Source organism: Cellulomonas sp. PhB143, from assembly GCF_003752595.1.
In the GTDB taxonomy this organism is placed as follows: domain Bacteria; phylum Actinomycetota; class Actinomycetes; order Actinomycetales; family Cellulomonadaceae; genus Paraoerskovia.
Genome location: NZ_RKIJ01000011.1, coordinates 340,580 through 430,012 on the forward strand (window position 1 = coordinate 340,580; position 89,433 = coordinate 430,012).

Consider the following 89,433-nt stretch of genomic DNA (forward strand, 5'->3'; position numbering starts at 1 on the left):
TCCAACCGCGAGGGACGCGTCGTCGACATGGACGGCGAGCAGGTCCCGGGCGTCTACGCCACCGGGTGGATCAAGCGCGGCCCGGTAGGGCTCATCGGGCACACCAAGTCCGACGCCTCCGAGACGGTCCGCCACCTCGTGGAGGACGTCACCGCCGCCGCCGACGAGGGCCGCACGGCCCCGCACGGCGAGCCGGACGCGATCCTCGGCTTCCTCGACGAGCGCGGGGTCGACCACGTCGAGTGGACGGGCTTCCAGGCGCTCGACGCCTTCGAGCGGGCGCTCGGCGAGCCGCACGGCCGCGAGCGCATCAAGGTCGTCCCGCGCGAGGAGATGATCGCGATCGCGAAGGGTCGCGCGGCCGAGGGCTGACCACGCGCGCGTCCAGCCACTCCCGGGTGCGCCGCCAGGACCGCGACGCGGGGTCGAGCTGGTCCAGGTGCTCCTCGCCGGGGACGACCTCCACGGTCACGTCGTCCCCCGCGGCGCGGGCGGCCTCGCCGTAGGCGGTGGTCAGCCCGGGCGGCACCGTGGTGTCGTCGGCGCCGGTGACGACGAGCGTCGGGACGCCGAGCGGCACGAGCCGGGCGGGGTCGGCCAGGTCGTAGCGGTCACCGACCGCGGCGGGAGTCCCGCCCATCAGGTCCTCGACGGCCCCGCCGCCCGCCCCCTGCTCCGCGGCCTCCGTCAGGTCGTCGACGCCCGCCTGGCTGACCACGAGGTCGGGGACGACGACGGGGGAGGCGCCGGGCGCGCCGTCGGGCAGGGAGCCGCGTGCCGCCAGCCACAGCGCCAGGGCGCCGCCGGCCGAGTGCCCGACGACGGCGACGGTCCCGCGCGCGACCCCCGCCTCGTCGAGGGCGCGGGGGAGGAGGTCCGTCGCCGCGGCGACGTCGTCGAACGTGGCGGGCCAGCCCCCCCTCGGACGCCGGGTCGCCCGCGCCGACGCCGCGGTAGTCGACGTTCCACACGGCGTAGCCGTCCCTGACGAGGTCGACGGCGAGCGAGCTCTCGAGCGACCGGTCGAACCCGGCACGCCAGTAGCCGCCGTGCACGAGCACGACGACGGGCCAGGGCCGGCCGGAGCCCGCGGCGCCGTCGGGCACCCAGAGGTCGGCGACCTGCTCCGGCGCGTCCCCGTACGCGAGGGTCGCCGCCGGGCCGCCGGCTCCTCCGGTGCCCGCCGCCCCGCCGCCACCGGGCGTCGTCGTCCCCGTGCAGGCCGTGCAGGCGCCGGCCACGACGACGGCGAGCGCGGCGAGCGTGGCCGGCGCGCCGACCGACGGGAAGATGCGCACCGGCCCAGCCTGGGCTCCCCGCGGGCGGCGGGCAAGCGCGGCGGCTTGGGGCCCGGCCGCGGGACCTGGCAGGCTGTGGGCCCATGGACCGGGTGGAGCGGTGGGAGGAGCGGACGCAGTGGCCGCTCGCGGCGGCGGCGGTGGTGTTCCTCGTCGCGTACGCGATCCCGATCGTGTGGCCGGACATCGGGTCGACGCTGCGGCTGGTCTGCGCGTTCCTCAACGGGGCGACGTGGATCGCCTTCGGGGTCGACTACGTCGTGCGGCTGGTGCTGAGCCGGCGGCGCTGGTGGTTCGTCCGGCACAACCTCCTGGACCTCGCGATCCTGGTCCTGCCGGTGCTGCGTCCCCTGCGGCTGCTGCGGCTGCTCGCGCTGCTGCGCATCCTCAACCGCACGACGGCGAGCAGCCTGCGCGGGCGTGTGGTGACCTATGCCGTCGGCGCGACGAGCCTCGTGATCCTCTGCGGCGGGCTCGCGATCACCGACGCGGAGCGCGGGGCGCCGGGTTCGACGATCTCCAGCTTCGGCGACGGGATCTGGTGGTCCGTCGTCACGATGACCACCGTCGGCTACGGGGACACGTACCCGGTGACGGTGACGGGCCGGTTCGTCGCGATCGCGCTGATGGCCACGGGCATCACGCTCGTCGGTATCGTCACGGCCACCCTCGCGTCGTGGCTGACCGAGCGCGTCTCGGAGCTCGGCGACGAGGACTCCGCGGCGACCCGCGCCGAGGTGCGCGAGCTGCGTGACGAGATCCGCCGGCTGCGCGACGACATCGCGCAGGACCGCCAGGGCGCGGCGCGCTCCGTCGAGCGGGCGATCGAGGAGGGCCCGACGGGCGCGCCGCCCCCGCCTACCGGTAGTTCGTGAACTGCACCGCGAAGTCGAGGTCGGCACCCTTGAGGAGGGCCTGCACCGCCTGGAGGTCGTCGCGGGACTTGCTCGTCGCGCGGACCTCCTCGCCCGTGATCTGCGTCTTGACGCCCTTGGGCCCCTCGTCCCGGATGAGCTTGGTGACCTTCTTGGCGTTGTCGCCCGCCAGGCCCTCCTTGAGGGACCCCGCGAGCTGATACTCCTTGCCGGAGACCTGGGGCTCGTTCTCCCCGGTGTCGAAGGCCTTGAGCGAGATGCCGCGCTTGACCAGCTTGGTCTGGAAGACGTCGAGGATCGCGAGGACCCGCTCGGAGGAGTTCGCCTTCATGAGGATGCTCTCGCCGCTCCAGGCGATGGACGCGCCGACGTTCTTGAAGTCGTAGCGCTGGGAGACCTCCTTCGCGGCCTGGTTCAGCGCGTTGTCGACCTCCTGGCGGTCGACCTTGCTCACGATGTCCATGGACGAGTCAGCCACGGGTGTCTCCTTCTGTCACGTCGTCGGGGCGGGCCCCTGGTTCGGCTCCCACGGTAGTGCGTGCGGCGGCGCGCGGGGCGGTCCGCGCGGCGAGGCGGGTGGTGCGCAGGGCCCGCAGCGCATCGGTCGTCAGGACCAGCAGCGCGAGCCAGACGAGGCTGAACCCGATCCACCGCGAGGTCGGCATCGGCTCGTGGAAGACCAGCAGCCCGACGAGGAACTGCAGGACCGGCGTGAGGTACTGCAGCATCCCGACGACGCTGAGCGGGATGCGGCGCGCGGCGGCGCCGAACAGCAGCAGGGGGACGCCGGTGACGACGCCGCAGGACATGAGGAGCAGCACGTGCGCCGTCCCCTGGGTCGTGAACGTCCCGGTGCCCTCGACCGCGAGCCACCCGAGGTAGGCGAGCGCGAGCGGGGCCAGGGCCAGGGTCTCGGTGGCCAGGCCGGGCAGCGCGCCGACGCTGCGCCCGACCCGGTTCTTGACGAGCCCGTACAGGCCGAACGTCACCGCCACCGAGACCGCGATCCAGGGGAACCCGCCCACGCCCGTGGTGATGACGACGACCGCGACCGCCCCGATGCCGAGCGCGACCCACTGCGCCCGGCGCAGGCGCTCGCGGAGCACGAGGACGCCGAGCAGGATCGTCACGAGCGGGTTCACGAAGTACCCGAGCGCGGCGTCAAGCACGTGGTCGTGCAGGACGCCGTAGACGTACACCGTCCAGTTCGTCGCGACGAGCACGCCGCCGAGCGCGAGCAGCGCGAACGTCCGGCGGTTGCGCAGCACGGGGACCATCGAGCGGGTCGAGCGCGTCGCGACGAGCAGCAGCGCGCAGAACACGAGGCTCCACACGACGCGGTGCGCGATGATCTCGAGGGCCCCCGCGGGCTCGAGCAGCGGGAAGAACAGCGGCATCCCGCCCCACAGGAGATAGGCGCCGGCGCCCAGGGGCACGCCCCAGCGGTCGGGGGGCGACGACGTCGGCCGGGCGTCCCGGACAGGGACGGTGGGGGAGGTGCTCACCGCCCCACGCTAGTCGTCGCGCAGCGGGGAGCCGAGCACGTCGAACCGGAGACCGCCGAAGGTGCCGGAGAGGAGCGGCCGCGCCGCGGCCACGGAGGCCTGCACCTCGGGCAGGTCGAGCGAGGCCCGGTGCGCTGCCGAGCTCGTCCAGAGCTCCATCACGACGACGGTGTCCGGGTCGCGGTCGTCGATGCCGACCTCGTAGAGCAGGCACCCCGCCTCGGCGAGCAGGTGGTTGCGTCGGGTGAGATGGGCGACGAGCTGGTCCCGCCGACCGGGCGCGGCCTCGAGGGTGCCCACGTTCGCGAAGGTCATGCCGTCACCGTACGGACGGCCACCGACACCCGTCGGCACGTCCTGGCGCCGGTACTGGGTGCCCGGGCGGATTTTCGCTCCGGGCGCGCCCGCATGTATTGTTGCCTGGCTCCCGCAGCACGGTCCCGTGCGGCGGGGTGCGACAAGTTCACACCGGCAGGTTGCCCGAGCGGCCAAAGGGAGCTGACTGTAAATCAGCCGTCATCGACTTCGTGGGTTCGAATCCCTCACCTGCCACCCCAGAAGACCCCGGACCCTCGGTCCGGGGTCTTCGTCGTTCGAGCCTGTCTCGATTCTGTAACGACGTGTTGATATGCGGTGGGAAGTGTTGTGTTCTGTTGAGTCGTCCGTCACAGTAGTGCCGATGTCGCAGGTGACGTCCACGGTCAAGGGAGACAGACAGATGAACACGAACATCCGCAAGCGCGCGGTGATGGGTGCTGCCACGTTCGCCACCCTCGCGGTGCTGCTCACGGGCTGCACCAACTCGGGGGACGACGCGGCGGGATCCGACGACACCGCGAGCTCGAGCTCCTCGGCGGACGAGGACAGCGAGCAGGTCGTCAAGGACGCCACCGAGGCCTCGGGAGACGGCTGCACGATCGACAAGTACGGCGTCGACAAGCTGGACCTCAAGGACGCGGTCGTCGGCTTCTCGCAGTCGGAGCCCGACGCGGCTGCCTTCCGTGCGGCGGAGACGAAGTCCATCCAGGACGAGGCCAAGAAGGTCGGCGTCAAGAAGCTGATCGTCACGAACGCGAACGCCGAGCTGCCCAAGCAGATCTCGGACATCCAGGACATGCTCACGCAGGGCGTGCAGGTCCTCATCGTCGCCCCGGTCAACTCGGACGGCCTCGACCCGGCCCTCAACGCGGCGCGCGACGCCGGCGTCCCGGTCCTGACGATCGACCGCAAGCTCACCAACGAGTCCTGCAAGGACTACGTCTCGTTCCTCGGCTCGGACTTCTACGAGCAGGGCAAGCGCGCCGCGGACGCGATGAACAAGGCCACCGACGGCAAGGCGAACGTCGCGATCCTCCTCGGCGCTTCGGGGAACAACGTGACCGACCAGCGCAACGCCGGGTTCGTCGACCAGGTCAAGGCCAAGTACCCCGACCTGAAGATCGTCGCCCAGCAGACCGCGAACTTCGCGCGTGACGAGGGCCAGTCGGTCACCGAGCAGCTCCTGCAGTCCAACCCGGACATCAACGCGATCTACGCCCACAACGACGAGATGGGCCTCGGCGCCGAGACCGCCATCCAGTCGGCCGGCCTCAAGCCGGGCGAGGACGTCAAGATCGTCTCCATCGACGGCACCAAGAACGCGGTCCAGGCCATCGCCGACGGCAAGTACAACGCCGTCATCGAGTCCAACCCGCGCTTCGGCCCGCTCGCCTTCGAGACGCTGGACAAGTTCTACGGCGGTGACGCGATCCCCGAGGACGTCATCATCGAGGACCGCGAGTACGACTCCAGCAACGCCGCCGACGGCGTCGCAGGCGCGTTCTGATCGGACCCGCACGAGGACGGTGCGCCGGGCAGGTCCCGGCGCACCGTCCTGCGGCTCCCGGAACATCGAGATGAGATCGAGGAGATCGTGACCTTGACAGCCACCGAGAAGGCCCTGCCGACGGACGGGGGAGGTGGCGCCGGCGAGGTCCTCTTCGACGCCACCGGCGTCCGGAAGTCCTTCGGGGGCGTGCACGCGCTGCGTGGCGCCCACATCACCGTCCGTTCGGGCGAGATCCACGCACTGATCGGCGAGAACGGCGCCGGGAAGTCCACGCTCATCAAGGTGCTGACCGGCGTGTACGAGCCGGACGCCGGCGAGCTGCGCTTCCTGGGCGAGGACGTGCAGTTCGCGTCACCCGCCGCGGCGCAGGACGCGGGCGTCGCCACCGTGTACCAGGAGGTCAACCTGGTCCCGGTGCTGAGCGTCGCGCGCAACATCTACCTGGGGCGAGAGCCCCGCACGCGCTGGGGCACGGTCGACATCAAGGCGATGCACCGCAAGGCGCGCGAGCTCGTCCGCCGGCTCGGCATCGACGTCGACGTCACCGGCGAGCTCGGCCGCCTCGGCCTGGGCGTGCAGCAGATGGTCGCCCTCGCCCGCGCGGTGAGCGTCGACGCCCGGGTCGTCATCATGGACGAGCCGACCTCGTCGCTCGAGCCCCGCGAGGTGGAGACCCTGTTCGGCGTCGCCCGGAACCTGCGGGACCAGGGCGTCGGGATCGTCTTCGTCTCCCACCGCCTCGACGAGCTCTTCGCCCTGTGCGACGCGCTGACGATCATGCGCGACGGCGAGGTCGTGCACACCGGGCGGATCGAGGACATCGACCGCTCGGGCCTGGTGTCGCTGATGCTGGGTCGCACGATCGACGACGTCGTCGGCAGCTCCACCGGGTTCACGCGCGAGAGCCACGTCGTCGAGGGCGAGCCGGTGCTCTCGGTGCGCGGGCTCGAGGCGCGCCACCGCGTGCACGACGTCGACCTCGACGTCCACCGCGGGGAGATCGTCGGGCTCGGCGGCCTCCTCGGCTCCGGCCGCTCGGAGACGGTCAAGGCGGTCTACGGCGCCCTGCAGACCGAGGGCGGGACGGTCTCCGTCGACGGCAAGCAGCTGCGGCGGGGCGACGTCCCGAGGTCGCTGCGGTCCGGGATCGCCCTCCTCTCGGAGGACCGCAAGGCCGAGGGCGTCGTCCCCGACCTCTCGGTGCGCGACAACATCGCGCTCGCCGTCCTGTCGCGGGTCTCGCGCTTCGGCGTCGTCTCCGACAAGAAGATGGACGACCTCGTCGACGTCTTCATGAAGCGGCTCAAGATCAAGGCGTCGAGCCCGCACCAGAAGGTGCGCGAGCTCTCGGGCGGCAACCAGCAGAAGGTCCTGCTCGCCCGCTGGTTGTGCACGGAGCCGACCGTCTTCCTGCTGGACGAGCCCACGCGCGGCATCGACGTCGGGGCCAAGCGCGAGGTGCAGGCGCTGATCGGCGAGCTCGCCGAGCGCGGCCTGGGTGTCGTGATGATCTCCAGCGAGGTCGAGGAGCTCATGGAGGGCACCGACCGGGTCGTCGTGCTGCACGACGGCGGCGTGAGCGAGGTGCTCTCGGGGCAGGACATCACGAACGCCAGGCTCCTCGCGGCGATGGCCGGCGACGAGTACACGGAGGAGGACGTCGTGGCCGTGCTCGGCCTGACCGACGAGGACACGACGCCCCAGGGCGCGACGGACGCGCCGCAGGGCGCTGCCGACATGCCGCAGGGCGCTACCGACATGCCGCAGGGCGCTACCGACGAGGAGGAACGGTGAGCAGCGCAACGGCCCCGCCCACGGCCCAGGCCGGGGGGACCGGGGGACAGCAGTCCGGCGTGCAGGAGCCGACGCCGGCGCGGCGGCGACGCGTGGACGGCGAGTGGGTGCGTCGCAACGGCGTCTACCTCGCGCTGCTCGTGCTCGTCGTGATCAACGTGATCATCACGCCGCACTTCGTCAGCGAGGGGTCGCTGCGCCTGCAGCTCGTGCAGGTGGCGCCCGTCGTCATCGTCGCGCTGGGCATGGCGATGGTGATCGGCACGGAGGGCATCGACCTGTCGGTCGGGGCGGTGATGGCGCTGTCCGCGGCGCTCATGCCGCTGTACCTCGGTTACGGCACCGTCGGGGCCATCGTCGTGGGTGTCGGCATCGGCGCCGTCACGGGTCTCGTCGCCGGCGTGCTGATCGCCAAGGTGGGCGTCCAGCCGATCGTGGCGACGCTCGGCATCATGATCGGCGGCCGCGGGCTGGCGATCGTGATCGGCGGGTCCATCAAGTCGATCGACGACCCGGGCCTCGTGGCGCTCGGCACCGGGTCGTTCCTCACGATCCCCTACACGGTGCTCGTCGCGCTGGCCGCGGTGCTCGTCGTCGGGTTCCTGGTGCGGCGCACCACCTACGGCCGCCAGGTGGTCGCGATCGGCGGCAACCGCCGGGCGAGCCTGCTCGCCGGCCTGCCGGTCTCGCGCGTGCTCATCACGGTCTACGTGGTCAGCGGCCTGCTCGCGGCGGTGGCAGGGGTCATCCTCGCCGCCCGGTCGCAGGCCTCGGACCCCACCAAGATCGGCCTGCTGATGGAGCTCAGCGCCATCACCGCCGTCGTCATCGGCGGGACGCCCCTCTCGGGCGGCAGCGTGCGCATCCTCGGCACGGTCGCCGGGGCTCTGGTGATGCAGCTCATCACCTCCACGCTGATCAGCCACAACATTCCCGACTCGATGGCGCAGATGATCCAGGCCGCGGTCGTCATCCTCGCCGTGTACGTCCAGATCGGCAGGAAGGGGGCGCGATCATGAGCGTCACGATGGAGACGAACCCCGGCATCGACCCGGAGGCCGACGGGCCGGTCACGGACGAGGTGAGGGGCGTGCGCCGCAAGGCGCGCGCCGCACGGTTCGCCCAGCAGCAGGGGGCGCTCGTCGTCCTGGTGCTCCTCGTGGTCGTGATGAGCTTCGCGTACCCGACGTTCGCCTCGGCGGCGTCCTTCAGCCAGATCGCGCTCCAGGCGTCGTTCCTGGCGATCGTGGCGCTGGGCATGACGCTCGTGATCTTCACGGGCGGGATCGACCTCTCGGTCGGCTCGGTGTTCGCGCTCGGCGGCGTCGTGGCCGCGTGGGCGTCGCAGTACGGGGTGGTCGCGGCGATCGTGCTGCCGCTGGTCGTCTGCGGGGCCATCGGGCTCGTGCAGGGGCTGATCATCGCCCGCGGCGGGCTGCCGCCGTTCATCGTCACGCTCGCGGGCCTGCTGTTCGCCCGCGGGCTCCTGCTGTTCGTCACGGACGAGGGCTCGGTCACGAACAAGGTGCCCACGGGCAGCGCGTTCCTGCGGCTCGCGCGCAGCGAGCTGTTCGGCGTGCGGTACACCGTCTGGCTCGTCGTGGTGCTCGTGCTCGTCGGGGTGCTCGTGCAGACCCGGACGACGTACGGCGCGACGCTGCTCGCGATCGGCAGCCAGGAGGAGGCGGCGGTCCTGATGGGCATGCCCGTCGACCGCGTCAAGGTCATGACGTACGTCGTCTCGGGCATGTGCGCAGGCCTCGCCGGCCTGCTCACCGCCTCCTACACGGCGTCGGGAGTGACGACCCTGGGGGTCGGCATGGAGCTCACGGCGATCTCCGCGGTGGTGCTCGGTGGCACGCTCCTGACGGGTGGCGCGGGCAGCGTCGTCGGCACCGTCGTCGGCGTGCTCCTGCTGCAGGTCATCGCCAACCTCATCAACCGGCTCGGCCTCACCGACTCCAACTGGCAGGCCGTGACGAGCGGCGCGGTGCTGCTCGTGGTGGCGACGTCCCAGCAGCTGCTGCGGCGTGCTCAACGCGTCTAGCCGAGCCCCGTACCCGCCGACAGGCGGTCGGACGACGGCGACCACGGCCCCGGCTGTGGTCGCCGTCACCGCCCGCCGGGGGTTCTCGGACCTCCGCAGCCGCAGGATCTCGCGGATTTCGTGCCACGCGCGAAGCCGTGTAGAGTTTCCTGCGCCGCCCCGATAGCTCAGTCGGCAGAGCGTCTCCATGGTAAGGAGAAGGTCAAGGGTTCGATTCCCTTTCGGGGCTCTGTGATGACGTGCGCGCGTACGGCTGCGATACTGGCCGTGCTCCGTTCGTCGTCCTATGCGGCGGGGTAGCTCAGCTGGTCAGAGCGCACGGCTCATAATCGTGAGGTCGCGGGTTCGAGCCCCGCCCCCGCTACCATTCCTGACCCATATCGTCCGGCGGCCGGCGCCGGACGGTTCGCACGTTCGTAGCGCCGTCCGGAAGGCGCGAGAGGTGGCACTACCGTGGCAAGCAAGAGCTCTGACGTTCGCCCCAAGATCACGCTCGCGTGCGTGGAGTGCAAGGAGCGCAACTACATCACCAAGAAGAACCGTCGGAACAACCCCGACCGCCTCGAGCTGGCGAAGTTCTGCCCGCGCTGCGGCAAGCACACCGCGCACCGCGAGACCCGCTGAGGCACGGTCCGTACCGATCGATGACGATCAACACCGACTACGCCGGTCGCGAGTATCCCGCGACGGCGCCGTACTCGGTCGGCCGTGAGGCGCTGCGCGAGCTCGCGGCGACGCTCGGCTCCCTGCACCCCGCGCACCACGACCTCGTGGCGGCGCGGGGTGCGGGCTATCCGGACCTGGTCGCGCCGCCCACCTACGCCGTCGTGCTCGCCCAGCGGGCCGAGGCCCAGCTGGTCCAGGACGAGGCGGCCGGTATCGACTTCTCCCGCGTCGTGCACGCCGAGGAGCGCTTCACCCACCACCGGCCGATCGTCGCGGGCGACGAGCTCGTGACCGTGCTGCACGTGGACTCGATCGTCGAGCGGCGCGGCCTGGCGATGGTGACGACGCGGTGCGAGATCTCCGCGGCCGACGGCGGAGAGCCGGTGGCCACCGTGGTCTCGACGCTCGCCGTCCGGGGGGAGGTCGCATGAGCCGTCCGCAGATCGAGTCCCTCGCCGTCGGCGACGAGGTCGGTGCGCGCACCGTGGAGGTCGACCGGGCCCGGCTGGTCCGGTACGCCGGCGCGTCGGGAGACCGCAACCCGATCCACTGGAACGAGCGCGTCGCGACCGAGGCGGGGCTCCCGGGCGTCATCGCGCACGGCATGTTCACGATGGGCGCCGCCGTCGCGCTCGTCGAGGACTGGGCGGACGACCCGGGGGCGGTGATCGACTATCAGACCCGGTTCTCGCGCCCCGTCCCGGTCCCGGACCCGGGCGCGGCCACGGTCGAGGTGCTCGGCACCGTCGGCGCGGTGGACCTCGCCTCGCGCACCGTCCGCATCGACCTGGCCGTGACGTACGACGGCGCGCGCGTGCTGATGAAGGCTCAGGCGGTCGTCCGGCTCTGACGCGCCGGCGGGCCCGTCGTCGTGCCGACGCTCAGCTCGACCGGCAGGCGGACCTCCTCGGGTGCCTCGCCCGCGAGCAGCCCGATGACCGCCTCGCCGAGCCGTTCGCCCTTCTCCGCGAGCGGCTGGCGCACGGTCGTCAGGACGGTCGGGGCGAGCCACGGCAGGTCGAGCCCGTCGAAGCCGGCGACGGAGACGTCGCCCGGCACGTCCAGCCCGAGCTCGTGCGCGGCGAGCACCGCGCCCCCGGCCAGGAGGTCGGAGTGGGCGACGATCGCCGTCGGGCGGTCCGGGGCGGAGAGCAAAGCGAGGGCCGCCGTCTTGCCGTGCTCGACGAGGGAGGCCTCGGTCTCCCAGGTGACGACCGGGTCCACGGCGTCGCGGACGCCGGCGAGGCGGTTCGCGGTGGGGGTCCTGTCCACCTGTGCGAGCCGCGCGGCGTCGACCGGGCCCTGCGCGCCCGAGCTGTCGAGCGGCAGCGAGATCTCGGCGACCCGCTCGTGCCCCAGGTCCACCAGGTGCTGGACGACCTGCGCGGTGCCGACGCGGTCGTCGAGCGTCACCGCGGGGGCGCCCGGCACGAGCCGGCCCTCGCCGATCACGACGGGCACGCCGCGGCGCTGGAACGCGTCGAGGGTCGGGTCCTGTCGGCCGACGCCCCACACGAGGACGCCGACGTCCATGGCGGCGGTCTCGATGAGCGGGTCGACGACCCGTGAGGCGGGATCGTGCCCCGGGATACCGGGGATGAGCAGGACGCCGAGGCCGTGCGCGCCGAGGGTGGAGACCAGGCCGTCGAGGACCTGTACCGCGACGGGGTCACGGAAGCTGCGCTTGAGCTGGTCGCCGATGACGACGCCGACGATCCCGGAGCGGCCGGAGCGCAGCTGGCGGCCCAGCGGGTTGGGACCGGTGTAGCCGAGCTCGTCGGCGGCGCGCAGGACGCGGTCCCTCGTCTCCGGCGAGATCGGTCCCGCGCCGGAGAAGGCGAGGGAGGCGGTCGAGACCGAGACGCCGGCGCGCTCGGCGACCCGGGCGAGCGTGGGACGTGCGGGGCCGGCCATCGATCTCCTTCGTTTCCGCTCGAGGCGTTCGGCCTCCGTCGCAGGCGCCGTCGGCCTGGTCCGTGGTGCGGCCGGTTGACGGCTGCGCCAGCCTACTAGCAGAATCTCCGCGTCGCCTCGAAACGATTCGAGGCGCCGGGACGGACTCGTCCCGACCCGCCGGACGACGCGCCCGCGGCGCGCTGAGGAGCCCCGATGAGCACTGCCCACGCTGCACGTGGAGCATCGACGTCGCGCCCGGAGCCGCGCCTGCGCAGCGCCACCTGGGCGGTGGTGGCGGTCTTCTTCCTCGCCGGTTTCGCGTTCGCGAGCTGGGCGTCGCGGCTGCCCGCCGTGCGCGACGTCCTCGGGCTCAGCGAGGCGCAGATGGGGCTCACGCTCCTCTTCGTCGCGATCGGCTCGATCATCGCCCTGCCCCTCTCCGGCCGGGTGGTCGACGCGATCGGCGCGTCCCGCGCCGTGCTGGGCTTCGCGGCCGTGAACACCACGGGCCTCGTCCTCGCGGTCCTGTGCGTCGACCTCGGGTCGGTGGGGCTGCTGCGGTGCGCGCTGCTGCTCACCGGGATCGGCACCGGGGTGTGGGACGCCGCGATGAACCTCGAGGGTGCCGCGGTCGAGCAGCGCCTCGGCCGCGCGATCATGCCCCAGTTCCACGCCGCCTTCTCGTTCGGCACCGTCACCGGCGCCGGCCTGGGCGCGCTCGCCGCCTGGGGGCACGTCGGCATCACCGTGCACCTGCTGGTCGCGGTGCTCGCAGGCCTCGTCGGCGTCGCGTTCGCCGTGCGCCGCTTCCTGCCGCCCGAGGAGGTGGCGCACCCCGCGCACCCGGGCGACCAGGCGGGTGCCGACCCGGCGACGGCCGCGGGCGTGTCTCCCGAGCGCGCCCCGGCCGCGGGTCGCGCCCCGAGCGCCTGGACAGAGCCCCGCACGCTCATGATCGGTCTGGTCGTCCTCGCGGCCGCGCTCACCGAAGGCGCCGCGAACGACTGGGTCGGTCTCGCCGTCGTCGACGGGTTCGACGCGGCGGACGCGCTCGGCGCGGTCGGCCTGGCCGTGTTCCTCAGCGCGATGACCGGCATGCGCCTGCTCGGGACGGGCCTGCTTGACCGGCACGGGCGTGTGCCGGTGCTGCGCCTCTCGGCGGGACTCGCGATCGTCGGCCTCGTCGTCTTCGCGCTGGTCCCGAGCCTGTGGGTGGCGCTGTGCGGCGTCGTCCTGTGGGGGATGGGTGCGGCGCTGGGCTTCCCGGTCGGGATGAGCGCCGCGTCGGACGACCCGCGCCGGGCCGCCGGCCGGGTGAGCGTAGTCGCGACCATCGGGTACTCCGCGTTCTTCGTGGGACCGCCGCTCATCGGCTTCCTCGCGGAGCAGGTGGGCTACCGCGAGGCGCTGCTGATCATCACGGTGCCTCTCGTGCTCGGGCTGTTCGCCATGGGGGCGGTGCGGCCGCTGCCCGACGCCGTGGGCACCGTGCGCGAAGGTTGACGCCCCCTCCGCCCCCTCCGCCGAGGCGTCGAACTCGGCCCCTGATTCTCCGAATCCGGGGGCCGAGCTCGACGTCTCGGCGGGCGGCGCGCGGCTCAGCTCCAGAAGCCGTCGTGCACCGCGGCGGCCTCCTCCTCGAGGAGGGGGCCGACGACGGTGACGTGGCGCTGGCCGCGGGCGAAGACCTCTCGGCACGGCAGGGCGAACGTCGGGTTCTCCGGGTTGTCGCCGGTCAGGCCGAGGAGGCGCTCCTCCGACAGCGCGTAGACGACCCGTCCGATCCCTGTCCAGTAGACCGCTCCGGCGCACATCGCGCACGGCTCGGCACTCGTGTAGAGGGTGGCCCGGGCCAGCTGGGCGGAGCTGAGGGTGCGAGCGGCCGCGGCGACCGCGGCAGTCTCGGCGTGCTGCGTCGGGTCGCCCGCCGGGGGGAGGGAGTTGTTCCCCCGTTCGGCGACGACGATGCCGTCGCCGTCCACGACGATCGCGCCGAACGGGTGCCGGCCCTCCGCCCGCGACGTCTCTGCGACCCGCATCGCCCGGCGCAGCAGGTCGAGCTCGTGGGCCGTCAGGTCGTCGGCCTCGCCGCTCCGCGGTCCGGGGATGCCCTGCGTCGCTCGATCCTCGCGGTTGAGAGCGAGGTTCAGGAGGACGGCGGCGATCGCGCCGAGGAAGATCCCGCTCTGCAGCACCAGCGCCACGGGGCCGTCGTACTGTGCGAAGAGCTCGGGCATCGCCATCGGCAGCACGCCGACGCTGACCGACACCGCGACCACGAGCGCGTTGTTCGTGCCCGTGTAGCGCACCCTCGCCAGCTCCTGGATGCCGGCCGCCGTCGTCATCCCGAACATCACGATCGCCCCGCCGCCGAGGACGGCCGGAGGCACGGCCGCGACGAGCGCACCGACCTTGGGGAAGAGCCCGAGGGCGATCATCACGCCGCCGCCCGCCGCGACGACGAACCGGGACCGGACCGCGGTCATCGCGATGAGTCCCGTGTTCTGGCTGAACGCGTTCAGCGGGAAGCCGTTGAGGAACCCGCCGACGAGGGTCGAGAGCCCGTCCGCCCGGAAGGCTGCCCCGAGGCGACGCGGGGTGATGGGGGAGCCCGTGATGGTGCCGATGGCGAGGACGTTCCCTGTGGTCTCCGCGAGGATCACCAGCATCGCCAGCGACATGACGAGCACCGAGGCCAGGTCCAGGTGCGGCGCGCCGAAGGCGAGCGGGCTCGCGACACCGAACCAGCCGGCGTCGGCGACGTGGGAGAAGTCCGTCGCGCCTGCGACGGCGGCGACGCCGGTGCCGACGACGAGGGCCACGAGGACCGCGAGGCTGCGCACCAGCCCGCGGCCGAAGGCGTGCAGGACGACGGTCACGACGACGGTGAGCAGGCCGAGGAGAAGGTTGCGCAGCGAGCCGAAGTCGTCGCTGCCCTGGCCGCCCCCGAGCCAGCCGGCGGCGGCAGGCATCAGCGAGATGCCGACCACCGTGATGAGGACGCCGATGACGACGGGCGGGAAGAACCGCACGAGCCGGCTCATGAAGGGCGCGACGGCGATCGTCACGGCCCCGGCGGCGATCACCGACCCGAAGACGGTGGTGAGCCCGTGCTCCTGCCCGATGAGCAGCATGGGCGAGAGCGCGATGAAGGATGCGCCCTGCACGAGGGGCAGCCGCGCGCCGAAGCGCCACAGGCCCAGGGTCTGGACGAGCGTCGCCGCCCCGCCCACGAGCAGGTTGGCGTTCAGCAGGAGCACCGTCTGTCCGGCAGACAGCCCGAGCGCCTGGGCGAGCACGAGCGGGACGGCGACGACACCGGCGTACATCACGAGCACGTGCTGCAGCCCGAGGGTCAGCGTCCTGCCGAGAGGCAGGCGCTCGTCGACCGGGTCACGCCCCGGCGGGCTGTCGGGTGTGCGCCGGACGTCGGGAGCGGAGACGGGCGGGATGCGGGTGGAAGTCATGATGAGTCCCGTGGTTCGAGGGCCGTGAGCCCGTGGCGGGCGTCGCGGTGCGGGCGACGTCCCCGGACGCTATGGCCGGAGCCTCCGATAGCCCTAAGCACCTCCCATCGTCATTTCCGATATGTTGCGCCCATGCGCATCACCCTCGAACGTCTCGAGTGCTTCGTCGCGGCCGCCCGGGCCGGATCGTTCTCCGCAGCGGCGCGCCACCTCGGCAAGAGCCAGTCCACCGTCTCGGCCGCGGTCGCCAACCTGGAGATCGACGTCGGTGTCGACCTCTTCGACCGCTCGACGCGGAGCCCGACGCTCACCGAGGCCGGGGTACGGCTGCTGGTCGAGGCGGAGGCGGTCGTCGAGCGTGGTGCGGGCTTCGAGCGGCACGCCGACGCGCTCGCACTGCGCGAGGCCACGTCGGTCACCGTCAGCGTGGACGTCCCGACGCGGATCCTCGCGCCGGTCTTCGTGGAGCTCGCGAAGGTGTTCCCGTACACGAACCTGACCATCCACGACCCCCACGAGACCTCGGCGGCGCACGCGGTGGCGTCGGGGGCTGCCGCCCTGGGTGTGGCGTTCGCGCAGCCCGACTACCCCGGTACCGTCGCGTTCCGTCAGCTCGGCAAGCTGATCCTCGTGCACGTCGTCCACCGCGACCACCCGCTGGCGGCCTCGCCGACGGTCGATTTCGCGGACCTGCGCACGCACCGGCGGCTGGTGGTCCGGGGTCAGGCGGAGGCACAGCCCACCACCGAGTACCTGCGCACGGCGCAGACCTGGCAGGTCGCCGGTCACGCCTCGCTCGTGCAGCTCGCCACGGCGGGTCTCGGCTGGGCGACCCTGCCCCGCCAGTACATCCTCGAGGAGCTCGCGCGGGGCGACCTCGTCGAGCTCGAGCTCGCGGCCTACCCGCACACCGACTGGCTCGTCGGCGTCGACCTGCTCGTGCCCCGCGACCGTGCTCCCTCCTTGCCCGAGGCATGGCTCCAACGGCGCCTGGCGCGCTTCCGCGTCTCTGAGCGTGACCGGTTGGGCAACCACACCGCGCCGCTGGACACGGGAAGGTCCCACGCGTGGACAGGGGCGCCGGGACGAGGGCACGCCGCGGTCCGTGGGCCGGCGGCCGACTAGCATGGACGGGTGACTTCTGCGCCCGAGACCTCTGCCGACCCGGTACGCACCTCCGCGAACCTCGCCGACCTCACGACGCTCCGCGTCGGCGGGCCGGCCGACAGGTACGTCGAGACGTCCACCGAGGCCGAGCTCGTCGAGACGGTCCGCGCCGCCGACGACGCCGGTGTGCCGCTCCTCGTGGTCGGCGGCGGGTCCAACCTCCTGGTCGCCGACGAGGGCTTCGGCGGCCTGGTGGTCCGGGACGTCCGCACGGGGATCAGTGTCGACGCGCAGGACTCGTGCGGCGGCGCCAGCCTCCACGCGCCGGCCGGCCAGGACTGGGACGCGCTCGTCGCGCAGTCGGTGCAGCAGGAGTGGGTCGGCGTCGAGGCGCTGTCCGGGATCCCGGGAACCCTCGGGGCCGCGCCCGTGCAGAACATCGGCGCCTACGGCCAGGAGGTCTCGGGCGTCGTCGCGTCGGTCCGGACGTGGGACAGGCACGAGCGCCGCGTGCGGACGCTCTCCGTGGGCGAGCTCGGCTTCGCGTACCGGTCGTCGGTCCTCAAGGAGAGCATGCGGCAGGTGGCCGACGGCGGGCCGTGGTTCCCGACGCCCCGCTACGTCGTCCTCGACGTGGCGCTGCAGATGCGCCTCGGCTCGCTCTCCGCCCCCGTGGCGTACCCCGAGCTCGCGCGCACGCTCGGCGTCCAGGTCGGAGAGCGGGCGCCCGGCCGGGACGTGCGCGCCGCCGTGCTCGAGCTGCGCGGACGCAAGGGCATGCTCCTCGACGCCGGTCCCGAGCCTGAGCACGACCGGTGGAGCGCCGGCTCGTTCTTCACGAACCCGGTGATCCGCGCCGAGGACGGCGACCTGCTGCCCGACGACGCCCCGCGCTATCCGGTGCGCTCCTCGCGCCCGGCATCGACGACGGGCCCGAGCCTGGGCGAGATCGACCCCTCGCTCGTCAAGACCTCGGCGGCGTGGCTCATCGAACACGCCGGGTTCTCCAAGGGGTGGGGCGTGCACGGGGAGAACAGCGTGGCGCGCCTGTCCTCGCGGCACACGCTGGCCGTGACGAACCGGGGCGGTGCGACCGCGCAGGACGTGCTCGCGCTCGCGCGCGCGGTGCGCGACGGCGTGCTCGACGCCTTCGGGGTCGCGCTCGAGCCCGAGCCGGTCCTGGTGGGCCTGACCCTCTAGCTCGCGCCGTCGGCGCTCAGTACACGAGGACGCTCGTACCCACCGGAGCGCCCCAGCGGTCCCAGACGTAGTCCATGGCGCCGTTCGAGACGCGCACGCACCCGTGCGAGGCCGGGTAGGGCGGGATCGATCCCGAGCCGTGCAGCGCGATGCCGCCGGTGAAGTACTTCGGGCGGTACATGGAGCCCAGCTCCAGGGTCGACTCGTGCATCGCGTCGATCTGGCGGTACACCGCGAACGTGCCCCGCGGCGTGCGCGCGCGGTAGGTGGCGCCCTGCGTCTCGAACGTCTCGCCCGAGCCGGAGGAGGCGTTGAGGATCCGGCGGACCGCTCCGTCGTCGACCAGGAGCACGAGCTGGCGGTCGAGGTCGATCTCGACGACGTGGCCCGACGAGCTGTGCGCCTTCGGCCGGACGCCGCGGTCGAGCGCCGCCTGGGTCGCGGGGCCCACGACGCCGTCGCGTGCGAGCCCCGCGGCCTTCTGGAACGCCCAGACCGCCTGCGTCGTGCCGTTGCCGAAGCTGCCGTCGACAGCGGTACCCCAGTAGCCCAGGTCGACGAGCCGCTGCTGGAGCGCCGTGACGTCCGCACCGGCGTCGCCGGCTCGTAGGACGCCGTCGTCGGGCTCCTCGGTCGGTTCCGCGGAGGGGCTCGCGGTGGCGCGCGGTGACGGCGCGGGCGACGGCTTCACGGACGGGGACGGTGCGGGCTCGTCGGTGGTTCTCGGGGTCGGCGTGGGTGCGGGCGTGGCTCTCGCGCTCGGCGTGGGTCTCGGGGTCGGCGTGGGCGTCGGCGGGGAGGTCGGCTCCGGAGACGGGGAGGCGGCCTCCGCGGTGGACGACGACGTCGCGGCCGTGGGCGACGGGGTCCCGGGATCCGGGGTGCCGGTGCCGGTCAGGCCGCACCCTGCGAGCAGCAGGGCTGCGACGAGCGCGGCCGAGGGCACGCCCAGCCGGGCGCGGTGCGCGCGGGCGTGGTGCTGCGAGTCGTCGCGGGGCACGGGAGCCTCCTCCGTCCGTCCGGGGCCACAGCGTAGGCCGGGACGCCCCCGGCCTCGCGCGGGCAGGCGTGTCGAGACCGAGCCGTGACCAGCCGTGACCAGCCGTGACCAGCCGTGACCAGCCGTGACCAGCCGTGACCAGAGCGACCGGCGACCGGGGAGCCGTTCCGTCGCGTCAGGCGGAGGGCTGTCCGCCCGGTGTCGCGTCGTCCCGCCCGGGAGCCGCGTCCCGCGCCCGGTCCGTCACCCGGCGACGGGCGAGTGCCCGGGCGCCGAGCACCGCGGCGACGACCAGGAGCGCCACCACGCCGAGCCCGACCAGGACGATCACGACCAGCGCGGCGAGCGCCGCCCCGGCGCTCACGGCGCGTCCTCCGACCCCGCGACCGCCTCCGCCTCGAGCGCCGCCAGCACGGCGCGCAGGATCTGCTCGTCCGGGGTGCCGGACTCCCGCGCGCCCGCGACGAACCGCTCCGCGGAGGTGCGCAGGCCCACGTCGGCCGCCACCGCGGACGGTGCCACGACGGTCCCCGCGCGGCTGCGGGTGACGACGGCGCCGCGGGACTCGAGCTCCCGGTAGGCACGGGCGACCGTCCCCGGCGCCACACCGAGCCGCCCGGCGAGCGAGCGGACGGTGGGCAGCCGGTCTCCCGGAGCGAGCGTCCCGGCCGCCACGTGCGCGAGGACCTGGTCGCGGACCTGCTCGTACGGCGAGCCGGTGCCGTCGGCGTCGATCGCGATCGGCAGCTCGGTCACGGGAACCTCCGGGGGACGGGCTCGGGGCGTCGGGCCGCGGCGGGGTCCGACGGTGCCGGCGTGGTCGCGGGTGCGGCGAGCCAGTCGTCCACCCGGTCGAGGAGCCGCCTGCGGGTGGGCTCCCCGGCTCGGCTCGCCCGGATCGACGCTCGCGCGAGGTCGGCGAGACCGTCGTCCGAGAAGCCGTGCACGTGGCGCGCCGTCTCGTACTGGGCGACGAGGCGAGAACCGAAGAGCAGGGGGTCGTCCGCGCCGAGCGCGACCGTCGCCCCGGCGGCGACGAGCTGAGGGAGCGGGACCCGCGCGGCGTCGTCGTACACCCCGAGCGAGACGTTCGACGCGGGGCACACCTCCAGGGCGACGCCGCGCCCGACGAGCTCGTCGAGGAGGTCGGGGTCCTCCGCGGAACGGACGCCGTGACCGAGCCGGTCGGGCGCGAGCGTGGTCAGGACCTGGCGCACGTGCACCGACCCGAGCAGCTCGCCCCCGTGGGGGACGGAGGCCAGGCCCGCGTCCCGGGCGATCGCGAAGGCGCGGGCGAACTCGGCCGTGTCCCCGCGGCGCTCGTCGTTGCTCAGCCCGAACCCCACCACCTCGCCCGGCCCGTCACCGGCGTACTGCGCCGCCAGGCGCGCGAGCACGCGGGCGTCCAGCGGGTGCCGCATCCGGGAGGCGGCCACCACGACAGCCACCTCCGTCCCGTGGGTCGCGCTGGCCTTGCGGGCGGCGTCGAGGACGATCTCCACGGCGGGCGTGATCCCCCCGACGAACGGGGCGTAGGAGGTGGGGTCGACCTGGATCTCCAGGCGGCCGGAGCCCTCGGCGGCATCGTCCGCCGCCGCCTCGTCGACGATCCGGCGCATGTCCGCCTCGGAGCGCACGCACGCCCGCGCCGCGTCGTACAGGCGCTGGAACCGGAACCATCCGCGCTCCGTCGGCGGGAGGCGCAGCGGGTCGCCGTCGAGGAGGGCGCCCGGCAGCCGGGTGCCGTACCGCGCCGCGAGCTCGCGCAGCGTGCCGGCGCGCATCGATCCCGTGAAGTGCAGGTGCAGGTGGGCCTTCGGGAGCGTGGTGAGGTCGCGCACCCGTGCATCCTTGCACCCCCGGTGGTCGCCGTCCCGGCACGCGCGCCCGTCGCCGGCGCGTGCCCACCGCCCGCGCCGAGGCGGTTCGACCCGGAGGCGTGCGTCGCGTACAGTTGTCCCTCGGTGGTTGACGTCCACCATGATCGAGCGCGCCCCGGCTGGGCGCGACGGGGCGCGGCAAGGACGTCGATCTCGAAGGGTAGTGGCGCAATTGGTAGCGCAGCGGTCTCCAAAACCGCAGGTTGCAGGTTCGAGTCCTGTCTACCCTGCTCGGCGCGAGCTCTCGTCCCACGGCATCCTCGTCGCGGTCCGGTGGCGAGCGTCATCCGGAGCGGCCGGTTCCGCGAGGCGCCGTCCGGTCCCGCACGACGACCTGTCCGCGTCACCGAGTGGGGATGAGCAGTGAGCGAATCGACGTCCGGCGCCATCGGCACCGGAGACGCCGGCGCAGGCGCGCCGCGCGGTCACGGTGACTCCCGTCCGGGATTCTTCGGGCGCATCGCCCTGTTCGTGCGCCAGGTGGTCGCCGAGCTCGGCAAGGTCGTCGCACCGACCCGGTCCGAGCTCGGGACGTACATCGCCGTGGTGCTGGTCTTCCTCGTGGTCATGATGGGCTTCATCACCGCCCTGGACTACGGCATCGGACGGCTCACGCTCCTCGTCTTCGGGGACTAGCGCCCCGTACCGGCGGTCGCGCCCCGGTCGTGCCGGCCCGCAGCACGCGGGCGGGTCGCTCACGTCTCAACAGCAGGTCAACGTCGAGAAAGCAGGTCGTTCGTGTCCCAGGATTCGCTGGACCAGTCGGAGAACCTCGAGCCCGGCGCCGAGGGCGCTCCGGCCGTGTCCGACGCGCCCGAGCAGGCCGGGGACGAACAGGTCTCCGACGAGCAGGCCGTCGAGGAGCCGCAGGCCGCGGCCGACCCCTCCGAGGAGGAGGTCGCCGCGGACGACGACGCCGCGCAGGAGCCGGCGCCCGTCGACCCGGCCGAGGAGTTCCGTCGCGAGCTGCGCATGCAGCCGGGCGACTGGTACGTCATCCACTCGTACGCGGGCTACGAGAACCGCGTGAAGGTCAACCTCGAGAACCGGACGCAGTCCCTCAACATGGAGGACTACATCTTCCAGGTCGAGGTGCCGATGGAAGAGGTCGCCGAGTACAAGAACGCGCAGAAGAAGATCGTCCGTCGCGTCCGCATCCCCGGCTACGTCCTGGTCCGCATGGACCTGACCGACGAGTCGTGGGGCGCCGTCCGGCACACGCCGGGCGTCACCGGTTTCGTGGGGCACACCCACCAGCCGGTCCCGCTGACGCTGGACGAGGTCTTCTCGATGCTCGCGCCGGTCTTCGAGGAGGCGCCCGTCGCCGGGCAGCCCGCCACGAAGGCCCGGGCGCCGATGGAGGTCGACTTCGAGGTCGGCGAGTCCGTCACCGTCACCGACGGCCCCTTCGAGACGCTGGACGCGACGATCTCCGAGATCAACGCCGACACCCAGAAGCTCAAGGTGCTCGTCTCCATCTTCGGCCGGGAGACCCCGGTCGAGCTGTCGTTCGACCAGGTCACCAAGATCTGAGCGGTTCGCCCCGCACCGACAGCGCTGCAACCGGGTCATCGCCCACGGCGTCGGCCCACCACTCAAGAGCAAGGAAACAGACATGCCCCCCAAGAAGAAGGTCTCCGGGCTGATCAAGCTCCAGATCAAGGCCGGCGCCGCGACGCCCGCCCCGCCGATCGGCCCCGCGCTGGGTCAGCACGGCGTGAACATCATGGAGTTCTGCAAGGCCTACAACGCCGCGACGGAGTCGCAGCGCGGCAACGTCGTGCCGGTCGAGATCACGGTGTACGAGGACCGCTCGTTCACGTTCATCACCAAGACGCCGCCGGCCGCCGAGCTGATCAAGCAGGCCGCCGGGGTCGACAAGGGCTCTGCGACGCCGCACACCGTCAAGGTCGCCAAGATCACGGGCGAGCAGGTCCGTGCCATCGCCACGACCAAGATGGAGGACCTCAACGCCAACGACGTCGAGGCCGCCGCGAAGATCATCGCCGGGACCGCGCGCTCGATGGGCATCACCGTCGAGGGCTGAGCCCCGCACCCGTAGGACCCGCCCGGCACCTGCCGGGCGGCCAGTGGCAGGGTCCGCGCGGACCCGACGACCACGACTGCTCACACGAAGGAGAAGCAGATGGCAACGCGCAGCAAGGCCTACCGGGCCGCCGCCGAGAAGATCGACACCGACCGCCTGTACGAGCCCCTCGAGGCCGTGCGCCTGGCGAAGGACATCGCCTCGACGAAGTACGACTCGACCGTCGAGGTGGCGTTCCGCCTCGGCGTCGACCCCCGCAAGGCGGACCAGATGGTCCGTGGCACCGTCAACCTGCCGAACGGCACGGGCAAGACCGCCCGCGTCATCGTCTTCGCCAACGGTGAGAAGGCCGAGCAGGCCCTCGCCGCCGGGGCCGACGAGGTCGGCGGCGACGACCTGATCGCCAAGGTCGCGGCCGGGTACACCGACTTCGACTCCGCGGTCGCCACGCCCGACCTCATGGGCAAGGTCGGCCGTCTCGGAAAGGTGCTCGGCCCCCGTGGGCTCATGCCGAACCCGAAGACCGGCACCGTGACCATGGACGTCACGAAGGCCGTCAACGACATCAAGGGCGGGAAGATCGAGTTCCGCGTCGACAAGCACGCCAACCTGCAGTTCATCATCGGCAAGGTCTCGTTCACCGAGAAGCAGCTGGTGGAGAACTACGGCGCCGCGATCGACGAGGTCCTGCGTCTGAAGCCGTCCTCGTCGAAGGGCCGCTACATCACGAAGGCGACGCTCGCGACGACGATGGGCCCGGGCATCCCGCTCGACCAGTCGAAGACCACCAAGCTGCTCGGCGAGGACTCCTGACCGGAGCTCCTCGGCCGTACGGCCGCAGCACGAGGCCCGTCACCCGTCAGGGTGGCGGGCCTCGCGCGTTCCCGGGGCGCGCGGGATGTATCAGGACGCCACCGGCCGGCTCCCTCCTGCTGAGCGACCGTGCGCGGGGCACGGCCGCCGACGCGCGGGGAGGGTGGTTCCGATGGTCAGACCTGGCCCGACGTCGGGGACGGCCCTACGATCGTCTGGTCCACCGATCCGGCCGTGCCGCCGCTCTCCGAGGGGGTCCGAGCCAGCCATGACCGAGCGTGCCGACGACCGGCCGAGCGCACCCCCCGCGGGCGAGTCGCTCGGCGACCGTGCCGCGCTCGCGCTGCTCGAGTACCGCGAGGGGCGCAGCCAGCGCCTGGCCGACCTCGTCCACGAGGCGACGCCGCTGCTGTGGCACACCGCGCGGTCGCAGGGTGTGCCGCGGGACCTGGCGGACGACGTCGTCCAGTCGACCTGGGCTGCGCTGGTGCGGCACGTGGACACGATCGACGAGCCCAAGGCCGTGCTGAGCTGGCTCCTCGTCACGACCCGGCGCGCGTCCTGGGACGTGGTCCGGCGCTACCGCGCGCAGACGCGCCTGACGACGGAGCTGCCCGACGACGCGACGGACACCAGCCGGGCGATCGTCTCGCCGCACCCCGGACCGGAGGAGCTGGCGCTGCGCACCGACCGCGACCGCGCGCTGTGGGCGGCCGTGGGCGAGCTCTCCGAGCGCTGCCGCATCCTGCTGAGGCTCGTCGCCCAGGCCGACCGGCCCGACTACCGCGCGATCTCCGAGGCAGTGGGGATGCCCGTCGGGAGCATCGGGGCGACGCGCGGCCGGTGCCTCGCGAAGCTGCGCACGGTCCTCGAGCGCGAGACCCCCGGGGAGGTGGGCTCATGACCCTCGACCACGATCCGCAGGAGCCGATGGACGACGTCGACGAGCAGCTGCTGGCCGACCTCGCGAGGCTCTACGCCGCCGTGGACCCGGTGCCCGAGGGGCTCGCGCTCCGGTCGCTGTTCACGGCGACCCTCGCCGGCCTCGAGTCCGAGGTGCTGGAGCTGGTCGACGCGCCGGCCGCGCTCGCGACCGTCCGCGGGGAGGCGCCCGTGGAAGCCCGGACGATCACCTTCACCTCCGAGTCGGCGACCATCATGATCACGCTCTCGCCCGACGACGGCGGGGTGCGCGTGGACGGGTGGGTCGCCCCCGCCGGCGAGCTCCAGGTGGAGCTGCGCTCGCCCGGCGAGGTCCGGCGCACCACGACGGACCACGACGGGCGGTTCGTCCTCACCCGGACGGGGCGCGGCCCGGCGAGCCTCGTCGTGCGGCGGCCGGACGGCACCGCCGTGAGCTCTCCCGTGATCGAGATCTGAGGACGACGATGACCGACGCGAACGACGGCCGCGGGCCCGGGCACCGGCACCGCCTCGGCGACACCCCGCAGAGCCTGCAGTGGCGCACCCGGGCCCTGGACCCCGTGCGGGCCGGTCGCGGACGGGACGAGGGCTCTCCGCACCCCACCTGGTACGTGGGCGACCGGCTGCTCGTCGCCGCCGAGCCGCCGGAGCGGGACGACGGACCGGACGAGCCGGACGAGCCCGGCGAGGCGCGCGGGTCCGGCGAGCGGCAGGGGTGGCCCGGCGCCCCCGACGGAGGCGAGGGGGGCGGGGGCTCGCCCCGCTGGCTGCGACGCCTGCGCCGTGCGGCGCGCGCGGCGGGCTACGTCGTGACGGTCGAGACGGAGAGCCACGAGGACCTCGCGCTGGTGCGGCGCGCCGTCGACGAGCTGGGCCTGCCGCCCGAGGTGGGCGCCGATCTCGCCCGGGTGTTCGGCACGGCGGTGACGCTCGGTCGCGCGGAGGGCACGGCGGGGCAGCTCCCGGACGGCTGGGAGGTCGTGCAGCGGCTGCGCGCGGCGCTCGGCCCGGACGACGACGCGCCGCGGGTCTCGCTGGACCACGTCATCGTCCCGTCCGGCGGGTCGATCGGCGGCCAGCCGGTCCAGCAGCCGAGCGCGTTCGCCGACTCCTCGCCCTTCGTGCACGCGAACCCGATGGTGCAGGGCATGCCGATGGTCCAGGGGATGCCCATGGTCCAGGGCATGCCGATGGTCCAGGGGATGCCCTACGGCGGGATCGGGGAGTACGCGGCGCAGGGTTCCGGCGGCAGGCAGCCCGTCGCGTGGGTCGGCCCGGCGCCGCACCGGGCGGTCGGGCCCGGGCCGGACGCCTTCACCGGCCCGGAGGGCGAGCGCCGGCCGCTCGTCGCGCTGATGGACACCGGCGTGGGCAAGCACCCGTGGTTCGCGCAGGAGCGCGGGTGCGGGACGGTCGTGCTGCGCGACCCGACGGTGCTCGGCGCCCCCGTCGGCCTGTGCCCGGTCCCCGAGTACGACTACCAGGACCCGGAGATCGGCGGCGTCTCCGTGGCGCCGCTGACCGGCCCGCTGGACCCCGTCGCCGGCCACGGCACGTTCATGGCCGGCCTGGTCCACCAGATCTGCCCCGACGCGGTCGTCCTCGCCCCGCGCGTCTACGGGGGCTCGGGCGTGGTCCCCGAGCGGGACCTGCTGCGCTCGCTGCGCAGGCTCCTGCTGTGGCACGTCCTCGGCCTCACGGGTGCCGCCGGCTACGCGCCGGTCGACGTGGCGGTCCTCTCGCTGGGCTACTACCACGAGCGGCCCGAGGACGCGGACCTCGACGGGCCGCTCGGCACGGTGCTCGCCGCGCTGCGGCGGTACGGCGTCCTGGTCGTCGTGTCCTCGGGCAACGACGGCCAGACGCGCGAGTCGTATCCGGCGGCCTTCGCGCCGCGGGTCGACCGCCGGTCCGTCCCGCCGAGGGCGCTCGACCCCGACGAGCTGCGCTGGGACCAGCCGCCGGTGCTGACGGTCGGGGCGCTGAACCCCGACGGCACCACGGCGCTGTTCTCGAACGACGGGCCCTGGGTGACCTGCACGCGCCCCGGCGCGTCGCTCGTCAGCACCGCCCCCGTCACCATGGACGGTGCGGTCGCCCCGTCGAGGAGCGTGCGCGAGCTCTGGTCCCACGGTCGGCGCGAGACCATCGACCCGGAGGGCTTCCAGGGCGGCTTCGCGATCTGGAGCGGGACGTCGTTCGCCGCGCCGGTCCTCGCGGGGGAGCTCGCCGCGCTCCTCGCGGGGCGAGGGGCTCCGCCGGCGTCGGCGGGCCTGGAGGGCACCGGGGCGCCGGGGCGCTGCGTGCGGCTCTGGTCCGCCGTCGAGCAGGCGACGGGCCTGCGGCCTTCGGGAGCGCCGCAGCGCCCGTGAGCGGTGCCCGCACCGCCGGGGCGGCGGGCCGCATCGAGACTACGGTGGGGACGTGGCGACCACCCTCGAGCGCGTCCGGACGCTGTACGAGCGCGCCCACGACGTCGACGCCGCGGGCCGGCCCGCGGCGGCCGCCCGCGCCTACCGAGCGGCCGGGGCTGCGCTCGACGACGTCGTCGCCTCCGCGGGGGCGACGGACGCGGCCGAGGCGCAGCGGCTGCGGGTACGCATCCTGCTGGGCGTCGCCTACGTCCGCTACGAGCTCGGTGGCGGTCTGGCCGGCGCGCTGGAGGTCCTCGACCAGGCGCGCGTCGCCGCACGCGACGACGCGCGGCTCCGCATGGCCACGCTCGCCCAGGAGGGGCTGCTGCGGCTCCGCGCCGGGGACGTCGGCGCCGCCATCGCCGCCTTCGACGAGGCGGTTCCCGACGCCGCGGAGGTCACCCGGGACGCCGCCGTCATCCTGCTCAACCGGGGCGTGCTGCGCATGGAGACCGGGGACCTCGCGCGCGCCGAGGCGGACCTGCGCGGCTGCGCCGACCGGGCCGAGCGGATCGACGAGCGGATCGTCCGGTCGAAGGCCCTGCACAACCTGGGGTTCCTCGAGTACCTGCGCGGGGAGCTGCCGTCCGCGCTCCGGTCGATGGACGAGGCCGCCCAGGTGGTCACCGAGCGGCCCGACGCCGTCGCGCAGCTCGACCGGGCCCGCGTGCTGTACGAGGCCGGGCTGCTCACCGAGGCGGTGGACCGGCTCGACGACGCGGCAGCGATCCTGCGCGCGAACGGCGCGAGCGTCGACCTCGCGCAGGCGCGGCTCGACGGCGCCCGGTGCGCGCTCGAGCTCGGCCGCCCCGACCGTGCCCTGGAGCTGGCGCACGCCGCCCGCGACGGGTTCCGGCGCCAGGGCAACGAGCCGTGGCAGCTGCGCGCCGAGCTGGTGGTGCACCAGTCGCGGTTCTCGGCGCTCGGGCTGACGGCGAGCGCGGCGCGGTACGCGACGGCCGGGCGGCACGCCGCGGGCCTGGCGCGGCGTGCCGGGGAGCACGGTGGCCTCGCGTCGTCGGTGGTGGCCCCGGCGCTGCTGCTCCAGGCAGAGTCGCTGGCACGGTCCGGGAACGCGCGCGAGGCCGCCGAGGTCCTCGGGCGGGCGGACGTGAGCGGGCGGGGCGTGCCGCTCTCGCTGCGCATCCAGCACGAGGCGGTGTGCGCTCTCGTGCACTTCGCCGCGGCGGACCGCCGCCGGGGGCTGGCCGCCGTCCGGCGCGGGCAGCGCATGCTCGCGACGCAGCGCGCCCGCCTCGGGACGACCGACTCGGTGACCGCGGCGGCCGTGCACGGCGTGCGGCTCGGCAACATCGACGTCGCGGCGGGGCTCGGGACAGGACGGGCCGACGTGGCGTTCGACGCCGTCGAGCGCGGGCGGGCGACGTTCGCGGGCGCGGGGCGCGTCTCGGCGCCGGACGACGCGGGACCGGCGGCGGCGCTGACCCGCGCGCGCGAGCTCATCGAGAGGGCGCGCGGCCTCGGTGTGTCGGGCACGTCGGCGGCCGAGCGGGAGGATCTGCTGCGGCGGGCGCGGGCGCTCCAGGACGAGGTGCGCGCGCGGTCGTGGCGGACGGACGGGGCGTCACGGGTGCCGGTGCCGATGACCGCGCGCGGGCTGCGGGCGGTCCTCGACGAGGACACCACGGTGGTGAGCCTCGTCGAGGCGGACGGTCGGCTCGTGGCGCTGCGGGTGGAGCGCGGGGGAGCGCGCCGCGTCGACCTCGGGCCGCTGGACTTGCTCCTCGAGGACGTCCGTCGGGCGCGGGCGGACCTGCTCGCGCTCTCGGCGGGGACCGCGCCGGCGGCCCTGCTGGCGTCGGTGCGCGCCTCGGCGCGGCGGACGCTGGACCGGCTCGACCGTGCGGTGCTGGCGCCGCTGCGCGTCGAGGGGCGGCTGCACGTCGTCGCCCGTCGGCACCTGCTCACCGTGCCGTGGGGGATGCTCACCTCCCGCGCGGGTCGGGCCACGAGCGTCGACTCCTGGGTCGCGGTGCGGCCCCGGACGGCGGTGCGGGGGAGGCCGGCCTCCGCCGCGGTGATCGCCGGGCCGGGCCTGGACCATGCGGACGCCGAGGTGGCGGCGGTGGCCGCCGTCTGGCCCGGCGCGCGCGTGCTCGCCGGCGAGGACGCGACGTGCGACGCCGCGCGTGCGCTCGTCTCGGGGACGGACGTCGTGCACCTCGCGGCGCACGGGACGCACGAGCCGGACAACCCGCTGTTCTCCTCGGTGCGGCTCGCCGACGGTCCGCTGTTCGCCCACGAGCTCGAGACCGCGGACCTCGAGGGAGCCACCGTGGTGCTGTCCGCGTGCGAGGTCGGCCGGACGACGACGCGCGCGGGAGGGGAGCCCCTGGGGCTGACGAGCGTCCTGCTGCGGCACGGGGTGCGTGCGGTCGTCGCGGCCGTCGCGCCGCTGCGCGACGACCTCGCCGCGGCGGTGATGCCCGTGCTGCACGCGCACCTGCGTGCCGGGACCGCCCCCGCGGGCGCGCTCGCGGCGGCGGTCGCGAGCGTCGACGAGCCGGTGCCTCTCGTGGCTTTCGGGCCTCTCGAGGTCGGGCCGGCCGCGCGGGACTGACGGGCGGGCCCGACGGGCAGGGCCGACGGGCGCGTCGCGCGTTTGGAGCCCGTCGCCCGATGCCGTACGCTGTCCGGGTACCCAAGACCGCCGGTCGCTCGACCGTGCCCGCAGCCGTACGGCTGGTGAGCACGTGAGGGCCGAAGTCCCGCAGAGCGCGGAGACCAGCGCAGGTGAAGTTCACGAGGTCGCGCCCGTCAGGGTCGCCGCCGCCGAGAGCCCCGCCTGCGCGGGGCTCTTTTCTCGTTCCGGGGACGGATCTCGAGAGGCTCCCGCCTCCCGTGGCCGGTGGCACCACCACTGGAAGGATTGCCATGGCGAGGCCGGACAAGGCAGCCGCAGTCGCAGAGCTCTCGGACAGGTTCCGCGAGTCGAACGCTGCCGTGCTGACCGAGTACCGCGGGCTCACCGTCGCACAGCTCAAGGAGCTGCGCCGGTCGCTCGGCGGCAACGCAAGCTACGCCGTGGTGAAGAACACGCTGACGTCCATCGCGGCCAAGGAGGCGGGTGTCGAGGGCTTCGACGCCGAGCTCCAGGGTCCTTCGGCGATCGCCTTCGTGACCGGTGACCCGGTCGAGGCGGCCAAGGGCCTGCGTGACTTCGCCAAGGCGAACCCTGCACTGGTCATCAAGGGTGGTGTCCTCGACGGACGCCCGATGACCTCTGCGGAGATCACCAAGCTCGCGGACCTCGAGTCCCGCGAGGTCCTGCTGGCCAAGCTGGCCGGCGCGCTCAAGGGGAAGCTGTACCAGGCGGCCTACCTGTTCACCGCGCCCACGGCCCAGGCCGCGCGCGCGATCGATGCCCTGCGTCAGAAGCAGGAGTCGGAGGGCGTCGCAGCCTGACCGCGCCGGGGCCCTGCCCCGGGACGGCCGAGCGACGCTCGCTTGCACCCACTGATCCACCCCCTGCTTCGTGCGGGCCCGGGACCGGGCCGACGACCAGCACCAACCGAAAGGAACGCCATCATGGCGAAGCTCAGCAACGACGAGCTGCTCGACGCTTTCAAGGAGCTCACCCTCATCGAGCTCTCCGAGTTCGTGAAGGCCTTCGAGGAGACCTTCGACGTCACCGCCGCCGCCCCCGTGGCCGCTGCCGCCCCGGCCGCTGCCGGTGGTGGCGCCGCTGCCGAGGCCGAGGAGGAGAAGGACGAGTTCGACGTCATCCTCGAGTCGGTCGGCGACAAGAAGATCCAGGTCATCAAGGAGGTGCGCGCCCTCACGAGCCTCGGCCTGAAGGAGGCCAAGGACCTCGTCGACGGTGCCCCGAAGCCGGTCCTCGAGGCCGCCAACAAGGAGACCGCGGAGAAGGCCAAGGCTGCCCTCGAGGGCGCCGGCGCCACCGTCACGCTCAAGTGATCCACGCGGTCCCGCTCGCGGGACCGCGGACCGGTCACGACGAGGCCCCCACCCGGTCGGGTGGGGGCCTCGTCGCGTCCGGAGGGTGCACGGCCGCGGGTCGCTGCGTCGGTGAGGTGCCGGCGGCTGCCGCAGCACCGGGGTGGACGCGACTGTCAGGAACCGGTATGCTAACGCTTTGCGCTGCCCTGTGCCCACGGTCTCAGATATCCCTCCTCCTCCTGCCGACGTACGTGCGCGTCGGCCGGACGGGGACGAGGACGGGGACCTTGCCTCGCCCGGGCGGTCGCAGAGTGCTCTCAACTGCAGGGAAGGACCCCCCTTGGCTGCCTCGCGCACCCCTTCTGCTCCGTCCGCCGACGCCATCGCGAACCGTACCGCGTCGCGTCGCGTCTCCTTCGCCAAGATCCACGAGCCGCTCGAGGTCCCGGACCTCCTGGGCCTCCAGACCGAGAGCTTCGACTGGCTCCTCGGCAACCCCGCCTGGCGTGCGCGGGTCGAGGCCGCGAACGCCTCCGGCCGCCAGGACACCCCGACCAAGTCGGGCCTGGAGGAGATCTTCGAGGAGCTCTCCCCGATCGAGGACTTCGGCTCGACGATGTCCCTGTCCTTCGCCAACCACCGCTTCGAGCCTCCGAAGTACACGGCCGAGGAGTGCAAGGAGAAGGACTTCACCTACGCCGCGCCGCTCTTCGTGACCGCGGAGTTCGTGAACTACACCACCGGCGAGATCAAGAGCCAGACCGTCTTCATGGGCGACTTCCCGCTCATGACCTCGCGTGGCACGTTCATCATCAACGGCACCGAGCGCGTCGTCGTCTCCCAGCTCGTGCGCTCCCCGGGCGTGTACTTCGAGCGCGTCGCGGACAAGACGAGCGACAAGGACATCTTCTCGGCGAAGATCATCCCCTCGCGCGGCGCCTGGCTCGAGTTCGAGATCGACAAGCGCGACGCCGTGGGCGTGCGTGTCGACCGTAAGCGCAAGCAGCCGGTGACCGTCCTGCTCAAGGCGCTCGGCCTGACCGAGTCGCAGATCCGCGAGGAGTTCGCGGAGTTCCCGGCGATCCTCGACACCCTCGAGAAGGACCACGTCCACACCGAGGAGGAGGCGCTCGTCGACCTCTACCGCAAGATCCGTCCGGGCGAGCCGCCGACGGTCGAGGCGGGTCGCTCGCTGCTGGACAACTTCTACTTCAACTCCAAGCGCTACGACCTCGCCAAGGTCGGCCGCTACAAGGCGAACAAGAAGCTCGGCGTCGACGCCGCGATCGACGACTCGACCCTCTCGGTCGGCGACATCGTCGCGACGATCAAGTACCTCGCGTCGCTGCACGCGGACAAGCAGACGATGGCCGGCACCCGGAACGGCGAGGCCGTCGAGGTCCGCGTCGAGACCGACGACATCGACCACTTCGGCAACCGTCGCATCCGCGCGGTCGGCGAGCTCATCCAGAACCAGGTCCGCACCGGCCTGTCCCGGATGGAGCGCGTCGTGCGCGAGCGCATGACGACGCAGGACGTCGAGGCGATCACCCCGCAGACCCTGATCAACATCCGCCCCGTGGTGGCGTCGATCAAGGAGTTCTTCGGCACGTCGCAGAGCTCGCAGTTCATGGACCAGAACAACCCGCTCGCGGGTCTGACGCACAAGCGTCGCCTGTCCGCGCTCGGCCCGGGCGGCCTGTCCCGCGACCGCGCCGGCATGGAGGTCCGTGACGTCCACCCGTCGCACTACGGCCGCATGTGCCCGATCGAGACCCCTGAGGGCCCGAACATCGGCCTGATCGGCTCGCTCGCGACGTACGGGCGCATCAACCCGTTCGGCTTCATCGAGACCCCGTACCGCAAGGTCGTCGAGGGCAAGGTGACCGACGACCTGCACTACCTGACCGCCGACGACGAGGACCGTTACGTCATCGCCCAGGCGAACCAGGCGCTGGCCGAGGACGGGTCGTTCGTCGAGGAGCGCGTGCTCGTGCGCACCAAGGGCGGAGAGGTCGACATCATCCCGGGCACCGCCGTGGACTTCATGGACGTCTCGCCGCGCCAGATGGTCTCCGTGGGCACGGCGCTGATCCCGTTCCTGGAGCACGACGACGCGAACCGTGCCCTCATGGGCGCGAACATGCAGCGCCAGGCGGTGCCGCTGGTCCGCTCGGAGGCTCCGCTCGTCGGCACCGGCATGGAGCGTCGTGCCGCGATCGACGCCGGCGACGTCATCGTCGCGGAGAAGGCGGGCGTCGTCACCGAGGTCTCGGCCGACCTGATCACGATCGCCAACGACGACGCGACCACCTCGACGCACCGCGTCGCGAAGTTCCGCCGTTCCAACCAGGGCACGAGCTACAACCAGCGCGTGATCGTCGACGAGGGCGCCCGGGTCGAGCCCGGCTCGGTGCTCGCGGACGGTCCGGCGACGGACGAGGGCGACCTGTCCCTCGGCCGCAACCTGCTGGTGGCGTTCATGTCCTGGGAGGGTCACAACTACGAGGACGCGATCATCCTCAGCCAGCGACTGGTGCAGGACGACGTCCTCTCCTCGATCCACATCGAGGAGCACGAGGTCGACGCCCGCGACACGAAGCTCGGCCCGGAGGAGATCACGCGGGACATCCCGAACGTCTCCGAGGACGTCCTGGCCGACCTGGACGAGCGCGGCGTGATCCGCATCGGTGCCGAGGTCGGCGCCGGCGACGTGCTCGTCGGCAAGGTCACGCCGAAGGGCGAGACCGAGCTGACCCCGGAGGAGCGCCTCCTGCGCGCGATCTTCGGCGAGAAGGCGCGCGAGGTGCGCGACACCTCGCTCAAGGTGCCCCACGGCGAGTCGGGCACGGTCATCGGGATCCGCGAGTTCAACCGCGAGGACGGCGACGAGCTGCCCGCCGGCGTGAACCAGCTGGTCCGGGTCTACATCGCCCAGCGGCGCAAGATCACCGACGGCGACAAGCTGGCCGGACGCCACGGCAACAAGGGCGTCATCTCGAAGATCCTGCCGATCGAGGACATGCCGTTCCTGCCGGACGGCACCCCGGTCGACATCATCCTCAACCCGCTCGGCGTCCCCGGCCGCATGAACGTCGGCCAGGTCCTCGAGACCCACCTCGGGTGGATCGCGAAGCAGGGCTGGGACATCTCCCTGGCGGACGGCTCCGACGGCGCCGACCTGTCGTGGAAGGACAACGTCCCCGAGATCGCGGCGACGTCGGAGCCGGGCCGCCCGGTCGCGACGCCGGTGTTCGACGGCCTGCAGGAGGACGCGCTCTCGGGCCTGTTCACCGCGACGCTGCCGAACCGCGACGGCGAGCGCATGCTCGGCGGCGACGGCAAGGCCCGTCTCTTCGACGGCCGCTCCGGCGAGCCGTTCCCGGAGCCGGTGTCCGTGGGCTACATGTACGTCCTCAAGCTCCACCACCTGGTCGACGACAAGATCCACGCGCGCTCGACCGGGCCGTACTCGATGATCACGCAGCAGCCGCTGGGTGGTAAGGCGCAGTTCGGTGGCCAGCGGTTCGGCGAGATGGAGGTGTGGGCGCTCGAGGCGTACGGCGCCGCGTACACGCTCCAGGAGCTCCTGACCATCAAGTCGGACGACGTCCCGGGCCGCGTGAAGGTCTACGAGGCGATCGTCAAGGGTGAGAACATCCCGGACTCGGGGATCCCGGAGTCCTTCAAGGTCCTCCTCAAGGAGATGCAGTCGCTCTGCCTGAACGTCGAGGTCCTCTCGAGCGACGGCACGCAGATCGAGATGCGCGAGTCGGACGACGAGGTGTACCGCGCCGCCGAGGAGCTCGGCATCGACCTGTCGCGCCGCCCGAACGCGGCGTCCAGCATCGACGAGATCTGACCTCGGGAGCACCGGGGCCCGCGAGGGCCCCGGTGCCACCTCGAACCCCCATAGCTCCACCGCGCCGCACGGGCCCTGCACCCGGCGGCAGACGAAGGAAGTAGGACACATTGCTCGACGTCAATGTCTTCGACGAGCTGCGTATCGGCCTGGCCACGGCCGACGACATCCGTGCCTGGTCGCACGGTGAGGTCAAGAAGCCCGAGACCATCAACTACCGCACCCTCAAGCCCGAGAAGGACGGCCTCTTCTGCGAGAAGATCTTCGGCCCCACCCGGGACTGGGAGTGCTACTGCGGCAAGTACAAGCGCGTGCGCTTCAAGGGCATCATCTGCGAGCGCTGCGGCGTCGAGGTGACGCGTTCCAAGGTGCGCCGTGAGCGCATGGGCCACATCGAGCTCGCCGCGCCCGTCACGCACATCTGGTTCTTCAAGGGTGTCCCGTCGCGTCTGGGCTACCTCCTGGACCTCGCCCCGAAGGACCTCGAGAAGGTCATCTACTTCGCCGCCTACATGATCACGTGGGTCGACGAGGAGGGGCGTGCCGAGGAGCTCCCGAACCTCCAGAACGAGATCGACCTGGAGAAGAAGGAGATCGCGGACCGCCGCGACAACGACATCGAGTCGCGCGCCCAGCGCCTGGAGGCCGACCTGGCCGAGCTCGAGTCGGAGGGTGCCAAGGCCGACGCGCGCCGCAAGGTGCGCGACTCCGCCGAGCGCGAGATGGCGCAGCTGCGCAAGCGTGCGGACGCCGAGCTCGACCGCCTCGAGCAGGTCTGGGACCGCTTCAAGAACCTCAAGGTCGCCGACCTCGAGGGTGACGAGATGCTGTACCGCCAGCTGCAGGACCGCTACGGCCCGTTCTTCACGGGTGCGATGGGTGCTGCCGCGATCCAGAAGCGTCTCGAGGACTTCGACCTCGAGGCCGAGGCCGCCTCGCTGCGCGAGATCATCGCGACCGGCAAGGGCCAGCGCAAGACCCGTGCCCTCAAGCGCCTGAAGGTCGTCAACGCGTTCCTGACGACGACCAACTCGCCGACCGGCATGGTGCTGGACGCCGTCCCGGTCATCCCGCCGGACCTGCGCCCGATGGTGCAGCTCGACGGTGGCCGTTTCGCGACGTCCGACCTCAACGACCTGTACCGCCGCGTGATCAACCGGAACAACCGCCTCAAGCGGCTGCTCGACCTGGGCGCGCCGGAGATCATCGTCAACAACGAGAAGCGGATGCTCCAGGAGGCCGTCGACTCGCTGTTCGACAACGGTCGCCGCGGACGCCCGGTGACCGGACCGGGCAACCGCCCGCTGAAGTCGATCTCCGACATGCTCAAGGGCAAGCAGGGCCGGTTCCGTCAGAACCTGCTCGGCAAGCGCGTCGACTACTCGGGCCGTTCGGTCATCGTCGTCGGCCCGCAGCTCAAGCTGCACCAGTGCGGCCTGCCGAAGCAGATGGCGCTCGAGCTGTTCAAGCCGTTCGTCATGAAGCGGCTCGTGGACCTCAACCACGCCCAGAACATCAAGAGCGCCAAGCGGATGGTCGAGCGTGCGCGCCCGGTCGTGTGGGACGTGCTCGAAGAGGTCATCACCGAGCACCCCGTGCTGCTCAACCGTGCGCCGACGCTGCACCGTCTGGGTATCCAGGCGTTCGAGCCGCAGCTCGTCGAGGGCAAGGCGATCCACCTGCACCCGCTCGTCTGCGGCGCGTTCAACGCCGACTTCGACGGCGACCAGATGGCCGTCCACCTGCCCCTGAGCGCGGAGGCGCAGGCCGAGGCCCGCATCCTCATGCTCTCGTCGAACAACATCCTCAAGCCGTCGGACGGCCGGCCCGTGACCATGCCCTCGCAGGACATGATCATCGGTCTGCACCACCTGACGAGCGACCGTGCGGCCGCGCTCGGCGAGGGCCGGGCGTTCTCGTCCGTCGCCGAGGCGACCATGGCGTTCGACCAGGGCTCGCTCGACATCAACGCCGTCGTGCAGATCCGCATGGACGGCCTGGTGTTCGCCGAGGGCTCCGCGCCCGAGGGCTTCGTCCCGGGGGAGCCGCACGTCTTCGCCACGACGCTCGGACGCGCGCTGTTCAACGAGACGCTCCCCGTCGACTACCCGTACGAGAACGGCGTGGTCGACAAGAAGCGCCTCTCGACGATCGTCAACGCGCTCGCCGAGTCGTACCCGAAGGTCGAGGTCGCGGCGTCGCTGGACGCGCTCAAGGAGGCCGGCTTCCGCTGGGCCACCCGCTCGGGCGTGACCATCTCGATCTCCGACGTCGCGACGCCGACCGAGAAGACGGCGATCCTGGAGGAGCACGAGGCCAAGGCCCTCAAGGTCCAGCAGGAGTTCGACAAGGGTCTGATCACGGACGACGAGCGCCGCCAGGAGCTCATCGAGATCTGGACGCAGGCGACCGACAAGGTGGCCTCGGTGATGCGCGCGAACCTCGAGCGCAACGACCGGAACACCGTGTTCCGCATGGTCGGCTCGGGCGCGCGAGGCAACTGGATGCAGGTCCGTCAGATCGCCGGTATGCGCGGTCTCGTGGCGAACCCGCGCGGTGAGATCATCCCGCGTCCGATCAAGTCGAACTACCGCGAGGGCCTGTCCGTCCTCGAGTACTTCATCGCGACGCACGGTGCCCGCAAGGGCCTCGCGGACACGGCCCTGCGTACGGCCGACTCGGGCTACCTGACCCGTCGTCTGGTCGACGTCTCGCAGGACGTCATCATCCGCGAGGACGACTGCGGCACCGAGCGCGGGCTGACCTTGCCGGTGGCGGAGGAGATCAACGGCGTGCTCGTCGAGCACCCGAAGGTCGAGACCAGCATCTACTCGCGCACGCTCGCCTCGGACGTCCTCGACGAGGACGGCACGGTCGTGGCGGCGGCCGGCGACGACGCGGGCGACGAGGTCATCAAGCACCTCCTCGCCTCCGGCGTCTCGACCGTCAAGGTGCGCTCGGTGCTCACCTGCGAGTCGCGCGTCGGCACCTGCGCCAAGTGCTACGGCCGGTCGCTCGCGACGGGCAAGCTCGTGGACATCGGCGAGGCCGTGGGCATCATCGCGGCGCAGTCGATCGGTGAGCCCGGCACGCAGCTGACGATGCGTACCTTCCACACCGGTGGTGTGGCGTCCGCGGACGACATCACGCAGGGTCTGCCCCGTGTGACCGAGCTCTTCGAGGCGCGCACCCCCAAGGGTGAGGCGCCCATCGCGGAGTTCTCGGGCCGCATCGCGATCGACGACTCGGAGCGTTCGCGCCGTCTGGTCCTCACGCCGGACGACGGCACCGAGGAGATCGCCTACCCGGTGACCAAGCGTGCGCGTCTGCTCGTCGAGGACGGCGCGCACGTCGCGGTCGGCACGCAGCTGGTGCAGGGTGCGGTGGACCCGAAGAAGGTCCTGCGCATCCTCGGCCCGCGCGCGACGCAGAAGCACCTGGTGGACGAGGTCCAGGAGGTCTACCGCTCCCAGGGCGTGGACATCCACGACAAGCACATCGAGGTCATCGTGCGGCAGATGCTGCGGCGCGTGACCGTGCTGGACTCGGGCAACGCCCACCTCCTGCCGGGGGAGCTCGCGGAGCGCATGCGCTTCGAGGACGCGAACCGGCGGGCCGTGGCGGAGGGTGGCCAGCCGGCCGCCGGCCGTCCGGAGCTGATGGGCATCACGAAGGCGTCGCTCGCGACGGACTCGTGGCTGTCCGCCGCGTCGTTCCAGGAGACGACCCGCGTGCTCACGGAGGCCGCCATGAGCGGTCGCCGCGACCCGCTGCTCGGCCTCAAGGAGAACGTCATCATCGGTAAGCTCATCCCGGCCGGCACGGGTCTCCCGCGCTACGGCCAGGTCGACGTGGAGCCGACCGAGGAGGCGAAGACGGAGCTGTACCCGAGCTTCGGCTACGACGAGATCGACTTCCCGGGGCTCGGCATGGGCTCCGGCGAGGCGATCCCGCTCGAGGACCTGGACTTCGGCGACTTCCGCTGACGGTCCACCGGCACGGCGCGAGGCGCGGCACCTTCGGGTGTCGCGCCTCGCGCGCGTCCGGGGCCGGCCTCGACACCGGCCGGTGCGCGTCCCCGGCCCGCCGGGCCGTACGGCGTACGACGAGCGGGGGAGGTGCCGGGTGTGAGCAGGAATACTTTGACCTCCCACCGCGGGCCCGGTAGCCTAGGACACTGTGCCCGCGCCGTCGGGCCCTGACACGTGCTCGAGACGCAGGTGCCCGTCGCTCCCCGGAGCCGGCTCGGGTCGCCGCCATCGGGCAGCAGGGGCCGATGTGAGCGCGCGGGTGCTCCGGTCCCCGGTGGTCATTCCGGGGGGCGGACCATCGAGCCGGTGGTTGGTGGCTGTCGCGACGCGTCGTTCGTCGCGCGGACGCCGTGCGCTACCGGCTCCGCCAGACCACCCGTCGGGCCCGCACGGGACCGAACAGCTCGAGAAGACACGGAGCCGTAGTGCCTACGATCCAGCAGCTCGTCCGCAAGGGGCGGACCTCGAAGGTCGGGAAGTCCAAGACTCCCGCCCTCAAGGGCTCCCCGCAGCGGCGCGGCGTGTGCACGCGTGTGTACACCACCACCCCGAAGAAGCCGAACTCCGCGCTCCGCAAGGTCGCGCGCGTCAAGCTCTCCTCCCAGGTCGAGGTCACGGCCTACATCCCCGGCGTCGGGCACAACCTGCAGGAGCACTCGATCGTGCTCGTGCGCGGCGGTCGTGTGAAGGACCTCCCGGGCGTGCGCTACAAGATCGTCCGCGGCGCGCTCGACACGCAGGGCGTCAAGGGCCGCAAGCAGGCTCGCAGCCGCTACGGCGCCAAGAAGGAGAAGCGCTAATGCCTCGCAAGGGTCCGGCCCCCAAGCGGCCGCTCGCAGTCGACCCGGTCTACGGGTCCCCGGTCGTCACGCAGCTGATCAACAAGATCCTGCTCGACGGCAAGAAGTCCACCGCCGAGTCGATCGTGTACGGCGCCCTCGAGGGCGTCCGCGCGAAGACCGACGGCGACCCGGTCGTCGTGCTCAAGCGCGCGCTGGACAACGTGCGCCCCGCGCTCGAGGTCCGCAGCCGCCGCGTCGGCGGTGCCACGTACCAGGTGCCCGTCGAGGTCCGCCCCGTGCGCTCGACGACCCTCGCGCTGCGCTGGCTGACCGACTACTCGCGCGCACGTCGCGAGAAGACGATGACCGAGCGCCTCATGAACGAGATCCTCGACGCGAGCAACGGCCTCGGTGCCGCGGTCAAGCGTCGCGAGGACATGCACAAGATGGCCGACTCGAACAAGGCCTTCGCGCACTACCGCTGGTGACCCGGGCGGCCGGCGGCACCCGTGCCGCCGGCCCGTACCGCGCGACCCGCGCACCCCGACCCACCTCTCGACCCAAGGGAACTCACCGTGGCACTTGACGTGCTGACCGACCTGAACAAGGTCCGCAACATCGGCATCATGGCCCACATCGATGCCGGGAAGACGACGACCACCGAGCGGATCCTGTTCTACACCGGGGTCAACTACAAGATCGGTGAGACGCACGACGGCGCGTCGACGATGGACTGGATGGAGCAGGAGCAGGAGCGCGGCATCACGATCACGTCGGCCGCGACGACCTGCTACTGGAAGAACAACCAGATCAACATCATCGACACCCCGGGCCACGTGGACTTCACGGTCGAGGTCGAGCGCTCGCTGCGCGTGCTCGACGGCGCGGTCGCCGTCTTCGACGGCAAGGAGGGCGTGGAGCCCCAGTCCGAGACGGTCTGGCGCCAGGCGGACAAGTACGACGTCCCCCGCATCTGCTTCGTCAACAAGATGGACAAGCTCGGCGCGGACTTCTACTTCACCGTCGACACGATCGTCAACCGCCTCAAGGCGAAGCCGCTGGTCATCCAGCTGCCGATCGGCGCGGAGAACGACTTCACCGGCGTCGTCGACCTCATCGAGATGAAGGCCCTCGTCTGGCACGGGGAGACCAAGCTCGGCGAGGCGTACGACACCGAGGAGATCCCGGCCGACCTCCAGGAGAAGGCGGAGCAGTACCGCGCCGAGCTCGTGGAGGCCGTCGCCGAGGCCGACGACGAGCTGCTGGAGAAGTTCCTCGGGGGCGAGGAGCTCACGGTCGCCGAGATCAAGGGCGGCATCCGCAAGCTCGTCATCACCAGCGCCGCCTTCCCGGTGCTGTGCGGCTCGGCGTTCAAGAACAAGGGCGTCCAGCCCATGCTCGACGCCGTCATCGACTACCTCCCGTCGCCCCTCGACGTGCCGGCCGTGGACGGCCTGGACGTCAAGGACGAGACGGTGACGATCCAGCGCCACCCCGATGCGAACGAGCCGTTCTCGGCTCTCGCGTTCAAGGTCGCGACGCACCCGTTCTTCGGCAAGCTGACCTACGTCCGGGTGTACTCCGGCAAGGTCTCGCAGGGCGCCCAGGTGCTCAACGCGACCAAGGGCAAGAAGGAGCGCATCGGCAAGCTCTTCCAGATGCACTCCAACAAGGAGAACCCGGTCGAGGACGCGACGGCGGGCCACATCTACGCCTTCATCGGTCTGAAGGACGTCACCACGGGCGACACGCTCTGCGACATCCAGAACCCGGTGGTCCTGGAGTCGATGACGTTCCCGGAGCCGGTCATCGACGTCGCGATCGAGCCGAAGACCAAGGGCGACCAGGAGAAGCTCTCCATCGCCATCCAGAAGCTCGCCGAGGAGGACCCGACCTTCCGCGTCAAGCTCGACGAGGAGACCGGCCAGACCGTCATCGGCGGCATGGGCGAGCTCCACCTCGACATCCTCGTCGACCGCATGCGGCGCGAGTTCAAGGTCGAGGCGAACGTCGGCAAGCCGCAGGTCGCGTACCGCGAGACCATCCGCCGCGCGGCCGAGAAGGTCGACTACACCCACAAGAAGCAGACCGGTGGCTCGGGCCAGTTCGCGAAGGTCCAGGTCTCGTTCGCGCCCCTCGACATGGCGGAGGGCGAGATCTACGAGTTCGAGAACGCCGTCACCGGTGGGCGTATCCCGCGCGAGTACATCCCCAGCGTCGATGCCGGGATCCAGTCCGCGATGCAGCACGGCATCCTTGCCGGGTTCCCGCTCGTGGGCGTCAAGGCCACCCTGCTGGACGGCGCCTACCACGACGTCGACTCCTCGGAGATGGCGTTCAAGATCGCCGGCTCGCAGGTCCTGAAGGAGGGCATCCGGCGCGCCGACCCGGTTCTGCTCGAGCCGGTCATGGCGGTCGAGGTGCGCACGCCCGAGGAGTACATGGGCGACGTCATCGGCGACTTGAACTCACGTCGTGGAATGATCCAGTCCATGGAGGACGCGACGGGTGTGAAGGTCGTGCGCGCCCAGGTACCGTTGTCAGAGATGTTCGGGTACATCGGAGACCTGCGTTCCAAGACGCAGGGCCGTGCCGTGTACTCGATGCAGTTCGACAGCTACTCCGAGGTTCCTCGGAACGTTGCCGAAGAGATCATCAAGAAGACCCGGGGCGAGTGAGTCCCCACAGGTCGACCCCAGCACCAACCATCAACCTGTAGCGACCCGCACGCCCCGCAGGTGCACCTTGTACCTGCATCGTTCGGCACAACTACCCAAGTCCCAGGAGGACCCCAGTGGCGAAGGCCAAGTTCGAGCGGACCAAGCCGCACGTCAACATCGGCACCATCGGTCACGTCGACCACGGTAAGACGACGCTGACGGCGGCGATCTCGAAGACGCTCGCGGACAAGTACCCGGACCTGCCGGCGAACACCCAGCGCAACTTCGACGAGATCGACGCGGCGCCCGAGGAGAAGCAGCGCGGCATCACGATCAACATCGCGCACATCGAGTACGAGACGCCCGCGCGTCACTACGCTCACGTCGACGCGCCGGGTCACGCCGACTACATCAAGAACATGATCACCGGTGCCGCGCAGATGGACGGCGCGATCCTCGTGGTCGCGGCGACCGACGGCCCGATGGCCCAGACGCGCGAGCACGTGCTGCTCGCCCGCCAGGTCGGCGTGCCCTACCTGCTCGTCGCGCTCAACAAGTCCGACATGGTCGACGACGAGGAGATCCTCGAGCTCGTCGAGATGGAGGTCCGCGAGCTGCTGTCGTCGCAGGGCTTCGACGGCGACGACGCCCCCGTGGTCCAGGTCTCCGGCCTGAAGGCTCTCGAGGGTGACGAGAAGTGGGTCGGCAAGATCCTCGAGCTCATGGAGGCCGTGGACGAGAACGTCCCCGAGCCGCTCCGCGAGCTGGACAAGCCGTTCCTCATGCCCGTCGAGGACGTCTTCACGATCACCGGTCGTGGCACCGTCGTCACCGGCAAGGTGGAGCGCGGCACGCTCGACGTCAACTCCGACGTCGAGATCGTCGGGATCCGCTCCCCGCAGAAGACGACCGTCACGGGCATCGAGACGTTCCACAAGCAGATGGACCAGGCGCAGGCCGGCGACAACACCGGTCTCCTCCTGCGTGGCATCAAGCGCGAGGACGTCGAGCGTGGCCAGGTCATCGTGAAGCCGGGCTCGATCACCCCGCACACGAACTTCGAGGCGCAGGTCTACATCCTGGGCAAGGACGAGGGCGGGCGTCACAACCCGTTCTACTCGAACTACCGCCCGCAGTTCTACTTCCGCACGACGGACGTCACCGGCGTCATCACGCTGCCCGAGGGCACCGAGATGGTCATGCCGGGCGACAACACCGAGATGTCGGTCGAGCTGATCCAGCCGATCGCCATGGAGGAGGGCCTCGGCTTCGCCATCCGCGAGGGCGGCCGCACCGTCGGCTCGGGCCGCGTCACCACGATCGTCAAGTGATCCACCGCCGGGCGGCGGCCGACCTCGGTCGGTCTCCGCTCGGCTGATGGCGAGGGGCCCGGTGCCGGTCGGTGCCGGGCCCCTCGTCGTGGGTACCCGAGGGTGCCCCGCCCCGTTCCCGCGCACGACCGGCGGGTCCGGGGACGCGTCGAGAGCACCTGGGGAGCGCCGCTCCCGGCCGGCCTCGCCGCCGGCGGCCCTGGTGACCGCCGGAGCGACGGACGTCACAGGTCTTACTGCTTCCACGGACTTGGCCCAGGGCGCCTTCGTGTGTCAAGATGGTCAGGTTGCCTGTTACGGGCACGCTCTTTCACGTTTCGAACAGTGTGTTGAACCGCCCCCGGTCACGACCGGGGCGCTGCGGCCAAGCCGCGGGTTGAGCTCGCTGTCGACGGAGATCGAGCGCCCCGCGGAACACACGTTCTGCACGACAGGCGGAAGAACGTTGCGGCTCATCGCCGCGGACGCCGGCCCACGGGCCTCGTCCGCAGCATGGGACGCATATCCAACGGCCCCGCACCCTGGTGGTGCGCGCGTCGAGGTGGGTCGGAACATACGACACGCCCGAACGCGGGGGCCGGACAGCTAGCGGTTCGAGAGAGAGAGTCAGACGACGCCATGGCGGGACAGAAGATCCGCATCCGGCTCAAGTCCTACGACCACGAGGTCATCGACAGTTCGGCGCGCAAGATCGTCGACACGGTGACGCGCGCTGGTGCGACGGTCGTGGGTCCGGTGCCGCTGCCGACGGAGAAGAACGTCTTCTGCGTCATCCGATCGCCTCACAAGTACAAGGACAGCCGCGAGCACTTCGAGATGCGCACGCACAAGCGGCTGATCGACATCATCGATCCCACGCCGAAGGCCGTCGACTCGCTCATGCGTCTCGACCTGCCTGCCGACGTGAACATCGAGATCAAGCTCTGAGGCTGGAGGAACCCATGACTACCCCCCAGCAGAACGCGCGCGCCGTCAAGGCCGTGCTCGGAACCAAGCTCGGGATGACCCAGGTGTGGGACGAGGCCGGGCGCCTCGTGCCGGTCACCGTGGTCGGCATCCCGACCAACGTCGTGACGCAGGTGCGCGCAGCGGACTCCGACGGCTACGCCGCGGTCCAGCTCGCGGCCGGCCAGATCGACCCGCGCAAGGTGACGCAGCCCCTCAAGGGCCACTTCGAGAAGGCCGGCGTCACGCCGCGCCGTCACGTCACCGAGGTCCGGACGTCGGACGCCGCCGAGTTCACTCTCGGCCAGGAGCTCGACGCCACGGTCTTCGAGGCGGGCGTGAAGGTCGACGTCTCCGGAACGACCAAGGGCAAGGGCTTCGCGGGTGTGATGAAGCGTCACGGCTTCTCCGGTGTCGGCGCCTCGCACGGTGCGCACCGCAACCACCGCAAGCCCGGTTCGATCGGTGGGGCCTCGACCCCGTCGCGCGTCTTCAAGGGCGTGCGGATGGCTGGCCGGATGGGCCACGACCGTCAGACCACCCAGAACCTGACCGTCCACGCGGTCGACGCCGAGAAGGGCCTGCTGCTCGTCAAGGGCGCGGTTCCCGGACCCAAGGGCGGCGTCGTCCTCGTGCGCAGCGCCGTGAAGGGAGCCTGACACCCATGGCTGCTCAGACTGTTGACGTCCTCGACGCCAAGGGCAAGAAGGCCGGCACCGCCGACCTTCCCGCCGAGGTGTTCGACGTCCAGACGAACGTCCCGCTCATCCACCAGGTCGTCGTCGCCCAGCGCGCCGCGGCCCGTCAGGGCACGCACTCCACCAAGACCCGCGGCGAGGTCCGCGGCGGTGGCCGCAAGCCCTACAAGCAGAAGGGCACCGGCCGCGCCCGTCAGGGTTCGACGCGTGCACCGCAGTTCGCCGGCGGTGGCACCGTCCACGGCCCGCAGCCGCGCAGCTACGACCAGCGCACGCCCAAGAAGATGAAGGCCGCTGCACTGCGCGGTGCCCTCTCCGACCGGGCCCGTGCGGGTCGCGTGCACGTGGTGGCCGGCTTCGGCGTCGACGGCGTGCCGTCGACGAAGGACGCCGTGGCCACGCTCGCGCAGCTGTCCCCGCGCCGCAACACCCTCGTGGTGCTCGAGCGTGGCGACGAGCTCACGCTCCGGTCGCTGCGCAACGTCGAGCGGGTGCACCTCCTGGTCGCCGACCAGCTGAACACCTACGACGTCCTCGTCTCGGACGACGTCGTCTTCACCGAGGCCGCGCTCGCCGCGTTCCTCGCCGGCCCCGCCAAGGGGCGTTCGGTGAAGGCCGTCGCCACCTCGACGGAGGCGGACGACATCGCAACCGAGGAGGCCGCGAAGTGAGCGCCGAGAGCACGATCCAGAAGGACCCGCGCGACATCCTGATCGCGCCGGTCGTCTCGGAGAAGAGCTACGGGCTGCTGGACGAGGGCAAGTACACCTTCGTCGTGCACCCGAGCGCGAACAAGACCGAGATCAAGATCGCCGTCGAGAAGGTCTTCGACGTCAAGGTCAAGTCGGTCAACACGATCAACCGCAAGGGCAAGGCCCGTCGGACGCGGTTCGGTCTCGGTAAGCGCAAGGACACCAAGCGTGCGATCGTCACCCTCCGCGAGGGCACGATCGACATCTTCGGCTGAGCCGACGAGAGCAGATTGAGGACAGATCCCCATGGGAATCCGTAAGTACAAGCCGACGACGCCAGGCCGCCGCGGCTCGAGCGTCGCCGACTTCGTCGAGGTCACGCGCTCGCAGCCGGAGAAGTCGCTGGTCCGTCCGCTGTCGAAGACGGGCGGGCGGAACAACTCCGGTCGCATCACGACCCGCCACAAGGGCGGTGGCCACAAGCGCGCCTACCGCGTGATCGACTTCCGTCGTCACGACAAGGACGGCGTGCCGGCGAAGGTCGCGCACATCGAGTACGACCCGAACCGCACCGCGCGCATCGCGCTCCTGCACTACGCGGACGGCGAGAAGCGCTACATCATCGCGCCGAACCGCCTCAAGCAGGGCGACGCGATCGAGAACGGTCCCGGCGCGGACATCAAGCCCGGCAACAACCTGCCGCTGCGCAACATCCCGACCGGTACGGTCATCCACGCCATCGAGCTCCGGCCCGGTGGCGGCGCGAAGATCGCCCGCTCGGCCGGTGCGTCGGTGCAGCTCGTCGCCAAGGACGGCCCCTACGCCCAGCTGCGCATGCCGTCCGGCGAGATCCGCAACGTCGACCTGCGCTGCCGTGCGACGGTGGGCGAGGTCGGCAACGCCGAGCAGTCCAACATCAACTGGGGCAAGGCCGGCCGCATGCGCTGGAAGGGCGTCCGCCCGACCGTCCGCGGTGTCGTCATGAACCCGGTCGACCACCCCCACGGTGGTGGTGAGGGCAAGACGTCCGGCGGTCGTCACCCGGTCAGCCCCTGGGGCAAGCCCGAGGGTCGTACGCGTCACCCCAACAAGCCGAGCGACAAGCTCATCGTGCGGCGTCGCCGCACCGGCAAGAAGCGCTGATAGGAGCCTGGAGACATGCCTCGTAGCCTGAAGAAGGGCCCCTTCGTCGACGACCACCTGCAGAAGAAGGTGGACGTGCAGAACGAGAAGGGGACCAAGAACGTCATCAAGACGTGGTCCCGTCGGTCGGTCATCACGCCCGACTTCCTCGGCCACACGTTCGCCGTGCACGACGGTCGCAAGCACACGCCGGTGTTCGTCACCGAGTCGATGGTCGGCCACAAGCTCGGCGAGTTCGCACCTACGCGGACCTTCCGCGGCCACGTGAAGGACGACAAGAAGGGTCGTCGTCGCTGACACGTCGCCCTCGGGCGACGTCGCGACGACGGACTGGATTGTCGAATGACGGTCAAGACACAAGAAGGCAGGACAGCAATGGAAGCCAAGGCGCAGGCGCGGTTCGTCCGTGTCACGCCCCAGAAGGCCCGGCGCGTCGTGGACCTCATCCGTGGCAAGCAGGCCGCTGAGGCCGTGGCGGTGCTCAAGTTCGCGCCGCAGGCGGCGAGCGAGCCGGTTCGCAAGGTCGTGGAGAGCGCGATCGCGAACGCCCGGGTGAAGGCCGACAACGCGAGCACCCGTTTCGACGAGCAGGAGCTCGTCGTCTCGGAGGCTTTCGTGGACGAGGGCCCGACCCTCAAGCGGTTCCGGCCTCGTGCGCAGGGTCGTGCGAGCCAGATCCTCAAGCGGACGAGCCACATCACCGTGGTCGTCGCTCCGCGTGATGACACGAAGGGAAGGGCCCGATAGTGGGACAGAAGGTTCACCCGCACGGGTACCGTCTCGGGATCACCACCGATCACCGGTCGCGCTGGTTCGCCGACAGCACGAAGGCCGGCCAGCGGTACCGCGACTACGTCCGCGAGGACGTCGCGATCCGCAAGCTCATGAGCACCGGTCTCGAGCGTGCCGGCATCTCCAAGGTCGAGATCGAGCGCACCCGTGACCGTGTCCGCGTGGACATCCACACGGCACGCCCGGGCATCGTCATCGGTCGCCGTGGCGCCGAGGCCGACCGCATCCGCGGCGAGCTCGAGAAGCTCTCCGGCAAGCAGGTGCAGCTGAACATCCTCGAGGTCAAGAACCCCGAGATCGACGCGCAGCTGGTCGCCCAGGGCATCGCCGAGCAGCTCGCGAGCCGCGTCTCGTTCCGCCGCGCGATGCGCAAGGGCATCCAGTCCGCGCAGCGCGCCGGTGCCAAGGGCATCCGCGTGGCGGTCTCCGGCCGCCTCGGCGGCGCGGAGATGAGCCGCTCGGAGTTCTACCGCGAGGGTCGCGTCCCGCTGCACACGCTGCGCGCGAACATCGACTACGGCTTCTTCGAGGCCCGCACGACCTTCGGGCGCATCGGCGTCAAGGTCTGGGTCTACAAGGGCGACATGACCGAGAAGGAGTTCGCCGCGCAGCAGGCGACCGCAGCTCCGCGCCAGGGCCGTGGCGGCCCGCGCGGTGCCGGCGACCGCCGTCCCCCGCGTCGCGGCTCCGAGCGTCCGGCCGACCGTGGTGCCGAGGCACCCGCGGCAGCTCCCGCCGCCGAGCAGCCCGCTGCTCCGGCGGAGGCCGCGTCGGCCCCTGAGACCGGAACGGAGGCCTGACCATGCTGATCCCTCGCAGGGTCAAGCACCGCAAGCAGCACCACCCGTCGCGCTCCGGCGCGGCCAAGGGCGGTACGACCGTCGCGTTCGGCGACTACGGCATCCAGGCTCTCGAGCCTGCGTACGTCACGAACCGCCAGATCGAGTCGGCCCGTATCGCCATGACCCGTCACATCAAGCGTGGCGGAAAGGTCTGGATCAACATCTACCCGGACCGTCCGCTGACGAAGAAGCCTGCCGAGACCCGCATGGGCTCCGGCAAGGGTTCGCCCGAGTGGTGGGTCGCCAACGTCAAGCCGGGCCGCATCATCTTCGAGCTGGCCGGTGTCGACGAGGCTCTCGCTCGCGAGGCCATGCGCCGCGCGATGCACAAGCTTCCGATGAAGTGCCGTTTCGTGGCGCGTGAGGGTGGTGGCAACTGATGGCTGTCGGGACCAAGGAGCTGGAGACCAGCAACCTGGACGGGTTCGACGACGAGCGTCTCGTCGCCGAGCTCAAGAAGGCCAAGGAGGAGCTCTTCAACCTCCGCTTCCAGTCGGCCACCGGCCAGCTGGAGAGCCACGGCCGTCTCAAGGCCGTGCGTCGGGACATCGCGCGGATCTACACGATCATCCGCGAGCGCGAGCTCGGCATCCGTACCGCACCGAGCCCGAGTGAGTGAGGCTGAAATGAGCGAGAAGGACACGGCCGCAGCGTCGGCCGACGCTCCCACCGCGCCCCGGGCGAACCGCAAGGTGCGCCGCGGGTACGTGGTGAGCGACAAGATGGACAAGACCGTGGTGATCGAGGTCGAGGACCGGGTCAAGCACCCGCTCTACGGCAAGGTCATCCGCCGCACCACGAAGGTCAAGGTGCACGACGAGCAGAACACTGCCGGCGTCGGTGACCTCGTGGTGATCCAGGAGACCCGCCCGCTGTCCGCCTCCAAGCGGTGGCGCCTGGTGGAGATCCTCGAGAAGGCCAAGTAGCACCCCGTCGCGGTGGCCCGGCTCCGGCCGGGCACCGCGGCGGCCCCAGTGACTGATCCGGTCCGGGTCCACGGCGCGTGCGCCGGGGCGGGGTACCGACACTGACAGATATCCGTTCGGCAAGGCTCGCTCGGCGAGAACCAGCTCGACGACAGGAGTTCACTACATGATCCAGCAGGAGTCGCGACTTCGGGTCGCCGACAACACGGGTGCGAAGGAGATCCTCTGCATCCGCGTTCTCGGTGGTTCGGGCCGTCGCTACGCCGGAATCGGCGACACGATCGTCGCCACCGTCAAGGACGCCATCCCCGGTGGGAACGTGAAGAAGGGTGACGTGGTCAAGGCCGTCGTCGTCCGTACCACCAAGGAGCGCCGTCGTCCGGACGGGTCCTACATCAAGTTCGACGAGAACGCCGCCGTGATCCTCAAGAACGACGGCGAGCCGCGCGGCACGCGCATCTTCGGCCCCGTCGGTCGCGAGCTTCGCGACAAGCGGTTCATGAAGATCGTCTCGCTGGCTCCGGAGGTGCTCTGACCATGGCCAAGATCAAGAAGGGCGACCTCGTCGTCGTCATCGCGGGCAAGGACAAGGGCAAGCAGGGGCGCGTCCTCGAGGTGCTCAAGGAGAGCGACCGTCTGGTCGTCGAGGGTGTCCAGCGCGTCACGAAGCACACCAAGGTGGGCCAGTCGCAGCGCGGCACCCGCACCGGTGGCATCGAGACCGTCGAGGCGCCCATCCACGTGAGCAACGTGATGGTCGTCGACCCGGAGACCAAGAAGGGCACCCGCGTCGGGTACCGCACCGAAGAGGTCGAGCGCGACGGCCGGTCCCGCACGGTTCGGGTCCGCGTCGCCAAGCGCTCCGGGAAGGACATCTGATGAGCGAGACCACGCTCGAGGCGCCGGCGACGCCGCGCCTGAAGCAGAAGTACCGCGAGGAGATCCTCGCGGGGCTGCGCGAGGAGTTCGACCACGGCAACGTCCACCAGGTCGCCGGCCTCACGAAGGTCGTCGTCAACATGGGTGTGGGCGACGCCGCGAAGGACTCCAAGCTGATCGAGGGCGCGATCCGCGACCTCGCGGCGATCACGGGCCAGAAGCCCCAGGTCACCAAGGCACGCAAGTCGATCGCCCAGTTCAAGCTGCGTGAGGGCATGCCGATCGGCGCGCACGTCACGCTGCGCGGCGACCGGATGTGGGAGTTCCTGGACCGGCTGCTGTCGACCGCCCTCCCGCGCATCCGCGACTTCCGTGGCCTGTCCCCGAAGCAGTTCGACGGGAACGGCAACTACACGTTCGGGCTCACGGAGCAGTCGATGTTCCACGAGATCGACCAGGACAAGATCGACCGCGTGCGTGGCATGGACATCACCATCGTCACGACCGCGACGACCGATGCTGAGGGCCGCTCCCTGCTGCGCCGTCTCGGCTTCCCCTTCAAGGAGAACTGACATGGCGAAGAAGGCCCTGGTCAACAAGGCGGCCGCGAAGCCCAAGTTCGCGGTGCGCTCCTACACCCGGTGCCAGAGGTGCGGTCGCCCGCACTCCGTGTACCGCAAGTTCGGCCTCTGCCGCGTGTGCCTTCGCGAGATGGCCCACCGTGGTGAGCTTCCCGGCGTCACCAAGAGCAGCTGGTAACAACTACGTCGTAGGTCCGGCCCCGTCCCAGGACGGCGGCTGGATACCCCGGCGAGGAAGGGCTGAAGCCCAATGACGATGACCGACCCCATCGCAGACATGCTGACGCGTCTGCGGAACGCGAACTCGGCGCACCACGACGTGGTGACCATGCCGTTCTCGAAGCTGAAGTCCCACATCGCGGAGATCCTGCAGGCCGAGGGCTACATCTCCGCCTGGAGCGTCGAGGACGCTCGTGTGGGCAAGAACCTCACCATCGAGCTGAAGTACGGGCCGAACCGCGAGCGCTCGCTCGTGGGCATCACCCGAATCTCGAAGCCTGGTCTGCGCGTCTACGCGAAGTCGACCAAGCTCCCCACCGTGCGCGGCGGGCTCGGCGTGGCGATCCTGTCCACGTCCTCCGGCCTGCTCACGGACCGCCAGGCACACTCCAAGGGCGTCGGCGGCGAAGTGCTCGCCTACGTCTGGTAATCGAACTCGGAAAGGAGAGATACGCCATGTCTCGTATCGGCAAGATCCCCGTTCCGGTTCCCGCCGGAGTGGATGTCACCATCAGCGGCGCGCTCGTCACCGTCAAGGGCCCCAAGGGAACCCTCGACCACGCGGTGCCGGCGCCCATCGCGGTCGAGCAGGAGGACGGCACCCTCGTGGTGACCCGCCCGAACGACGAGCGCGAGTCCCGTGCCCTGCACGGCCTCACCCGCACGCTGCTCTCGAACCTCGTGACCGGTGTCACGCAGGGCTACGAGAAGAAGCTCGAGATCGTCGGGACCGGTTACCGCGTGGTCGCCAAGGGCTCGGACCTCGAGTTCGCCCTCGGCTTCAGCCACCCGGTCGTCGTCTCGGCCCCGGACGGCATCTCGTTCGCGGTCGAGAGCCCGACGAAGTTCTCGGTCAGCGGCATCGACAAGCAGCAGGTCGGCGAGGTCGCAGCGAACATCCGCAAGATCCGTAAGCCGGAGCCCTACAAGGGCAAGGGCGTGCGGTACGCCGGCGAGGTCGTCCGCCGCAAGGTCGGAAAGGCTGGTAAGTGATGGCTCTCAAGGTTCTGGGCAAGGGCAAGGCCGTCGCACGTCGGCGCCGCCACCTGCGCCTGCGCAAGAAGATCGTCGGGTCGGCGGCGCGTCCGCGCCTCGTCGTGACCCGTTCGTCGCGGCACATCACGGCCCAGGTCGTGGACGACGCCGTCGGCCGCACGCTGGTCTCGGCCTCGACGCTCGAGGCGGACGTCCGTGCCGCCGAGGGCGACAAGAGCGCCAAGGCCCGCAAGGTCGGCGAGCTCGTCGCCGAGCGTGCCAAGCTGGCCGGCATCTCCGAGGTCGTCTTCGACCGCGGCGGCAACAAGTACCACGGCCGGGTGGCCGCGGTCGCCGACGGGGCCCGCGAAGGCGGTCTGGCCCTCTGATGATCGTGACCACTACCGTCTCAGCGGTACGAAAGCAAAGGATTCTCTGATGGCTGCAGGGCAGCGCAGCACCACCGGCGCCCCTCAGGGCGCCGCCAACGAGTCGAACAGCCGGGGCGGCCAGGGTGGCCGCGGCGGCCAGGGCGGTCGTGGGGACGGTCGCCGCGGCGGCCGGAACGACTCCGCCGAGAAGAACCAGTACGTCGAGCGCGTCGTCACGATCAACCGCGTCTCCAAGGTCGTCAAGGGTGGTCGTCGCTTCAGCTTCACCGCGCTCGTCGTCGTCGGCGACGGTGACGGTCAGGTCGGCGTCGGCTACGGGAAGGCCAAGGAGGTGCCCGCCGCGATCGCGAAGGGCGTCGAGGAGGCGAAGAAGAGCTTCTTCCGCGTCCCCCGCATCCAGGGCACCATCCCTCACCCCATCCAGGGCGAGGCCGCCGCGGGCGTCGTGTTCCTCCGTCCGGCTGCACCGGGTACCGGTGTGATCGCCGGCGGTCCGGTGCGCGCCGTGCTCGAGTGCGCCGGGATCCACGACGTGCTCAGCAAGTCGCTCGGCTCGTCGAACTCGATCAACATCGTCCACGCGACGGTCGAGGCGCTCCGCAACCTGGAGCAGCCCGAGGCCGTGGCCGCGCGTCGTGGTCTCCCGCTCGAGCAGGTCGCACCCGCGGCCATGCTCCGGGCGCAGGCCGCGGGCAAGGCCGTCGCAGCAGAGGCAGGTGCGTGATGGCTCGTCTCAAGGTGACCCAGACCAAGTCCGCCATCGGCGGCAAGCAGAACCAGCGCGACACGCTGCGCACCCTGGGCCTCAAGCGGATCGGCGACACCGCCGTGAAGGAGGACCGCCCGGAGGTCCGCGGCATGGTCGCGACCGTGGCGCACCTCGTCGCGGTTGAGGAGGTCGACTGATCATGGCTGAGAACGCCAAGAAGGACGCCGAGGTCGACGCGACCGAGGCGCCGAAGAAGAAGGCTCCGGCCAAGAAGGCTCCGGCGAAGAAGGCTCCCGCCGCGAAGTCCGAGGCTGCGAAGTCCGAGGCTGCGAAGTCCGAGGCTGCGAAGGCTCCCGCGAAGAAGGCGCCGGCCGCCAAGGCGTCCGCCGCCACGGCTCCGGCCGAGGAGAGCGTGACCACCCTCAAGATGCACCACCTGCGTCCGGCCCCCGGCGCCAAGAAGGCCAAGACCCGCGTGGGTCGTGGTGAGGCGTCGAAGGGCAAGACGGCCGGTCGTGGCACCAAGGGCACGAAGGCCCGCTACCAGGTGCCCGAGCGGTTCGAGGGCGGGCAGATGCCGCTGCACATGCGTCTGCCGAAGCTCCGCGGGTTCACCAACCCGTTCCGCACCGAGTACCAGGTCGTGAACCTGGAGAAGCTCTCGTCCCTGTACCCCGAGGGTGGCTCCGTCACCGTCGAGGACCTGGTGGCCAAGGGCGCGGTCCGCAAGGGCCAGCTCGTCAAGGTGCTGGGCGCGGGCGAGCTCAACGTCAAGCTGGAGGTCGCGGTCGACGCGTACTCCGGTGCTGCGAAGGACAAGATCCTCGCGGCCGGCGGCTCCGTCTCGGAGAACTGATCGACCGACAGGGCCGATGGCGCAGACGCGCCGTCGGCCCTGTCGCGTACCCGGGTGCGGCACGTCGGCGCCCGGACCGTCAGGAGTGCTCCGCGGAGCACGTAGAATCTCTGACCGGTCGTCTCGAGCGGCTGCTGCACTCGCGCGACCACGGGCTAAGGTGCCTGTGGCGCTCGTCACCGCGACGTCAGGTCTCGCCGGTCACCCGGCGCACTAATCCCGCCTCGGCGGGCCAGGAGGATAGGTGCTCACCGCTTTCGCCCGGGCATTCCGGACGCCCGACCTGCGGCGCAAGCTGCTGTTCACCATCGGGATCATCGTCATCTACCGCGTCGGCTCGTTCATCCCGACGCCGGGTGTCGACTACCCGAACGTGCAGCAGTGCATCGCGTCCCAGGACCAGAACGACCTCCTGGGCCTCGTCAACCTCTTCAGCGGCGGCGCGCTGCTGCAGCTGTCGATCTTCGCGCTCGGCATCATGCCGTACATCACGGCGAGCATCATCGTGCAGCTGCTCCGGGTGGTCATCCCTCACTTCGAGGCGCTCCACAAGGAGGGCCAGGCCGGCCAGGCGAAGCTCACGCAGTACACGCGCTACCTGACGATCGCGCTCGCGATCCTGCAGTCCACGACGGTGATCACCACCGCGCGCAACGGGCTGCTCTTCCGCAACTGCCCGGTGGACGTGATCCCGGACGACAGCTTCATGACGCTGACGCTCATGGTGATCACGATGACCGCGGGCACCGGCCTGATCATGTGGCTCGGCGAGCTGATCTCCGAGCGGGGCATCGGCAACGGCATGTCCCTGCTGATCTTCACCTCGATCGCGGCCAAGTTCCCGACCGCCCTCTGGTCGATCACCAGCGGTGCCGGCGGCTTCGGCAAGTTCGCGGTAGTGATCGTCGTGGTGGTCCTCGTGATCGGGCTCGTCGTGTTCGTCGAGCAGTCCCAGCGCCGCATCCCCGTGCAGTACGCGAAGCGCATGGTCGGCCGCAAGATGTACGGCGGCTCGTCGACGTACATCCCGATCAAGATCAACATGGCGGGCGTCATCCCCGTCATCTTCGCGTCCTCGATCCTGGCCGTGCCGGGCCTCATCGCGCAGTTCGGCGACCCGTCCGCGGACTGGGTCGTGTGGATCAGCCGGCACCTCGTGCCGCAGGGCGCGCCGCTGCACATCACGCTCTACACGCTGATGATCATCTTCTTCGCGTTCTTCTACACCGCGATCACGTTCAACCCGGACGAGGTCGCGGACAACATGAAGAAGTACGGCGGGTTCATCCCCGGCATCCGCGCGGGCCGCCCGACGGCGGAGTACCTCGACTACGTGATCACGCGGATCACGTCGGCCGGGTCGGTCTACCTGGCGATCGTCGCCCTGCTGCCGACGCTGGTGCTGATCGCGCTGGGCGTCGAGACGAACATCCCGTTCGGCGGCAGCTCGATCATCATCGTCGTCGGCGTCGGCCTGGAGACGGTCAAGCAGATCGACGCCCAGCTGCAGCAGCGTCACTACGAAGGGTTCCTCCGGTGAGCACCAGCCCCGCACCTCAGTCCGCCCGCCTGGTCATCATGGGCCCGCAGGGCGCCGGCAAGGGCACGCAGGCGGCCCTCCTGGCCGAGCGTCTCGGTGTGCCCGCGATCTCCACGGGCGACATCTTCCGGGCCAACATCAAGGGCGGCACCGAGCTCGGCCGCCTGGTCCAGGAGTACACCGCGAAGGGCGACCTCGTCCCGGACTCGGTGACCAACGACATGGTCCGCGACCGGCTCGGGCAGGCCGACGCGGCCGACGGGTTCATCCTCGACGGGTACCCGCGCAACGCGGCGCAGGTCACCGAGCTCGACGGCATCCTCGCCGACCTCGGCGTGCGCCTGGACGCGGTCCTGGAGCTGACGGCCGACCGTGACGAGCTGCTCGGGCGGCTGCGCAAGCGGGCCGAGATCGAGGGTCGGGAGGACGACACCGAGGACGCGATCGCCCGCCGGCTCGACATCTACGCGGAGCAGACGGCCCCGCTGACGGGTGCGTACTCGGAGCGCGGCCTGCTGGTGCGCGTCGACGGCATCGGCTCGGTCGAGGACGTCGCCGAGCGCGTCGCCGGCGCGCTCGCCGGGCCGCGCGGCTGAGCGGCCCGGTGTTCGGCCACGGGCGCGTCGAGCTCAAGACGGTCGAGCAGGTCGCCGTGATGCGGCGTGCCGGGCTCGTCGTCGCCGACGCGCTCGACGCCGTCCGGGCCGCCACGCGCCCCGGACGGTCGACGGCCGACCTGGACGCCGTCGCGCACGAGGTGATCCGGGCCGCCGGGGCCCAGCCGTCGTTCCTCGGCTACGAGGGCTTCCCGGCGACGATCTGCGCGTCGGTCAACGACGAGATCGTGCACGGCATCCCCGGGCCCCGCGTGCTGCGTGCGGGGGACGTGCTGTCGGTCGACTGCGGCGCGATCGTCGACGGCTGGCACGGCGACTCCGCCGTCTCCTTCGTCGTCGGCGACGGCGCCCCGGCGGGATCCGCGGACTCGGCCGACCCGGCCGACGCGGCCCTCGTGGAGGCCACGCGGCGCGCCATGTGGGACGGCATCGCCGCGCTCGCGGGCGAGCGGCTGTCGGAGGTCGGCGCGGCGGTGGAGGACTCGGTGGCTGCCTCGGCGGTGGCCGACGGCGCCGCGTACGGCGTGGTGCAGGAGTTCGTCGGCCACGGCATCGGCACCGCGATGCACCAGCCGCCGGACGTGCCGAACTACCGCGCCGGCGGACGCGGCCTGCGGTTGCGTCCGGGCCTGTGCGTCGCCGTCGAGCCGATGGTGACGCGGGGGAGCGCGACCACGCGCACGCTGGCGGACGACTGGACCGCGGTGACGACGGACGGCTCGCGGGCGGCGCACTGGGAGCACTCGGTGGCGCTCCTCGAGGACGGGCTCCTGGTCCTCACCGCGCGCGACGGGGGCGCCGACGAGCTCGGCGCCCGCGGAGTCGCGGTCTCCTCGCTCGCCGGTCCCACGGACTGAGCCGTGCCGGCCGGTGCCGGTCAGCACCCGCAGGCCTGGTGGCCGCCCGCCGGTGTGAGGAGGATCTCCTCGCTGCCCGGGCGGGGCGCCCCTCGCACGGGTTCCGCACCCGGGGGCGATGCCGTAGGATGGTCCGTTGGGTGTGGTCCGTTCGAACTGTTGCTCGCACCGCCGTCCGGCTCGCCGGAGGAGGTGCCCGGTCCGGTCCCGTCGTCGCGACGGGCGCGTGGGCAGGGGAGCACGGCGTCGGCGACGCACGCGATCCACCTCGGCACTGCACCGCACACCGCTGCGGCGCGCCGTCGCGGTGACCAGTCAGACGAGAGTTAGCGGAGGATATGGCGAAGAAGGACGGTGTCATCGAGATCGAGGGCAGCGTGGTCGAGGCCCTGCCGAACGCGATGTTCCGCGTGGAGCTGGCCAACGGCCACAAGGTGCTCGCGCACATCTCGGGCAAGATGCGACAGCACTACATCCGGATCCTCCCCGAGGACCGCGTGGTGGTGGAGCTGAGCCCGTACGACCTGTCCCGCGGCCGGATCGTCTACCGCTACAAGTAACCACCACTCGATCGAGCGCCGTCGGTGCGGCACGGGAGACCGTGACGCGCGTGCGGCGGCGGAGGAAACCTCATGAAGGTCAAGCCCAGCGTCAAGAAGATCTGCGACAACTGCAAGGTCATCCGTCGCAACGGACGCGTCATGGTGATCTGCGACAACCTGCGGCACAAGCAGCGCCAGGGCTGACCAGCCCGACGCAGCACGGTGCCGGGGGCGTCCCCGACCACCCGGCGGTCCCAGACCGCCACCACGACGTGCACAGCCACGAACCCGCCGGTCCGCGAGGACCGGTCGGGGGAACCCTCGGCCCGGAGGCCGGGGCCCGCAGCAGCGGGAGGGCGGTGCACCAGACCTCCGGACGAAGCAACAGGAGCCAGAACGCATGGCACGTCTTGTCGGCGTCGACCTCCCCCGCGAGAAGCGGCTCGAGATCGCGCTCACCTACATCTACGGTGTCGGCCGTACCCGCGCCCAGCAGACGCTGGTCGCGACGGGCATCGACCCCAACCTCCGCGTGAAGGACCTCGGCGACGCCGAGCTCGTCGCGCTCCGTGACCACCTCGAGGGCAACTTCAAGCTCGAGGGCGACCTCCGCCGCGAGGTCGCCGCCGACATCCGCCGCAAGGTCGAGATCGGCTGCTACGAGGGCATCCGGCACCGCCGCGGCCTGCCCGTGCGCGGACAGCGTACGAAGACGAACGCGCGTACCCGCAAGGGCCCGAAGCGCACCGTGGCCGGCAAGAAGAAGGCCCGCTAAGCAGCAGTCCGTGGTGCGGGCCCGCGCGGCCCGCCCCGGTCCGACGACCTCAGACCAGGAGATTTCCCGTTATGCCTCCCAAGACTCGCGCGACCGCCGGTCGCAAGCCGCGCCGCAAGGACAAGAAGAACGTCCCGCTCGGCCAGGCGCACATCAAGAGCACGTTCAACAACACCATCGTCTCGATCACGGACCCGTCCGGTGCCGTGATCGCGTGGGCCTCCGGCGGCGACGTCGGCTTCAAGGGCTCGCGCAAGTCGACCCCGTACGCGGCCGGCATGGCCGCCGAGGCCGCCGCGCGCAAGGCCGCCGAGCACGGCGTCAAGAAGGTCGACGTCTTCGTCAAGGGCCCGGGCTCCGGTCGCGAGACCGCGATCCGCTCGCTCCAGGGCGCCGGCCTCGAGGTCGGTTCGATCTCCGACGTGACGCCCCAGGCGCACAACGGCTGCCGCCCGCCGAAGCGCCGCCGCGTCTGACACCTCGACGTCGCCGCCCCGCCCTGCGCGGGGCGGCGACGTCGGTGCGCTCGACGGGTGGACCGAGACCCGCGGGCTGCAGGACCTGCACCACCGTGATGCGTCAAATAGCGGACGCACACTGAGAGGAACGAACTAGTGCTCATCGCACAGCGCCCCACGCTGACCGAAGAGGTCGTCTCGGACAACCGTTCGCGGTTCTCCATCGAGCCTCTGGAGCCGGGATTCGGCTACACGCTCGGCAACTCGCTGCGTCGCACGCTGCTCTCGTCCATCCCGGGCGCGGCAGTGACCTCCATCCGGATCGACGGTGTGCTCCACGAGTTCACCACCGTCTCCGGCGTCAAGGAGGACGTCACCGAGATCATCCTGAACATCAAGAACCTCGTCGTCTCCTCGGAGAACGACGAGCCCGTGGTGATGTACCTGCGCAAGCAGGGCGCCGGCGTGGTCACGGCTGCCGACATCGTTCCTCCGGCGGGCGTGGAGATCCACAACCCCGAGCTCGAGATCGCGACGCTCAACGACAAGGGGAAGCTCGAGATCGAGCTGACCGTCGAGCGTGGCCGCGGTTACGTGTCCGCGAACCAGAACAAGTCGTTCGACGCCGAGATCGGCCGCGTGCCGGTCGACTCGATCTACTCGCCGGTGCTCAAGGTGACGTACAAGGTCGAGGCGACCCGTGTCGAGCAGCGCACCGACTTCGACAAGCTGGTCGTCGACGTCGAGACCAAGGGTTCGGCGATCAGCCCCCGCGACGCGCTCGCGTCGGCCGGCAAGACGCTCGTCGAGCTGTTCGGGCTCGCCCGCGAGCTGAACGTCGAGGCCGAGGGCATCGAGATCGGCCCGTCGCCGACGGACGCGGCGCTGGCCGCCGACCTGGCGCTGCCGATCGAGGAGCTCAACCTCACGATCCGCTCGTACAACTGCCTCAAGCGCGAGGGCATCCACCAGGTGGGCGAGCTCGTCGCCCGCAGCGAGGCCGACCTCCTCGACATCCGCAACTTCGGTGCGAAGTCGATCACCGAGGTCAAGGAGAAGCTCTCCGAGCTCGGCCTGGCCCTCAAGGACTCGCCGCTGGACTTCGACCCGTCGAAGGCCGACTACTACGAGTCCGACGACGACACCTTCTCGGGCGACCAGAACTACTGACGACGTGCGGGGCCGGTCCGTCCGGTCCCGTGACCCTGCATCTCAAGGAGCATCAGCATGCCTACCCCCACCAAGGGCCCGCGGCTCGGCGGAGGCCCGGCTCACGAGCGCCTCATCCTCGCGAACCTGTCCACCGCGCTGTTCGAGCACGGCCGCATCACGACCACGGAGACCAAGGCCAAGCGCCTGCGTCCCCTGGCCGAGCGCCTGATCACGTTCGCCAAGCGTGGCGACCTGGCCTCCCGTCGTCGGGTCATGACGGTCATCCGTGACAAGGGCGTCGTGCACACCCTGTTCACGGAGATCGCGCCGACGATGGCCGAGCGCCAGGGCGGATACACGCGCATCACGAAGGTCGGCAACCGCAAGGGCGACAACGCCCCCATGGCCGTCATCGAGCTCGTGACCGAGCCCGTGAGCGCCAAGCAGGCCGTCGTCAAGGAGGCCACCAAGGCCACCGAGCGGTCCGCGGACAAGCCGGTGACGTCGAAGTCGAAGCCGGCCACGAAGGCCGCCGACGAGACGCCGGCCGACGAGAAGAGCTCCTCCACGGAGGACTGAGCGCGAGCCGACCACCACATCGGCCCCGCTCACCGAGGGCCCGGCCCCGAGACGACCTCTCGGGCCGGGCCCTCGCTGTGTCCGGGGGGCGCACCCGCGCGGCGCGCCGTACGGTCGGCGCATGGGCGCGGAGCACGGGCGGGTGCCGGTCGTCCTCGTGCACGGTGCGCGCACGTCGCGCACGATGTGGCGGGCCCAGGTGGGCGCCCTCGAGCGGTCGGGGCGCCGCGCGCTGGCGGTGGACCTGCCCGGGCACGGGGCGCTGCGCGGGGAGTCGTTCACCCTGGCCGCGGCGGTCGCCGCCGTGGCGCGGGCGGTCGACGACGTCGGTGGGCGGGCGCTGGTCGTCGGTCTCTCCCTGGGCGGCTACGTCGCGATCGAGCACCGCGCGCAGCGGCCCGAGCAGTCGGCCGGCCTCGTCGCGGCCTCCTGCTGCACCGACACGGCCTCGCCCCTGCGCCGCCCCTGGCTCCGCGCAGCCCGCTGGATCGAGTCGTGGCCGGACTCGGGGGAGCGCCTCAACCGCGCGCTCGTCGACGCGACGGTGCCGCGCGCCGGGCGCGCGGACCTCGCGGAGGGCGGTTTCGCGCTGGACGCGATGAGCGCGGTCCTGGCGGAGACGGGGCGGTGCTCGCCGCTGGACCGGCTCGCGCAGGGCAGGTCGCCCGTGTGGGTCGTCAACGGGCGGCTCGACCACTTCCGGCTGCAGGAGGGCGCGTTCGTGCGCTCGGCCCGAGCGAGCGGGGCACCGGTCCGGCTGGTCGTCCTGCCGGGCGCCAAGCACCTCGTCAGCCTCGATGCGCCGGTGGCGTTCAGCCGGGTCGTCCTCGAGGCGGCCGACAGCATCGAGGCGGACGCCCGGGCCGCGCGTGCCCGCTCAGCTGGTGCGCAGCTCCCAGGCGCGCGACCCGCCGACGAGCGCGGCGGAGTTGGGGACGACGACGACGTCGTCCCCGAGCCGCTCGAGCGCCGAGGGCGTGATCGCCCGTGAGTTCCCGCCGCCGACGTAGACGCGGTCCCAGTGGAACACCGGGCGCAGGCCCTCGACGACGGTGACGACCCGGCGCGACCACAGCCCGTTCCCGAGCCGGTGCCGCTCGATGTCACCGACGTACTCGTCGTAGGTGGTGCCGCGCCGCAGGGGCGCGTGCGACCACTCGAGGTGCGGTGCGACGCGTCCGCCGTCGAACAGCGCGGAGCCCAGCCCGGTCCCGAGCGTCAGGACGAGCTCGAGGCCCGACCCGGCGACGACGCCCGCGCCGTGCACCTCGGCGTCGTTGAGCACGATCGTCGGCCGCGCGAGCCGGGCCTCGAGGGCCGCGCGGACGTCGAAGCTCGCCCAGGCGGCGGCCAGCGCGGGGTCGACCCGGCTCCGCGGCCCGGACCGGGTGACGTAGTGCGGGGTGTGCACCACGACGCCGTGCCGGATCATGCCGGGCATGCCGACGGTGACGCGGTCGGCGTCGGGCAGGGTCTGCGCGACGCCGGCGATCGTCTCCACGAGTCGGTCGGGCGGCAGCGGGTACGGGGTCGGCACCCGGACGGCGCTGGCGTGGGCGGTGCCCGACGCGTCGAGCACGTTCGCCTTGATGGAGCCCCCGCCGCAGTCGACGGACAGGGTGCGGGTGCCGTGCGGCGCGTGGTCCTCGCTCATGCCTGCACGGTAGCCACGCCGGCGGCGCGGCGCCCCCCGCGGCGCCGCTACCGTGGTGCCGTGCCGACCAGCGACAACGTCCCCGTGCCATCGCCGCCCGCCGGGACACCGCCTCCCGGGACGCCGGCCGCCGACGACGTGGTGCGGGTCCGGCTCGACCTCGCCTACGACGGCTCGGCCTTCTCCGGGTGGGCCGCGCAGCCCGGGCTGCGCACCGTCCAGGGCGAGCTCGAGCTCGCCCTGGCACAGGTCATGCGGGAGGCGGGACCGCGCGTGACGGTCGCGGGGCGCACGGACGCGGGCGTGCACGCGCGAGGCCAGGTCGTGCACGTCGACGTCGCGCGAGACCGGTGGCTGGCGCTGCCGGGACGCTCCGCCCGCACCCCCGGGCAGTCGCTCGTGGCGCGGCTCGGCGGTGTGCTGCCGGGCGACGTCGTCGTGCACCGGGCCGGGCTCGCGCCGCACGGGTTCGACGCGCGCTTCTCGGCGCTGCACCGCCGGTACACCTACCGGGTGGCCGACGACCCCGCGCTGTTCGACCCGCTGCGGCGGCGGTGGGTGCTGTGGCACCGGCTGCCGCTCGACGTCGAGGCGATGCACGCCGCCATGCAGCCCCTGCTCGGTCTGCGGGACTTCGCCGCCTTCTGCCGGCCCCGCCCGGGGGCGACCACGATCCGTGAGCTCACCCGGATGAGCTGGGAGCGCGTGGCCGACGGCCCGGAGGCCGGGCTGCTCGTCGCGCACGTCCGGGCCGACGCGTTCTGCCACAACATGGTGCGGTCCCTGGTCGGCGCCTCGCTGGCCGTCGGGGAGGGGCGCCGCCCGGTCGGATTCCCCGCGGAGGTCCTCGCCGAGCGGCGGCGCACCGGCGACGCGGGCCGCGCCCGGGCGCACGGCCTGGTGCTCGAGGGCGTCGCCTACCCGCCGGACGGCGAGCTGGCCCGGCGCGCGGACGCGGTGCGGGCGCGGCGGATGGACGAGGAGGTCGACGACCGGTGAGCGGGTGCCCGCCGGCCGCCGACCGGGCTCAGATCTCGTCGACGACGTGCACGGAGGCCTCCTCGGCCCCCGCCGCGCCCCCGTCGATCCCCGCGTCGTCGGCGTAGAGGTCGTTCTGGCGACCCTCGGCGGCGTCCGGGTCCTCGGCGAGGCGTCCGGCCCGCGTGGTGTCCGCGCGGGGTCCGCTGCCGTCGTCCTCCGGCTCCTCCTGGGCCAGGCGCTGGTCGAACGTCTCGCCGTGGGACTCCTCCCACGCGGTCTCGCCGTGGTGGTTGGACCGCGGACGGTCCGGCGGCGAGTAGCCCTCGTCCAGGGCATCCTGCACGCCCCGGTCGACCAGCGTGTCCTCGGCCGAGAGCTGGTCGGTGTCGCCCTCGGTCGTCTGCTCGGGTTCCGGGCTCGTGGCCGGTGTGTCGGTGCTCATGGCTCCACCGTGGCACCGCCGACCGGGCGACGCACGTCCGCTGCGCCCGGCACGAGCGGTGTGACGAAGGCCCTTTTGACCGCCCCCGCCCCGTGCCGGTATCGTTGACAGCCGTTGTGCTTCCCGCTCGGAATCCGACGTCACGCGTGTTCTCCCACTCGCCGTCTGACGCAGCCCGGTTGATCGAGCACCGACAACGAACTCGTCGGCCGCAGTCCTCTGCGCCGAAGAAGACATCGAGACACGAAACGAAGGCTACGACCGTGCGCACGTTTACCCCGAAGCCCGGCGACGTCCAGCGTGACTGGTACGTCATCGACGCGACCGACGTCGTCCTGGGCCGCCTCGCCACCCATGTCGCCACGCTGCTGCGTGGGAAGCACAAGGCCACCTTTGCCCCGCACGTCGACGGCGGCGACTTCGTCGTCGTCATCAACGCGGACAAGGTCGCCCTCACCGGCAACAAGCGCGAGCAGAAGATGGCCTACAGCCACTCCGGTTACCCGGGTGGCCTGCGGGCCGTCGCCTACGGCGACCTGCTCGAGAAGAACCCCGAGCGGGCTGTGGAGAAGGCCGTGCGCGGCATGCTCCCCAAGACCTCGCTCGGCGCCGCTCAGCTCGGCAAGCTCAAGGTCTACCGCGGGTCGGAGCACCCGCACGCGGCCCAGCAGCCGAAGCCCTTCGAGATCACCCAGGTCGCGCAGTAACGATCCTGGACCGACGCGCCGAGCGCGTTGCCGACTTCCCACAGAATTCTTTAGGACGCGAGGACACACCAGTGGCCGAGACCACCGTCGAGACCGACACGTCGGACGAGACCCCCAGCAGCTACACCTCTGAGAGCGCCGCGCCCGTGGGCGCCGGCCAGAGCATCACCGCACCGGGAGCGGCCCTGGGCCGCCGCAAGGAGGCGGTCGCTCGCGTCCGCCTCGTCCCCGGCACCGGACAGTGGAAGATCAACGGTCGGACGATCGAGGACTACTTCCCGAACAAGCTCCACCAGCAGATCGCCAACGACCCGCTGAAGCTGGTCGACGTCGAGGGCCGCTTCGACGTCATCGCCCGCATCAGCGGCGGCGGCATCGCCGGCCAGGCTGGCGCGCTGCGCCTGGGCATCGCCCGCGCGCTCAACGCCATCGACGAGGACAGCAACCGCGCCGCCCTCAAGAAGGCCGGGTTCCTCACGCGCGACCCGCGTGCGGTCGAGCGCAAGAAGGCCGGGCTCAAGAAGGCCCGCAAGGCCCCGCAGTACTCGAAGCGCTGATCCGGCGCTGAGCACCGACGGCCCCGACGGACCTCTGTCCGCCGGGGCCGTCGGTGTACCGGCACCCGGCAGCACGCGCAGCACCCGGCAGGACCGCCGCCCGGCGGCGCCACGCACACTCGGCACGGAGGACTCATGGCTCGGTTGTTCGGCACGGACGGCGTGCGCGGGCTCGCCAACAGGGACGTCACGGCGGAGCTCGCGCTCGACCTCGGGGTCGCGGCGGCGCACGTGCTCGGCACCTCGGGGGAGCTGGAGGGCCACCGGCCGCGGGCCGTCGTGGGTCGCGACCCGCGCGTCTCCGGCGAGTTCCTCAGCGCCGCGGTGGCGGCCGGCCTGGCGAGCGCGGGGGCGGACGTCATCAACGTCGGCGTGCTGCCGACCCCGGGCGTAGCCCACATGACCGCCACGTCGGACGTCGACCTCGGTGTCGTGATCTCCGCCTCGCACAACGCCATGCCGGACAACGGCATCAAGTTCTTCGCGCGCGGCGGCGTCAAGCTCGACGACGTCGTCGAGGACCAGATCGCCGCCCGGCTCGAGGAGCCGTGGGAGCGCCCGGTCGGGGCCGAGGTCGGGCGGATCATGACCGACTCGGGCCGCGCGGGGGAGAGCTACGTCGCCCACCTGGTCTCCACGATCGGCGCCGACGAGTACACGAAGCCGCTCAGCGGGCTGCGCATCGCCGTCGACTGCGCGAACGGCGCCGCGAGCGACATCGGTCCCGCCGCGCTGCGGGCCGCGGGCGCCGACGTCGTCGTCGTCAACGCCAGCCCGGACGGGCGCAACATCAACGAGAAGTGCGGCTCGACCCACCCGGAGCAGCTCCAGGCCGTCGTCGTGGCCTCCGAGGCCGACTTCGGCGTCGCCTTCGACGGCGACGCCGACCGGTGCCTCGCGGTCGACCACGCCGGCGTGCTCGTCGACGGCGACCAGATCATGGGCGTGCTGGCCGTCGCGGAGCACGAGGCGGGACGGCTGGCCCACGACACGCTCGTCGTCACGGTCATGAGCAACCTCGGCCTGATCCTCGCCATGCAGGACGCCGGCATCCGCACCGTGCAGACCGGCGTCGGCGACCGGTACGTGCTCGAGGAGATGCGCGCCAACGGCTACACCCTCGGCGGGGAGCAGTCGGGGCACATCGTGATGTCCCGCTACGCGACCACCGGCGACGGTGTGCTCACGGCGCTGCACCTGGCCGACCGCGTCAAGCAGACCGGTGCGCGGCTCGCCGACCTCGCGTCCGCCGTGCGCCGCCTGCCCCAGACGCTGGTCAACGTCCGGGGCGTCGACCGCGCGCGCGCCGCGACCGACGAGGTCCTGCTCGACGCGGTGGCGGCCGCCGAGGCGCGGCTCGGGACGACCGGACGCGTCCTGCTGCGTCCGTCGGGCACCGAGCCCGTGGTCCGGGTCATGGTCGAGGCAGGCACGCAGTCCCAGGCGGACGCGGTCGCCGAGGAGCTCACCGTCGTCGTGCGGGAGAGGCTCGCGCTGTGACGAGCCCCGGCCCCGCCGCGGGTCCGCGGCAGCCGTGGGCCGGGCCCGGGACCGGGACGGTCGACGCCGGGCTGCGCGACGCCGTCGCGCGCTTCCTGGAGGCGAACCCCGACGGGCTGCTGCCGATCGTGCACGCCGGGCACCCGGTGCTGCGCGCCGTCGCGACCCCGTACACCGGGCAGCTGGGCGACCTGCTGCCGGACCTCCTGACCGCGATGCACGCCACGATGGTCGACGCACCGGGCGTCGGCCTGGCCGCGCCGCAGGTGGGCATCGGCCTCGCGGTCGCCGTCGTCCGCGACCCCGGGCCCTCGGACCCCGACGACCCCCACGAGCGGGTGGCCGTGCCGCACCGCACGCTCGTCAACCCGTCCTACGCGCCGGCGTCGGACGCGACGCGCTCGTTCTACGAGGGGTGCCTGAGCGTGCCCGGGTGGCACGCGGTGCGCACGCGCCACCACGCCGTGCGGCTGACCGGGCAGGACGAGTCGGGCGAGTCTCTCGACGAGGTGCTGACGGGCTGGCCCGCGCGGATCGTGCAGCACGAGACCGACCACCTGCGCGGCGAGATCTACCTCGACCGCGCCGAGCCGCGCTCGCTCAGCGACGACGAGAACATGGCGCGCTTCTGGGCGCAGGAGGCGGACCCGTCGTCGGCGGCGAAGATCCTCGGCTTCTCCATCCCCTGAGCACACGCCCGGCGCCGCCCGCGTGCGAGGCTCGCGTCAGGGTCGTTCCCAGGGCGATCCCTGATGCCGTCGCCGGACGGGGCTCCGTATCCTGGGACCCCGCCGACCCGACGCCCGCCCCGCGCTTTCCGCGCCCGAGGCGCGCGCCACGACGACGAACCGAGGCCTCGTGCACAACCCGCTGACGGAGTTCCTGCAGGACGTCGAGTCCTGGGTGCTCGTGCTCTCCTCGTCGCTGTGGATCTACCCCGCCGAGCTCGCGCTCGTGACGATCGACGGGTTCTTCCCGCCGGTGCCGAGCGAGTCCGTGGTCATCACCCTCGCCGTCGCCGCCGGGTCGGGCGGCCCTGAGCTGTGGGCGGTGCTGCTCATCGCCGTCGTCGGCGCCTGGCTCGGTGACCAGGTCGCGTACGCCATCGGCCGCGCGATCGGCACCGAGCGCCTGCCGATGATGCGCACCGAGCGCGGGCGCCGGGTCATCAACTGGGCCCGGCACGCCCTCGCGCACCGCGGGGCGTCGTTCATCCTCGCGGCCCGCTACGTGCCGATCGGGCGCGTGGCGGTCAACATGTCCGCCGGCGCCGTCGGGTTCCCGCGCAAGCGCTTCATGGCCTTCTCGGGGATCGCGGCGGTCGTCTGGGGCGTCTACTCCCTCGGCATCGGGATCCTCGCGTCGCAGTGGCTCGGGCACAATACGCTGCTCGCCATGGCGGTCGGCGTGGCCGTGGGCATCGTCAGCGGGCTCGTGCTCGACCGGGTCGTCACGTGGTGGACCACCCGGCACGGGCACGCGCCGGTCACGCCGATCCCCGAGCTGCCCGCGGTGCGCCTCCCGGTCGAGGCCGGCGAGCCCGAGCGGCAGCCGGAGACGACCTCCCGCGAGCGCTGACGCGCCGGCCGGGCGGACCGGCGGGCACGGGTCGCCTCAGAGCTTGCGCAGCCGGACCCGCTGCACGGCGTGGTCGAGGCCCTTGGTGAGCACGAGCGTCGCGCGCCCCCGGGTGGAGAGCACGTTCTGCTCGAGGTTCGGCGCGTTGATCGTGTCCCAGATGTGCTTCGCGGTCGCGGTCGCCTCCTCGTCGCTGAGGTCGGCGTACCGGCGGAAGTAGGACTCGGGCTGGGTGAACGCCGTCCGGCGGAGCTTGAGGAACCGGTCGACGTACCACTGGCGGATGTTGCGGGTGCGCGCGTCGACGTAGATCGAGAAGTCGAAGAAGTCGCTCACGGCGACCGTCGACCCGTCGCCCGGTCCCGGGCGCGACGGCTGGAGCACGTTGAGACCCTCGACGATCAGCACGTCGGGCCGGTGCACCACGGCCTCGGCTCCGGGCACGATGTCGTACGTCAGGTGGTCGTACACCGGTGCCCGCACCTCTGCCTGGCCCGACTTGACGCGGGTGAGGAACCGCACCAGCGCGCGGCGGTCGTAGGACTCGGGGAAGCCCTTGCGCTGGAGCAGGCCGCGCCGCTCGAGCTCCGCGTTGGGGTAGAGGAAACCGTCGGTGGTCACCAGCTCCACGCGCGGGGTCTCCGGCCAGCGCGCCAGCATCTCCTGCAGCACGCGGGCCGTCGTGGACTTGCCCACGGCGACGGATCCGGCGACGCCGATGACGTACGGCGTGCGCACGGGGTGCTCGCCGAGGAACGTCGACGTGACGTCGTGCAGGCCCGACGTGGCCTGGACGTAGAGGTTGAGCAGGCGCGAGAGCGGGCGGTAGACCGCGTCCACCTCGTCGAGGTCGATCGGGTCGCCGAGGCCGCGCAGCCGCTCGACGTCGACGTGCGTCAGCGGGAGGGGGGTCGACTCCGACAGCCGGCTCCACGCGGCGCGGTCCAGGTCGACGTAGGTGCTGACCGGTTCGGCCGCGAAGGTCGGGCGGTCCGGACGGGGCCGGGGGACGGGGCGCGACCCCGCGCCGGGCAGGTCCGTCGGGTCCGGGGTCATGGGCACGCCGCCGATTGTGCCCGATGGCGGGCGGCCCGGACACCTCGTCGGCCGGCCGGTCGACCGGCCGCGGCTCCGCGGGGCCGGGATAGACTCCCCGACCATGTGCGGAATCGTGGGTTACGTGGGTCCTTCCGAGGTGTCCGGGCGACCCCTCGACGTCGTCCTCGAAGGGCTGCGGCGCCTCGAGTACCGGGGGTACGACTCGGCGGGCGTCGCGCTCGTCGGGCCGGGGTCGCCGCAGGTCGCGTCGGCGAAGAAGGCCGGAAAGCTCGCCAACCTGCTCGCCGAGCTCGAGGCGAACCCGCTGCCGGACGCGAGCGCCGCCGTCGGGCACACCCGCTGGGCCACGCACGGCGGCCCGACCGACCGCAACGCCCACCCGCACCTGGCCGACGGCGGGCGGCTCGCCGTCATCCACAACGGGATCGTCGAGAACTTCGCGGCGCTGAAGGCGGAGCTGCTGGCGGAGGGCGTGACCTTCCTCTCCGACACCGACACGGAGGTCGCCGCGCAGCTGATCTCGCGCGCGTACGCCTCCTCGAAGGACCTCACCGTCGCGATGACGGAGGTCGCCCGGATGCTGGAGGGCACCTTCACGCTGCTCGCCGTGCACGCCGAGCACCCGGGGACGGTCGTGGGCGCGCGGCACGACTCGCCGCTCGTCGTGGGGCTCGGGGACGGCGAGAACTTCCTCGGCTCGGACGTCGCGGCGTTCGTCGCGCACACCCGCGAGGCGCTCGAGCTCGGCCAGGACCAGGTCGTGACCATCACGCCCTCGGCGGTCGAGGTCATCGGCTTCGACGGCGCGCCGGCGCAGGGCAAGCGCTACAGCGTGGACTGGGACGCCGCCGCCGCCGAGAAGGGCGGCTTTGGCTCGTTCATGGACAAGGAGATCCACGACCAGCCGCAGGCCGTCGGCGACACCCTCCTCGGGCGGACGGACCTCGACGGCCGGCTGGTGCTGGACGACCTGAAGATCGACGAGGCGGTGCTGCGCTCGGTCGACAAGATCATCGTGGTCGCTTGCGGGACGGCGGCCTACGCGGGGCACGTCGCGAAGTACGCGATCGAGCACTGGTGCCGGATCCCGGTGGAGGTCGAGCTCGCGCACGAGTTCCGCTACCGGGACCCCGTGGTGACCGAGAAGACGCTCGTCGTGGCGATCACCCAGTCGGGCGAGACGATGGACACGCTCATGGCGGTCCGCCACGCGCGTGAGCAGGGCGCCAAGGTCGTCTCGATCGTCAACACCAACGGCTCGACGATCCCGCGCGAGTCCGACGCGGTGCTCTACACGCACGCGGGCCCGGAGATCGCGGTCGCCTCGACGAAGGCCTTCCTCTCGCAGATCACCGCCGCCTACCTGCTGGGTCTCTACCTGGCGCAGCTGCGCGGCAACAAGTTCCCCGACGAGATCGCCGTCCTCATGGACGAGCTGCGCGACATGCCGAGCAAGATCCAGGCCGTCATCGACCGCGGCGACCACGTCAGCGCCACCGCGCTGTCGATGCGCGACGCCACCTCGGTCCTCTTCCTGGGCCGGCACGTGGGGTTCCCGGTGGCGCTCGAGGGCGCGCTGAAGCTCAAGGAGCTCGCGTACATCCACGCCGAGGGCTTCGCCGCGGGCGAGCTCAAGCACGGGCCGATCGCGCTCATCGAGGAGGGCCAGCCGGTCTTCGTCGTCGTGCCGTCGCCGCGCGGCCGGGACTCGCTGCACTCCAAGGTCGTCTCCAACATCCAGGAGATCCGGGCGCGCGGGGCACGCACCCTCGTCATCGCCGAGGACGGCGACGAGGCGGTGCTGCCGTACGCGGACGAGATCTTCTGGATCCCGCAGGCCCCCACCCTCATGCAGCCGCTGCTCGCGACGGTCCCGCTGCAGATCTTCGCGATGGCGCTCGCCACGGCCAAGGGCCTCGACGTGGACCAGCCGCGCAACCTCGCCAAGTCGGTCACCGTCGAGTAGCCCCTGGCCCTCCCGGCCGACCACGGGGTTGCCGCCGCAACGGCGCGGCCGATCCGGCGGTGGGGCCGTGGTCGCGGGACGGAAAGGGCATGATCAGCACATGGAGCTCTCCGCCGCGGTCGACGAGGTCGAGGTCGTCTCGCGTGTCTACGCCCGGCGCTACGGCGTCGAGCGGACCGACGACTGGCTGCTGCTCAAGCTGCACGAGGAGGTGGGCGAGCTCACGCAGGCCTACCTGAGCCTCACCGGGCGCTCCCGGGTGCGGGAGACGGACGGCGACGCGTCAGGCATGGAGGAGTCGTTCCGCGCCGAGGTCGCCGACGTCCTCGCACAGCTCATGCTCCTCGCGCGGCGCTTCGACGTCGACCTCGACGAGGCGCTGGAGCGCAAGTGGTTCCGGTGGCGCCACCTCGTGGAGCCGCAGGACCGGGAGGGGATCCGATGATCGTGGGCGTCGGGATCGACGTGGTCGACGTCGACCGGTTCATGGCGACGCTCGAGCGCACGCCCCGCCTGCGGGAGAAGCTGTTCACGCCCGCCGAGCGCGACCTGCCGGCGGCGTCGCTCGCGGCGAGGTTCGCCGCCAAGGAGGCGATCGCGAAGGCGCTCGGCGCCCCCGGGGGGATGCGCTGGCAGGACGCGACCGTGCACCGCGTCCCGGGTGGCCCGCCCGAGGTCGAGATCCGCGGCACCGTGGCGGCGCGCGCCCAGGAGCTCGGCGTGGGCAGCTTCCACCTGAGCATCTCGCACGACGCGGGCATCGCGTCGGCGATGGTGGTCGCGGAGGCCTGACGCCTCGGCCCCGCCTCCGCGCCTTCGTCGACCACGGGGTTGTCGCCGGACCCGGACCGGTGATCGGGCGCCAAGACCGTGGTCGGGGGACGGCAACCCCGTGGTCGACGACCGAGGACAGGTGGGTCAACGGCCAAGGACGGTACGCACCGTCGACCCGATCCTTCCCAGGTCGCGCGCGGTGAAGCGCAGGACGTCGACATGGGGCGTCCTTGCGTCGTCGTCGCACGAGGCCATCCGACCTGATCGGTCGCCCGTGCGGGTCTCGAGATAGACGGCCCGGCGGCGGCCACCGCCTGTGGACAACGTCGAGCAAGGGATCCCCGCCCCACGACGACGGGGTTGGTGCCCGATCAGCGCAGCTGATCCGGCACCAACCCCGTGCTCGGCGTCAAAGAGAGGGGGCAGCAGTCAGGACTGCAGCTCCGGGACCACCTCGCGCGTGAAGAGGTCCATCGCCGAGCGGTCGTACGCGGCGTCGAGGAAGTACGTGATCGCGTACGTCATACCCAGGCCCCGCAGCTCGGTGAGCCGCTCGACGATCTGCTCGGGCGTCCCGACCAGCGGGCCGTTGCGCCACGACTCGATCTCACCGTCCGCGCTGCCCGGCACCACGCGGCGGTAGTGGTCCTCGACCCAGGCGAGGCGGTCCGCCACCTCGGCCTCGTCCTCGCCGATCACGACGTTGTAGTTCGCCGACCGGGTGATGGCGTCGAAGTCCGTCCCGACGTCGGCGCAGTGCTCGCGCAGCACCGCCGACTTGTGCGCGAACTCCTCGGGGTCGCCCACGAAGTTCGTGTACTGCGCGTACTGCGCCGCGGTGCGCAGGGTCCGCTTCTCGCCGCCGCCCGCGATCCACAGGGGGATGGAGGGGCCGACGTCGTCCCCCGCGCCGTGCTGCAGCGGCTGCGGGTGGCACAGGGCACCGTCCACCGTGTAGTACTCGCCGGAGAACGTCGCCGAGCCCTCGCGCCATGCCTGCGCCATGATCTGCACGCCCTCGTCGAGGGCCTTGAGCCGGTCGCCGGCCCCGGGGAAACCGTAGCCGTAGGCGCGCCACTCGTGCTCGTACCAGCCGGCGCCGATGCCCATCTCGGTGCGGCCGCCCGAGACGGCGTCGACGGTCGCCGCGACCTTCGCGAGGTAGGCCGGGTTCCGGTAGGCCATGCAGGTGCACATCTGCCCGAGCCGGACCCGCTCGGTGCTCGCCGCGAACGCCGCCATGAGGGTCCACGCCTCGTGGGTCGCCTCCGTGGTCGGCTCGGGGACCGGGTGGAAGTGGTCGTACACCCAGACCGACGCGAACGCGGGACGGTCCCCGGGCAGGCCGTTGCCGGCGAGCGCGGTGTCCGCGTGCCGCGCGAGCGAGCGCATCGTCTCCCACTGGTCGGAGGGGTCGATGCCGACGAGGTCGTGCCGCCAGCCCTGCGGGATGAAGAGTCCGAATTCCATGGCCCCAACCTAACGTGCGCGTCCCCGGCCGACCCGGCGGGACGGCGCGGTTGCGCGCGCCGGCGGCGGTGCGGGCAGGATGGGCGCATGATCGAAGCCTGGTCCGCCGAGGACGTCCGAGCCGCCGAGGTCCCGCTGCTGGAGAGCGGCGTGCCGCTGATGCAGATGGCCGCGTTCATGCTCGCCACGACGTCGACCCCGGCGCTGCTGCCCACGGGCAGCGGCGAGGAGCTCGACGCGCTGCCCGGGGTCCGGGTGGCGCTGCTGGTGGGCAGCGGCGCCAACGGCGGCGACGCGCTGCACGCGGGGGCCGTGCTCGCCTCGCGGGAGGCCGACGTCGTCGCCGCGTGCATCAGCGAGCGTGTCCACCCGGAGGGCCTCGAGGCCCTGCGCGAGGCGGGCGGGCGCGTCGTCGACCTGTCCGCCGGCCCGACGAGCCCGGACTGGTCGAGCACGATCGCCGACGTCCTGGCCTGCGACCTCGTGTTCGACGGGCTGGTCGGCATCGGGGCGACGGGGCCGCTGCGCGGCGTGGCGCTGGAGCTCGTGCGCTCGCTGACCGGCGCCGACGAGCTCGCCCGCACCCTCGAGGTGGCCCGCACCAGCACCAGCACCGGCCCGGGACGCGCCCGCAAGGGGACGGCCATCGCGACGCTCGGGGGCGGCCCGCGGACCGGGCGCACGGAGCGCCCGCGCCCGGTCGTCGTCGCGGTGGACGCCCCGAGCGGCATCGGGGTGGACGACGGCACGGTGGGCGGGCCCGTCCTCCCGGCCGACGTCACGCTGACCTTCGGTGCGACCAAGCCGGGGCTCCTGCTCCCGCCGGCCGCCCACCTCGCCGGCGACGTGCACTTCGTGGACCTCGGCCTGAGCCAGCCCATCGCCGAGCAGGGCGCCGAACCGGTCCTGCGGCGACTCGAGCTCGGTGACGTCGCGGACCTGTGGCCGGTCCCCGGGCCGACGGACGACAAGTACTCTCGCGGCGTGCTCGGCGTCGTCGCCGGCACGCCCACCTACCCGGGCGCGGCCGTCCTCGTGACAACCGCGGCCGTGCGCACCGGTGCGGGGATGGTCCGCTACGTCGGGCCCGACGCCGTGGCGGCGTCCGTCCTCGCGGCGCGCCCCGAGGTCGTGCCCGCCGAGGGCCGGGTGCAGGCGTGGACGGTCGGCCCGGGGCTGCCGGGCGAGGGCGCGGGCGACGACGCGGGCCAGCTCGCCCGTGCCCGCGAGGCGCTCGACGCCGCTGCGGGGGATCCCGACCAGGACCGCGCACCCGTGCCCGTCGTCGTCGACGCCGGGGCGCTGGACCTCGTGGCGACGCGCGTGCAGGACGGCGGGCGCCTGTCGGCGCACGTGGTCCTGACCCCGCACGCGGGAGAGCTGTCGCGCCTGCTGCGCGCGCTCGGTGAGCGCGCGGGCCGCGACGAGGTCGAGGCGGAGCCGCTGCGGCACGCCCGGCGCGCGCACGAGCTGACCGGCGCGACGGTGCTGCTCAAGGGCGGCGTGACCGTCGTCGTCGGCCCGGGGGTCGTGTACTCGCAGGCCGACGCGTCCGGCTGGGTCGCGACCGCGGGCTCCGGCGACGTGCTCTCGGGGATCCTCGGCACGCTGCTGGCCGCGTACCCCCAGGAGTGCGTCGACGAGCCGGACCTCGCGGCGCGGCTCGCGGCGGCGGCCTCCCTGGTGCACGGCGTCGCGGGCGGCGCGGCGAACCCGGGCGGCCCCGTCTCGGCGCTGGACGTGGCGCGCGCCGTGCCCGCCGTGGTGGCGGAGCTGCTGCGCGACGACGAGGACGAGTGAGCGCCGTCCTCCGCCTGCCCGACGGCGCGGCGGCGCCGGCTCTCGCGGGCCGCGCGGCCGCGCTGCTGGCGGCGGGACGCGGGCGCCGCGTGCTCGTCGGGGTCGTCGGCGCACCCGGGGCGGGCAAGTCGACCCTCGCCTCCGCGGTGGCGGACGAGCTGGTCGAGGGGGCACCGGCGCGCCCGGCGCGACGCGCCGTCGTCGTGCCGATGGACGGGTTCCACCTCGCCGACGCCGAGCTGGTGCGCCTCGGGCGCCGCGACCGCAAGGGTGCCCCCGACACGTTCGACGCCGAGGGGTTCGTCGCGCTGCTGCGCCGCCTGCGCGAGGACGCGCCCGGGCCGGTGTACGCGCCGGAGTTCCGCCGCGAGGTCGAGGACCCGGTCGCGGGAGCGGTCCGCGTGGACCGCGAGGTGCGGGTCGTGGTCGTCGAGGGCAACTACCTCCTGCTCGGGGAGCGCTGGGCGCCGGTCCGCGACCTGCTCGACGAGACCTGGTTCGTCGACCTGCCCGACGACGTCCGCCGGGCCCGGCTGGTCGCGCGCCACACGGCGCACGGCAAGGCGCCGGGCGACGCGAAGGCGTGGGTCCTCGGCCCCGACGAGACGAACGCGCGGCTGGTCGCGGCGACGCGGGAGCGGGCAGACGTCGTCGTCCGCCTCGGCGCCGCCGGCGCGGCGCCGGCAGCGCAGGCTCCGCCGGTACGGTGAGGCGTGGCCGCCCGACGTACGACCCGTCACCGGGCGCTGGTCCCGCCGCTGCGCGACGGGCTCGACCCGACCCGTGTCGTGCTGCCCGCCGCCGGCGCGCCCGGCGACCCGGACGACGCGTCCGGCGGTGCGCCGGGGCCCGCGACCGTCGTCGGGCACCTGCTGGCCCGGTTCCCGCGGGACGCCGAGCGCCTGACGGAGAAGGTGGCGGCGGGCGAGGTCCTGGACCAGCTGCTGGCGCCCGTCACGGAACGCACCCCCTACCGGGCGGGCGCCGTGGTCTGGCTGTACCGCGACCCCCCGGCGGGGGAGCCGCACGTGCCCTTCGACGTGGAGGTCCTGCACCGCGACGAGAACCTGCTCGTGGTCGACAAGCCGCACTTCCTGGCGACCATGCCGCGCGGGTCGTGGGTGACGCAGTCCGTGCTCGTGCGGCTGCGCCGCGAGCTCGACCTGCCCGGCCTCGCGCCCGCGCACCGGCTCGACCGCGCCACGGCCGGGGTGCTGGTGCTGACGGTGCGCCGCGAGGCGCGCGGGGCGTACCAGACCCTGTTCGCGAACCGGGAGGTCCGCAAGGAGTACGCGGCCGTGGCGCCGTTCGACCCCGCGCTCGAGCTCCCGGCGACCGTGCGCAGCCGCATCCTCAAGGTGCGGGGCACCCCCCGGGCGTACGAGGTCCCGGGGGAGCCCAACGCCGAGAGCCGGGTCGAGCTCGAGGCGGTCGACGAGACACGCGGCCTCGCGGGCTACCGCCTGACCCCGCGCACCGGCAGGACCCACCAGCTGCGGCTGCACATGCACGGGCTCGGCGTGCCGATCCTCGGCGACGACTTCTTCCCCGAGCTGCGCGAGCGCGCGCCCGACGACTTCTCGGAACCGCTGCAGCTGCTGGCACGGTCCCTCGAGCTCACCGACCCGTTCACCGGCGAACGCCGGCGGTTCGTGTCGCGGCGCACGCTGGAACGCTGGCCCGGGCCCGGCCGGTGAGAGAATCGGGCGCGTGAGCACCGCGCCCGACGACCTCCCGGCCCGCGCCGACCATCCCGGCGACGACGCGCCGCCCGCGCGCGCCGTCGTCGACCTCGACGCGATCGCCGGCAACGTCCGGGCCCTCGCGTCCGCGGCACCCACCGCGCACGTGATGGCGGTCGTCAAGGCCGACGCCTACGGCCACGGCCTCGTGCCCTCGGCGCGCGCCGCGCTCGCCGGCGGCGCCACCTGGCTCGGCGTCGCCCAGGTCCCGGAGGCCGTCGCGCTGCGCACCGCGGGCGTCGCGCCCTGCGAGGCGCGCGTCCTGACCTGGCTGTACGCGCCCGGCGCGCCGCTCGCGGCGGCGCTCGCGGCGGACGTGGACGTCTCGGTGCACGCGGGCTGGGCCCTGGCGGAGGTGGTCGCGGCGGCGCGCGCCACCGGCCGGACGGCGCGCGTGCACCTCAAGGTCGACACGGGCCTGGGGCGCAACGGCCTGATGCCCGCGGACCTGGCGCGGCTGCTGCCCGACGCCGTCGCGGCGGAGCGGGAAGGCGTCGTCCGGGTCGTGGGGGTCTGGTCGCACCTCGCGTTCGCCGACGAGCCGGCCCACCCCACGGTGCTGGGCCAGGCCGAGGTGTTCGACGACGCCGTCCGGCTCGTGGAGCAGGCCTGCGCCGGTCTCGAGGTGCGCCACCTCGCGAACTCCGCGGCGACGCTCACCGCGCCGCGCATGCACTACGACCTCGTGCGGCCGGGCATCGCGGTGTACGGGCTCTCGCCCGTCCCGGAGCTCGGCGGGCCCGGCGACTACGGGCTGACGCCCGCGATGACGCTCGAGGCCCGCCTGGCCAACGTCAAGCGCGTCGACGCGGGGCAGGGTGTCTCGTACGCCCACCGGTACACGACCACGCAGGCGACGACCCTCGGCGTCGTGCCCCTCGGGTACGCCGACGGCGTCCCGCGCCACGCGTCCGGCGACCTCCCGGCGCACCCGGGAGGGCCGGTGCTGGTCGGGGGCGGTCCGGACGAGCTCGGGTCCGACGGCGCGGCCCGGGTCGTGCGGGTCGCCGGGCGGGTGTGCATGGACCAGCTCGTCCTGGACCTCGGGCCCTACGCCACCGAGCGCGCCGGCGACGTCGTGACGCTGTTCGGGCCCGGCGCGGGCCTCGCACGCGGGGGGGCGCCCACCGCGCAGGACTGGGCGGACGCCGCCGGGACCATCAGCTATGAGATCGTCACCCGGGTCGGGGCCCGGGTGCCCCGGGTGCACGTCCGTGGCGGCGTGACGGAGACCGAGACCGAGACCGAGAAGGAGTGGCTGTCGTGAACGAGCCGAGGACGACGTCGGTGGACCTGCCCGACGCCGACGCGACGCGGGAGCTCGGGCGCCGCCTCGCGGGCGAGCTGCGCGCGGGCGACCTGGTGGTCCTCACGGGCGACCTGGGCGCGGGCAAGACGACCCTCACGCAGGGCATCGGCGCGGGCCTGGGCATCCGCGGGCAGGTCGCCTCGCCGACGTTCATCGTGGCCCGCGAGCACCCGCCGCTCGCGGGCGGGCCCGCCCTGGTGCACGTGGACGCGTACCGGCTGGGCGGCCTCGACGAGCTGGACGCCCTCGACCTGGACTCGTCGCTCGACGAGGCCGTGACGGTGGTCGAGTGGGGCGGCGGCCTCGCCGAGGCGCTGGCCGAGGACCGGCTGGAGGTGGCGGTCGAGCGTCCTCGCGGCGGAGTCGCCGAGGGCGAGCAGGACCTCGAGGCGGGGGTGCGCCACGTGCGCCTGCGCGCGCTCGGGCGGCGCTGGGCGGACGTCGACCTGGAGCGTCTGGTGCGCTGAGCCCCGCGCCGTATCCTGGCGGGGTGATCCTGTCGATCGACACCTCCGCAGCCGTGGCGGCCGCGCTCCTCGACGACGACGGTGCGCGGCTCGCGTCCGGCGTCGTGCACGAGCAGCGCCGGCACGCCGAGCTCCTCGCCCCGATGATCGTGGACCTCCTCGCCCAGGTCGGCGCCGCGCCGTCGGACGTCACGACGGTCGTCGCGGGCACCGGCCCCGCCCCCTACACGGGGCTGCGCGTCGGGCTGGTCACCGCGCGGACCTACGCGCTCGCGCGCGGCGCGACGCTGCTCGGGGCGGCGAGTCTCGACGCGGTGGCCGCGCAGGCGGTCTCCGACCTCGGACTGCGCGCCGGGGACGCCGTCCTCGCGACGAGCGACGCGCGGCGTCGGCAGGTCTACTGGGCACGCTTCCTCGTCCGCGCGCACGAGGGGCCCTACGGCGCTCCCGTCCTGGAGCGCACCGACGGGTACGACGTCGGGCCGGCCGCCGACCTGGCGGGGCTCGCGGACGGCGCGACCGTCGTCGGGCAGGGTGCGGCGCTGTACCCCGACGTCCTCGACGCGGCCGACGACGCCCCGCTCGTCCCGGACCCCGTCGTCCTCGCGCGCCTCGCGCTCGCGCGGCGGGACGCGGGCGAGGAGGTCGGCACGGCGCCGTTGTACCTGCGCCGGCCCGACGTCCAGGTGCCGGCCCCGCGCAAGCGTGCGATCGCCGTCGGCGGCCCGGCCGACGAGGGGTCTGTGCCGTGACGACCCGGGACGCGGGCGCGGGCGCGCCGCCCGGTGAGGCGGCCCCCGCGTACGGCACGGCGCCCGAGGACCGGCGTACGCCGTACGAGATCCGCCTGCGGCCGCTGGAGGCCCGCGACCTGCGGCGCGTCGAGCGGCTCGAGCAGCAGCTCTTCGGACGCGGGGCGTGGAGCTACGCGATGCTCGCCGAGGAGCTCGGGGGCCTGGGCCGCTGGTACGTCGCGGCCGAGCCGGTGCGGCCGTACGCCGCGGGACCCCAGGAGGTCGTCGGGTACGCGGGGCTGTGGTTCGACGGCGAGGTCGTCCAGGTCATGACGATCGGCGTCGACCCGGAGCTCCAGCAGCGGGGCGTCGGGCGCACGCTGCTCGAGGCGCTCCTGGCCCGGGCGCGGGTGCTGCGCGCGGAGGCGGTCCTCCTGGAGGTCGCCGTCGACAACGCGCCGGCGCTGCGCCTGTACGAGGGGTACGGGTTCGTCCGGCTCGGCGTGCGGCGCAAGTACTACTGGCCCGAGGGGACGGACGCCTACACGATGCGGCTCGAGCTGGCCCCGCCCGAGGGGGTCGCCTCGCCCGGGGCGGCGGACCGGGCGGCGCGGGCCGTGCCGGTGGCGGGCGGACCGCCCGCGGGGCGGCGCCCGGGAACCGCCGGCGCCCCGGGGCCGGTGGGCGCGTGAGCGCGCGCGAGCAGGTGCTGGTGGGCGTCGCGGCGCTCGCCCGCGCTCTGGGCGTGGCGCCGGGGTACCCCGACCGCGCCGCGTCCTCGCAGGTCCGTCCCCTGCCGCCCGGCGCGCCGGTGCTCCTCGACGTGCGGTGGGCGCTCGGGCGGGACGACGGCTTCGAGAGCTATCTGGAGGCCCACGTCCCGGGCGCCGTCTACGTCGACCTGGAGACCGAGCTCGCCGCACCGGCGAGCCGGTCCGCGGGACGTCACCCGCTCCCGGCCGCCGACGACCTGGAGGCGGCCGCGCGGCGCTGGGGCGTGGGCCCGGCGACGCCAGTGGTCGCGTACGACGCGGTCGGGGGCATGTCCGCCGCCCGCGCCTGGTGGCTCCTGCGCTGGGCCGGGCACGCCGACGTGCGGATGCTCGACGGCGGCATCGCGGCGTGGCGGCGAGCCGGCCTGCCCACGGAGCGGTACGACGTCACGCCGGAGCGCGGCGACGTCGTCGTGCGCCCGGGGTCGGTGCCCGTGCTTGACGCGGACGGCGCGGCGCGGGTCGCGTCGTCGGGCCTGCTGCTCGACGCGCGGGCGACCGAGCGGTTCCGCGGGGAGGTCGAGCCCGTCGACCTGCGTGCCGGGCACGTGCCCGGGGCCGTGAGCGCGCCGACGGCGGCGAACCTCGCCGACGACGGGACCTTCCTGCCGGACGACGCGCTGCGGGCGCGGTTCGCCGCGCTCGGCGTGGGGGACGCGCCGCCGCTCGGGGTGTACTGCGGGTCCGGCGTCACCGCGGCGCACGAGGCGGCGGCGCTCGCGGCGGTCGGCGTCGAGGCGGCGCTGTACCCGGGCTCGTGGTCGCAGTGGTCGGGCGACCCGCGGCGCCCGGTCGCGACGGGCGCCTCGGGCGCCTGACCCTCCCCGAAGCCGCCCGACACCGCCGAGAAGTCGAATTCGGCCCCTGATCCGGGCGGATCAGGGGCCGAAATCGACTTCTCGGCGGGCGGGCGGGCCGGGCCTGCGGGCGGGCCGGGCCTGCGCGCGGGGCGGGCGGGCGGGTCAGACCGCCGCGGACACCTGGTCGAAGCCGAGGCGCGTCTGGCGCGGGTACGAGGCACCCTCGGACGCGGGCGTCCCGACGTTGATCACGAGCTGCGACCTCCAGCCGTTGTCCGCGAAGAACTCCGCGTCGACGCCGGCGGTGTCGAAGCCGCTCATCGGCCCGACGTGCAGCCCGGCCGCGCGCAGCCCGACGATGAGGTAGCCGACCTGGATCAGCGTGGACTGCGTCGCCATCGGCGCGCGGCCCTCCGGGCCGTTGCCCTCGAACATCTCGCGCGCGCCCGGCACGTGGGGGGCGAGGACGGGCAGGTGCTCGTGGAAGTTCGGGTCGGCGGCCGCGACGATCGTCAGCGGGGCGTCGAGCGTCTTCGGCTTGTTGCCCTCGGCCATGTGGCTCACCAGGCGCTCGCGGGCCTCGGGGGTGCGCACGAGCAGGAGGCGCAGGGGGAGGGTGTTCATGGCGGTCGGGCCCCACCGGACCAGGTCGTAGGCGGCCTGGACCTGCTGGTCGCTGACGTGGCCGTCGTCGAAGCGGACGACGGTCCGCGCCTCGCGGAAGAGGAGGTCGGCGGTGGGCGCGTCGATCGAGAGCAGCTCGTCGGGCGCGTCGGTGGCGGGGGAGAGGGTGTCCGTGGTCATGCTCGGTTCAACGGGTTGATGGGTCAACCATGTTCCCGTCCTGGCTGTGACGTCGCCGACACCGGCCTCCGCCCGCGGCCGGATATCCTCGGGGCATGGCATCCGGCGATCCCCTCGTCCTCGGCATCGAGACCTCCTGCGACGAGACGGGCGTCGCCCTCGTGCGGGGGAACGAGCTCCTGTTCGACGCCGTCGCCTCGTCGATGGACGAGCACGCGCGCTACGGCGGCATCATCCCCGAGGTCGCGTCCCGCGCCCATCTCGAGGCGATGGTCCCGACGATCGAGCGGGCGCTGGCCGAGTCCGGCTGCACGCTCGCCCAGGTCGACGCCGTCGCGGTCACCGCGGGTCCCGGGCTGGTCGGCCCGCTGACGATCGGCGCCTCCGCGGCGAAGTCCCTCGCCCTCGCGCTCGACCGGCCCCTCTACGGCGTGAACCACGTGATCGGGCACGCCGCCGTGGACCAGCTCGTGCACGGCGAGTTCCCGGAGCGCGTGATGGCGCTCGTCGTCTCCGGCGGGCACTCGTCGCTGCTCCTGGTCGACGACGTCGCGACGTCCGTCACCGAGCTCGGCTCCACGCTCGACGACGCCGCGGGCGAGGCGTTCGACAAGGTCGGGCGCCTGCTCGGGCTGCCGTACCCGGGCGGCCCGCACATCGACCGCCTGGCCCGCCAGGGGGACCCGACCGCCATCCGCTTCCCGCGCGGCCTGACGGCCCGCAAGGACCAGGCCGCTCACGCCGACGACTTCTCGTTCTCCGGGCTCAAGACCGCCGTCGCCCGCTGGGTCGAGACGCGGGTCGACGCCGGCGAGGAGGTCCCGGTGGCCGACGTCGCGGCGTCGTTCGCCGAGTCCGTCGCCGACGTGCTCACGGCCAAGACCATCGCGGCGTGCCACCGGCACGACGTCGGCACGCTCGTCGTCGGCGGCGGGTTCTCCGCGAACAGCCAGCTGCGGGAGATGGCGGCGGCACGGTGCGCCGAGGCGGGCATCGAGCTGCGGATCCCGCCGATCCGCTTCTGCACCGACAACGGCGCGATGATCGCCGCGCTCGGCTCGGCGGTGGTCCGGGCAGGCGTGGCGCCGTCGGACCTGTCGATCGGGGTCGACTCGTCGATGCCGCTGACCACGGTGTCCGTCTGACCGGTCCGTCTGACCGGTCCGTCCGACCGGTCCGTCCGACCGCGCTCAGACCGGCTTGCCTGCCCGCATCTCCTTGACGAGCGAGGCGACGACGGCGTCCAGCTCGCCCGCGTTGCGCCGGGCGACCGCCCGCTGGCGCTGGTAGGACGCCCCGCGTCGCAGCGTGATCTTCAGGTCCTCGAGCTCGGCCGCGCAGCCGAGCCGCTCGGCGACGGGGGCGAGCTCGTCGATCAGGCGCGCGACGTCGTCGGTCACCAGGCCCTCGTCCCCGGACCGGTCGAGGATGATGATCGCGTCCATCCCGTAGCGGGCCGAGCGCCACTTGTTCTCCTGCAGGAACCACCCGGGCAGCGACGGGAGCTCCTTGCCCTCGTCGAGCATGGTCGAGAAGTGCTCCACGAGGCAGTGGGTCAGGGCGGCGGTGGCGCGCAGCTCGGTGATGTTCGTGATCCCGTCGCAGATGCGCATCTCGAGGGTGCCGAACCGGGGGGAGGGCCGGATGTCCCAGCGCACCTCGTCGAACCCGTCGATCACGCCGGTGTGCATCATGTCGCCCACGTACTGCTCGAGCTCGGACCACTCGTCGAACTGGAAGCCGAGCCCCGCCGTCGGCAGCTGCTGGAACATCAGCGCCCGGTTCGAGGCGTAGCCGGTGTCCTTGCCGCCCCAGAACGGCGACGACGCGGAGAGGGACTGCAGGTGCGCGAAGAAGCAGTGCATCGCCCGCTGGATCGGCAGCACCTTGTCGCGGTCCTCGATGCCGACGTGGACGTGCACGCCGTAGATGAGCATCTGGCGGCCCCACCACTGCGTCCGGTCGATGAGCGTGTTGTAGCGCTGCTTGTCCGTGACCTTCTGGTGGTCCCACCGCGCGAACGGGTGCGTGCCGGCGCACATGAGCTCGACGCGCAGCGGGTCGGTGATGGCGCGGATGTCGGCGATCGAGCGCTCGAGGTCGTCGGCGGCCTCGCGCACGGTGCGCCGCGGGTTGCTGATCACCTCGACCGTGTTGAGCAGCAGCTCCTGGGTGACGTTCGCGTGCGGCGACCCGTCGGCGCCGCGCAGGCCGTCGAGCACGGTCTGGGCGACCTGGCGCAGGTCTCCGGAGTCGCTGTCGACGAGGGCGAGCTCCCACTCGAGCCCGATCGTCGAGCGGTCGGAGCTCGCGAACGGGAGGCTGAGATCTCTGCTGCGGCCGGTCATGCGGCGTCCCCCTGATCGTCCGGCGCACCCGCGCCCGGACCCGTGCCGTGCGTCGTCCGCGCGAGCGGCTCGACGACGAGCACCTGCTGCGCGCCGCCGACCCTCGTGAGGATGATCGTGCCTTCCCCGTCTCCTCGCAGGTCGAGCTGCTTGCGCAGCTGCTCGGGGACGACGGCGGTGCCCCGCTTCTTGATGGTCAGGCGGCCGACGCCGCGCTCGCGCAGGTAGGCGCGCAGCCGCTTGAGGCCGAACGGCATCGTGTCGAGCACCCGGTAGCCCGTCGCGAGGCCGGCCGCGAGCCCGTTCTCCCGCACCGGCGCCGGGGCGTCCGTCGTGACGTACGCGATGGTCCGGTCGAGCAGGCGGCCGTGCAGGTCCTGCGCCGCGTACGCGACGAGACCGGCCCGGATCACCGCGCCGTCCGGCTCGTACAGGTACTGCCCGACGGCGCCGACGTCCGGCACCAGGTCGGGGCCGTCGTCGGGCCCGCCGGAGAGAGCCCCGGGGCGAACGGCACGCGCGAGGGTGGTCGGGGCGCCGTCGGGCCCCGTGACCTGGCGCAGGACCAGGGCGCTGCGGCCGGGGCCGTCGGGGGCGAGGGGCCCGAACCAGATCCCCGCCTCGACGACGTCGCCGTCGACCGAGACCCACTGGGTCTCGGCGTCCTGGGGGAGGCCGTTGTGCGAGATCCCGGGGCCGACCTTGATACCGACGGCGGCGACGCGGTCCCGCAGGGCCCAGACCGCGTCGAGCGGGGGCGCGTACGCCTTCGGGTCGACGATGCGGGACCCCGAGCGGGTGCGGCGGGCGGGGTCGGCGTAGACGCCGTCGACGCCCTCGGCCGCGAGGTCGAGCGTGAGCCCGTCGGCGTGCCGGACGACGGCCTCGGGGTGGTGGCGCAGGTTCACGGTGGCGACCGACGCCGTGGCCTCGTCGACGTCCGCCGCGAGCACGCGCAGGCCCATCCCGGCGAAGGTCATGGCGTCGGCGCCGATCCCGCACGTGAGGTCGGCCACGTGCGTCACCCCGGCCGTGAGGTAGCGCTGGGCGTGGCGCGCCGCGACGACGAGCCGGGTCGCCTGCTCGAGCCCGGCCTGCGTGAAGAGCATCCCGTCGGCGAACTCGCCGAACTTCTCGCGGCCCTTGGCGCGCAGCCGGGACTGCGTCATGGCGGCGGCCGCGAGGCCGGGGTCGACGCCCTTCGCGCGCAGGCCGGCGGCGAGCGCCATCGCCTGGTGCGGGTCGTACGGGGGCAGCGCGTTCAGGAGCGCCCAGCCCTCGGGGCGCAGGAGCTTGGTCAGGGACTCGGCGGCCTCGGCGTCCATGGGCACGATCCTTGCACGCCGCCGCGGGGCCGCCCCGCCGCTGCGAGCCGCGCACCGTTGGCACTCGTGTTGACCGAGTGCTAACCGCCACCTAGATTTGGCGATGGGTCGTCGCGGTCCGGCGTCTACGCCGCACCCCGTGCCGACCCGGGCACCACCCAGGCAGGTCGACCCCCGCGACGGCGGCCGGCTCAGGGAGTGCGACACCCATCCGTTGCAGTTCTCTCGCGAAAGGGGAGGTCCGACGTGTCGGTCTCCATCAAGCCGCTCGAGGACCGGATCGTCGTGAAGGCCCTCGAGGCCGAGACCACGACCGCTTCCGGTCTCGTCATCCCGGACACCGCCAAGGAGAAGCCCCAGGAGGGCGAGGTCCTTGCGGTGGGCCCGGGCCGTGTCGACGACAACGGCAACCGCGTCCCCGTGGACGTCGCCGTGGGCGACAAGGTCATCTACAGCAAGTACGGCGGCACCGAGGTCAAGTACGACGGCCAGGAGCTCCTGGTCCTCTCGGCGCGCGACGTGCTCGCCGTCGTCGTGAGCTGACGCTCCCGACGCACTGCACGCGAGAGCCCCCGTGACCGACGGTCACGGGGGCTCTCGCACGCTCGAGGTCTGCTGGGGGTCAGCCGGTCTGCTGGGCGAGGATCGCGCTGCGCTCGTCCTCGGACAGCCCGCCCCAGACGCCGTAGGGCTCCCGGACGCGCAGCGACTGCTCGCGGCACTGCATCATCACGGGGCAGGAGTGGCAGATCGCCTTGGCCGCCTCCGCGCGACGGCGACGGGTGGAGCCCCGCTCGCCCTCCGGGTGGAAGAAGAGGGTGTCGTCCACGTCGCGGCACGCACCCTGGTACTGCCACTCCCACAGCTCCATCACCGGACCGGGCAACCTCGAGATCTCCGTCATGCCGGACAACCTACAAGCGTTGCAGAAGTTGTTCAAGGGGCTGGTGAAGATCATGTGTGCGATCACATGCTGTTCATAGGCTGTTCATCGGTCCAGGCGCTGGCGCGATCGGTGGCGCGGTCGCGCCGGGCGGCCCCAGGACCGGGTCGTGGGCCGACCCGCCGGGGGGTCCGTGGGTGGCACCGGGCGACGCGGGTCGGCACAATCGACCCATGACACCTCGCGGACAGATCTCCGACGACGGTGGACCGGCAGACGGACCTGACGTCGGAGCTGCGCAGCAGCCGGCCAAGGGTCCGTCGCTGACGGTGGCGGCGGTGGCACGACGCCTGGGCGTCGCCCCCGCGACGCTGCGGACCTGGGACCGGCGCTACGGCCTCGGACCGTCCGGCCGGTCCGCAGGCTCCCACCGCCGGTACACCGGCGACGACGTCGCCCGCCTCCTCGTGATGCGCGGCCTGACCATCGAGGGGGTCGCCCCCGTCGACGCCGCGCAGGCCGCGCTCGAGGCGGACGTCTCCCGGATCGACCCCTGGGGCGACGTCCCGCACCTGAGCGGATCGACGAGCGGATCGACGAGCGGATCGACGAGCGGATCGACGGGCGGCTCGAGCCCTACCGGCGACGACGCGCCCGACGTCGCCGCGCAGGACCGGCCGGCGGGCGGTGCGCCGCAGGGGCGGGGCGCGCGGGCGGCGGAACCTGCCGAGGCGACGCCGCGTCGCCCGCTGCTCCGGGCGGTGCAGGGTGGAGCGGGCCAGCGTGGCTCCGCGGGCCCCGAGCCTGCGGGCCATGCGTCCCCGGGCCGGCTCGACGTCCCGATGACGTTCGCCGCCCCGGCCGGCGCCACGGTCTCCGACATCGTCGATGCCGCGATCGCCTACGACGAGCGGGCCTGCGACGAGCTCCTGCGCATCGGCCCCGAGATCGACCCGGGCGTGTGGTGGCCCAACCTCGTCGAGCCGGCGTTCCGGCGGCTGCGCGAGCGCACGGTCCTCGCCGGCCCGGGGGAGGACCCGGCGGTGCTGCTGGCGAACGCGACGCTGCACGCCCTGCGGCGCTCCGCGCGCGAGCGGGAGGACGCCGCGGTCGCGGCCGGCGCGCCGCCGGCGAACCACCCGAGCCGGATGCGCAAGATCGTGCTGATCTTCGCCGCGCCCGAGGAGCGGCTGCCGCTGGCGGCGCACGCGCTCGCCGCGGCCATCGCCGCGCGGGGCGGGACCGCGCGGATCGTCACCGGGCCTGCCAACACCCACCGGTCGCTCGAGATCGTGACGATGGTCCGTCCCGCGGCCGTCGTCGCCGTCTCGTCGCTGCCGCGCCCGGAGCTCGACGTCGTCGACGCCACGCACGCGGCCAACCCGGACCTGCCGATCTTCGTCGGCATGTCGCACGACGCGGCCGAGGTCGACATCCCGCTGGCGGCCAACGTGCTCCGCGTGCGCTCGTTCACGGGGCTGCTGCACGAGGTGCTGGCGATCGCCGGCTGACCGCCCCGGGTGCCCCGGGTCCGCGCCGTAGACTGGCGGGCGTGACGGACTCGACCACCCCCAGCCCCGCACCCGCCTCCGGCCTGCCGGACCCCTTCGGCTTCCTGGGCCTGACGTACGACGACGTCCTGCTCCTGCCGAACGAGACGGACGTGATCCCCAGCGAGGTCGACACGACCTCGCGCCTGACCAGGGAGATCGACGTCGCCGTGCCGCTCCTCTCGGCCGCGATGGACACGGTCACCGAGTCGCGGATGGCGGTCGCGATGGCACGCCAGGGCGGCATCGGCATCCTGCACCGCAACCTCTCGATCGCCGACCAGGCGCACCAGGTGGACCGGGTCAAGCGGTCGGAGTCGGGGATGGTCACGGACCCCGTCACCGTCGGCCCGGACGCCACGCTGACCGAGCTCGACCGCCTGTGCGGGCAGTACCGGGTCTCGGGCCTGCCGGTCGTGGACGCCGACGACGTCCTGCTCGGCATCATCACCAACCGCGACCTGCGCTTCGTGCCGGCCGGCGACTTCGACCGTCTGCGCGTGCGGGAGGTCATGACGCCGATGCCGCTCGTGACGGCGCCGGTCGGGATCGCCGGCGACGACGCCGCCGCGCTGCTCGGCAAGCACAAGGTCGAGAAGCTGCCGCTCGTCGACGACGCCGGCCACCTGCGCGGGCTCATCACGGTCAAGGACTTCGTCAAGTCCGAGCAGTACCCGAACGCCACGAAGGACGGCGAGGGGCGGCTGCGCGTCGGCGCGGCGATCGGGTTCTTCGGCGACGCGTGGGAGCGGGCCACGGCGCTCGCGGAGGCGGGGGTCGACGTGCTCGTCGCGGACACCGCCAACGGCCACGCCCGCCTGCTGCTCGACATGATCCGCCGGCTCAAGTCGGACCCGGCCTTCGCGCACGTGCAGGTCATCGGCGGCAACATCGCCACCCGCGCCGGCGCGCAGGCGCTCGTGGACGCCGGGGTCGACGCGGTGAAGGTGGGCGTCGGCCCGGGCTCGATCTGCACCACCCGCGTCGTCGCGGGTGTCGGCGTCCCGCAGGTCACCGCGATCCACGAGGCCGCCCTGGCGTGCCGCCCCGCGGGAGTGCCCGTGATCGGCGACGGCGGCCTGCAGTACTCCGGGGACATCGCCAAGGCGCTGGTCGCGGGCGCGGACACCGTGATGCTCGGCTCGCTCCTCGCCGGCTGCGACGAGAGCCCGGGCCAGCTGGTGTTCGTCAACGGCAAGCAGTTCAAGCACTACCGCGGCATGGGGTCGCTCGGCGCGATGGCCTCGCGCGGGAAGGTGTCCTACTCCAAGGACCGCTACTTCCAGGCCGACGTCGCGAGCGACGACAAGATCGTCCCCGAGGGCATCGAGGGGCAGGTCCCGTACCGCGGGCCCCTGGGCGCCGTCGCGACACAGCTCGTGGGCGGCCTCGGCCAGTCCATGTTCTACGTCGGCGCGCACACGATCCCCGAGCTCCAGGAGAAGGGGCGCTTCGTGCGCATCACCTCCGCGGGGCTCAAGGAGTCGCACCCGCACGACATTCAGATGACGGTCGAGGCGCCGAACTACACCGGGCGCTGAGCCCACCGCCTCCACCCGCCGACCCGCCGAGACGTCGAATTCTGCCCCTCGATCCTTCGGCGGTTTCTAGTGGTCAGTGCAACACCGGGTTCTGACTCGGAGGTGTGCTGTGGGGCAACATGTGTCGCTTAAAGATCGTGTTCGAGCGTTGA

The 89,433-nt window shown here is 72.5% G+C and carries 98 protein-coding genes and 4 tRNA genes (1 of these 102 running past the window's edge); 84 read left to right on the forward strand and 18 right to left on the reverse strand.

The features are described from left to right. On the forward strand, positions 1 to 372 hold the 3' end of the coding sequence (locus EDF32_RS07755; RefSeq protein WP_123307944.1) for an FAD-dependent oxidoreductase. The gene continues 1,014 nt to the left of window position 1, outside the view; 372 of the gene's 1,386 nt are visible here — the last part of the coding sequence; its start codon lies beyond the left edge, outside the window; it ends in the stop codon at positions 370 to 372. On the opposite strand, the gene EDF32_RS07760 is transcribed toward EDF32_RS07755, so the two are convergent. Then, complete coding sequence (locus EDF32_RS07760) at positions 311 to 1,036, reverse strand: S9 family peptidase (protein ID WP_199734854.1); 726 nt, start codon at positions 1,034 to 1,036, stop codon at positions 311 to 313. The genes EDF32_RS07755 and EDF32_RS07760 overlap by 62 nt on opposite strands. 345 nt (positions 1,037 to 1,381) lie before the next feature. Here EDF32_RS07760 and EDF32_RS07765 point away from each other — a divergent pair, with 345 nt between their 5' ends. Beyond that, positions 1,382 to 2,173 (forward strand): potassium channel family protein, encoded by a 792-nt coding sequence (locus tag EDF32_RS07765; RefSeq protein WP_123307945.1) that lies wholly within the window; start codon positions 1,382 to 1,384, stop codon positions 2,171 to 2,173. Here the strand turns inward: EDF32_RS07765 and EDF32_RS07770 are convergent. The 3 genes from EDF32_RS07770 to EDF32_RS07780 are packed head-to-tail and all read right to left on the reverse strand — an operon-like array spanning position 2,157 to position 3,993. Next, a complete protein-coding gene (locus EDF32_RS07770) occupies positions 2,157 to 2,651 on the reverse strand; it encodes a YajQ family cyclic di-GMP-binding protein (protein WP_123307946.1) in 495 nt (164 codons plus the stop codon). The genes EDF32_RS07765 and EDF32_RS07770 overlap by 17 nt on opposite strands. After that, a complete protein-coding gene (gene rarD, locus EDF32_RS07775) occupies positions 2,644 to 3,678 on the reverse strand; it encodes an EamA family transporter RarD (protein WP_123307947.1) in 1,035 nt (344 codons plus the stop codon). Before rarD ends, EDF32_RS07770 begins: the two co-directional genes overlap by 8 nt. 9 nt (positions 3,679 to 3,687) lie before the next feature. Next, positions 3,688 to 3,993 carry a putative quinol monooxygenase gene (locus EDF32_RS07780; RefSeq protein ID WP_123307948.1) on the reverse strand — a complete coding sequence of 102 codons (306 nt, stop codon included), beginning with the start codon at positions 3,991 to 3,993 and terminating at the stop codon, positions 3,688 to 3,690. Between the two features lie 155 nt (positions 3,994 to 4,148). On the opposite strand from EDF32_RS07780, the gene EDF32_RS07785 reads away from it, so the two are divergent. From EDF32_RS07785 to EDF32_RS07830, 10 genes are all read left to right on the forward strand, one after another. Further along, positions 4,149 to 4,230: transfer RNA gene (locus tag EDF32_RS07785), tRNA-Tyr, on the forward strand. A 166-nt stretch (positions 4,231 to 4,396) separates the two neighbouring features. After that, positions 4,397 to 5,503, forward strand: coding sequence for an ABC transporter substrate-binding protein (locus tag EDF32_RS07790; RefSeq protein WP_233565789.1), 1,107 nt, complete (start codon positions 4,397 to 4,399; stop codon positions 5,501 to 5,503). A gap of 87 nt (positions 5,504 to 5,590) precedes the next feature. Continuing rightward, the gene (locus EDF32_RS07795; RefSeq protein ID WP_233565790.1) at positions 5,591 to 7,300 is read left to right on the forward strand and encodes a sugar ABC transporter ATP-binding protein; all 1,710 of its coding nucleotides are present in this window, start codon (positions 5,591 to 5,593) and stop codon (positions 7,298 to 7,300) included. Then, positions 7,297 to 8,319 carry an ABC transporter permease gene (locus EDF32_RS07800; RefSeq protein ID WP_199734855.1) on the forward strand — a complete coding sequence of 341 codons (1,023 nt, stop codon included), beginning with the start codon at positions 7,297 to 7,299 and terminating at the stop codon, positions 8,317 to 8,319. The genes EDF32_RS07795 and EDF32_RS07800 overlap by 4 nt, the downstream gene beginning before the upstream one ends. Continuing rightward, complete coding sequence (locus EDF32_RS07805; RefSeq protein WP_123307949.1) at positions 8,316 to 9,347, forward strand: ABC transporter permease; 1,032 nt, start codon at positions 8,316 to 8,318, stop codon at positions 9,345 to 9,347. The genes EDF32_RS07800 and EDF32_RS07805 overlap by 4 nt, the downstream gene beginning before the upstream one ends. Positions 9,348 to 9,503: 156 nt before the next feature. After that, positions 9,504 to 9,576, forward strand: a tRNA-Thr gene (locus tag EDF32_RS07810). Between the two features lie 61 nt (positions 9,577 to 9,637). Beyond that, positions 9,638 to 9,714: transfer RNA gene (locus tag EDF32_RS07815), tRNA-Met, on the forward strand. An 86-nt stretch (positions 9,715 to 9,800) separates the two neighbouring features. Next, positions 9,801 to 9,971: a 50S ribosomal protein L33 gene (rpmG, locus tag EDF32_RS07820; RefSeq protein ID WP_123307950.1), complete on the forward strand. Its 171-nt coding sequence runs from the start codon at positions 9,801 to 9,803 to the stop codon at positions 9,969 to 9,971. A gap of 20 nt (positions 9,972 to 9,991) precedes the next feature. Continuing rightward, complete coding sequence (locus tag EDF32_RS07825; RefSeq protein WP_123307951.1) at positions 9,992 to 10,444, forward strand: MaoC family dehydratase N-terminal domain-containing protein; 453 nt, start codon at positions 9,992 to 9,994, stop codon at positions 10,442 to 10,444. Beyond that, positions 10,441 to 10,863 (forward strand): MaoC family dehydratase, encoded by a 423-nt coding sequence (locus EDF32_RS07830; protein WP_123307952.1) that lies wholly within the window; start codon positions 10,441 to 10,443, stop codon positions 10,861 to 10,863. Before EDF32_RS07825 ends, EDF32_RS07830 begins: the two co-directional genes overlap by 4 nt. On the opposite strand, the gene EDF32_RS07835 is transcribed toward EDF32_RS07830, so the two are convergent. Next, positions 10,842 to 11,927 carry a LacI family DNA-binding transcriptional regulator gene (locus EDF32_RS07835; protein WP_123307953.1) on the reverse strand — a complete coding sequence of 362 codons (1,086 nt, stop codon included), beginning with the start codon at positions 11,925 to 11,927 and terminating at the stop codon, positions 10,842 to 10,844. The two genes, EDF32_RS07830 and EDF32_RS07835, sit on opposite strands and share 22 nt — an antisense overlap. A 195-nt stretch (positions 11,928 to 12,122) precedes the next feature. Between EDF32_RS07835 and EDF32_RS07840 the strand changes: the two genes are divergently transcribed. Next, positions 12,123 to 13,412 carry an MFS transporter gene (locus EDF32_RS07840; protein WP_123307954.1) on the forward strand — a complete coding sequence of 430 codons (1,290 nt, stop codon included), beginning with the start codon at positions 12,123 to 12,125 and terminating at the stop codon, positions 13,410 to 13,412. Between the two features lie 95 nt (positions 13,413 to 13,507). On the opposite strand, the gene EDF32_RS14865 is transcribed toward EDF32_RS07840, so the two are convergent. Then, positions 13,508 to 15,376: a solute carrier family 23 protein gene (locus tag EDF32_RS14865; RefSeq protein ID WP_123307955.1), complete on the reverse strand. Its 1,869-nt coding sequence runs from the start codon at positions 15,374 to 15,376 to the stop codon at positions 13,508 to 13,510. Positions 15,377 to 15,508: 132 nt separating this feature from the next. Between EDF32_RS14865 and EDF32_RS07850 the strand changes: the two genes are divergently transcribed. Further along, complete coding sequence (locus EDF32_RS07850) at positions 15,509 to 16,501, forward strand: LysR family transcriptional regulator (protein WP_123307956.1); 993 nt, start codon at positions 15,509 to 15,511, stop codon at positions 16,499 to 16,501. A gap of 9 nt (positions 16,502 to 16,510) precedes the next feature. Beyond that, on the forward strand, positions 16,511 to 17,683 hold the full coding sequence (locus EDF32_RS07855) for a UDP-N-acetylmuramate dehydrogenase (RefSeq protein WP_123307957.1): 1,173 nt from the start codon (positions 16,511 to 16,513) through the stop codon (positions 17,681 to 17,683). A gap of 16 nt (positions 17,684 to 17,699) precedes the next feature. Here EDF32_RS07855 and EDF32_RS07860 read toward each other — a convergent pair whose 3' ends face one another. From EDF32_RS07860 to EDF32_RS07875, 4 genes are all read right to left on the reverse strand, one after another. Next, positions 17,700 to 18,683, reverse strand: a complete 984-nt coding sequence (locus EDF32_RS07860; protein ID WP_233565791.1) for a peptidoglycan-binding protein — start codon at positions 18,681 to 18,683, stop codon at positions 17,700 to 17,702. Between the two features lie 175 nt (positions 18,684 to 18,858). Beyond that, complete coding sequence (locus tag EDF32_RS07865; RefSeq protein WP_123307958.1) at positions 18,859 to 19,047, reverse strand: hypothetical protein; 189 nt, start codon at positions 19,045 to 19,047, stop codon at positions 18,859 to 18,861. Next, positions 19,044 to 19,439: a GntR family transcriptional regulator gene (locus EDF32_RS07870; protein WP_233565792.1), complete on the reverse strand. Its 396-nt coding sequence runs from the start codon at positions 19,437 to 19,439 to the stop codon at positions 19,044 to 19,046. Before EDF32_RS07870 ends, EDF32_RS07865 begins: the two co-directional genes overlap by 4 nt. After that, a complete protein-coding gene (locus EDF32_RS07875) occupies positions 19,436 to 20,524 on the reverse strand; it encodes an adenosine deaminase (RefSeq protein ID WP_123307959.1) in 1,089 nt (362 codons plus the stop codon). The genes EDF32_RS07870 and EDF32_RS07875 overlap by 4 nt, the downstream gene beginning before the upstream one ends. 196 nt (positions 20,525 to 20,720) lie before the next feature. Between EDF32_RS07875 and EDF32_RS07880 the strand changes: the two genes are divergently transcribed. The 48 genes from EDF32_RS07880 to EDF32_RS08115 all read left to right on the forward strand — a co-directional run bounded on the left by EDF32_RS07880 (position 20,721) and on the right by EDF32_RS08115 (position 61,508). Next, positions 20,721 to 20,793: transfer RNA gene (locus tag EDF32_RS07880), tRNA-Trp, on the forward strand. A 133-nt stretch (positions 20,794 to 20,926) separates the two neighbouring features. Then, on the forward strand, positions 20,927 to 21,199 hold the full coding sequence (gene secE / locus EDF32_RS07885) for a preprotein translocase subunit SecE (protein ID WP_123307960.1): 273 nt from the start codon (positions 20,927 to 20,929) through the stop codon (positions 21,197 to 21,199). 102 nt (positions 21,200 to 21,301) lie between these two features. Continuing rightward, entirely contained in the window at positions 21,302 to 22,096 is a 795-nt protein-coding gene (gene nusG, locus EDF32_RS07890) for a transcription termination/antitermination protein NusG (protein ID WP_123307961.1), read from the forward strand. An 82-nt stretch (positions 22,097 to 22,178) separates the two neighbouring features. Then, positions 22,179 to 22,610 carry a 50S ribosomal protein L11 gene (rplK, locus tag EDF32_RS07895; protein WP_123307962.1) on the forward strand — a complete coding sequence of 144 codons (432 nt, stop codon included), beginning with the start codon at positions 22,179 to 22,181 and terminating at the stop codon, positions 22,608 to 22,610. Positions 22,611 to 22,709: 99 nt separating this feature from the next. Beyond that, positions 22,710 to 23,423 carry a 50S ribosomal protein L1 gene (gene rplA / locus EDF32_RS07900; RefSeq protein WP_123307963.1) on the forward strand — a complete coding sequence of 238 codons (714 nt, stop codon included), beginning with the start codon at positions 22,710 to 22,712 and terminating at the stop codon, positions 23,421 to 23,423. Positions 23,424 to 23,691: 268 nt separating this feature from the next. Beyond that, positions 23,692 to 24,327 carry an RNA polymerase sigma factor gene (locus tag EDF32_RS07905; RefSeq protein ID WP_233565793.1) on the forward strand — a complete coding sequence of 212 codons (636 nt, stop codon included), beginning with the start codon at positions 23,692 to 23,694 and terminating at the stop codon, positions 24,325 to 24,327. After that, a complete protein-coding gene (locus EDF32_RS07910) occupies positions 24,324 to 24,803 on the forward strand; it encodes a hypothetical protein (protein ID WP_123307965.1) in 480 nt (159 codons plus the stop codon). The genes EDF32_RS07905 and EDF32_RS07910 overlap by 4 nt, the downstream gene beginning before the upstream one ends. A gap of 8 nt (positions 24,804 to 24,811) precedes the next feature. Further along, complete coding sequence (locus EDF32_RS07915) at positions 24,812 to 26,719, forward strand: S8/S53 family peptidase (protein ID WP_123307966.1); 1,908 nt, start codon at positions 24,812 to 24,814, stop codon at positions 26,717 to 26,719. Positions 26,720 to 26,771: 52 nt separating this feature from the next. Next, positions 26,772 to 29,342 carry a CHAT domain-containing protein gene (locus tag EDF32_RS07920; protein ID WP_123307967.1) on the forward strand — a complete coding sequence of 857 codons (2,571 nt, stop codon included), beginning with the start codon at positions 26,772 to 26,774 and terminating at the stop codon, positions 29,340 to 29,342. A 314-nt stretch (positions 29,343 to 29,656) separates the two neighbouring features. Continuing rightward, a complete protein-coding gene (gene rplJ / locus EDF32_RS07925; RefSeq protein ID WP_123307968.1) occupies positions 29,657 to 30,187 on the forward strand; it encodes a 50S ribosomal protein L10 in 531 nt (176 codons plus the stop codon). Positions 30,188 to 30,310: 123 nt separating this feature from the next. Next, positions 30,311 to 30,700: a 50S ribosomal protein L7/L12 gene (gene rplL, locus EDF32_RS07930; RefSeq protein ID WP_123307969.1), complete on the forward strand. Its 390-nt coding sequence runs from the start codon at positions 30,311 to 30,313 to the stop codon at positions 30,698 to 30,700. A 322-nt stretch (positions 30,701 to 31,022) separates the two neighbouring features. After that, positions 31,023 to 34,544, forward strand: coding sequence for a DNA-directed RNA polymerase subunit beta (gene rpoB, locus EDF32_RS07935; RefSeq protein WP_123307970.1), 3,522 nt, complete (start codon positions 31,023 to 31,025; stop codon positions 34,542 to 34,544). Between the two features lie 110 nt (positions 34,545 to 34,654). Next, positions 34,655 to 38,530 carry a DNA-directed RNA polymerase subunit beta' gene (locus EDF32_RS07940; RefSeq protein ID WP_123307971.1) on the forward strand — a complete coding sequence of 1,292 codons (3,876 nt, stop codon included), beginning with the start codon at positions 34,655 to 34,657 and terminating at the stop codon, positions 38,528 to 38,530. A 470-nt stretch (positions 38,531 to 39,000) separates the two neighbouring features. Continuing rightward, on the forward strand, positions 39,001 to 39,375 hold the full coding sequence (rpsL, locus tag EDF32_RS07945; RefSeq protein WP_123307972.1) for a 30S ribosomal protein S12: 375 nt from the start codon (positions 39,001 to 39,003) through the stop codon (positions 39,373 to 39,375). Continuing rightward, positions 39,375 to 39,845 carry a 30S ribosomal protein S7 gene (gene rpsG, locus EDF32_RS07950; RefSeq protein ID WP_123307973.1) on the forward strand — a complete coding sequence of 157 codons (471 nt, stop codon included), beginning with the start codon at positions 39,375 to 39,377 and terminating at the stop codon, positions 39,843 to 39,845. The genes rpsL and rpsG overlap by 1 nt, the downstream gene beginning before the upstream one ends. 87 nt (positions 39,846 to 39,932) lie before the next feature. Beyond that, a complete protein-coding gene (fusA, locus tag EDF32_RS07955; RefSeq protein ID WP_123307974.1) occupies positions 39,933 to 42,035 on the forward strand; it encodes an elongation factor G in 2,103 nt (700 codons plus the stop codon). A 116-nt stretch (positions 42,036 to 42,151) separates the two neighbouring features. After that, the gene (gene tuf, locus EDF32_RS07960; RefSeq protein WP_123307975.1) at positions 42,152 to 43,348 is read left to right on the forward strand and encodes an elongation factor Tu; all 1,197 of its coding nucleotides are present in this window, start codon (positions 42,152 to 42,154) and stop codon (positions 43,346 to 43,348) included. Positions 43,349 to 43,966: 618 nt separating this feature from the next. Beyond that, positions 43,967 to 44,275, forward strand: a complete 309-nt coding sequence (gene rpsJ, locus EDF32_RS07965) for a 30S ribosomal protein S10 (RefSeq protein WP_012867945.1) — start codon at positions 43,967 to 43,969, stop codon at positions 44,273 to 44,275. A 14-nt stretch (positions 44,276 to 44,289) separates the two neighbouring features. Then, on the forward strand, positions 44,290 to 44,952 hold the full coding sequence (gene rplC / locus EDF32_RS07970) for a 50S ribosomal protein L3 (RefSeq protein WP_123307976.1): 663 nt from the start codon (positions 44,290 to 44,292) through the stop codon (positions 44,950 to 44,952). A 5-nt stretch (positions 44,953 to 44,957) separates the two neighbouring features. Then, positions 44,958 to 45,662, forward strand: coding sequence for a 50S ribosomal protein L4 (rplD, locus tag EDF32_RS07975; RefSeq protein WP_123307977.1), 705 nt, complete (start codon positions 44,958 to 44,960; stop codon positions 45,660 to 45,662). After that, complete coding sequence (gene rplW, locus EDF32_RS07980; protein ID WP_123307978.1) at positions 45,659 to 45,958, forward strand: 50S ribosomal protein L23; 300 nt, start codon at positions 45,659 to 45,661, stop codon at positions 45,956 to 45,958. Before rplD ends, rplW begins: the two co-directional genes overlap by 4 nt. Before the next feature lie 31 nt (positions 45,959 to 45,989). After that, entirely contained in the window at positions 45,990 to 46,826 is an 837-nt protein-coding gene (gene rplB, locus EDF32_RS07985) for a 50S ribosomal protein L2 (protein ID WP_123307979.1), read from the forward strand. 15 nt (positions 46,827 to 46,841) lie between these two features. After that, entirely contained in the window at positions 46,842 to 47,123 is a 282-nt protein-coding gene (rpsS, locus tag EDF32_RS07990; protein ID WP_123307980.1) for a 30S ribosomal protein S19, read from the forward strand. A 78-nt stretch (positions 47,124 to 47,201) separates the two neighbouring features. Beyond that, complete coding sequence (gene rplV / locus EDF32_RS07995) at positions 47,202 to 47,573, forward strand: 50S ribosomal protein L22 (RefSeq protein WP_123307981.1); 372 nt, start codon at positions 47,202 to 47,204, stop codon at positions 47,571 to 47,573. Continuing rightward, positions 47,573 to 48,418, forward strand: coding sequence for a 30S ribosomal protein S3 (gene rpsC, locus EDF32_RS08000; protein WP_123307982.1), 846 nt, complete (start codon positions 47,573 to 47,575; stop codon positions 48,416 to 48,418). The genes rplV and rpsC overlap by 1 nt, the downstream gene beginning before the upstream one ends. A gap of 2 nt (positions 48,419 to 48,420) precedes the next feature. Continuing rightward, positions 48,421 to 48,840: a 50S ribosomal protein L16 gene (gene rplP / locus EDF32_RS08005; protein WP_123307983.1), complete on the forward strand. Its 420-nt coding sequence runs from the start codon at positions 48,421 to 48,423 to the stop codon at positions 48,838 to 48,840. Further along, positions 48,840 to 49,079 (forward strand): 50S ribosomal protein L29, encoded by a 240-nt coding sequence (rpmC, locus tag EDF32_RS08010; RefSeq protein WP_123307984.1) that lies wholly within the window; start codon positions 48,840 to 48,842, stop codon positions 49,077 to 49,079. The genes rplP and rpmC overlap by 1 nt, the downstream gene beginning before the upstream one ends. Before the next feature lie 7 nt (positions 49,080 to 49,086). Continuing rightward, positions 49,087 to 49,386: a 30S ribosomal protein S17 gene (gene rpsQ / locus EDF32_RS08015; protein ID WP_123307985.1), complete on the forward strand. Its 300-nt coding sequence runs from the start codon at positions 49,087 to 49,089 to the stop codon at positions 49,384 to 49,386. A gap of 166 nt (positions 49,387 to 49,552) precedes the next feature. After that, positions 49,553 to 49,921 (forward strand): 50S ribosomal protein L14, encoded by a 369-nt coding sequence (gene rplN / locus EDF32_RS08020; protein WP_123307986.1) that lies wholly within the window; start codon positions 49,553 to 49,555, stop codon positions 49,919 to 49,921. Between the two features lie 2 nt (positions 49,922 to 49,923). Then, positions 49,924 to 50,265, forward strand: coding sequence for a 50S ribosomal protein L24 (gene rplX, locus EDF32_RS08025; protein ID WP_123307987.1), 342 nt, complete (start codon positions 49,924 to 49,926; stop codon positions 50,263 to 50,265). Further along, positions 50,265 to 50,837 (forward strand): 50S ribosomal protein L5, encoded by a 573-nt coding sequence (gene rplE, locus EDF32_RS08030; RefSeq protein ID WP_123307988.1) that lies wholly within the window; start codon positions 50,265 to 50,267, stop codon positions 50,835 to 50,837. The genes rplX and rplE overlap by 1 nt, the downstream gene beginning before the upstream one ends. 1 nt (position 50,838) lies before the next feature. Further along, positions 50,839 to 51,024 (forward strand): type Z 30S ribosomal protein S14, encoded by a 186-nt coding sequence (locus EDF32_RS08035; RefSeq protein ID WP_123307989.1) that lies wholly within the window; start codon positions 50,839 to 50,841, stop codon positions 51,022 to 51,024. Between the two features lie 72 nt (positions 51,025 to 51,096). Beyond that, on the forward strand, positions 51,097 to 51,495 hold the full coding sequence (gene rpsH, locus EDF32_RS08040) for a 30S ribosomal protein S8 (protein ID WP_123307990.1): 399 nt from the start codon (positions 51,097 to 51,099) through the stop codon (positions 51,493 to 51,495). A gap of 26 nt (positions 51,496 to 51,521) precedes the next feature. Continuing rightward, entirely contained in the window at positions 51,522 to 52,058 is a 537-nt protein-coding gene (gene rplF, locus EDF32_RS08045; protein ID WP_123307991.1) for a 50S ribosomal protein L6, read from the forward strand. Next, entirely contained in the window at positions 52,058 to 52,429 is a 372-nt protein-coding gene (gene rplR / locus EDF32_RS08050) for a 50S ribosomal protein L18 (RefSeq protein WP_123307992.1), read from the forward strand. The genes rplF and rplR overlap by 1 nt, the downstream gene beginning before the upstream one ends. A gap of 49 nt (positions 52,430 to 52,478) precedes the next feature. Continuing rightward, on the forward strand, positions 52,479 to 53,156 hold the full coding sequence (gene rpsE / locus EDF32_RS08055) for a 30S ribosomal protein S5 (RefSeq protein WP_123307993.1): 678 nt from the start codon (positions 52,479 to 52,481) through the stop codon (positions 53,154 to 53,156). Continuing rightward, the gene (gene rpmD / locus EDF32_RS08060) at positions 53,156 to 53,338 is read left to right on the forward strand and encodes a 50S ribosomal protein L30 (RefSeq protein ID WP_123307994.1); all 183 of its coding nucleotides are present in this window, start codon (positions 53,156 to 53,158) and stop codon (positions 53,336 to 53,338) included. Before rpsE ends, rpmD begins: the two co-directional genes overlap by 1 nt. Positions 53,339 to 53,340: 2 nt before the next feature. Then, complete coding sequence (gene rplO, locus EDF32_RS08065; protein ID WP_123307995.1) at positions 53,341 to 53,997, forward strand: 50S ribosomal protein L15; 657 nt, start codon at positions 53,341 to 53,343, stop codon at positions 53,995 to 53,997. Between the two features lie 244 nt (positions 53,998 to 54,241). Beyond that, complete coding sequence (gene secY, locus EDF32_RS08070; protein WP_123307996.1) at positions 54,242 to 55,537, forward strand: preprotein translocase subunit SecY; 1,296 nt, start codon at positions 54,242 to 54,244, stop codon at positions 55,535 to 55,537. 38 nt (positions 55,538 to 55,575) lie between these two features. Then, positions 55,576 to 56,133 carry an adenylate kinase gene (locus EDF32_RS08075; RefSeq protein WP_123307997.1) on the forward strand — a complete coding sequence of 186 codons (558 nt, stop codon included), beginning with the start codon at positions 55,576 to 55,578 and terminating at the stop codon, positions 56,131 to 56,133. A gap of 8 nt (positions 56,134 to 56,141) precedes the next feature. Then, positions 56,142 to 57,011 carry a type I methionyl aminopeptidase gene (gene map / locus EDF32_RS08080; RefSeq protein ID WP_123307998.1) on the forward strand — a complete coding sequence of 290 codons (870 nt, stop codon included), beginning with the start codon at positions 56,142 to 56,144 and terminating at the stop codon, positions 57,009 to 57,011. Positions 57,012 to 57,349: 338 nt separating this feature from the next. Continuing rightward, positions 57,350 to 57,571 (forward strand): translation initiation factor IF-1, encoded by a 222-nt coding sequence (gene infA, locus EDF32_RS08085; RefSeq protein WP_012867920.1) that lies wholly within the window; start codon positions 57,350 to 57,352, stop codon positions 57,569 to 57,571. 72 nt (positions 57,572 to 57,643) lie between these two features. After that, positions 57,644 to 57,757, forward strand: a complete 114-nt coding sequence (rpmJ, locus tag EDF32_RS08090; RefSeq protein WP_123307999.1) for a 50S ribosomal protein L36 — start codon at positions 57,644 to 57,646, stop codon at positions 57,755 to 57,757. 196 nt (positions 57,758 to 57,953) lie between these two features. Further along, positions 57,954 to 58,328: a 30S ribosomal protein S13 gene (gene rpsM / locus EDF32_RS08095; RefSeq protein ID WP_123308000.1), complete on the forward strand. Its 375-nt coding sequence runs from the start codon at positions 57,954 to 57,956 to the stop codon at positions 58,326 to 58,328. Between the two features lie 71 nt (positions 58,329 to 58,399). Further along, a complete protein-coding gene (gene rpsK, locus EDF32_RS08100; protein ID WP_123308001.1) occupies positions 58,400 to 58,804 on the forward strand; it encodes a 30S ribosomal protein S11 in 405 nt (134 codons plus the stop codon). Positions 58,805 to 58,942: 138 nt separating this feature from the next. Next, complete coding sequence (locus EDF32_RS08105) at positions 58,943 to 59,956, forward strand: DNA-directed RNA polymerase subunit alpha (protein ID WP_123308002.1); 1,014 nt, start codon at positions 58,943 to 58,945, stop codon at positions 59,954 to 59,956. A 57-nt stretch (positions 59,957 to 60,013) separates the two neighbouring features. Further along, on the forward strand, positions 60,014 to 60,517 hold the full coding sequence (gene rplQ, locus EDF32_RS08110; RefSeq protein ID WP_123308003.1) for a 50S ribosomal protein L17: 504 nt from the start codon (positions 60,014 to 60,016) through the stop codon (positions 60,515 to 60,517). Positions 60,518 to 60,638: 121 nt separating this feature from the next. After that, on the forward strand, positions 60,639 to 61,508 hold the full coding sequence (locus EDF32_RS08115; protein ID WP_123308004.1) for an alpha/beta fold hydrolase: 870 nt from the start codon (positions 60,639 to 60,641) through the stop codon (positions 61,506 to 61,508). Here the strand turns inward: EDF32_RS08115 and EDF32_RS08120 are convergent. Further along, entirely contained in the window at positions 61,395 to 62,171 is a 777-nt protein-coding gene (locus EDF32_RS08120; protein WP_123308005.1) for an ROK family protein, read from the reverse strand. The genes EDF32_RS08115 and EDF32_RS08120 overlap by 114 nt on opposite strands. A gap of 138 nt (positions 62,172 to 62,309) precedes the next feature. On the opposite strand from EDF32_RS08120, the gene truA reads away from it, so the two are divergent. Continuing rightward, positions 62,310 to 63,170 carry a tRNA pseudouridine(38-40) synthase TruA gene (gene truA, locus EDF32_RS08125; protein WP_123308074.1) on the forward strand — a complete coding sequence of 287 codons (861 nt, stop codon included), beginning with the start codon at positions 62,310 to 62,312 and terminating at the stop codon, positions 63,168 to 63,170. Positions 63,171 to 63,198: 28 nt separating this feature from the next. On the opposite strand, the gene EDF32_RS08130 is transcribed toward truA, so the two are convergent. Next, positions 63,199 to 63,594: a DUF5709 domain-containing protein gene (locus EDF32_RS08130; RefSeq protein WP_123308006.1), complete on the reverse strand. Its 396-nt coding sequence runs from the start codon at positions 63,592 to 63,594 to the stop codon at positions 63,199 to 63,201. A gap of 263 nt (positions 63,595 to 63,857) precedes the next feature. On the opposite strand from EDF32_RS08130, the gene rplM reads away from it, so the two are divergent. The 5 genes from rplM to EDF32_RS08155 all read left to right on the forward strand — a co-directional run bounded on the left by rplM (position 63,858) and on the right by EDF32_RS08155 (position 67,936). Continuing rightward, positions 63,858 to 64,301, forward strand: coding sequence for a 50S ribosomal protein L13 (gene rplM / locus EDF32_RS08135; protein ID WP_123308007.1), 444 nt, complete (start codon positions 63,858 to 63,860; stop codon positions 64,299 to 64,301). A 71-nt stretch (positions 64,302 to 64,372) separates the two neighbouring features. Beyond that, positions 64,373 to 64,858 carry a 30S ribosomal protein S9 gene (gene rpsI / locus EDF32_RS08140; protein ID WP_123308008.1) on the forward strand — a complete coding sequence of 162 codons (486 nt, stop codon included), beginning with the start codon at positions 64,373 to 64,375 and terminating at the stop codon, positions 64,856 to 64,858. A gap of 135 nt (positions 64,859 to 64,993) precedes the next feature. After that, positions 64,994 to 66,358: a phosphoglucosamine mutase gene (glmM, locus tag EDF32_RS08145; protein ID WP_123308009.1), complete on the forward strand. Its 1,365-nt coding sequence runs from the start codon at positions 64,994 to 64,996 to the stop codon at positions 66,356 to 66,358. Continuing rightward, positions 66,355 to 67,047 (forward strand): peptide deformylase, encoded by a 693-nt coding sequence (locus EDF32_RS08150; RefSeq protein WP_123308010.1) that lies wholly within the window; start codon positions 66,355 to 66,357, stop codon positions 67,045 to 67,047. The genes glmM and EDF32_RS08150 overlap by 4 nt, the downstream gene beginning before the upstream one ends. Positions 67,048 to 67,216: 169 nt before the next feature. Further along, the gene (locus EDF32_RS08155) at positions 67,217 to 67,936 is read left to right on the forward strand and encodes a DedA family protein (RefSeq protein ID WP_123308011.1); all 720 of its coding nucleotides are present in this window, start codon (positions 67,217 to 67,219) and stop codon (positions 67,934 to 67,936) included. A gap of 36 nt (positions 67,937 to 67,972) precedes the next feature. On the opposite strand, the gene coaA is transcribed toward EDF32_RS08155, so the two are convergent. Further along, the gene (gene coaA / locus EDF32_RS08160) at positions 67,973 to 68,992 is read right to left on the reverse strand and encodes a type I pantothenate kinase (RefSeq protein ID WP_123308012.1); all 1,020 of its coding nucleotides are present in this window, start codon (positions 68,990 to 68,992) and stop codon (positions 67,973 to 67,975) included. Between the two features lie 103 nt (positions 68,993 to 69,095). On the opposite strand from coaA, the gene glmS reads away from it, so the two are divergent. From glmS to EDF32_RS08175, 3 genes are all read left to right on the forward strand, one after another. Beyond that, positions 69,096 to 70,961 carry a glutamine--fructose-6-phosphate transaminase (isomerizing) gene (gene glmS, locus EDF32_RS08165; protein WP_123308075.1) on the forward strand — a complete coding sequence of 622 codons (1,866 nt, stop codon included), beginning with the start codon at positions 69,096 to 69,098 and terminating at the stop codon, positions 70,959 to 70,961. 100 nt (positions 70,962 to 71,061) lie between these two features. Then, entirely contained in the window at positions 71,062 to 71,406 is a 345-nt protein-coding gene (locus EDF32_RS08170) for a MazG nucleotide pyrophosphohydrolase domain-containing protein (protein ID WP_123308013.1), read from the forward strand. Next, positions 71,403 to 71,753 carry a holo-ACP synthase gene (locus tag EDF32_RS08175; protein ID WP_123308014.1) on the forward strand — a complete coding sequence of 117 codons (351 nt, stop codon included), beginning with the start codon at positions 71,403 to 71,405 and terminating at the stop codon, positions 71,751 to 71,753. The genes EDF32_RS08170 and EDF32_RS08175 overlap by 4 nt, the downstream gene beginning before the upstream one ends. 411 nt (positions 71,754 to 72,164) lie before the next feature. On the opposite strand, the gene EDF32_RS08180 is transcribed toward EDF32_RS08175, so the two are convergent. Then, on the reverse strand, positions 72,165 to 73,205 hold the full coding sequence (locus EDF32_RS08180; RefSeq protein ID WP_123308015.1) for an LLM class F420-dependent oxidoreductase: 1,041 nt from the start codon (positions 73,203 to 73,205) through the stop codon (positions 72,165 to 72,167). 87 nt (positions 73,206 to 73,292) lie between these two features. On the opposite strand from EDF32_RS08180, the gene EDF32_RS08185 reads away from it, so the two are divergent. The 8 genes from EDF32_RS08185 to EDF32_RS08220 are packed head-to-tail and all read left to right on the forward strand — an operon-like array spanning position 73,293 to position 80,848. Beyond that, complete coding sequence (locus EDF32_RS08185; protein WP_123308016.1) at positions 73,293 to 75,005, forward strand: bifunctional ADP-dependent NAD(P)H-hydrate dehydratase/NAD(P)H-hydrate epimerase; 1,713 nt, start codon at positions 73,293 to 73,295, stop codon at positions 75,003 to 75,005. Beyond that, positions 75,002 to 75,715 (forward strand): nucleoside/nucleotide kinase family protein, encoded by a 714-nt coding sequence (locus EDF32_RS08190; RefSeq protein WP_233565795.1) that lies wholly within the window; start codon positions 75,002 to 75,004, stop codon positions 75,713 to 75,715. The genes EDF32_RS08185 and EDF32_RS08190 overlap by 4 nt, the downstream gene beginning before the upstream one ends. Before the next feature lie 3 nt (positions 75,716 to 75,718). Beyond that, complete coding sequence (locus EDF32_RS08195; protein WP_199734856.1) at positions 75,719 to 76,702, forward strand: pseudouridine synthase; 984 nt, start codon at positions 75,719 to 75,721, stop codon at positions 76,700 to 76,702. A gap of 13 nt (positions 76,703 to 76,715) precedes the next feature. Then, the gene (gene alr, locus EDF32_RS08200) at positions 76,716 to 78,014 is read left to right on the forward strand and encodes an alanine racemase (protein WP_123308017.1); all 1,299 of its coding nucleotides are present in this window, start codon (positions 76,716 to 76,718) and stop codon (positions 78,012 to 78,014) included. Then, positions 78,011 to 78,523 (forward strand): tRNA (adenosine(37)-N6)-threonylcarbamoyltransferase complex ATPase subunit type 1 TsaE, encoded by a 513-nt coding sequence (gene tsaE / locus EDF32_RS08205; RefSeq protein WP_123308018.1) that lies wholly within the window; start codon positions 78,011 to 78,013, stop codon positions 78,521 to 78,523. Before alr ends, tsaE begins: the two co-directional genes overlap by 4 nt. A gap of 23 nt (positions 78,524 to 78,546) precedes the next feature. Further along, positions 78,547 to 79,275 (forward strand): tRNA (adenosine(37)-N6)-threonylcarbamoyltransferase complex dimerization subunit type 1 TsaB, encoded by a 729-nt coding sequence (gene tsaB / locus EDF32_RS08210; protein WP_123308019.1) that lies wholly within the window; start codon positions 78,547 to 78,549, stop codon positions 79,273 to 79,275. Beyond that, complete coding sequence (gene rimI / locus EDF32_RS08215; protein ID WP_370449944.1) at positions 79,272 to 79,949, forward strand: ribosomal protein S18-alanine N-acetyltransferase; 678 nt, start codon at positions 79,272 to 79,274, stop codon at positions 79,947 to 79,949. The genes tsaB and rimI overlap by 4 nt, the downstream gene beginning before the upstream one ends. After that, complete coding sequence (locus tag EDF32_RS08220; protein ID WP_370449945.1) at positions 79,946 to 80,848, forward strand: sulfurtransferase; 903 nt, start codon at positions 79,946 to 79,948, stop codon at positions 80,846 to 80,848. The genes rimI and EDF32_RS08220 overlap by 4 nt, the downstream gene beginning before the upstream one ends. 144 nt (positions 80,849 to 80,992) lie before the next feature. Here EDF32_RS08220 and EDF32_RS08225 read toward each other — a convergent pair whose 3' ends face one another. Further along, positions 80,993 to 81,634: a malonic semialdehyde reductase gene (locus EDF32_RS08225; RefSeq protein WP_123308020.1), complete on the reverse strand. Its 642-nt coding sequence runs from the start codon at positions 81,632 to 81,634 to the stop codon at positions 80,993 to 80,995. Between the two features lie 95 nt (positions 81,635 to 81,729). On the opposite strand from EDF32_RS08225, the gene tsaD reads away from it, so the two are divergent. Then, positions 81,730 to 82,779, forward strand: coding sequence for a tRNA (adenosine(37)-N6)-threonylcarbamoyltransferase complex transferase subunit TsaD (tsaD, locus tag EDF32_RS08230; RefSeq protein WP_123308021.1), 1,050 nt, complete (start codon positions 81,730 to 81,732; stop codon positions 82,777 to 82,779). 45 nt (positions 82,780 to 82,824) lie between these two features. Here tsaD and EDF32_RS08235 read toward each other — a convergent pair whose 3' ends face one another. Together EDF32_RS08235 and EDF32_RS08240 are read right to left on the reverse strand one after the other, a co-directional pair. After that, complete coding sequence (locus tag EDF32_RS08235; protein WP_123308022.1) at positions 82,825 to 83,982, reverse strand: glutamate--cysteine ligase; 1,158 nt, start codon at positions 83,980 to 83,982, stop codon at positions 82,825 to 82,827. Next, positions 83,979 to 85,307 (reverse strand): SAM-dependent methyltransferase, encoded by a 1,329-nt coding sequence (locus tag EDF32_RS08240; protein WP_123308023.1) that lies wholly within the window; start codon positions 85,305 to 85,307, stop codon positions 83,979 to 83,981. The genes EDF32_RS08235 and EDF32_RS08240 overlap by 4 nt, the downstream gene beginning before the upstream one ends. A gap of 246 nt (positions 85,308 to 85,553) precedes the next feature. On the opposite strand from EDF32_RS08240, the gene groES reads away from it, so the two are divergent. Next, positions 85,554 to 85,850, forward strand: a complete 297-nt coding sequence (groES, locus tag EDF32_RS08245) for a co-chaperone GroES (protein WP_123308024.1) — start codon at positions 85,554 to 85,556, stop codon at positions 85,848 to 85,850. Positions 85,851 to 85,929: 79 nt separating this feature from the next. On the opposite strand, the gene EDF32_RS08250 is transcribed toward groES, so the two are convergent. After that, positions 85,930 to 86,211, reverse strand: coding sequence for a WhiB family transcriptional regulator (locus EDF32_RS08250; RefSeq protein WP_123308080.1), 282 nt, complete (start codon positions 86,209 to 86,211; stop codon positions 85,930 to 85,932). A 212-nt stretch (positions 86,212 to 86,423) separates the two neighbouring features. On the opposite strand from EDF32_RS08250, the gene EDF32_RS08255 reads away from it, so the two are divergent. Further along, positions 86,424 to 87,701, forward strand: a complete 1,278-nt coding sequence (locus EDF32_RS08255; RefSeq protein ID WP_123308025.1) for a MerR family transcriptional regulator — start codon at positions 86,424 to 86,426, stop codon at positions 87,699 to 87,701. A 41-nt stretch (positions 87,702 to 87,742) separates the two neighbouring features. Then, positions 87,743 to 89,281: an IMP dehydrogenase gene (gene guaB / locus EDF32_RS08260; protein WP_123308026.1), complete on the forward strand. Its 1,539-nt coding sequence runs from the start codon at positions 87,743 to 87,745 to the stop codon at positions 89,279 to 89,281. Positions 89,282 to 89,433: the final 152 nt, after the last annotated feature.

Bases quoted from the DNA above. Each gene is read 5' to 3' on its own strand.
- rplJ (WP_123307968.1), top strand. From the start codon at position 29,657: ATGGCGAGGCCGGACAAGGCAGCCGCAGTCGCAGAGCTCTCGGACAGG.
- EDF32_RS14865 (WP_123307955.1), bottom strand. From the start codon at position 15,376: ATGACTTCCACCCGCATCCCGCCCGTCTCCGCTCCCGACGTCCGGCGC.
- glmS (WP_123308075.1), top strand. From the start codon at position 69,096: ATGTGCGGAATCGTGGGTTACGTGGGTCCTTCCGAGGTGTCCGGGCGA.
- rplF (WP_123307991.1), top strand. From the start codon at position 51,522: ATGTCTCGTATCGGCAAGATCCCCGTTCCGGTTCCCGCCGGAGTGGAT.
- EDF32_RS08180 (WP_123308015.1), bottom strand. From the start codon at position 73,205: ATGGAATTCGGACTCTTCATCCCGCAGGGCTGGCGGCACGACCTCGTC.
- rplV (WP_123307981.1), top strand. From the start codon at position 47,202: ATGGAAGCCAAGGCGCAGGCGCGGTTCGTCCGTGTCACGCCCCAGAAG.
- rplR (WP_123307992.1), top strand. From the start codon at position 52,058: ATGGCTCTCAAGGTTCTGGGCAAGGGCAAGGCCGTCGCACGTCGGCGC.
- rplL (WP_123307969.1), top strand. From the start codon at position 30,311: ATGGCGAAGCTCAGCAACGACGAGCTGCTCGACGCTTTCAAGGAGCTC.
- rpsE (WP_123307993.1), top strand. From the start codon at position 52,479: ATGGCTGCAGGGCAGCGCAGCACCACCGGCGCCCCTCAGGGCGCCGCC.
- EDF32_RS08240 (WP_123308023.1), bottom strand. From the start codon at position 85,307: ATGGACGCCGAGGCCGCCGAGTCCCTGACCAAGCTCCTGCGCCCCGAG.
- rplX (WP_123307987.1), top strand. From the start codon at position 49,924: ATGGCCAAGATCAAGAAGGGCGACCTCGTCGTCGTCATCGCGGGCAAG.
- rplK (WP_123307962.1), top strand. From the start codon at position 22,179: ATGCCCCCCAAGAAGAAGGTCTCCGGGCTGATCAAGCTCCAGATCAAG.
- EDF32_RS08120 (WP_123308005.1), bottom strand. From the start codon at position 62,171: ATGAGCGAGGACCACGCGCCGCACGGCACCCGCACCCTGTCCGTCGAC.
- EDF32_RS08255 (WP_123308025.1), top strand. From the start codon at position 86,424: ATGACACCTCGCGGACAGATCTCCGACGACGGTGGACCGGCAGACGGA.
- rplC (WP_123307976.1), top strand. From the start codon at position 44,290: ATGACTACCCCCCAGCAGAACGCGCGCGCCGTCAAGGCCGTGCTCGGA.
- rpsG (WP_123307973.1), top strand. From the start codon at position 39,375: ATGCCTCGCAAGGGTCCGGCCCCCAAGCGGCCGCTCGCAGTCGACCCG.
- rplN (WP_123307986.1), top strand. From the start codon at position 49,553: ATGATCCAGCAGGAGTCGCGACTTCGGGTCGCCGACAACACGGGTGCG.
- rpsM (WP_123308000.1), top strand. From the start codon at position 57,954: ATGGCACGTCTTGTCGGCGTCGACCTCCCCCGCGAGAAGCGGCTCGAG.
- EDF32_RS07905 (WP_233565793.1), top strand. From the start codon at position 23,692: ATGACCGAGCGTGCCGACGACCGGCCGAGCGCACCCCCCGCGGGCGAG.
- EDF32_RS07830 (WP_123307952.1), top strand. From the start codon at position 10,441: ATGAGCCGTCCGCAGATCGAGTCCCTCGCCGTCGGCGACGAGGTCGGT.
- EDF32_RS08075 (WP_123307997.1), top strand. From the start codon at position 55,576: ATGGGCCCGCAGGGCGCCGGCAAGGGCACGCAGGCGGCCCTCCTGGCC.
- rpmD (WP_123307994.1), top strand. From the start codon at position 53,156: ATGGCTCGTCTCAAGGTGACCCAGACCAAGTCCGCCATCGGCGGCAAG.
- rplO (WP_123307995.1), top strand. From the start codon at position 53,341: ATGGCTGAGAACGCCAAGAAGGACGCCGAGGTCGACGCGACCGAGGCG.
- rplQ (WP_123308003.1), top strand. From the start codon at position 60,014: ATGCCTACCCCCACCAAGGGCCCGCGGCTCGGCGGAGGCCCGGCTCAC.
- rpsJ (WP_012867945.1), top strand. From the start codon at position 43,967: ATGGCGGGACAGAAGATCCGCATCCGGCTCAAGTCCTACGACCACGAG.
- rplE (WP_123307988.1), top strand. From the start codon at position 50,265: ATGAGCGAGACCACGCTCGAGGCGCCGGCGACGCCGCGCCTGAAGCAG.
- rplP (WP_123307983.1), top strand. From the start codon at position 48,421: ATGCTGATCCCTCGCAGGGTCAAGCACCGCAAGCAGCACCACCCGTCG.
- EDF32_RS07840 (WP_123307954.1), top strand. From the start codon at position 12,123: ATGAGCACTGCCCACGCTGCACGTGGAGCATCGACGTCGCGCCCGGAG.
- EDF32_RS07780 (WP_123307948.1), bottom strand. From the start codon at position 3,993: ATGACCTTCGCGAACGTGGGCACCCTCGAGGCCGCGCCCGGTCGGCGG.
- EDF32_RS07835 (WP_123307953.1), bottom strand. From the start codon at position 11,927: ATGGCCGGCCCCGCACGTCCCACGCTCGCCCGGGTCGCCGAGCGCGCC.
- EDF32_RS08175 (WP_123308014.1), top strand. From the start codon at position 71,403: ATGATCGTGGGCGTCGGGATCGACGTGGTCGACGTCGACCGGTTCATG.
- rpsH (WP_123307990.1), top strand. From the start codon at position 51,097: ATGACGATGACCGACCCCATCGCAGACATGCTGACGCGTCTGCGGAAC.
- coaA (WP_123308012.1), bottom strand. From the start codon at position 68,992: ATGACCCCGGACCCGACGGACCTGCCCGGCGCGGGGTCGCGCCCCGTC.
- glmM (WP_123308009.1), top strand. From the start codon at position 64,994: ATGGCTCGGTTGTTCGGCACGGACGGCGTGCGCGGGCTCGCCAACAGG.
- rplB (WP_123307979.1), top strand. From the start codon at position 45,990: ATGGGAATCCGTAAGTACAAGCCGACGACGCCAGGCCGCCGCGGCTCG.
- EDF32_RS08225 (WP_123308020.1), bottom strand. From the start codon at position 81,634: ATGACCACGGACACCCTCTCCCCCGCCACCGACGCGCCCGACGAGCTG.
- rplA (WP_123307963.1), top strand. From the start codon at position 22,710: ATGGCAACGCGCAGCAAGGCCTACCGGGCCGCCGCCGAGAAGATCGAC.
- rplD (WP_123307977.1), top strand. From the start codon at position 44,958: ATGGCTGCTCAGACTGTTGACGTCCTCGACGCCAAGGGCAAGAAGGCC.
- EDF32_RS08185 (WP_123308016.1), top strand. From the start codon at position 73,293: ATGATCGAAGCCTGGTCCGCCGAGGACGTCCGAGCCGCCGAGGTCCCG.
- rpmC (WP_123307984.1), top strand. From the start codon at position 48,840: ATGGCTGTCGGGACCAAGGAGCTGGAGACCAGCAACCTGGACGGGTTC.
- EDF32_RS08130 (WP_123308006.1), bottom strand. From the start codon at position 63,594: ATGAGCACCGACACACCGGCCACGAGCCCGGAACCCGAGCAGACGACC.
- rpsQ (WP_123307985.1), top strand. From the start codon at position 49,087: ATGAGCGAGAAGGACACGGCCGCAGCGTCGGCCGACGCTCCCACCGCG.
- rpsS (WP_123307980.1), top strand. From the start codon at position 46,842: ATGCCTCGTAGCCTGAAGAAGGGCCCCTTCGTCGACGACCACCTGCAG.
- EDF32_RS07790 (WP_233565789.1), top strand. From the start codon at position 4,397: ATGAACACGAACATCCGCAAGCGCGCGGTGATGGGTGCTGCCACGTTC.
- EDF32_RS08250 (WP_123308080.1), bottom strand. From the start codon at position 86,211: ATGACGGAGATCTCGAGGTTGCCCGGTCCGGTGATGGAGCTGTGGGAG.
- EDF32_RS08115 (WP_123308004.1), top strand. From the start codon at position 60,639: ATGGGCGCGGAGCACGGGCGGGTGCCGGTCGTCCTCGTGCACGGTGCG.
- rpsK (WP_123308001.1), top strand. From the start codon at position 58,400: ATGCCTCCCAAGACTCGCGCGACCGCCGGTCGCAAGCCGCGCCGCAAG.
- EDF32_RS07910 (WP_123307965.1), top strand. From the start codon at position 24,324: ATGACCCTCGACCACGATCCGCAGGAGCCGATGGACGACGTCGACGAG.
- EDF32_RS08035 (WP_123307989.1), top strand. From the start codon at position 50,839: ATGGCGAAGAAGGCCCTGGTCAACAAGGCGGCCGCGAAGCCCAAGTTC.
- EDF32_RS07825 (WP_123307951.1), top strand. From the start codon at position 9,992: ATGACGATCAACACCGACTACGCCGGTCGCGAGTATCCCGCGACGGCG.
- EDF32_RS07805 (WP_123307949.1), top strand. From the start codon at position 8,316: ATGAGCGTCACGATGGAGACGAACCCCGGCATCGACCCGGAGGCCGAC.
- rpmJ (WP_123307999.1), top strand. From the start codon at position 57,644: ATGAAGGTCAAGCCCAGCGTCAAGAAGATCTGCGACAACTGCAAGGTC.
- EDF32_RS07765 (WP_123307945.1), top strand. From the start codon at position 1,382: ATGGACCGGGTGGAGCGGTGGGAGGAGCGGACGCAGTGGCCGCTCGCG.
- tsaD (WP_123308021.1), top strand. From the start codon at position 81,730: ATGGCATCCGGCGATCCCCTCGTCCTCGGCATCGAGACCTCCTGCGAC.
- EDF32_RS08170 (WP_123308013.1), top strand. From the start codon at position 71,062: ATGGAGCTCTCCGCCGCGGTCGACGAGGTCGAGGTCGTCTCGCGTGTC.
- EDF32_RS07915 (WP_123307966.1), top strand. From the start codon at position 24,812: ATGACCGACGCGAACGACGGCCGCGGGCCCGGGCACCGGCACCGCCTC.
- infA (WP_012867920.1), top strand. From the start codon at position 57,350: ATGGCGAAGAAGGACGGTGTCATCGAGATCGAGGGCAGCGTGGTCGAG.
- EDF32_RS08235 (WP_123308022.1), bottom strand. From the start codon at position 83,982: ATGACCGGCCGCAGCAGAGATCTCAGCCTCCCGTTCGCGAGCTCCGAC.
- EDF32_RS07850 (WP_123307956.1), top strand. From the start codon at position 15,509: ATGCGCATCACCCTCGAACGTCTCGAGTGCTTCGTCGCGGCCGCCCGG.